The organism is Methylobacterium sp. NPDC097929 (genome assembly GCF_049543375.1).
Lineage (GTDB): Bacteria > Pseudomonadota > Alphaproteobacteria > Rhizobiales > Beijerinckiaceae > Methylobacterium.
This window is the reverse complement of sequence record NZ_JBMVEP010000004.1, coordinates 56,284-168,347: the sequence shown is the minus strand read 5'-3', so window position 1 is coordinate 168,347 and position 112,064 is coordinate 56,284. Positions and strand designations below refer to the sequence as shown.

Genomic DNA, 112,064 nt, shown 5'->3' with positions numbered 1-112,064 from the left:
CGCAGGCTCTCCGGGGCGAGCGCGGCCAACGCCTCGGCCAATGCATCCACCTGCGCCTCGCTGTGGGCGGCCGAGAAGGCGATCCGAAGGCGGGCCGTGCCGGGGGCCACCGTCGGCGGGCGGATCGCGACGACGAGGAAGCCGCGCGCCTCCAAGGCCGCCGAGAGGGCGAGCGCCGCCTCCGCCTCGCCGACGAGGACCGGCACGATCGGACTCGTCGCCTCCGGCAGCCCGAGCCGCGCGGTGAAGCGGCGGGCGAGCGCCAACGGCCGGGCGGCGCGCTCCGGCTCGGCCTCGACGATGTCCAGGGCCTTGCGCGCCGCGGCGGCGGAGGCCGGCGGCAGGCCGGTGGTGTAGACGAGGCTGCGCGCGCGGCTCGTCAGCAGGTCGATCACCGACCGCGAGGCGCAGAGATAACCGCCGTAGGAGCCCAGCGTCTTCGACAGCGTGCCCATCTCCAGCGGCGCCCGGATGCCGGGCTCGACCACGCCGAGACCGTGCGCGTCGTCCACCAGCGTCCAGGCGTCGTATTCCCCCGCGAGCGCCAGGATCTCGGGCAGCGGCGCCCGGTCGCCGTCCATGCTGAACACCCGCTCGGTCAGGATCAGCGCCCGCCGCGCCGTGCCGCGATGCTCGGCCAGCAGGCCGCGCACCTGCGTCAGATCGTTGTGGGCGAAGCGCATGACCCGTGCGCCCGACATCCTCGCGCCCGCGAACAGGCAGGAATGGCCGAGTTCGTCGATCAGGATCAGGTCGCCGGCGCCGACGAGGGCGGGGGCGATGCCGAGATTGGCCAGATAGCCGGAGCCGAAGACGAGGGCCGCCTCCTTGCCCTTGTGGCGGGCGAGCCGCTCTTCGAGCGCGACGAGCGGAGGCGAATTGCCCGTCACCAGCCGCGAGGCGCCCGCGCCCGCGCCGTAGCGGGACAGTGCCTCGGCGGCCGCCGCGATCACCCGCGGCTCGTGGGCGAGGCCGAGATAATCGTTGCAGGAGAACGAGACGAGGGCGCGGCCTCCCCGATCCGCTGCCGCATCGGGGCCGCGGGCGGTGGCCACGAGCCGGCGGCGCAGCGCGGCCGCATCCAGCCCGGCGAGTTTCTCGCGGGCGAAGGCGTCGAGGCTCCGGGTCGGGTCTTGCGACGAAGGGGTCTGGGACATCGCGCCTGAAGGCGGCGGCAGCCGAGGGATGTCAAGCACGGGCCGCGCAGGGCCGGTCACGGCCGGGTCGAACCCGGCTCGGGTCCGCGCGTTGCCGGAGGCTTTCGAGGGAACCGTCTCATGCCCCGTCCCATTCTCGCCGCCCTGCTGCTCGCCGCCGCCTGGGCCATCGGCGGTCCCGCCCCGGCTCTTGCCGGCCCGGCCCAATCCTATCTGTTCGGGGAGCAGCGCTTCCGCAAAGCCTGCCGGCCGCCGCTGAAATACGCGGCCGGAGCTTGCGTCCGCCGCTGCCCGGCGGGCTTCGAGAGCTTCCGCGGCTATTGCCGCCAGCGCAACATGATGCGCTGATCGTCACCGGCGTCGGCTTGCGCGCCCTCGGGCAAAGTGCGAGCCTTCCGGCGTCCGATACAGACGATACGGGAGAGCCCAGGCCGCTCGCGAGAGAGGCTATGGCGCCGACGGAGCAACCACCCCCGGAAACTCTCAGGCACAATCACCGTATCGTTGGACAATCTGGAGAGAGGCGCCGTCCGGCGTCCACCGAAGGAGAAACCTCGCTCAAGATCCGAGTGAGGGAAGCTCTCAGGTAAGCGCGACAGATGGGGGCAACTTGCCAGCCGGCCGGCGGGCAAGATCCGTCTGTCGTGGAGTGCCCGATGAGCCTGCAAGCTGCCGGGGCCTTGAGCCCCGCCGCCCCCGTTTCCGCTGATCCGCTGGCGCAGACGCCGCTGCACGCGCTCCACCTGCGCCTCGGCGCCAAGGTGGTGCCGTTCGCAGGCTACGCGATGCCGCTGCACTACCCCGGCGGGCTGCTCAAGGAGCACCTGCACACGCGGGCGGCGGCCGGGTTCTTCGATGTGTCTCACATGGGCCAGGTCGCGCTCACCTCCCGCTCCGGCGATGTCGCCGAGGCGGCTCGCGCCCTTGAGGCGCTGATCCCGATCGACATTCTCGGCCTGGCGGAGGGGCGCCAACGCTACGGCTTCCTGACGGATGCGGCCGGGGGCATCCTCGACGACCTCATGGTCGCGCGCCTGCCCGACCGGCTGCACGTCGTCGTCAACGCGGCCAACAAGGCCGCCGATGTCGCGCATCTGCGGGCGCATCTCCCCGAGGGCATCGACATGGCGCTCGTGCCGGATGCGCTGATCGCGTTGCAGGGGCCGAAGGCCGCCGAGGTGCTGGCGCGGCTGACCCCCGAGACCGCGGGGATGCGCTTCATGGACGTGCGCGCGGTCGCGATCCTCGGCGCGTCCTGCCTCGTCAGCCGCTCCGGCTATACCGGCGAGGACGGGTTCGAGATCGCCGTGCCCGCCGAGCGGGCCGAGTCGGTGGCCGAGGCCCTGCTCGCGGAGTCCGAGGTGCTGCCGGTCGGCCTCGGTGCTCGCGATTCCCTGCGCCTCGAAGCCGGCCTGCCGCTGCACGGGGCCGACATCGACCCCGGTACCAACCCGGTCGAAGCGAGCCTCGCCTGGGCGATCTCGCCGGCCCGCCGCCGGGGCGGCGCCCGCGAAGGCGGGTTTCCGGGCGCGGACACCATCCTCCGCGCGATGGAGGCCGGGCCGTCCCGCCGACGCGTCGGCCTGCGCCCCGAGGGTCGAGCGCCGGTGCGGGCGGAGGCTCCGCTCTTCGCCGCCGAGGCCGGCGGCGAGCCGGTCGGCCGCGTCACCTCCGGCGGCTTCGGCCCGAGCGTCGGGGCGCCCGTCGCCATGGGCTTCGTGCCGGCCGCGCTCGCCGCCCCCGGCACCCGCGTCTTCGCCGAGGTCCGCGGCCAGCGCCTGCCCGCCACCGTCTCCTCGCTTCCCTTCGTCCCGGCCGGCTTCAAGCGCGGCTGATCTCTCTCGTGTCAGGAGTTTTGACCATGCTGCGTTTCACCGACGAGCACGAATGGCTGCGCCTGGACGGCGACGTCGCCACGGTCGGCATCACGGCGCATGCCGCCGAACAACTCGGCGACCTCGTCTTCGTGGAGCTTCCCAAGGTCGGAGCCACGCTCACCAAGGGCGAGGCGGCCGCGGTGGTCGAGTCCGTCAAGGCGGCCTCCGACGTCTACGCGCCGCTCTCCGGCGAGGTCACCGAGGTCAACGAGGCGGCGGTCGCCGACCCGGCCTCGGTCGGCGCCGACCCGCAGGGCGCAGGCTGGCTCTACCGGCTCCGGCTCGACGACCCCTCCGCCATGGACGCGCTGATGGACGAGGCGGCCTACGCGGAGTTCGCGAAGTAGCCAGCTCCAAAACCCTCCCCCCTCCGCGGGGGAGGGTGCCTGCGGAGCAGGCGGGAGAGGGGAGCGACGCTTTCGGACGATGCGGAGCCGGCCCCTCACCCGACCCCCTTCGGGGGCCACCCTCTCCCGCGGAGGGGAGAGGGACGCTCAGCCCATTCGCCCGAGAGGCACTCCCATGAAATACGACCGCCACGACCCCTTCGATTTCGCAGCCCGGCGCCATATCGGCCCCAAGCTCTCCGAGATCGACCAGATGCTGGAAACGGTCGGCGCCAAGTCGCTGCACGCGCTGATCGACGAGACCCTGCCTCCCGACATCCGGCAGGCCGAGTACATCGACTTCGGGGTCTCGCTCACCGAGCGGCGCTCGCTGGAGAAGCTGCGCGCCACCGCCAACAAGAACCGGCTGCTCGTCTCGCTGATCGGCCAGGGCTACCACGGCACGACGATGCCGCCGGCGATCCAGCGCAACATCTTCGAGAACCCGGCCTGGTACACCGCCTACTCGCCCTACCAGCCGGAGATCAGCCAGGGCCGGCTGGAGGCGCTGCTCAACTTCCAGACCCTGGTCTGCGACCTCACCGCGCTCGACGTGGCCAACGCCTCGCTGCTCGACGAGGCGACCGCCGCGGCCGAAGCCATGGGCATGGCGCGCCGCGTGGCGAAGTCGGACCGCAACTCCTTCTTCGTCGATCGCGACTGCCTGCCCCAGACCATCGCCGTGCTGCGGACCCGCGCCGCGCCGCTCGGCTGGGAGATCGTCGTCGGCGATCCCTTCCAAGACCTCGACCCATCGACCGTGTTCGGCGCGCTGTTCCAGTATCCGGGCGTGAACGGCGCGGTTCACGATTTTTCCGAGGTCATCGCCGCGCTTCATGACACCGGGGCGCTCGCCGTGGTTGCCGCCGACCCGCTGGCGCTGACGCTGCTGAAGGCGCCGGGCGAGATGGGCGCCGACATCGCGGTCGGCTCGATGCAGCGCTACGGCGTGCCGATGGGCTATGGCGGCCCGCACGCCGCCTACCTCGCGACCCGCGATGCCCACAAGCGGGCGCTGCCCGGCCGCATCGTCGGCGTCTCGGTCGATGCCCGCGGCAACCGCTCCTACCGCCTCGCGCTCCAGACCCGCGAGCAGCATATCCGCCGCGAGAAGGCGACCTCGAACATCTGCACCAGCCAAGTGCTGCTCGCGGTCATCGCCTCGATGTTCGCGGTCTATCACGGGCCGGCCGGCCTCAGGGCCATCGCGCTGCGGGTCCACCGCGACGCCGTGCGCCTCGCCGCCGGACTGGAACAGCTCGGCTTCACCGTCGAGCCCGCGCATTTCTTCGACACGATCACCGTGCGGGTCGGCGCGTTCCAGGGCGTGATCCTGAAGAGTGCGGTCGAGAACGGGGTCAACCTGCGCCGGATCGGCACCGACCGCATCGGCATCAGCGTCGATCAGCGCACCCGGCCCGACACCATCCAGGCGGTCTGGCGCGCCTTCGGCGGCGATCTCGCCTACGACGAAACCTATCCCGAGCCGCGCCTGCCGGCGGCTCTGGAGCGGACCTCGGAGTACCTGACCCACCCGATCTTCCACATGAACCGGGCCGAGAGCGAGATGACGCGCTACATGCGCCGGCTCAGTGACCGCGACCTCGCGCTCGACCGGGCGATGATCCCGCTCGGCTCCTGCACGATGAAGCTCAACGCCACCGCCGAGATGCTGCCGGTCTCCTGGCCGGAATTCTCTGAGCTGCACCCGTTCGTGCCGGAGGATCAGGCGCTGGGCTACCGCGAGCTCATCGACGACCTCTCACACAAGCTCTGCGCCATCACCGGCTACGACGCGATCTCGATGCAGCCGAACTCGGGCGCCCAGGGCGAGTATGCGGGCCTGCTCGCCATCCGCCGCTACCACCTCTCCCGCGGGGAGGGGCACCGCACGGTCTGCCTGATTCCGTCATCGGCCCACGGCACCAACCCGGCTTCGGCCCAGATGTGCGGCATGAGCGTCGTGGTGGTCGGAGCGGATGCCCAGGGCAACATCGATGTCGAGGACTTCAGGAAGAAGGCCGAGCAGCACGCGGAAAAGCTCGCAGCCTGCATGATCACCTACCCGTCGACGCACGGCGTGTTCGAGGCGCGGGTGCGCGAACTCTGCGACATCGTCCACGCGCAGGGCGGTCAGGTCTATCTCGACGGGGCCAACCTCAACGCCCTGGTCGGGCTGGCGCGGCCGGGCGACATCGGCGCGGATGTCAGCCACCTCAACCTGCACAAGACCTTCTGCATCCCGCATGGCGGCGGCGGGCCGGGCATGGGGCCGATCGGCGTGAAGACGCACCTGATCCCGTTCCTGCCCTCCGATCCGCGCTCGGGCGAGGAGGGTGCGGTCTCGGCCGCCGCCTTCGGCTCGGCCTCGATCCTGCCGATCTCGTGGAGCTACTGCCTGATGATGGGTGGGCGCGGCCTGACCCAGGCGACGCGGGTGGCGATCCTCAACGCCAACTACATCGCCCGGCGGCTCGATGGGGCCTATTCCATCCTCTATGCCGGCCGGAACGGACGGGTCGCGCACGAGTGCATCGTCGATGTGCGGCCCTTCCAGAAGAGCGCGGGCGTCACCGTCGAGGACATCGCCAAGCGCCTGATCGATTGCGGTTTCCACCCGCCGACGATGAGCTGGCCGGTGGCGGGCACGCTGATGATCGAGCCGACCGAATCCGAGACCAAGGCCGAGATCGACCGCTTCTGCGACGCCATGCTGGCGATCCGCGAGGAAATTCGCGCCATCGAGGACGGGCGGATGGATCGGGCGAACAACCCGCTCAAGAACGCGCCGCACACGGTGCAGGACCTGATCGGCGCCTGGGAGCGGCCCTATTCGCGCGAAGCCGCGTGCTTCCCGTCGGGGTCGTTGCGCATGGACAAGTACTGGCCGCCGGTGAACCGCGTCGACAATGCCTACGGCGACCGCAACCTCGTCTGCTCCTGCCCGCCGACCGAGGCCTACGGCGAGGCCGCCGAGTAGCGGGCCGAGTCGAAACCCTCCCCCCTCTGCGGGGGAGGGTGCCTCGCGGATGCGAGGCGGGAGAGAGGAGCGACGCTTCCGGAAGAACCTGAGCCGGCCCCTCACCCGACCCCTTCGGGGCCACCCTCTCCCGCGGAGGGGAGAGGGAAGGGCGGGCGTGTTTGACTCCGCCGACTCCACCCCCCATCCCCCGCGCATGACCGCGCTCACATCCCAAAAACTCTGGCGCCCCTACACCCAGATGAAATCCGCCGCGCCGCCGCTGGAGGCGATCGCGACGCGGGGCTCGCGCATCACGCTCAAGGGCGGGCGCGAACTGATCGACGGCATCGCCTCGTGGTGGACGGCGGTGCACGGCTACAATCACCCGCACATCGCGGCGGCCATGGCCGAGCAACTCATGCGCATGCCCCACGTGATGTTCGGCGGGCTCACCCACGCGCCGGCCGAGCGGCTGGGCGCGCGTCTGGCGGCGCTGCTGCCGGAGGATCTCAACCACGTCTTCTTCACCGATTCCGGCTCGGTCGCCGTCGAGGTGGCCCTGAAGATGGCGGTGCAGCTCTGGCTCAACCGGGGCGAGACCGGCCGCACCCGGGTGCTCGCCTTCCGCGGCGGCTATCACGGCGACACGCTCGGCGCGATGTCGGCCTGCGACCCCGAGGAGGGGATGCACCGCCGCTTCGGCGCCTACCTGCCGACTCAGGTCTTTTGCGACCTGCCGCGAACGGCCGAGGCGGAGGCCGCGCTCGATGCGGCGCTCGCCCGCCATCGCCACGAACTCGCGGCGGTGATCGTCGAGCCGCTGGTGCAGGGCGCGGGCGGGATGCTGACCCATCCGCCGGAGGTGCTCGCCACCGTCGCGCGACTCGCCCGCCGCTACGGCCTGCCGCTCATCGCCGACGAGATCTTCACGGGGTTTGCCCGCACGGGAACGATGTTCGCCTGCGAGCAGGCGGAGGTCGTGCCCGACATCCTCTGCCTCTCGAAGGCGCTGACCGGCGGCACGATGGCGCTCGCCGCGACGGTCGCGACCACCGAGATCTTTTCGGCGTTCTGGTCGGACGATCCGGCCGCGGCACTGATGCATGGCCCGACCTTCATGGCCAACCCGCTCGCCTGCGCGGCGGCCAATGCCAGCCTCGACCTGTTCGAGACCGAGCCGCGCCTGGATCAGGCCCGCGCCATCGCCGCGCGCCTGGAGGAGGGCCTCGCCCCCCTGGGCGCGCTTCCCGGTGTGCGGGCGGTCCGCGTGCTCGGCGCCATCGGTGCGGTGCAGTTCGCGGGCCCGCCCGACCTCGCCGATCTCAAGCGGCGCTTCCTCGCGCAGGGCGTCTGGGTGCGGCCGTTCGGCGACATCGTCTACCTCACGCCCGCGCTCAGCATCGACGCGGACGACCTCGGCCGCCTGATCGAGGCGGTGACGGCGGTGGTCTCACGGACCGCGAGGGGTTGACCCGTCACGGTCCCCAAGGGACCCTGCAACCGGGAGCAGGGTTTCTCGTTGGATCATCGCGGCGGCGCACCGGGGCCCGGTCGGGGAAACGGTCAAGTCCGCGAACCAATTGGGTCGTTGGGGCAATCGGGGAGAGCTTAAGGTGGCGAGCGAGACCGAGACGACGAATCCGGAAGCCGACCGTCCCGTCATCCTCATCGTCGAGGACGAGGCGCTGACCATCATGGATCTCGGCGACGTGCTGGAGGAGGGCGGCTACGACACCGTACAATGCGCTTCCGCCGAGCGGGCGCTCTCCATTCTTCAGGCGCGGCCCGACATCTGCGGGCTCGTGACCGACGTGGAGCTGTCCGGCCGCGTCAACGGCTTCGAGCTCGCGACCTCTGTGGCGCAGGCGCGGCCCGAACTGCCGATCCTGATCGTGTCCGGCCGCGCCGCGCCCGATCCCGACCGAATGCCGAACGGCGCCCAGTTCATCGCCCGGCCCTGCGCGGGCGAGGACATCCTGGCCCGTCTCAAGGGGCTGATGCCGCATTGCTGAGCGCGGCGCGCCAGCCCTCGACCGTCCCGGCCAAGCCAGTCTCCAGGCCGTAGGCCGGGCGAAAGCCGACCGCGTCGGTGAGCCGGTGGATGTCGGCCTCGATGCAGGCCGGCTCCGTGGCACCGAGCGGCCGCGCGCCGAAATCGATCAGATCGTGGCGCCCGGTCAGCGCGCCGACGGTTTCCAGGATGGTCCGAACCGGTACGGCTTCGCCCGAGCCGAGATTGACGGGGCCTTCGACGCCCGAGCTGAGCAGGGCCGCGAAGGCGGCGCCCGCGTCGGCGACGTGCAGGAAGTCGCGGCGCTGGCGTCCCTCGCTGGTGGCGAGGCGCTGGCCCGAGAGCAGGGCGCGGGCCGCGTCGCCCACGAGCCGGCCCGGCGTCTCGCCGGGACCGTAGAGGTAGAACAGCCGGCCCCAGGCGAGGGAGAGTCCGGCGGATGGGGCGTAGGCGTGCAGGATGCGGCGCAGGCCGTCCTTGGCGCTGCCGTAGAGGGTGGCCGGGCGGCAGGGGGCGGATTCAGGAAGGCGGCCGCTCTGGAGGCCCGATAGGTCGGTCCAGTCGTACTCCGCGCAGGTCCCCGCCACGACGGCACGGAGGCCGCCCGACTCGCGGAACGTCCGCACGAGGTCGAGGCTCGCCGCCGTCCAGTCGAGGTTGTCCGGCGCCTGCCAGTAGCGGCCGGGTGTGGTGATCCAGGCCAGATGCAGGAGATGGCTCGCGCCGGCCGCCCGCACGGCGGCGCGGCGTTGGCCTTCGTCGAGCAGGTCGGCGGCGTGGAAGGCCTGCACGCCCGGCGGTGCGGTCCGGCCGACGGCGTGGACCTCGCATCCGCGGGCCCTGAGCGCGGCCACCGCGTGGCGGCCGACGAAGCCGGCCCCGCCGGTGACGAGGACCCGCGTCACCGCCCCGTCCAGTCGGGGAAGGCGAGATCGCGGGTTGCGATGACCGTCACCGGCTCGGGCCAGGCGAGGCCGAAGGCCGGATCGTCCCAGCGCACCCCGTCGGCGGCGCAGGCCACGAAGGGGCGGTCGATCATGTAGAGGATTTCCGCGTCGTCGCTCAGCGTCTGGAAGCCGTGGGCGAGTCCGGCCGGGATGTAGAGCGCGTGGCGGTTCGCGGCCGAGAGCGTCACGCAGACGGTGCGAAGATAGGTCGGCGAGCCCGGCCGCAGGTCGATCACCGCGTCGTGGATCGCGCCGGCCGTGCAGCGCACGAGCTTGGTCTCGGCATGGGGCTCTCGCGAAAAATGCATGCCGCGCACGGTGCCGCGGCGGTGGTTGAACGACACGCTCGACTGGGCGAAGCGGCCGACGAGACCGCGCGCGACGAACGTCTCCTCGCACTGGGTCCGGGCGAAGAAGCCGCGCTCGTCCGCGTGCGGCTCGGGCGCGACGCGGAACAGGCCGGGGAGGGCAAGCTCCTCGAAAATCATGAGGGGTGCCGATCGATGCGGCTCGGGGGGCCGTCGTGCGATCCATTCCCAGCCGTCATCGCGAGCGCGAGCGAAGCGATCCAGAGGCGCGCCGTTTCCGGATGGAACGGCGCAGCGGGATGGCTCCGCCTCGCAATGACGGAGCGCGCGGGACCTTTGGCATCCCCCATCAGAACACCGTCAATTCGGGGATCGCCACGGCGAAGCGCCCGCCCCATTCGCGGATGGCCGCCATCTCCCCGGCGATCTCGTCCTTGAGGTTCCAGGGCAGGATCAGCACCGTGTCGGGACGCATCGCCAGGAGTTCGTCGGGCGAGACCACCGGGATGCGGCTACCGGGGAGCCACGTGCCCTGCTTGTGCGGCGAGCGGTCGGCGACCGCGCCGATCAGCTCCGGGCCGATGCCGCAATAGTTGAGGAAGGTGTTGCCCTTGGCCGCTGCGCCGTAGGCGCAGACCGTGCGGCCCGCCGCCCGCTCCTCGATCAGGAAGCGCAGGGCGTCGCATTTGATGTCGGCCACCGCCCGCCCGAAGCCGGCGTAGCCGGACGCGTCGAACAGGTTGGCGCCCCACTCGCTGAGCACCACCCGCTCCAGGGCCGGGGTCGGCTGGTGCGCGGCATTCGCGTGGCAGGCGAAGACGCGCAGCGAGCCGCCATGGGTCGGCCATTCCTCGACATCGAACACCCGCAGGCCCTGCTGGCGCAGGATGCCGATCACCACGCCGAGCGAGAGGTAGGAGAAGTGCTCGTGGTAGATCGTGTCGAACTGCTGGCTCTCGATCATCCGCAGCAGGTGCGGGAACTCGAAGGTCGCGACGCCCTCCGGCTTCAGGATCTCGGCGAAGCCCGCCGCGAAGTCGAGGATGTCGGGCACGTGGGCGAGCACGTTGTTGGCCGCGGTCAGATCCGCCCTGTGGCCGGCCGCGGCCAGCCGTCGGGCGGTGTCGCGGCCGAAGAAGACGACCTCCGTCGGCACGCCGCGCTCGACCGCGACCCGGGCGACGTTGGCGGCCGGCTCGACGCCGAGCACCGGCACCCTGCTGGCGACGAAGTATTGCAGCAGGTAGCCGTCGTTGCTCGCGACCTCCACGACCTTGCTGTCCGGACCGAGGCCGAAGCGCTCAATCATCGCCGCGACGTACGCTTCCGCGTGCCGCAGCCAGCCCGCCGAGAAGCCGGAGAAGTAGGCGTAATCCGAAAAGATCGCCTCGGGGCTCTCGAAGGCTTCGAGCTGCACCAGCCAGCAGGCGTCGCAGACATAGGCGTGGAGCGGGTGGAAGACCTCGCCCCGGTAACGCCGCTCCGGCGTGACGTAGGAGTTGGCGAGCGGCGACAGGCCAAGATCGCAGAAGGTTCGGGTCAGGTCGGCGCCGCAGGCGCGGCAGGTCGGTGCGGTCACGCGCGGGCTCCGGGCGGCTGGCCGAGGGCCTCGTAGCGCGCGATCTCGGCCTCGACCAGGGCCCGCGGATCGCTGCCGGCGGCGGCCGCGCGGTACCATGCGGCGGTCCAGTCCAAAGCCGTGTCGAGGCCGAGGCGCCGGTCCCAGCCGAGCCGGGCGCGGGCCTTGGAGGCATCGACCTTGAGATAGGTCGCCTCGTGCGGATGCGTCTGCCGCGAGAGGTGCCAGCCGGCGCCCGCGCCCCAGCCTTGAGCAAGCCGCTCGACGAGATGGGCAACCGGGCGGCAATCCTCGTCCGCCGGGCCGAGATTCCAGGCTTCCGCGAAGGCCGCGCCGTCCTCGCCCGCGAGACATTCGGCGAGGCGCAGGTAACCGGCCAGCGGCTCCAGCACGTGCTGCCAGGGGCGGATGGCGTGGGGCGCGCGGATCTCGACCGACTGCCCCGCTTGAAACGCGCGCACGATGTCGGGGATCAGCCGGTCGGCCGACCAGTCGCCGCCGCCGATGACGTTGCCCGCCCGCGCGCTGGCGATCCGGGCCGGGTGGCCGCCCGCGCCGAAGAACGAGGCGCGGTAGGCGCTCGTGACGAGTTCGGCGCAGCCCTTCGAGGCGCTGTAGGGGTCGCGCCCGCCCATGGCCTCGGGTTCGCGGTAGGCGTAGGGCCATTCGCGGTTCTCGTAGGCCTTGTCGCTCGTCACGACGACGACGGCGCGCACGCTCGGCACCGCCCGCACCGCCTCCAGCAGGTGGACGGTGCCCATGGTGTTGCTCGCGAAGGTGCCGACCGGATCGGCGTAGGAGGGCCGCACCAGGGCCTGCGCCGCCATGTGGATCACGATCTCGGGCTCGGCCTCCCGCACGGCCGCCGCCAGCGCGCCGAGGTCGCGGACGTCGCCGATCCGCGAGGACTCCGGCGGGAAGTCGATCGCCTCGAACAGGTTCGGCCGCGTCTCCGGCGCGAGGGCGAAGCCGGTGACGCGGGCGCCGAGCCGGAAGAGCCACAGGCTCAGCCACGCGCCCTTGAAGCCGGTATGCCCGGTGAGCAGCACGCGCCGGCCCGCCCAGAAGGCGGGATCGGGGTTGAGCGCGCCCATCACCACACCTTCCAGGGCGCGTCGCCGCGTGCCCAGAGTTCTTCGAGGTGCTTCTTGTCGCGCAGCGTGTCCATCGCCTGCCAGAAGCCGTGATGGTGGTAGGCGTGGAGTTCGCCGTCTCGGGCGAGGCTCTCCAGGGGGCCGCTCTCCCACACGGTGGCGTCGCCCTCGATCCGGTCGAGCACCCTGGGCGAGAGCACGAAGAAGCCGCCGTTGATCGTCGCCCCGTCGCCCGCCGGCTTCTCGCGGAAGCTGCGGACGGCGTCGCCCGCGAGGTCGAGGGCGCCGAAGCGGCCCGGCGGCACCACCGCCGTCAGGGTGGCGAGCCGCCCGTGCGCCCGGTGGAAGGCGGCGAGCCGCGTGAGGTCGATGTCGGCGACGCCGTCGCCGTAGGTCATGAAGAAGTCGTCCTCGCCGAGATAGTCGCGCACACGCTTCAGGCGCCCGCCGGTCATGGTGGCGTCGCCCGTCTCGATCAGCGAGACCCGCCAGTCCTCGGCGGCCGAGCGGTGGAACTGCACGTCGCCGCGGCCGAGGTCGAGCGTCACGTCGCTGAGGTGCAGGCGGTAATTGAGGAAGAACTCCTTGATGACGTAGCCCTTGTAGCCGAGGCAGATCACGAACTCGGTGACGCCGTGGGCGGCGAAGATCTGCATGATGTGCCAGAGGATCGGCCGTCCGCCGATCTCCAGCATCGGCTTGGGGCGCACCACGGTCTCCTCCGAGAGCCGCGTGCCGAGCCCGCCGGCGAGGATCACCGCCTTCACGGACGGCCTCCGGGTCGTTGCGTCGTCGCCATCATCGCCACGCCTCTACCATGCGCCGCGCGGCTTGCGGAAACCGCTCGGCATCGAGCTCGAAAGCGGGCGGGCGGATGCCGAAGGCGTCCCCGTAATACGGGTCGCGGGCCAGCCGCGCGCCCCAGCGCTTGCGGAAGCGGGCCTGCTCGGCGGGATCGACGGTCGGCACCCGGTTGCGGCTCTCGTAATGGTGGAGGCTCGCCCCCGCGCAATAGACCGTGCGCAGGCCGCGCTCCCCCAGCCGCAGGCAGAGGTCGATGTCGTTGTAGTTGATGGCGTAGCCCTCATCGAAGCCGCCGATCGCCTCGAACTCGGCGCGCCGCACCATCACGCAGGCACCCGTCACCGCGAGGTAGTTGCGGTTGGTCAGGCTCGAACCGTGATCGCCGTGATCGTCGCCGGGAAAGCCGCGGCGGACATGGTCGGGCAGGCCCTCGCCGAAGACCACGCCGGCATGCTGGAGCGAGCCGTCCTCGAACAGGAGCCTCGGGCCGACCGCGCCGACGCCGGGGATCTGCAGCAGCGCCAGCATCGCCTCGATCCAGTCGGGGCTGATGACCTCGATGTCGTCGTTGAGGAAGACGAGCACGGCGCCGCGCGCTGCCCGCGCCCCGAGGTTCATCTTGGCCGCGACGTTGAAGACCGGCTGCTCCCAGGTCACGGAGCGCGCCCCGAACTGCTCCAGGGCTGCGCGGGTCTGCGGGCGCAGGTCGCCGTTGTCGACCGCGACGATCTCGATGGCCTCGTAGCGGCTGGTCCCGCGGATGCTGGCAAGGCAGGCGGCGAGCAGATCGACGGTCCGGCCGCCGATGCGGCTGTCGCGCCCGGCGGTGGGGATCACGATCGAGACCGGCGGGCGCGTGGGCAGGCTCCGCCTCAGGGCGTAGAGGCCGGGGGCGACGATGCGCACGGAATCGAGCCCGCCGGTGCGCCGGGCCCGCTCCGCGAGCGCCCCGGCCGCGGCCTCGTCCGCTTCGGCCGTCCCGTGGCGGTGGCAGAGGATCTGGGCGACGTGCCCGACGCGCTCCGTGCGCTCGGTCAGGCGCAGTGCGAGATCGTAATCCGGCGCACCCTCGCTCCCCGCGCGGAAGCCGCCGACGGCGCGCACCAGGGTCGTGCGGTAGAGGGCGAGCGCCCCGGTATAGAACCCGGCCTCCAGCGTTTCGGGCGACCAGTCCGGCTTGAAGTGCGGGTCGCGCCGCTCACCGTCGGGGCCGATCCGGTCCTCGTCGGAATAGAGCATGTCGAGGTCGGGTTCGGCTGCGAGCCGCCGGACCATGGCGAGCAGGGCGTGGGGCGCGAGCCGGGCGTCGGGCGCCAGCGGGGCGAGGTAGGACCCTCGCGCGCCGGTCAGCGCCGCCTCGAGGGCCGCGAGCCTGCTGCCGGACGGTGCGGGCAGGGGGCGGATGCGGGCGTCCTCGCCGGCGAGCGCGTCGAGGGCGGAAGCGGGCGGAACCGCGAGGCACAATTCCCAATCGGGATAGCTCTGCGCCCTCAGGCTGGCGACGGCCTCGGCGAGAGGCGCGGGATCGGCCGTGCCCGGCGCCATGACGACCGAGACGAGCGGGCGCTCCGTCAGCGCCGCGAGGATCGCCGGCACCGCCGAGGGAGCGGGCAGGGCCGGGGTCTCCACGGCCGCGATCCAGGCGGCGTAGCTCGCGGGCGGGCGGCGGGTCTGCGCGGCGCGGGTCAGGCGCCGCCGGATCTCGCCCGGAGGCACGCTGCGCAGGAGCCCCCAGGCCCGGCGCAACAGGCGAAGCGGGCGGCGCTCCTGCGGCGGCAGCCGTTCGAGGACGGCGCGCGCGGCGTGAAACCCCGCCGTGACGCGACCCACGGGCTCGATCCGCACGGCGTCGAGGCGGAAGGAGGGGCCTGCCTCGACAGCCTCGATGCGCAGCGCGCGGGTCCCGGCGGGCAGGCGGATCACGTCGTCGGTGCCCTCCGGCCGCGGGGTCAGCCGGTAGCGGCGCGGCTCCGCCTCGCCCTCCGCCTCGACCGCGAGCACCGGCCGCACGTCTTCCGGCCGGCAGCGGATGCGGATGCGTCGGCCCGAGAGCGCCGCCAGAGCGGTGGCGGGGCCGAGGCCGAAGACCGGATCGGGGCCGGTCGCTCTCCAGGCGCCGTCCGTGGCCCGGCGCAGGTCGCGCAGGGGGTAGAGGCCGAGCGATTCCCGCCCCCTCGGCCCCCCCCGTTCTCCCGATGTCGCGTCGATGGTCATGCGGCGCGGGAAACCACGGAATCGGCGGTCGGGTGAAGCGATTTCTCGCACAAGCGGTGTATTGTCGGCTTGGTTCGCGCGATCAGACCGGCTCTGTCATCGAAGTTTCATCGCGAGGCGGCAGATGCTGTCCCGCGGGAAGCCATAGGGCGACATCCTATGTCAGCGTCGAAGCCCGCGCGTCCGCGAAGGGAAACCGGGATCATGTCGGCGACAAACGAAGCGGTCGCCGTGTCGACGCACGGCGAGATCTCCGGCAAGGCGGCCGGTCGCGGCGCGAAGGACGGCAAGACCGTCAAGCGCCTGCGTCCCCCGGCGGCCAAGAGCGTCGGTTGGGCGCTCGTCCAGGCGGCGCGCCTTCACCGCGCCCGCGTCGGCGACCGGCTCGCCGCCCTCGATCTGTTCGCGGGCCAGGAACAGGTGGTGCAGGCGCTGGCCGCGGCCGGCAGCATGACCATGGGCGACCTCGCCGCCACCCTGCGGGTGCGTCCCCCTACCGCCTCGAAAACGATCTCCCGGCTGGCCGCGCTCGGCTTCGTCGAGCGCCGGGCCGAGGCCGGCGACGGCCGCATCGTGCGGGTCCGCCTGACCGAGACCGGGATGGCCAAGGCCGCCGCGATCGAGCGCATCTGGGACGAGGTCGAGGCCGAGTTGCTCGAAGGCTTCGACAACAAGGAGCGCCGCCGCCTGCGCAAGCTCCTGCGCAAGGTCGCCCGCAGCCTCGCGGAAGCCGCGGGCGTGACGGGCCACGAGGAGGCCGACCACGAGATGGACGGCGAGGCCGACGAGGAGGAGGAGATCCTGCTCGGCCCCGGCGCCTCGGACGCGGTCGCCCGCAGCTGAACCGGGGCGGGGCACTGGATTCCTTCGGGAGACGGCCCGCGAGAGCATTTGGAGTCGAGCACGCGCCATCGCGAGGCGAAGCCGACGCGATCCCGAGCGCGGCGCGGGCCGAGTCGATCGGCCAAGCGTGCCGCGTGGCCCCGCGACGAGGGACCCGGGATCAGGCCCGGCCGGCCGGCGCCATGTCGGCGAGATCCGTGTGGGCGGGGCGGGAGAGGGCGGCGGCCAGCATCGCTTCCAGCACGATGAGGTCGCAATCCGGGTCCGGCTCCCAGCCGCAGCCGCAGGCGCCGTTGGGGCCGTGCACGGCGGCGGCCTGCCGGTAGAGCGCTCCCACGGTGCGCGCCGCGGCCTCCAGGGCTGCCATGACGTGCATCGGCTCCCGCTGCAGCGCCTGCCAGAAGGCGGCCGTCAGAGCCCGCTCGAGCGTGCCCTGCGCGTGACGCTCCGCAGCGTCCGGCGGGGCGGTGACCAGACCCGCGCTCATGCCCGCACCGTCACGCGTGAAGCCACGGGGCCGCGGCGCGGGGGCGTCGCGTCGCCGGGCTCCAGGCCGACGAGCGATTCCAGCCCGCCCCGGCTCAGGCGCAGGGAGGAGCCGTCCCACCACGCCAGCCGCAGGGCATCGAGCAGGCCGTCGAGGAAGGCGTCGACCGTTGCAGCGAGGCCGCCCAGAGGTCGGCCGGCGGGCGTCGCGGCGGCCGGTGACGGCCAGGGGCTGCCCTGGGGAGCGTCCGGGAAGGGAATGATGTGTGCCATGGGTTCATCATGGCGCACTTGCTGTTTACTGCGCAAGTTCCTGAGAAAACATTGGAAATACTACAAGTCGCTGTTTTTCTTCTGAGGTGCAGTCTCGATTTGGAAGAATTCAAGCGGGCCGAAAAAGATGCGCTGGCGTCTCGGCTTGTCCCTGTCGCCCCGGCCGGCTCAGCGCACGGGCCGGTCGAAGGCGGTGTCGGGATAGGGCTCGTCCCGGAGGGTGAAGTGCCACCATTCCTGGGCGTACGGGACAAAGCCGGCGCGAATCATCGCGTCCCGCAGTCGGCGCCGGTTGCGGGCCGGCGTGGCGCCGATCCCAGGCGCCTCGGTGGCCGAGGCCGCGTCGAAGAGGTCGAACGGGGTGCCCATGTCGCGTTCCGCTCCGTCGGCGAGGCGGACGAGCGTCAGGTCCACGGTCGAGCCGCGGGAATGGGCGGAGCGCTCGGCGATGTAGCCGAGGCGGAACAGGTCCGCCTTGTCGACCCGCGGATAATAGGCGGCCTTCATGCGGGTCTCGGCGGGGTCGCGGGCCCAGGCCGCGAAATCGGCGACCGCGCGGCGCGGCCGGTAGCAGTCGAACAGCTTCAGGCCGAGGCCCTCCGGCGCCAGCGCCGCCTGAGCCCGGCCGAGGGCCCGCGCCGCCCGCGGCGTCAGCAGGCAGCGGGCCGCCTCGTAGCCGGCGATGAGCCGGCCGACGAAGTTGTCGGAACCGGCGTAGCGCATGTCGAGGGCAAGCCCCGGCACCACCTGGGCAGCATCGACGAAGGGGTTCGCCTGCGCCGCGGCCGCTGCCGGCGCGGCCGCGAGCGCCGCCGCGAGCAGCGGTCCGCATCGGCGGGAGAGCGGAGGCAGGCTCACGGGCCGACCTCGATCGAAGCGAAGGCCGTCACAGGGCTTGCCGCATCACCAGGAGCGCGAGGGCGAGCCCGCCGATGCCGGCGAGCACCGAGACCAGCACGTAGGCCAGGGCGGCCGGCCACTCGCCCCGCTCCATCAGGACGACGGTTTCGAGTGAGAAGGTCGAGAAGGTGGTGAAGCCGCCGAGAATCCCCGTGGCCACGAACAGGCGGGCCTGGGGCGACCCGCCGCGCAGGGCCAGCCAGCCGGTGACGACCCCCATCAGCACGGAGCCGACGACGTTGATGCCGAGCGTGCCCCAGGGAAAGTTCGAGCCCAGCCGCAGGGCGGCGAGGTTGACCCCGTGGCGCAGCACGCCGCCGAGGCCGGCGCCGAGGAAGACGAGGAGCGTGTTCAAGGCGCGGACCCAGGAGGCGGAAGGCGGCGGTCGTGCGGTTGCAAGCCTTGTTCCCGGAATGGGCGGGCGTGCCAAGAGGCGTCACGCGGTACGGACGGCATCGATCGGGAAACGCCCGCCGCGTCGGCTTCCCGCTCCGCGCGGGCTCAGCCGGCGGGCCAGGGTCAAGACCCAATCAGCTTTACCATGCGAGGGGCTGCTCTCGACCCCACTCTGACCACCACGATGTCCGCTTTAGGACACGACACAACGGTGGCTGCTTGTCCCGAGTCACTGCGAGTGCATCAGGAAATATCCTCTGGATTTTTACTAGCCCAGCCAAAGCTGGACCCAACCGCAGTCGCAGCTATCGACCGGAAGAGGAAAGCCGCTATGGCCTTCTGCCGGCTCTGAGGATAAGTTGTGCGAAAATCGCATAGTCAATGGATTGGCCGTGAAACTTGAATGGATTAGGGATTTTCGCAGCTTAGCTGAAACAGGAAGCTTTTCTCGATCAGCAGAAATTAGAAATACGACTCAATCAGCTTTTAGTCGACGTATCAAAGCGCTCGAAGACTGGCTCGGATCCGAACTTGTTGATCGTTCGACACATCCGGTCAAGCTAACGGATGCAGGTCAGGTTTTCTATGGCGTTTCTGTTAGCGTTGAAGAAACTCTGGAAATTGGAAGAACACAGACCTTGCAGGCTGCTCGGCAGAGGGGCGGCGCTATCATTGTCACTGCTACGCACACCATGGCATCGACTTTCTTCCCGACATGGCTGCAGACGCTAGAATTTCACCTTGGTCAACTCCCAACAAGACTGGACTGCAACACAGCAGAACGCTGTTTCGATAATCTGGCGCAAGGTCGAGCGCATTTCGCCCTCTGTCCGATTCCGGACCTTCCTTTGATGCGACTGCTTCCAGCCGAGCGTCTTCCATATGTTGTTGTTGGGCAGGACGAACTCATCCCTGTATCAACGACTGATGCGCAAGGTTGCGCCATTCACGCCATACCAAGTTCGAAAAAATATCCGGTGCAGCTCCTTTCTATTGCGGAGGGTTCGCTTCTCGGAGGAGCTGTACGTCGCCTCATCGCGAGTCGATCCAAAGACGCACCAATATTTTACGAAACCGTATTTGAAAGTTCATTGAAGGAAGCCGTACAGGCCATGGCACTACGAGGTCAAGGCTTAGCATGGCTGCCTCGCTCACTCGTCTCCGGAGAGCTTGCTTCAGGAGTTCTAATTTCAGCAGGAGACAAAACGTGGAATGTTCCGTTTCAAATCCGATTTTATCGATCAAACAATTTGCTGCCCTTGGATGGGGAAAGGTTGTGGACCTACCTTAATGGCGAGCGCACTCTTGAAGCACCGCGAAAGTGATGCAATTTTATCATGAAACTTTGCGCAATCGGCATTGGCCAGAGGTTTGTCCTACGATTTATATGGTGTTGCCCAGACGTGAAATAAGTCAGACCGATGAGCCAAGTCTCCCTGAATCAAAACGTTCTGCCAAATGACGTCGGCGACCACAGATCGAGACTTCATCCATTGCGCGTCGGCATTGCTGGAGCAGGCGCGATAGGAGGCGCCGTCGCAAAACGACTTCTGGCGGAACCTTTACCTGGCTTGAGTCTCACCGCTCTTTCCGCACACAATCCTTCCCGAGCGGCCGCTCGGGTAAGAAGTATGATCTCGCCAGACATCACGGCCCAACATCCCCTGTTCATAGCCGCTACCGATCTTGCTCAGCACGCAGATATTGTCATTGAAGCACTTCCACCCTCACTGTTTCGGTCCGTGGCGGAGCCTGTGCTGAGAGCGGGGCGAATATTAATTCCTCTTAGCGTCGGAGCGCTCATTGCCGAAGAAAATGATGATCTTGTCCGGCTGGCAATGGAAAACGCATCGCGAATTTTTGTGCCCAGCGGGGCTGTCGGTGGAATAGATTTATTACGAAATTTGCAAGAAGGCGGAATAGAAAGTGTTTCATTGATCACCCGCAAGCCTGCCATAAGCCTCGCGGGGGCACCGTGGCTACTTGATCAAGGTATTGATATTAGCAGACTATCTGTTTCCACGAAAGTTTTTTCAGGATCGGCGCGGCAGGCCGTTCAAGCCTTCCCGACCAACGCCAACGTGGCTGCGGCTGTCGCTCTTGCTGGGATTGGTCCAGAGCAAACCCATGTCGAGATCTGGGCAGATCCGTTGGCAGAGAGCAACAGGCATCGCATTGTCGCACGAGGTCATTCCGCCAATGTATCAATCGATATTGAGGCGAAGCCATCGGTCGACAATCCTCGCACAAGTCAATTGGCAGGAGATAGTATTATAGCGTTGCTGCGGCGCCTTGCTTCCGATCAGGCTTTGTTGGTCGGCAATTAGTGAGCGAAGACGAATTTCGGCGAGTCAGTACTTCTGTGAGTTCTGATATGATTGTGTCGGTAAGCAGAATTTGCGCAAGATTCTGCTGAGCTTTGATCGCTCTCAATTCGCCTTTCCCGACAGGAACGTCGGGTTGTTCGAGGTGCATTCAAATAAAACCCTTCGCCGTCGGCTTGAACGTCCGGTGTCAGCCATAGCGCCGAAGCCCGCCTCCCACCCCGTGCGGTCGTCCGCACGGTCAAGCTGATTGAGTTTTGGCCCTATAGTCCTCGCCCTTGGCGAGGCCGTGCGCGCAAAAGGCGCCGCCGGGAAACACCGCGGCGACGCCCGGCCGCTTGAGGCGAAGGTCCCACACCCGGGCCTCGGCGTAGCGCAGGGTCAGCGTCCGGCCACCGGCCGCGCGGGAGAGGAAGCAGCGCTCGAAGGCGAGGAGCTGCGTCGGCATCGGCGGATGGGGCCCAGCGCCGGTGTCGATTTCCAGGGCGATCGCCGCCTGCGCGCCCGTCTCGAAGGCGCGGAAGGCGTCGAGCAGCGCGTCGTACTCGATCCCGTCGACGCAGAGCTGGAGACAGACGCGCGGGGCGAACTCCGCCTGCGGGTCGAGGGGCGCGTGCCGCAGCAGCGTCAGGGCAAAGCGCCCGCCCTCCGCATCGGGAAGCGTGAGGATGTGATCCTCCGCCACGCCGTCGAGCGCGCGCAGGCGGTCCGGCTCGATCGGGGAGGGGGCGGCCTCGCGCCCCTCCGCGCGGCCGTCGTTGCGGAAATGCAGGAGCGGGTTGATCCCGGCGCTCACCACGTCGGGGTAGCGGGCGAGGTACAGGCTGGTGCTGAAGGCCGGGCTCGGGTCGAGGCCTGCCGCCGCGCCGATCCGCTGGTAGTGGCGCACCGGATCGAGCCGGGTCCGCCCGCTCTGGCGGCGGTAGAAGGCGGTGTCGAAATCCGCGTTCGGGTTGCGGTCCTGCCGCGCGCCGAACCAGACATAGTGCAGGAAAGGGTCGAGGCCGCTCCGGGCCACGCCCGGGTTGCGCTCCCGGTAATAGGCGGCATCGAACAGCTTCGGCACGCGGCCGATCACGGCGCGGCGCAGGAGACCGGAGGCGAGGCCGACGAGGCGGGCGAGGGGGGAGGGCGCGCTCATGCCACCACCTGCGCCTCGCACAGGCCCCGGATCGTGGCGGCGAAGGCGTCGGCGTCGCAATCCGCGGCGATGCGCGCGAGGCCCTCGGCGCGGACCGCCTGCCACAGGGCACCGTCCTCGTGCAGGCGGATCAGCGCCTCGGCGAAGCCGGCCGGGTCGCGCCAATCGCGCACGAGGAAGCCGGCGCCGTCCTCCCAGCCGACCTGATCGGCGAGGATCGGCGTCACGGTGCAGGGCAGCCCCCGGGCCAGCGCCTCGTGGACCTTGTGCGGGATGCCCGCGGCGAAGCGCGTCGGAGCGAGGAAGACGCGGGCGGCATCGAGATAGGGCTCGGTCTCCGGCACCCGGCCGGTCACGCGCACGCCGGGCTGGCGGGCGAAGCGCTCGCGGATCTCAGGGGCAATCCCGCCCACGACCGTGAGGCGCGCCTCCGGCAGCCGCGCCCGCACCCGCGGCCAGACGCTCTCGAAGAACCAGTCGAGGGAATCGACGTTGGGCTGGCCCTCGCGGGCGAGTGCGCCGACGAAGACGAAGCCCGCGCGCGCGGCGAAATCCGGCGTCGGTGTCTCGGGCAGCGTCAGGGCGTGGCCGAGCACCGCGGCGTTGCAGGGACTGTAGCGGGCGAGCACCCGCGCCTCGGCGGGCGAGACGCAGACCACCGCGTCGGCGAGGCCGAACAGGCGGGTCTCCCGCGCCGCCTGCCACGCCAGATCCGCGGCCACCGCGCTGCCGTCGGTAGCCGCACCCGTCACGAAGTCGCGCAGGGCGAACAGGGCCTCCGAATCGAAGATCACCCGCGATCGCACGAAGCCGCGCGGGTCGAGGCCGGCGGCCTGGAGCGCCTGCGTCACGAACAGGATGTTGTGCGGCCGGCTCACCCAGAGCACGTCGTAGCGGTCGCGCCGCTCGGCGATCAGGCGCGCGAAGCCGGCATCGCCGCTGGCGTGGAGGATCTCGATCCGCTCGTCGAGGTCGCGGTAGCGCTGCGACTCCTCGGCATCCGCCTCGTAGTTCGGGAAGAAGGTGACGGCGTAGCCGAGGCCCGCCATGGCGTTGAGGATGACGTTGGCCCGCGGCAGGCCGGCGCCGAGGTCGAGATGGGGCACGCGGTCGTCCACGTAGAGTACGCGCAGGCGCCACGGGTCGTGGTCGAGCGTGGTCCCGCCCCGCGGCTGCGGACCCTGCTCGAACAGGCTCGCCCGGTGGCGCTCGAAAAAGCGGGCGCGATTGCGGTCGAGCAGCGCCTCCACGTCCTCGCGGCGGGCGCTGGTGGCGTTCTCGTAGTGGATCGCGGTGGCCCGCGGCTGCACCAGCACCCGCCGCCCGGCCTGATGGCAGCGCAGGCAGAGGTCGGTGTCCTCGAAATAGGCGGGCGCGAACAGCGGATCGAAGCCGCCGAGCTCTTCGAAGAAGACCCGCTCGATCATCAGCACCGCACCGGAGACGTAGCCGACCTCGCGGGTCGCGGCGTGTTCCGGCGCGAGGGGGTCGGCATCGCCGCGCCCGTACGGGTGGGTGAGCTGCGGATCGTCGCGAAAGCCCGCCCCTGATTCCTGCAGATAGCCGCCGGGGAAGACGAGGCGGGCGCCGACGATGCCGGTGCCCGCGTGATTACGGAACGTGCCGACCATCGCCGCGAGCGCGCCGGGCAGGAGGTCCACGTCGGGATTGAGGAACAGGACGAACCGGCCCCGCGCCGCCTGCGCGCCGGCGTTGCAGGCTGGGCCGAAGCCGGTGTTGGTGGCGTTCTCGATGAGCCGCACGCCGTCGAGCCGCCCGTAGAGGGCGCGGGTCTCCGGCGCGGAGGCGTTGTCGACCAGCACGACCTCGAAGCTCGCCCCGGCGAGCTTCTGGCCGGCGCAGAGGCGGTAGAGCGTCAGGGCCAGGAGATGGCGGGCGTCGCGGGCGACGATGACGATGGAGACGTCCGGCTCGGGCTCCGGCGCGAAGGCGAGGCGGACGCCGTTGCGGAAGAGCGACTCCCACAGCAGCGCGGCCTCCGCCAGGGCGGCGCGGCGGCCGGTGCCGGGATCGACGGTGTCGAGCAGGGGGATGGCGGGCGTCTCGCTCATGCGGCGTCCCCGGCGAGAGCGATCCGGCCAATTCCGTCATCGGTGAGGAAGAGGAGGTGCGCCGGCGCGGCCGGCAGCGGATCGGCGGCGCGCAGGCCCAGGCTCACCGGCAGCGGCGCGGGCAGGCGCCCGGTCCGGTCGGCATAGGCTTCGGCGCCGCGCAACTGGAGCGGCGTGACCCGCTCCAGCCGCAATTCGATGGCGCCGTCTCCGGCGATCAGGAAGCAGGCGGCCGGATGGCTCCCGCCGACCAGAACGCCGGGCAGCAGCGTCGCGATCTCGATGCGCTCGGCCGTGCGCCCGACGATCCGCCCCGCGCTCTCCCAATCTGCCCGCATGCCGGCGAAGGCGCGGGCCAGGGCTGCCCTTGCCGGTGCGGGCAGGTTCTTGTCGCGCACCCATTCCGGCGAGAGCGCGACGTCGAGCGCGCCGAGATCCGGCATCGCTCCGGTCGCGGCGGCATCCGGGCGGGCGAACCAGCGCCGACGCTCCGGCCGGTAGACCTCCGCCCTGCCGCTGCCGGAACGCCGCTCGGTGGCGACGAGCACGCCGAACTCGGGGTCAGTGGCGGGCAGGGAGCGGGTCGAGGTCTCGCAGGTCAGGACAAGGCCGGCGCCGCGGGTGGCGCTCGTCGCGCCGATGCCGGGGGCGTCGCGCTCCTCTTCCCGCGGGCGGGGCGAGGGGGGAACACGGCCGGAATGGTGCGCGTCGAGAAGCCCGATCAGCTCCGCTTCGGCCGCCAGCGCCGTCTGCGCGTAGCGCTCGTAGAGTGCGGCGCTCGCCCGCGTCAGCCGCGCCAGCGCCTCCGCGTCGCGCGCCGCCGCCAGCACGGCCGCCTTGACGGCCTCCGCGTCCCGGCAGCGATGGGCCGGTTCGGTCGGCTCGAAGCCTTCGAGGCCGATCTCCGTGCCGATCACCGGACGGCCGAAGGAGAGCGCCTCGCCGACCTTCATCTTGAGGCCGGAGCCAATCAGCATCGGGGCCACGACGAGGTCGGCTTGGTCGTAGAAGTCTTCGAGCCGGTCGAGATAGCCGAGCAGCTGCACGCCCGGCCCCTCGACGCCGCGCAGGCTGCGGCAGATCTCGCCCGCGATGACGAGTTTTGGCCGGCCCGGCGTCCAGTCCTGCGCCCAGGCGCGGACGAAGCGGCCGATCGAGAACAGATTCGGATCGTTGCCGTGGCCGAGGAAGCCGATGCGCGCCACCCGCTCCGGCACGGCGAAGGGCCGCCGGGCGGGGAAATGCGGCGGCAGCAGCAGGACGCGGCGGTCGGTGAGGGCCGCGAAGCCCCGCGCCTCCGCCGCCTGGATCGCCAGCACGAGGTCGGCGCGCGACAGCCCCGCCGCCTCGCCCGCCTCGTCGGTGTAGAAGAAGTTCGGCTCGGCCCGGAACGGCCGGTACTGCTCCTGCCGGCCGGCGAAGCGGTCGTGGGTGTCGATGAGCGTCAGCACGCCCGGCGGCACGCGCTCCAGGGCGCGAGAGAGGAAGACGTAGTTCACCAGCACGGCGCCGGTCTCGGGGTACCGAGAGAAGTACCACGTGACGAAGTCGCCGACCTCGTCGGGGCACCATTCGTCGATGCCGAAGGCGTTCGAGCGCGTCTTGAGCGGGATGACGGTGCGGGCCTCGATCAGGAAGACGTTCCGGAACGATCGCTCCATTCCCGAAAAATCGGTCGGCGGGTGCTGGCCGAAGCGGCGATAGACCTGATCCTCGTGGGCGTAATAGGCAAGATCGACGGCGAAGCCGCCGCGGCTCAGCGCCTCGCAGGTGGCGACGAGCCGGCGCCGGTTGCCGGCGCTGACGGGCGCCGCCGGCATCGGGGCGAGCACGAGGATCGCGAGCTTGTCCGTCCCGGCGGCCGGCATCAGGAGGCCCATGTCGTCAGCGCGGTGAAGCCGTGGGCATGGAGCGCGAAGGAGCGCTCGGGCAAGCCCTCCGGCGCCGCGCCCCAGACCGGGTCGAGGGTCAGCCGCTGGCGCGGATGAGGCTTGAACCCAAGGGCGGCGCGCGCGACCCGGGCGCAGCCCCAGCCGGCACGGGTGCGAAACAGCAGGCCGTGCGGAATGGCCGTGCCGCCGAGCGTCCAACCGCCGGCCTCGTCGGCAAGGTCCGGCGCATCTGCGGCGACCGGCAAGGCCGTGACCGCCGCCTCGACGAGCGCGAACAGGCGCCCGAGCAACGGGAGGCCCGCCGCGCCGGAGGAGAGCAACGCCCGCGCGAGGAGGGTACGCTCAGCGGCGCTCAGGGCGTCGGCCGAGGCCGGCTCAAGGCGCAGGGTGAGGTCGCGGAAATGCGTGGCGAGGGTCAGGGTCTCGCCAAGCGCGGCCCCCGACGCGTCGATTGCCAGCAGGCCGACGGGCCCCTCGCTCGCGCCCGCTTCGAGCCCGGCGAAGGCCCAGGTGACCAGCGCGACGTCCTTGGGCGCCGCGACGTGCAGGGGGATCGGCAGCGAGGGCGGCAGGGGGAAGCGCAGCACGAGGGCGCCGGGTGCGGCCTCGACGAGGCGGCCCGCGACGGGCGCAGGCTCACCGTTCGCCGGCCGAGGAAGCGGAGCGGCACTCATGCAGGGAAGCGACCCGCTGAGAGAGGCCTAGAAGTTGTCATCCGCACCCAGGGGAACCGCGAAGAAGCCGCGAAGACCCCTCCAAGACGGCGTCCGGCCGATCGCTTCCGCCTCATCCCGTCAGGGCGAGGCGAAGCCGAAGCCATCCAGCGCTCCGCACGATCCGGAGAGGTCGCGCCGCCGGATTGCTTGGCTGACGCTTGCAAGGATGGTTTGGGCGAAAAGCCCGGACCATCCGCCGGAGAGCGCGTGAGGCCCGCTCGGACGGGCATCTCGGGATGACCGGAAAAGGTGGGGCGGACCGCCTTCATGCTCGCCGCGACGCTCTCATGCGGCCGCAAGCGCCGAGAGAATCCGCGCCCAGGAGCGCGTGCCCTTGTGGAAGCTCGTCAGCTCGTACTTCTCGTTGGGCGAGTGGATGCGGTCGTCGTCGAGGCCGAAGCCGATCAGCAGGGTGTCGAGCCCGAGGATGCGCTTGAAGTCGCCGACGATCGGGATCGAGCCGCCGGCCCCCACCGCCACCGCCGCGCGGCCCCACTCGGCCAAGAGCGCGGTTTGCGCCGCGGCGAGTTGCGGCATGTCGTAGGGCAGTGCCACCGCGCGCGAGCCCTTGTAGCAGACCACCTCGACCGAGCAGTCGGCGGGGATGCGCGCACGCACGAAGGCCTCGAAGGTCTTCGAGAGCGCTTCGGGGTCCTGATCGTCCACGAGGCGGAACGAGACCTTGGCCGAGGCTTGGCTGGCGATGACCGTCTTCGTGCCCTCGCCGGTATAGCCGCCGATGATGCCGTTCACGTCGCAGGCCGGGCGCGACTGGATCAGCTCGATCGGCAGGCGCCCGCGCTCGCCGGCCGGCTGCTTCAGGCCGATCGGTCCCAGGAACTTTTCAGGCGTGAGATCGAGCGAGCGCCACTGCTCCAGCAGCTCGGGCGGGGGCTCGCGCACGCCGTCGTAGAAGCCCGGCAGGGTCACGCGGCCGTCCGCATCGTGCAGGTCGGCGATGATCCGCGACAGGACGTGGATCGGGTTCGCGGCCGCGCCGCCGAAGAAACCGGAATGAAGGTCGCGGTCGGCGCAGGTCACCTTCACCTCGTAATAGGCGAGGCCCCGGAGCGAGGTGGTGATCTGCGGGGTCCGGCGGTCCCACATGCCGGTGTCGCAGACGAGCACGACGTCCGCCTTCAGGCGCTCGCGGTTGGCCGCGACCCATTCGGGCAAGCCTTGCGAGCCGTTCTCCTCGGCGCCCTCGATCAGGATGGTGACGCCGACCGGCAGGTCGCCGTTCATGGCCAGATGCGCCCGGCAGGCCTCGACGAAGGTCATCACCTGACCCTTGTCGTCCGAGGCGCCGCGGGCGACGATCCGCTTCGTGCCATCCGTCTCGTCGATGCGCGGCTCGAAGGGCGGCGTCTTCCAGAGGTTTTCCGGATCGACCGGCTGCACGTCGTAATGGCCGTAGAACAGCACGTGCGGCGCCCCCGGCTTGGGGCGATGCGCCAGCACGACGGGATGCAGCGAGGTCTCCTCGACGCTGGTCTCGAAGCCGAGCGCGCTCAGGTTGCCTTCGAGCCACCGCGCCGCCTCGCGGCAATGGCCGGCATAGGCCGGATCGGTCGAGATCGAGGGGATACGCAGCCACGCGAACAGTCGCTCCAGGCTGTTGTCCAGGTCGCGGTCGATGTCGTTGAGGACGGGGTCGAGTGCGTCGGACATGGCGGCTCCTCGAAGGCAGCGGGCGGGGCAAGCGTTAGCCGAGCTTCCCTTCCGGCGTAACCCCAATCGAACGCGCCGCCCCGGCGGCGGCCTGCGCGCGTCCCGCGCTCCCGTGACCGCGGGCCGCCGCGGAACAGGGCCACCTTGGAACCGTTATGGGAACGACCCGGCGCGGGCCCCGAGCCCGCGCCCTTCCAAGACGCGCAACCTCGCCCGGACCATCGCGGAACCGACCGGTTTCCCGCTCGTCCATGCGAGGCGACGCCCATCACGGACACAACCATGCTCATCGACAGCGGTTCGCCCGGCGCGGTCGGGACAATCGGCATCACGCTGACCATCAACGGCGAGCGGCGTGAGCTTCAAGTCGCCCCCTGGACGACGCTGCTCGACCTCCTGCGCGAGCGCCTCGACCTCACCGGCACCAAGAAGGGCTGCGACCACGGCCAGTGCGGCGCCTGCACCGTGCTCGTGAACGGCACCCGCATCAATTCCTGCCTCACGCTCGCCGTGATGAAGGACGGCGCCGAGATCACCACCGTCGAGGGTCTGGCCGGGCTCGCGCAGCGCGAGGGCAAGAACAGCCTCCACCCGATCCAGGAGGCCTTCGTCGAGCACGACGCCTTCCAGTGCGGCTACTGCACCCCGGGCCAACTCTGCTCCTCGGTCGGCCTGATGAATGAGGGCCACGCCAAGACCCGCGACGAGATCCGCGAGGCGATGAGCGGCAACATCTGCCGCTGCGGCGCCTACACCAACATCGTCGATGCCATCGAAGAGGTCATGCACCAGGGAGACGCCCGATGAACCGCTTCGATTACGTTCGTCCCAGCACGGTGGCGGAGGCGGTGCAGGCGCTGGGCAGCGACCCGGCGGCCCGCTTCATCGCCGGCGGCACCAACCTCATCGACCTGATGAAGTACGATGTCGAGCGGCCGGGCAAGCTCATCGACATCACCCGCCTGCCGCTGGCCGAGATCGAGGAGCGCGAGGGCGGCCTGCGCATCGGCGCCCTCGTGACCAACGCGACGCTGGCCTACGATGCCCGCATCCGCGAGCGCTACCCGCTGCTCGCCGACGCGATCCTGGCCGGGGCCTCGGCGCAGCTGCGCAACGCGGCCTCCACCGGGGGCAACCTGCTTCAGCGTACCCGCTGCTACTACTTCTACGACACGGCCACGCCCTGCAACAAGCGCGAGCCCGGCTCCGGCTGCTCGGCGATCGGCGGCGTGAACCGCATCCACGCGATCCTGGGCACGAGCGAGCACTGCATCGCCACCCACCCCTCCGACATGTGCGTGGCGCTGGCCGCACTGGAGGCGGTCGTGCAGGTCAGCGGGCCGCAGGGCGACCGGGCGATCCCGTTCGCCGAGTTCCACCGCCTGCCGGGCGACGAGCCCTCCCGGGATACGAATCTGGCGGCCGGCGAGATCATCGTCGCCATCGACCTGCCGGCCAAGGGCTTTGCCGGGCACCACACCTACCTGAAGCTGCGCGACCGGCTCTCCTACGCCTTCGCGCTGGTCTCGGTCGCCGCCGCGCTCGAACTTGACGGGCAGACCATCCGCACCGCGCGCCTCGCGCTGGGCGGCGTCGCCCACAAGCCCTGGCGCAACACGCAGGCCGAGGCGCTGCTGCAAGGCAAGCCGGCCACCCGCGAGACCTTCAAGGCAGCCGCCGACCTCATCCTGCGCGAGGCCAAGCCGCAATCGACCAACGGCTTCAAGATCGAGCTGGCGCGCCGCGCCATCGTCCGCGGACTGGAGCAGGCCGCTGCCGGCACGCCCCAGTCCCAGTCCGACAAGCGCATCCAGTAAGGAGCCGTCCATGACCGTCCAGTTCAGCCCGGCGGCCGGCCGCGACCGGTTCGTCGGCAGCGCCATCAGCCGCGTCGACGGCCCGGCCAAGGTCACCGGCCTTGCCAAATATGCCGGCGAGTTCGCCGCCCCCGATCTCGCCTACGGCGTGGTGGTGTCGAGCGCCGTCGCCAAGGGCAGCATCCGGGGCATCGACGCCTCCGCCGCGGAAGCGGTGCCCGGGGTCATCAAGGTCATCACCCACGAGAACCGCCCGGCCACCTCCGACAAGCCGGAGGATTACCAGGACGCGGTGGCGCCGCCCGGCGCGCCGTTCCAGGCGCTGGCGACGAACCGCATCGTGTTCTCCGGCCAGCCGGTGGCCCTCGTCGTCGCCGAGGATTTCGAGACGGCGCGCTACGCCGCCTCCCTGGTGCGGGTCGATTACGGGGTCGTGGCACCCCGCACCGACCTCGAAGCGCAGGCACCCGAGGCCTACGATCCGCCGATGAAGCGGGCCGGCATCAAGCCGCCGCCGGAGCCGTGGGGAGACGCCGAAACGGCCTTCGACGCGGCCGAGATCCGCGTCAACGGCCAGTACCGGATGGCCGACGAGCACCACAACCCGATGGAGCCGCACGCCTCGACCGTCGTCGTGGAGAAGGACGGCACCTACACGGTCTACGACAAGATCCAGGGCGTCTCGAACACCCACGACTACATCGCCAGCGCCTTCGGCCTGAAGCCGGAGCAGGTGCGCGTCTTGAACCCCTATCTCGGCGGCGGCTTCGGCTCGGGCCTGCGCCCGCAATACCAGCTCTTCCTGGCGATGCTGGCGGCGAAGGACCTCGGGCGCTCGGTGCGGGTGACGCTGACCCGCGACCAGATGTGGTCGTTCACCTACCGCTCGGAGGCGCTCCAGACCGTCTCCCTCGGCGCCGACCGCTCGGGCAAGCTCACCGCGCTCAAGCACGATGCGGTGCAGGGCACCTCGGCCTACGAGGATTATCAGGAGGTCGTCGTCAACTGGTCGGGCGTGCTCTACGACTGCGACAACGTCAAACTCACCTACAGCATCGCCAAGCTCGACACGCCGACGCCCGGCGACATGCGCGCGCCCGGCGCCGTGACCGGCGTCTACGCCATCGAGACGGCGATGGACGAACTGGCCTACGCCACCGGCCAGGACCCGATCGCCCTGCGGCTGAAGAACTACACCGAGAGCGACCCGACCGAGGAGAAGCCGTTCGGCTCCAAGGCGCTCAAGGCGTGCTTCCAGGAGGGCGCCGAGCGCTTCGGCTGGAGCCGACGCAATCCGCAGCCGCGCTCCATGCGGGAGGGCCGCGAACTCGTCGGCTGGGGCATGGCGACCGGTATCTGGGAATCGATGATGATGCAGTCGAGCGCGCATGCCGTGCTCACCGCGGACGGCCGGCTCGAGGTCGGCAACCAGACCGGCGACATCGGCACCGGCACCTATACGATCCTGACCCAGATCGCCGCCGACACGCTGGGCCTGCCCCTCGACCACGTCACGACCAAGCTCGGCGACACGAACCTCGCCCAGGCGCCGGTGGCGGGCGGCTCGTGGACGGCGGCTTCCTCCGGCACCGCCGTGATGAAGGCGTGCCGATCAATCGCCGAGCAGGCGTTCAAGCTGGCCCGCGGGATGGACAACTCACCGCTCGCTAACGTCGATTTCGAGCGCGTGGTGTTCACGGGCGGTCGCATCGAGGTGGCGGGCGATCCCGCCAAGAGCGTCGCCCTCACGGAAATCCTGAAGGCCACGGGCACGGATAAGTTGGAGGCGACAGGGGAGGCGGCTCCCGACAAGGACTTCGCCAAACAATACGAGGCCTACACCCATTCGGCGATTTTCGCGGAGGTGAAGATCGACGAGGAACTTGGCGTCGTGCGCTGCACCCGCGTGGTCTCGGCCATCGCGGCGGGCAAGATCCTCAACCCGAAGACGGCCCGCAGCCAGATCCTCGGCGGCGTCGTCATGGGCATCGGCTCGGCCCTGCACGAGGAATCGATGCTCGACCACCGCATCGGCCGGTTCATGAACCACAATCTCGGCGAGTACCACGTGCCGGTCCATGCCGACATCCACGACATCGACGTGATCTTCGTGGATGAGGAGGACAAGGCGAATCCCCTCGGCGTGAAGGGTCTGGGCGAGATCGGCATCGTCGGCGTGGCCGCCGCGATTTCGAACGCGGTCTTCCACGCCACCGGCAAGCGCATCCGCCACCTGCCGATCACCCCCGACAAGATCGTGACCGAGGGCTGACGCTCACGCGCCCCTGACAGCCCCGCCAGCCCTTAGCTGGCGGGGCTTTTTTCACGGGGCTTTTTCGAGAGCCGCTGTCATCGCGAGCGGCAGCGAAGCGATCCAGGGCGCGACTTGTCCGGGAGGTGCGGAGCCCTGGATTGCCTTCGCTGAGCCTCGCAACAACGGATCACACGGGGCGCTCCGCAAAAATCGACTTCTTCACGATGGCGTGGACGCCCCAATTGCCGTCGACCACTTGGGTGATGCCGAAATCGACGGCGACCGACATCAGCGAGATCGCCTCGTCCTCGGTCAGCCCCTGGGCGTGCATCAGGAACTGGCGCATCTTGCGGAAGGCGTCGCGCATGGCGAGGTCGATGGAGGATTTCTGGAAGATGACGTTCTGCGCGTCCGCGCCGAGATCTTTGAGGTAGTTCGGGTAGCTGAAGCCCGAGAGCACCCAATCCTCGCTCGTCTCGATCATCGGGAAATCGAGCGCTTCCAGCGAGGTTCCGGCAAGATCCGCCCGCTTGTGCAGGATGAACTGGAAGGTGCCGGTGAGCGAGCACTCGATCGCCGTGCCGCAGAGTTCCGAGTCGCCCTGGCTCGCATGGGGATCGCCCACGGAGAACAGGGCGCCGGGCACGGCGACGGGGTAGTACATCGTGGCGCCCTTGCCGATGCGCCAATTGTCGATGTTGCCGCCGGTGTAGCTCGGCGGGATCGAGTTCACCCGCTCGGCTTCCGCCGGCGCCACGCCCATCGTGCCGAAATGCGGGCGGATCGGCACGCGGATGCCCTTCAGCACGTCGTAGGTGCGCGTCGTCTTCGTGTGATCGACGGGCAGGCCCGGATAGTCGATCGTCGGATGGGCGCGCCCGTCCGGATCGGTCACGCCCGGCCAGGGGAAGCTGTAGACGGCCCGGGCCCAGTCGCGCCCGCCGCCGGCATCGACCTCGTAGATCGTGACGACCTCGCGCTTCTTGCCCTCCAGCATGTCGTTGTAGTGGTAGCCCCACCACGCGGCGGCGTTGCTGCCGAAGGTCAGGCCCTTGAATTTCGGGTTGGCGGATGGGCGCGGCGCGACGTCGAGGATGCGCACCTCCAGCACGTCGCCGGGCTCTGCCCCACGGATCGCCACCGGGCCGGTGCAGATATGCACGCCGAGCCCACCGCCGGGACCGAACTTGGAATCCTCCGGCCCGGCGCCGCGGCGGGCGACGCCCTTGTGCTCCTTGGTCCAGAGGAAGACGCTCTCGGCACCGGGATCGCCCGTGACCATGCGCTCGGCGTCGTCGTTGGCGTGGTGGGTCAGCGTCTCGATGGTGACGAAGTCGCCCGAGGCGATCTCGACCTGGGGCTTGAGACTCTTCGAGAAGTAGCCCCAATGCACCGTCTCGGCATTGGCCGGCAGGTGGTAATGCGCCTTCTGCTTCAGCCCGCTGGCGCTGGCCTGGCCCAAAGCCGGGCTCACCAGCGACAGGCCGCCCGAGACCAGGGCCGCCGCGCCGCCGCTCGCAACGAAGCCGCTCTTCAGGAAGGCGCGCCGCTCCGGCTCCATCTCGCGCCGGTAGCGTAGCCGGTGCTCGGCGAAGGCGGCACAGGTCGGATCGTCACCACGGCACATTGCAGACTCCACGGGCGTTCAACGCGCGCAGCCGAATGCAAAATTACCGCCAAGCTCGGAGCCGATCCCGCCCGCCGGCCGGGCCGGGATCGGCTCCAAGGTCGTCCCTTGCGCGCTACTCCGAGAGCGGTCCCGCGCCGGGCTCGGCCTCGGGCGCGATCTCCGGCTGCGCGCCGGCCTGCGCCTCGACCACCGCGGCGGCGGTGACGTTGACGATGCCGCGGGCGGTGACCGAGGGCGTCAGGATGTGGGCGGGCTTGGCCGGGCCGATCAGCAGGGGGCCGACCGGGAGCGCGTCGGCCAGCACCTTGGCGAACTGGAAGGCGATGTTGGCCGCATCCAGGTTCGGGAAGACGAGGATGTTGGCCGCGCCCTTCCAGTTGGAGCCCGGCAGCACCCGGTCGCGCACCAGTTCGGACAGGGCCGAATCCGCCTGCATCTCGCCGTCGGCCTGAAGGTCGGGGGCGCGCGCCTGGATCAGCTCCAGCGCGCGGCGCATCTTCTTGGCCGAGTCCGAGTCCGACTGACCGAAATCGGAGTGGCTCAGCAGAGCGATCTTCGGCGTGAGGCCGAAGCGGCCGACATGGCCGGCGCAGGCGATGGCCACGTCGGCGATCTCCTCCGCGCTCGGATTCTGCCGGACATGGGTGTCGGCCAGGAAGTAGGCGCCCTTCTTCGTGACGATGAGGCTCATCCCGGCGAAGTCGAGGAGATCGGGCGAGAGCCCGATGATGTCGCGGATGACCCGCAGGCGGGTCTCGAAGCGACCTTCCAGGCCGCAGATCAGCGCGTCCGCCTCGCCGCGGCGCACGGCCAGCGCGCCGATCACCGTGGTGTTGGTGCGCACCAGCGTGCGGGCGAGGTCGGGGGTGATGCCGCGCCGCCCGGCGACCTCCAGATAGGTCGAGACGTAATCCCGGTAGCGGGGATCGTCCTCGGGATCGATCAGGTCGAAATGCTCGCCGTGCTTCAGGTCGAGGCCGAAGCGCTTGATGCGGGTCTCGATCACCCGCGGGCGCCCCACCAGGATCGGCCGGGCCACCCGGTCCTCGACCACGGCCTGGGCGGCGCGCAGCACCCGCTCGTCCTCGCCCTCGGCGTAGATGACGCGCTTGGGGTTGTCCTTCGCCTTCGAGAAGATCGGCTTCATGATGAAGCCGGAGCGGTGCACGAAGCGGTCGAGCGACTCGGCGTAGGCCTGGATGTTCTCGACGGGCCGCCCGGCCACGCCCGAATCCATCGCGGCCTTGGCCACGGCGGGGGCGATGCGCAGGATCAGGCGCGGATCGAACGGGCTCGGGATCAGCGAGTGGGGGCCGAACGGCCGGGCCTCGCCGCCATAGGCGCGGGCCACCACGTCCGAGGGCGCCTCGCGGGCGAGCGCCGCGATCGCCTTCACGGCCGCCTTCTTCATCTCCTCGTTGATCGCGTGCGCGCCGACATCGAGGGCGCCGCGGAAAATGTAGGGGAAGCAGAGGACGTTGTTGACCTGGTTGGGGAAGTCCGAACGCCCGGTGCAGATCATCGCGTCGGGCCGCCGCTCCTGGGCCAGATCCGGCATGATCTCGGGGTACGGGTTGGCCAGCGCCATGATCAGCGGCTTCTCGGCCATCTTCTCCAGATACTCGGGCTTGAGCACGCCGCCCGCGGAGAGGCCGATGAACACGTCGGCGCCGGGGATCACCTCGGCCAGCGTGCGCGCCTCCGTCTCCTGCGCGTAGATGTCCTTCCAGCGGTCCATCAGTTCGGCGCGGCCCTTGTAGACCACGCCTTTGATGTCGGTGACCGTGATGTTCTCCCGCGTCGCGCCGAGGGAGACGAGCAGGTTGAGGCAGGCCAGAGCCGCCGCGCCCGCACCCGAGGTGACGATCTTGGCGTCCGACAGGTTCTTGCCGGCCAGTTCCAGGGCGTTGAGGACGGCGGCCGCGACGATGATCGCCGTGCCGTGCTGGTCGTCGTGGAAGACCGGGATCTTCATCCGCTCGCGGCAGCGCTCCTCGACCTCGAAGCACTCGGGGGCCTTGATGTCCTCGAGGTTGATGCCGCCGAAGGTCGGCTCCAACGAGCAGACCACGTCGACGAGCTTGTCGACGTCCTTCTCGTTGACCTCGACGTCGAACACGTCGATGCCGGCGAACTTCTTGAAGAGGACGGCCTTGCCCTCCATCACCGGCTTCGAGGCCAGCGGGCCGATATCGCCCAGACCGAGCACGGCGGTGCCGTTGGTGAGCACCGCGACGAGGTTCTGGCGGATGGTGAGGGTGGCGGCTTCCTGCGGATCGTCGTGGATCGCCATGCAGGCGGCGGCGACGCCGGGGGAATAGGCGAGAGCGAGGTCGCGCTGGTTGCCGAGCGGCTTGGTCGCCTGGATCTCGAGCTTTCCGGGTTTCGGCAATCGGTGGTAGACGAGCGCCCCGGACTTCAGATCCTCGGACATGTTGTCGGCCATGGCGATGCCGTCCTCTCTCGCTCGTTTATGCGCGCCTGCACCCTCGCTTCGCGGGGGACGCTGTTGAGGCATCTGTTGCAACGGCTGAAGCGGGGGCGCAACCCGCACAACGAGACCCGACTGCATCTCGAAAAGCTGGCCCGCCGCTGGAATTTCTCAATCGGTGCATACTCTTACGGAAGGCCGAAGGTGCGCTTCCCCGAATCGGGGCGGCGACTGACGATCGGCCGGTATTGTTCCATCGCCGACAAGGTCGAGATCCTGCTCGGCGGCGATCACCGGCTCGACTGGGTTTCGACCTACCCCTTCGCCGCGATGCCCGGCCTCTGGCCGGGAGCGGACGCGCCGCAGGATTATCACGCCTCGCGCGGGGACGTGGTGATCGGGCACGATGTCTGGCTCGGATCGGGCTGCCTGATTCTGTCGGGCGTCACGCTGGGCCACGGCGCGGTGGTCGCCGCCCACGCCGTCGTCACCCGCGACGTGCCCCCCTACGCGGTCGTCGCCGGCAACCCGGCGCGGATCGTTCGCCGCCGCTTCGACGAGGCGACCGCCGCCGCGCTGGTGGAGGCCGCGTGGTGGGACTTTCCCCACGAGACGGTGGCGGGCTGGATTCCGCTGCTCCAGAGCGGACGGGTGGCGGAACTGATCGCCGCCGCGCGGGCGGAGGCCGCCATTGCTCCTCCAGCCCGATTGCCGTAACCGGCCGGCACACTTGGCAGGAACGCACGAGTCATGTCCGACACGCCCCCCGACCGCCTCTCGGTGAACCCGAACAGTCCCTTCTACGACGAGGCTGCCCTCGCCCGCGGCGTGGGCGTGCGCTTCAAGGGGGCCGAGAAGACGAATGTCGAGGAATACTGCGTCAGCGAGGGCTGGGTGCGGCTCTCCGCCGGCAAGGCCCTCGACCGGGCCGGCAACCCGATGACGGTGAAGCTGAAGGGCGCGGTCGAGCCATATTTCCGCGAGGAGCCGGCCGAGGCCTGATCCGGGCACGGGCGTTCGAGCGACGAGAGGGAAGCTGCTGGATGCGACGACTCGCCCTTGCCTTCCTCCTCGGCCTCGCGCCTCTGCCGGTTCTCGCCGAGGGGTTCGCCGTCCGCGATCTCACCGCCATCGCCTCCAAGGCGAAGGCGGCCCTGGGAAGTGGCTACGCGGCGCGCGCCGAGGCGGCCCGGCTGACGCTCGTCTGCACCGCGTGCGAGGGCAGCCCGATGATCGACGTGCTGCTTGGCCGCCAAGCCGACGGCACGGAAGAGCGCGTGCGCTCGGGACAGACGCCGATCGCCCGCTTGGAAGCGCTCTGCCGGCAGCGCAGCCCGGAATGCCGCGTGACCGGCCTGTCCGTGGCGCCGGCGGTCGGGTGGATCAGCCGCTACCGCATGGGCACGATGTCGGGCGCGACGGCGATCCTCCTGCGCGACGGCGACCTCCTCACGATCCGCTCGCTGGCGGGCGACGAAGCCACCGCCTCCCGCAACGCCCGGACCCTGGTCGAGGCGCTCGGCCCCCGGATCGTCGGACCCTGAAACGAAAGAACCCCGCCGGAGCGGGGTTCCTGGGACTTCCGCGGCAGGGCGGATCAGACCGCCATGCGGTCCTCGCCCTCGACCGGCTCGCGCAGCACGTAGCCGCGGCCCCAGACGGTCTCGATGTAGTTCTTGCCCTCGGACGCGTTCGCCAGCTTCTTGCGCAGCTTGCAGATGAACACGTCGATGATCTTCAGCTCGGGCTCGTCCATGCCGCCGTAGAGATGGTTGAGGAACATCTCCTTGGTCAGCGTCGTGCCCTTCCGCAGGCTGAGGAGTTCCAGCATCTGGTACTCCTTGCCGGTGAGATGGACGCGCGAGCCGGACACCTCGACGGTCTTCTGATCGAGGTTCACGATCAGGTCGCCGGTGGTGATGATCGACTGGGCGTGGCCCTTCGAGCGGCGCACGATGGCGTGGATGCGCGCCACCAGCTCGTCCTTGTGGAAGGGCTTGGTGAGGTAATCGTCGGCGCCGAAGCCGAGGCCCTTCACCTTGTCCTCGATGCCGGCCATTCCCGACAGGATCAGGATCGGCGTCTTCACCTTCGCCACGCGGAGCGAGCGCAGCACCTCGTAGCCCGACATGTCGGGCAGGTTCAGGTCGAGAAGGATGATGTCGTAATCGTAGAGCTTGCCGAGATCGACGCCCTCTTCGCCGAGGTCGGTGGTGTAGGTGTTGAAGTTCTCGGATTTGAGCATCAACTCGATGCTCTGCGCCGTCGCGCTGTCGTCCTCGATCAGAAGTACGCGCATCGTGATCCCCACCGGACAGGCCGTTTCGGGGCGCTTGAGACAAGCCGCCGCCGGTCGCCCGCCGACGGCCTCGGCGGACGCTCCCTCATTCCCACTTTCGAAACGCTATTCCTTAACCGTTAACAAAAGCCGAATCCCGCTTGCAAGCACTGTCTCTTTCGAGTCCGGCGCCGATTCTCCCGCCTGTTGGCCGTCCGTTCTCCCCTGACCGCCCCGCTGCGCCGGCAGCCGGCAATTCGCTTCGGCTAACTCCTTCTGTTGTCTCGCATTGGCCGGAATGTTGCCGAAAGGAGACGGCTGTCATTCGTCGCCGAACTCTTTTTTCCGGCCGCGGCGCCGGGGCCGCCGGATCGACGGGGATGCCTTGGCGCCGGGGCCTTCGGTGTTAAGACATCGGCCGGTTCGATGGCTGTGACGGGGTTAAGATCGCCTCACGCGATGCCGGCCGCGGACCGCCACGCTTCCCGCGCCGGCCGCGCGGCGGGCGTTCCGTGAGTGGCACGAGCGGGGTCGAGGGCGGATGGTGCAGGAGCGCGGCTCCGGGAGGCTGGCGGCGGCGCTCGCCGCGCTCTCGACCGTCGAGACCCTGGAGACCTTCGGGCGGGTCACGGCGATCCGCGGCCTGCTGGTCGAGGTCGCCGGGCCGGTGGCCGCCATGCGGCTCGGCGGTCGCATCGACATCGTGGTGGAGGCGCGCGGCGGCCCCGGCGAGGCGCCCGCGACGGTGCCCTGCGAGGTCATCGGCTTTGCCGGAGACCGGGCGCTCGCCATGCCGTTCGGCTCGCTGGAGGGCGTGCGCCGCGGCTGCCCGGCGCTGGTGCGCGACGAGGCCGCCGGGGCGATCCGGCCCAGCGCGGCCTGGCTCGGGCGAACGGTCGATGCCCTCGGGCGCCCCATCGACGGGCTCGGCCCCCTGGCGCAGGGACCGGCGATCTATCCACTGCGGGCCGATCCGCCGCCCGCGCACGGGCGCAGGCGCGTCGGGCCCCCGCTCGATCTCGGGGTTCGCTGCATCAACACCTTTCTCACCATGTGCCGCGGGCAGCGCATGGGCATCTTCGCCGGCTCCGGCGTCGGTAAGTCGGTGCTGCTCTCCATGCTCGCCCGCTACACCGCCGCCGACGTGGCGGTGATCGGCCTTGTGGGCGAGCGCGGCCGCGAGGTGCAGGAATTCCTGCAGGACGATCTCGGTGCGGCGGGCCTTTCTCGTTCCGTGGTGGTGGTGGCGACCTCGGACGAGCCGGTGCTGATGCGCCGCAACGCCGCCTACGTCACCCTGGCGGTAGCCGAATATTTTCGCGATCAGGGCGCGCAGGTGTTGTGCATGATCGACTCGATCACCCGCTTCGCCATGGCCCAGCGCGACATCGGGCTGGCCGGCGGCGAGCCGCCCACCGCCAAGGGCTACACGCCCACCGTCTTCTCCGAATTGCCGCGCCTGCTCGAACGGGCCGGGCCGGGGACGGGGGAGGGGGCGATCTCCGGCCTGTTCACGGTGCTGGTGGAGGGCGACGACCACAACGAGCCCGTGGCGGACGCCGTGCGCGGCATCCTCGACGGCCATATCGTGATGGAGCGGCGCATCGCCGAGCAGGGCCGCTACCCGGCCATCAACGTGCTGCGCTCGGTCTCGCGGACCATGCCGCGCGCCTGCGACCCGGCCCACCTCCCGACCGTCCGGCGTGCGCGAAAGGTGCTCGCGACCTACGCGGACATGGAGGAACTGATCCGGCTCGGCGCCTACCGGGCCGGCTCGTCGCCGGAAGTGGACGAGGCGGTGGCTTTGATGCCGGATCTGACGGCTTTTCTGGGGCAGGGTAAGGAAGAAGCAACCTCCATCGGCGAGGGTTACGCACGGTTGGCCGCCATCGTGGGCGGTGGGTGAGGCGGTTTTCAGATCGCGTCGGGTGAAGGTCCGCAAGGGCCTCCGCGCCTCTCGAGCCCTTCGCCGGCGTAGCGTGGAGTGGATGGCCCGACATGAAATCGCGTGACACGCTGATCCGGCTGCGTCGGTTCCAGGTGGATGAGAAGCGCCGCCGGGTCGCCCAGATCGAGATGATGATGTCCGACTTCAACCGCATGGCGGCCGAGCTCGACCGCGAGGTCGCGCAGGAAGAATCCCGCGCCGGCATCTCCGATCCGGCCCATTTCGCCTACCCGACCTATGCCCGCGCCGCGACCTCGCGCCGGGACAACATGCGCCAGTCCGCCGCCGCGCTCGAGGGGCAGCTCGCCGAGGCCAAGGCGGAGCTGGGCGAGGCCTTCGAGGAACTGAAGAAGGTCGAGATCCTCGAGGATCGCGAGCGCTCCGCCGAGCGCGCGGCCGAAGCCGCCCGCGAGCAGGCCGAGATGGACGCCATCGGCCTGCGCGCCCGGGCGTGACGGCACCCACGAGGAGCGGGACCGGCCTACGCGCCGGCTCCCGTTCGTCGGCAGGGTTCGGCATGAAACCGTCATGATCGGCGGGCAAGAGCCGCCTCATCGGGACGACCCATCCGGTTCCGCTTGCGAAGCGCGCAACGGTGACGCAGGAGGGACCGGTTCCGAGAGAGGCGGCCGGTGCTCATGAAGAAGATCAGTGAAATCGTCTGGGGCCTCATCGGCCTCGCCGCCGTAGCGGTGTCCTGCTACCTGCTCTGGGGTGAGCTGAAGACGCTGTCCTGGGCGAGCATCGAGGCGGCCTTCGCCGCCATCCCGCTCCATCACTTCCTGTTCGCGGCCCTCTCGACGCTGGTGGCCTACGCAGCGCTCGCTTGGTACGACCGCATCGCGCTGCTGCATCTGGGCGTCCGCCACATCTCGTGGATGTTCGTGTCGCTGTGCTCGTTCACGACTTACGCGCTCTCCCACAATATCGGCGCCTCGGTCTTCTCCGGCGCCCTCGTGCGCTACCGGGCCTACACCTCGAAGGGGCTCTCGGCGGCGCAGGTCGCGGTGCTGGTGGCGCTCTGCTCCTTCACCTTCGGCCTCGGCACGATCCTGCTCGGCGGCTTCGTCCTCGTCTACGACCCGAACCTGCTCGCGCGGCTCGACAACCTGCTGCCGGCGGCGCTGACCAACCCGGCCACCTCCCGTCTGGTCGGCTTCGGCCTGCTCGGCTTCGCCGCGCTCTACGTGATCGGCTCGGTCCTGCGCTTCCGCCCGCTGACGATCCGCAACTTCAAGGTCGAGTACCCGCGGCCCGGCATCATGGCGCGCCAGCTCATCGCGGCGCCCCTGGAACTCCTGGGCGCGGCGGGCATCATCTACTTCGCCCTGCCCGACAGCCTGAACCCCGGCTTCATCCCGGTGCTCGGCATCTTCCTCGCCTCGTTCTCCGTGGCGCTCGCCTCGCACGCCCCCGGGGGCCTCGGCGTGTTCGAACTCGTCTTCTTCACCGCCATGCAGCTGCAGACCGATGCCGAGAAGGCGCCGGTCCTGGCCGCGGTGCTGATCTTCCGCCTGTTCTACCTGCTGATCCCCTTCGCCGTGGCGATCGTTGTGGTGCTGCTGTTCGAGCGCTCGCGCCTCTCGCAGGCGCTTCATAAGAGCGGCGACCCGACGCCGCCCGAACCGCCGCTCGTCGCGCCCGGTCTCGACAACCACGTGATCGAGAATCGCCTGGAGAAGAAGGCGGTCTGAGTGCCGCGACCCGCGCTTTCAAACCGGCGGTCGCTCCCGACGGAGCGGCCGCCGGTTTGCGTTCGGGGGAACGCCTTCCCACACCATTTCGCCGCAGTGACGCGGGGCGAGCGGATCCCTACGTCACGCCGCTTGCGTGGACGAAGGACCTGCCGGGGTTGCGGGCTCTTCAGGAACGGTTAAGCTTCGACGGGATGGGGAGCCGCCTCGGCTCCCGGATGGATATCATGGCTTCGATCAAGGTACGGGTCGCCGAGGACGGCACCTGCTCGATCTGCCGGAACGGCACGATCATCAGTTCGGGACTCACGCGTTCACAGGCCGACCAGCTCGTCGCCGTCCTGCGCGCCATCGAGGGGCACGCCTGACGGCCCCCTCGGCCCTCCCTCACCCGTCACACCGATCCGACCGTCCGCAGCCGTGCCCGCGGATGGATCTCCGCCTGGCTCATCACGGGCGTCTCGCGGCGGAAGCGCTCGATGATCGAGCGCACGAAGGGCCGCGCCTGGACCGAGGTGACGAGCACCGGCATCTCGCCCATGCGGGCGGCCTGCTCGAAGCGGTCCCGCACGGTGTTGACGAACTCGGTGAGCTTCGACGGCTGCATGGCGAGGTAGCGCTCCTCGCGCTCGCCGACGATCGCTTCGAGGAAGGCCTGCTCCCAGGCGGGCGACAGGGTGATGATCGGCAGCGTCCCGTCCGGACCCTGGTACTGCGCGCAGATCTGGCGCCCGAGCCGGGCGCGGACGTGCTCGACGATGTCGCGCGGGTTCTTCACGTGGCCCGCCACCTCGGCGATGCCCTCGACGATGGAGCCGAGATCCCGCACCGAGACGCGTTCGGCGAGCAGCAATTGCAGCACGCGCTGGATGCCCGTGGTGGCGATCTGCGAGGGCACCACCTCCTTGAGGAGTTCGGTGTGCTCCTTGGGCAGCTCGCGCAGCAGCTTCTGCACCTCGACGTGGTTCAAAAGCTCGGAGACGTGCGCCTTGATGAGCTCGGTCAGGTGGGTCGAGATCACGGTCGCCGCATCCACCACGGTATAGCCCTTGATCTGAGCCTGATCCCGCAGGGAGGCATCGACCCAGGTGGCGGGCAGGCCGAAGGTCGGCTCCAGGAGATGCTGGCCGGGCAGCTGCACTTGGCCGCCCATCGGGTCCATCGCCATGAACTGGCCGGGGAAGACCTGGCCCGTGCCGGCCTCGATCTCCTTGACCCGCACCACGTAGGTGTTGGCCTCCAGGCTCACGTTGTCGAGGATGCGCACCGACGGCATGACGATGCCGAGTTCCGCCGCGAGCTGGCGGCGCAGCGCCTTGATCTGGTCGGTGAGCCGGTCCTGGCCCTCGCCGTTGACCATCGCCAGCAGCGCGTATCCCATCTCCAGCTTGAGGTCGTCGAGCTTGAGCAGGTCGGTGACGGTCTCCTCCGCGGGCCCCGCGCCGGGGACGGCGCCGGCCTCGCCCGCCGCCGCGACGGGGGGCGCCTCCCTCTGGGTCTTGGCGATGCGCCATGCTGCGTAGCCAGCCGCCGCGCCCAGCCCGACGAAGGGCAGCATCGGCATGCCGGGCAGGAGCGCGATCAGCCCCATGACGGCGGCGGACATGCCGAGCGCCTTGGGATAGTTCGCCATCTGCTTGCCGAGCGCCTTGTCGGCCGAGCCCTTCACGCCCGCCTTCGAGACGAGGATGCCGGCGGCGGTCGAGACGATCAGGGCCGGCACCTGGGAGGCCAGCCCGTCGCCGATGGTGAGCAGGGTGTAGGTCTTGGCCGCTTCCGCAAAGCCCAGCCCCTGCTGGGCGACGCCGATGATGATGCCGCCCACGACGTTGATGCCGGTGATGAGCAGCGCCGCCACCGCGTCGCCGCGCACGAATTTCGAGGCGCCGTCCATGGCGCCGAAGAACGAGGATTCCTCCTCCAGGGCGGCGCGGCGCGCCTTGGCCGCCTTCTCGTCGATCAGGCCCGCCGAGAGGTCGGCGTCGATCGCCATCTGCTTGCCCGGCATCGCGTCGAGGGTGAAGCGCGCGGCCACCTCGGCGATGCGGCCCGAGCCCTTGGTGATGACCACGAAGTTCACGATGATCAGGATCGCGAAGACGATGATCCCGATCACGAAGTTGCCGCCCATCACGAAGTGCCCGAAGGCCTCGATGACGTGCCCCGCCGCCGCCGTCCCCTCGTGGCCGTGGCCGAGGATCAGCCGGGTCGAGGCGAGGTTGAGCGCCAGCCGCAGCAAGGTCGCGACCAGCAGCAGCGTCGGGAAGACGGTGAATTCGAGCGGGTTGTCGATGAACAGCCCGGTCATCATGATCAGCACCGAGATGATGATCGAGACGGCGAGCAGCAGGTCGAGCAAGACCGCCGGCAGCGGGAAGATCAGCACCACGAGGATGCCCATCACCGCGGTCGCGAAGAAGAGGTCCGAGCGCTTCGAGATCGCCTGGAGGCTCCCCCGGTCCGGCAGGCGCAGGGCCGAGAGCGCGCCGAAGCCGCCCCCGCCCGCCGGTACGGCCTTGGCCGTCTCGCTCATCTCGACCGATCCCCACGACGAATCGTGCGGTCTCCCGCTGGAAGACCCCACCCGGCAGGATTTGCCGGGTTCAGGGTTAGCGAGACGTTAACGTGGCCCGTCGCCGGCAATGCCGGCCGTCCGCGCGGAACCTGAGCGGCGCGCGGGGCTTGGACAGGCAGACCCGTCCCATGAACCGCCGGGACGTCCGGGGAAGTCCGAGCGATGCGTGCCCATTCTCTCCTGATCCTCGCCCTGATGCTTCCTTCGGCCGCCCGCGCCGCGCCCGAGCCCCCGGCGGCGCCCGCCGAGAAGGCGCATGGGGCGGTCGGCGCGCAGTTGAAGCCCGGCGCCAACAGCTTCACCGCCGCGCAGGTGCGGGCGCGGTTCTCCGAGATGGGTTTCTCGGACGTGGCCGATCTCCGCCTCGACGATCAGGGCATCTGGCGCGGCCGCGCGGAGCATGCGGGCCGCAGCGTCGCGGTCGGCATGGATTACCGGGGCGAAGTCGCCGCCGAGTGAGCGGCAGCAAAACGGCCGAGGCCACGGCCCGGGCAACACGATCGAAAGGAACAACCATGGCAGCACGTGCCGTCACCGCCCTGTTCGACAGTCACGAGGATGCCGCCCGCATCGTCGATCGGATCGAGGCGGCGGGCGTGCCGCAATCCGACATCTCCATCCTCTCCCCGGACGGCGCCGGCCGGCCCGCCGCACCGACCGCGGGTGAGCCGGGGCCGGCGGCGCAGGCGCCGGAAGGGAGCGCCGCCGATGGTGCTGGGGCGGGCGCGACGGTCGGCACCGTGCTCGGCGGCGGCGCGGGGCTGCTCGCGAGCCTCGGGCTTCTGGCGATTCCCGGCGCCGGGCCGATCGTCGCCGCGGGCTGGCTCGTCGCCGCCCTGTCCGGCGCGGGCGTCGGCGCCGCCGCGGGCGGTCTGATCGGAGCCCTGACCGGGGCGGGCCTGAGTGGGGCCGATGCGGAGACCTATGCCGAGGGCGTCCGGCGTGGCGGCACGCTGGTGACGGTCCGGGCCGACGGAGACCTCGCCGACCGCGTCATCGCCCTGATGCAGCGCGGCGGGGCGATCGACCTCGACGAGCGCGCCCAGGGCTGGCGGGCGCAGGGCTGGACCGGGGGAACCGGTGCGGCCTCCGCAGCGATGGCGACCGCGACGCCCTCGCCCCTTCCCGATCCGGCCCTGGCGCCCGAGCCGGGCACGCCGGCCGATCCTGATGCGGCCCCGCCGACCCGCCGGCCCCCCACCGAGATCGTCTGAGGCGCCCGGCCCGCTCCGCCCGGAGCGGGCCCGGGGTCTCTCGTCAGCTGTAGAGGTACTTCCGGATCACCACGCTGAGGCCGAAAAGGGTCATCGCCACGAGTGCGACGATGCTCGTGAACAAGTGGCGGCGCGGCTCGATGGCCGAGACCGGAACGACCGGGTTGACCACGGGCGTGAAGAACTCGATCTGGCGGTTGGCCACGATGCGGGACTGCTCGCTCGCCGCCAAAACCTTGTTGTAATAGAGCAGCGCGTTCTTGCGTTCGGCCTCGAGCGCCTCGAATTCCGTCATCGCCTCCGAGAGCAGACGGCGCTGCTCCGGATCGGTGCTGGTCATCTGCCGCTCGATCCTCTCGATGTTGTCGTCGAGTTCTTGGATCTGGGCCTTCAGGTCCTGGATCTGACGCCGCTCGGGGGCGAGGTCGCGCAGGCTCAGGGTCAGCTGCACGGAGAGGTCGATGCGCTTCTTGCGCAGCTCCCCGATGACGGTGAGGTTGTTCTTGTTGGCCGATTGCGCATCGAGCACGCCGGCCCGGTTGCGCAGATCGCGCAGGGCGCGCTGCGTCGTCAGCAGGCGCGCCTCGGCATTCTTCAGCTCGCGGTTGCTCTCGGCGACGGCGTCGTTGCGCGCCCTGAGGCTGAGTTCGTTGACCATGCGCTCGCTCTCGTCGAGGAGCGCCCGGGTGAGATTGTAGGATTCCTGCGGATCGAAGGCGCTGACCTTCAGGGAGACGATGCCGCCGTTGCTATCGACATGGACGGCGACGCGCTTGCGCCAGTAGCGCATGAACTTCTCGATCGGATCGTCCGCCGTGGCGCGCGAGAAGTAATCGATCGAGTCGCGCGAGAACATCTCACGGACCGGCATCTGCCGCTCCATGGTCTCGATCATCTGGCGGCTCTCGATGTAGTTCGTGGTGATCAGCGTGTCCTGCGCGATCATCTGCTTGGCGATGGAGCTGTTGGTGCCGGTTTCCTCGCTCTGGACCTTGTCGACCGTGCCGAGGGCAGGCCGCAGCGCGAAGCGCGCCTCGGTGACGTAGCGGTCCGAGGCGATCAGGTAAAAATAGCCGGCGGTGACGAGCGTCGGCAGCGCGAAGAGGAGCAGGAAGAGAACCGGTATCCAGGGATCGCGCCGGATATGCGTCTGGTAGGCGCGGATGCCCTTCTTGTGGTCCGACTGGCGGGCGAGACGGGCGAAGCGCTTGAGCGACTCCGTGACCGCCGTGGAGCGGTCGGCGGTGGTCAGCGGGGCGCCGGAGGGGCTGCTGATCTCGGTGCTCATGGTCTGCGTGCTCGCGCGCCCTTCGATCCGCTCCCCGTCGCCGGTCGTCCGCGGCGGATCGCACGCTGGCGTCTGTGCCGTGCCTCCACGGCGAAACCGTGTCCGAACCCCAGGAGGCGGCTTTCCGCTTCGCCGTGGAATGCGTGGGCGCTCAACTGTTCAGGCGGCGGTAGGCGGTGATGGCGTCGTTGACGTCGTCGTAGACCACGGCCTGACCGTTGATGAGGATGATCGCTTGGCTGCAATACTCGCGGATCTGCTCCATGCTGTGCGAGATCAGGATCACGTCCGCAGTCTCGCGCCGCATGTTGAAGATGTCCGCGCAGCGCTTCTGGAAGCGCGCGTCGCCCACCGAGAGCGTCTCGTCGATGAGGTAGCAGTCGAAGGGGATCGCCATGCTCATGCCGAAGGCCAGCCGCGAGCCCATGCCGGACGAGTAGGTGTTGACCGGCATGTTGAGGTAGCTGCCGAGTTCGGAGAAGTCCTCGACGAATTCGAGCACGCGGCGCGGGTCTTCCCCGTAGATCCGGGCGACGAAGATGACGTTGTCGCGACCGGTCATCTTGGGGTTGAAGCCGCCCGCGAAGCCGAGCGGCCACGAGACCCGGAGCTTGCGCACGATGCGTCCGCGGGTCGGCTCCTCGACGCCGGCGATGAGCTTCATCATGGTCGATTTGCCGGCGCCGTTGATGCCCATGATGCCGTAGCTGATGCCCGGCTTCAGGGTGAAGTTCACCCGGTCGAGGATGGTGCGGCGGCGCCCGTAGGTGGAATAGATCTTGGTGACGTTCTCGAAGCGGATCACGGTTCGGCAGACTCCGCCGGCGGACGATGCGGGCCGGCTTCCGCAACCGGATCACGCCCGCAAGACGCGGGCGTGACGGGCGGCATCCCCGCACTTTGCATCGGACAAGGCTCGGAGAAAGCGGCGAATCTGAGGATGCGCCCGCTGCCTCACGAGCGCTTGGGCGACGGCGCTCCGGCGCGGCGGAAGGCGTCCGCGAGCGCGCCGCCCTGCGGCGGGGCGGGCGGCGTGCTCCGCGGCGGCCTCGTCTCCGACCGGTCGCCGCGCGGCCCGGGCGCGGCGGTGCCGTCGACGGAATCGTCGAGGCGCATCGAGAGGCCGATGCGCTTGCGCGGCACGTCGACGGAGAGCACCAGCACGCGCACCACGTCGCCGGTCTTCACCACCTCGGAGGGCGAGGCGATGCGCTTGCGCGCCATCGCCGAGATGTGGACGAGGCCGTCCTGGTGCACGCCCACATCGACGAAGGCGCCGAAAGCCGCGACGTTGGTGACGACGCCCTCCAGCTGCATCCCGGGCTTGAGGTCACCGATCGTCTCGACGCCCTCCTGGAAGCTCGCCGTCCGGAAGGCCGGGCGCGGATCGCGGCCAGGCTTCTCCAACTCGGCGATGATGTCGCGCACGGTCGGCACGCCGAAGCGCTCGTCGGCGAAGGCGGCGGGGGAGAGCTGGCGCAGGGCGGCCCCGTTGCCGATCAGCACCCGGATGTCGCTCTTCGTCGCCTCGAGGATGCGCCGCACCACCGGATAGGCCTCCGGGTGGACGCCGGAGCGGTCGAGCGGATCGCTGCCGTCGGGAATGCGCAGGAAGCCCGCGGCCAGCTCGAAGGTCTTGGGCCCCAGACCCGGCACCTTCTTCAGCGCGGCGCGGGTGCGGAACGGGCCGTTGGCGTCGCGGTGGGCGACGATTTTCTCGGCCACCGCCTCGCCGAGGCCCGAGACCCGCGCGAGCAGCGGGCCGGACGCCGTGTTCACGTCGACGCCGACGGCGTTCACCGCGTCCTCGACCACCGCCGAGAGTGAGCGCGACAGCTTCTGCTCGGTCACGTCGTGCTGGTACTGGCCGACGCCGATCGATTTCGGGTCGATCTTCACGAGTTCGGCCAGCGGGTCCTGAAGGCGCCGGGCGATGGAGACGGCGCCGCGATGCGACACGTCGAGGTCGGGCAGTTCCCGCGTGGCGATGGCCGAGGCCGAGTAGACCGAGGCGCCGGCCTCCGACACCGTGACCTTGGCGCATTTCAGGTCGGGATTGGTGGAGAGAATCTCGGCGGCGAGCCGGTCGGTCTCGCGCGAGGCGGTGCCGTTGCCCACCGCGATGAGTTCGACGCCATGCTGGCGGCAGAGCCGGGAGAGCGAGGCCACCGCCTCCTTCCAGCGGCGCTGCGGCTCGTGCGGATAGGTGGTTTCCACCGCCACGACCTTGCCGGTGCGGTCCACCACCGCCGCCTTGACGCCGTTGCGGTAGCCGGGATCGAGCCCGAGCGTGGCCCGCCCGCCCGCGGGGGCAGCGAGCAGCAGGTCCTTGAGGTTGCCGGCGAACACCTTCACCGCGGCTTCCTCCGCCCGCTCGAACAGGCGCGCGCGCAGATCCGCCTTGATCCCGGTGCGGATCTTGGTGCGCCACGCGATCCGCACGGTGTCGAGGAGCCACGCATCCGCCGGCCGGCCCCGGGCCGCGACGCCGAAGCGGCGGCAGATGGCGAGTTCGAACGGCCCCGGCGTCCCGGCCGGCATATCCTCGCCCTCGGCGGCGAAGGCGATGTCGAGCACCTCCTCGCTCTCGCCGCGAAACAGCGCCAGCACCCGGTGCGAGGGCATCTTTTCGAGGCGTTCGCGCCAATCGAAATAGTCGGAGAATTTCTGGCCCGCTTGCTCCTTGCCCTTGCGGACGCGCGAGACGGCCTCGCCGGATCGCCAGAAGTCCTCGCGCAGGCGGCCGATCAGGTCGGCCTCCTCCGCAAACCGCTCGATCAGGATGGCCCGGGCGCCCTCCAGGGCCGCCTCGCCGCTCGTGATGCCCTGGGCCGTATCCACGTAGTCCTGCGCGGCGCGCTCCGGGACGGTCTCGGGCCGCGCGAGCAAGGTCTCGGCCAGGGGCGCGAGGCCGGCCTCGCGGGCACTCTGCGCCTTGCTGCGCCGCTTCGGTTTGAAGGGGAGGTAGATGTCCTCCAGCCGCGCCTTGGTGTCGGCGGCGGCGATGGCGGCGGCCAGCTCCGGCGTCAGCTTGCCCTGGGCGCGGATGCTCTCGACGACGCTGGCGCGCCGGTCGCGCAGCTCGCGCAGGTAGCCGAGCCGCTCCTCCAGGCCGCGCAGCTGCGCGTCGTCGAGGGAACCGGTCGCCTCCTTGCGGTAGCGGGCGATGAAGGGAACCGTGTAGCCGCCGTCGAGCAGGTCCACGGCGGCGGCCACCTGACCCTCCCGCACACCGAGTTCTTCGGCGATCAGCAGGTTCACGCTCTTCACGGATGGGCCTCGGTCGCGGTGGGACGGCAGGAAACGAGCCGCAGTCCTTCTCCGATCGGGCCGGAGCGTGCAAGCGTCGCCGCACGGATCGGCGCGAGCCCGGCTCGCCCGCGGGCCAAGCTGCACCATATGGTGGGCGAAACCCGAAAAACCGGATGAGGCTTCTCGTGAGCGTCGGACTCCTGGCCCTTCTCGACGATGTCGTGGCGCTGACGAAGGTCGCGGCCGCCTCGCTCGACGACGTGGCGGCGCAGGCCGCCAAGGCGGGAACGAAGGCGGCCGGCGTCGTGATCGACGACGCCGCCGTGACGCCGCGCTACGTGGTCGGCTTCAAGCCGGAGCGCGAATTGCCCATCGTCTGGCGCATCGCTCGCGGCTCGCTGATCAACAAGCTGGTGTTCCTGCTCCCCGCCGGCCTGCTGCTCAGCGCCTTCGCCCCCTGGGCGATCACGCCGCTGCTGACGCTCGGCGGTCTCTACCTCGCCTACGAGGGCGCGGAAAAAATCTACGAGTCGATCGCGCCGCACAAGGCGCACGCGCACGAGGCGGCGGCCGGCGCCACCGCCGAGGACGCGCAGGTGCTGGAGAACCAGCGCGTCGCGGGCGCGATCAAGACCGATTTCATTCTCTCGGCCGAGATCATGGCCATTACCCTGTCGAGCCTCGATGCCGACACGGTCTGGGCGCGGGCCGTGATCATGGCCGTGGTCGCCATCGGCATTACGGTGGCGGTCTACGGCGCGGTCGCGCTGATCGTGAAAGCCGACGATGCCGGCCTCGCGCTCGCGAAGCGGCGCACCGGTGTCCTGGCCGCGATCGGGCGCGGGCTCGTACGCGGCATGCCGGTGTTCCTCAAGATGCTCGCCGTGGTCGGCACGGCCGCAATGGTCTGGGTCGGCGGCGGCATCATCGTCCACAGCCTCGCCCATTACGGCTTTTCCGGCCCCGAGCACCTGATCCACGAGGCGGCCTTAGCGGCGCGCGGCGCGGTCCCGGCGCTCGGCGGCCTCCTGGAATGGCTGGTGACGGCGGCCGGCGCGGGCGTGATCGGGCTGATCGCGGGCTTCGCCCTGATCCCGCTGGCCAGCACCGTGCTGGCCCCGGCCTGGAAGGCGGTCTCACGGCTGATCCCGAGGCGGAGCAAGGCGGCCTGATACGGTTTCCGTTCGATCGCTTCGGTCTATTCCCTCGTCCTTGCGAGGCTCAGCGAAAGCAATCCCGGGCTCCGTACCTTCCGAAAACGTCGCGCTTCGGGGTCGCTTCGGCTCCGCCTCGCGATGACGGAGTGGGGCGAAGGCCGAGGCGATGGACCGGAGACGATATGACAGGCCGGCGGGCGAAGCCCGGTTATCTCGCTCTTTGACGGGCCGCTGCGGGTAGGGTGCGGGCGTCAGCCCTTCATCCGGCAGCGGAGGCTCTGCTCCCGACCAGTTCCTTAACTCGCGCGGCCAGGGCGTCCATCGCGAAGGGCTTGGTAAGCACCTGCAAGCCTGGACCGAGCTGCCCGTCACCGATGGCAGCGCCCTCTGCGTAGCCGGTGATGAACAGCACCTTGAGGTCAGGCCGACGCTCGCGGGCAGCGTCGGCCATTTGCCGACCGTTCATCCCGCCGGGTAAGCCGACATCGGTCACGACCAGATCGATCCGTGCATCCGACTGGAGCACCTTCAAGCCCGCCACACCGTCGGCGGCCTCGATGGCCGCATAGCCCATGTCCTCCAAGACCTCGACGACGAGCATCCGCACGGACGGTTCGTCGTCGACCACGAGGACGGTCTCGCCCCGCCCGACAGGTCGCAACGCAAAGGTCTCGCCCGCTATGTCGTCCGAGAGGGCTTCGCCGTGATGTCGCGGCAGGTAGAGGCAGACGCTGGTGCCGAGGCCAACCTCCGACTGGATGCGGACGTGACCGCCGGACTGCTGCGCAAACCCGTAGATCATGGACAGGCCGAGACCCGTTCCTTCGCCGAGGGGCTTGGTCGTGAAGAAGGGCTCGAAGACGCGGGCGACCACCTCCGGCGGCATCCCGGTTCCGGTGTCCGTCACGCTGACGGACAGGTACTGGCCTTCGGGGAGGTCGTGCCGGGCCGCGTAGGTGCGGTCGACCCATCGGTTGCCGGTGGCGATGGTGATCCGCCCTCCGGTTGGCATCGCGTCGCGGGCGTTGATGCAGAGATTGAGGAGCGCATTCTCCAATTGGCCCGGATCGATCAGCGTCGGCCATAGCCCGGCGGCTCCGACGACCTCCAACTCGATCTGGGGGCCGATGGTTCGGCGCACCAGCTCCTCCATGTCGCCCACGAGCCGGTTCACGTCGGTGGGCTTGGGGTCGAGGGTCTGGCGGCGGGAGAAGGCAAGCAGCCGGTGCGTCAGTGCTGCCGCTCGCTTGGCCGCACCCTGCGCGACGTCCATGTAGCGCCCGACATCGCCCAACCGGCCTTGACCCATCCGGATCTGCATCAGCTCCAGCGAGCCGGAGATGCCGGCGAGCAGGTTGTTGAAGTCGTGCGCCAAGCCGCCGGTGAGCTGCCCGATGGCCTCCATTTTCTGCGCTTGGCGTAACTGCCCCTCGGCGGCCAGGAGGTCGTCGGTGCGCTCTCGGACCCGCGCCTCCAGCGTCTCGTTCAGCTCCCGCAGCCGAGCCTCGGACAGCCGAAGACGCTCCTCGCTCCGGCGCAGAGCGTCTTCCGCCATCGTCCGTTCGAGGAGGTCGGCGGCTTGCCGCGCCAGGATGTCGAGCAACCGAAGATCTCGTTCCGTCGGCTCGTGCGGTGCGCTCCAGTGAGTGGAGACATCCCGAGCAGCCTGCCGCTGCGCGACATCAGGGGCGTCGTCTGGGCGGACCGGATGCCCGAGCGACGGAAGGCAAGCAGGTCGTCGGTGCCGATGATGTCGTCCCATGCCTCGAAGTCGGGAACGACGGCTCGCTGCCCGCGCTTGAGCGCCGCCGTGCAGCTCGTCACCGATGCGGGATGGACCCAATGCCAACCTGCTTCAGCCTCGGGCGTGAGCCCGCGCGCGTAGAGCATTTCGAGGTGGCCAGGGTGGGACGGATGGTCCGGCGGGCAGAGCCTCTGCATGGTCCCGAACTGAGAACCCGTGATCCGGACAGCGGCATCGACGATCTTCCCGCACAGCGCCCCGAGGTCCTGCTCGCCGATCAGATCGACGCAGATCCCGTGCAGCAGATCGAGGTCCGCTCGGCCGTCTTCCCTCGCCTCGGTGGAACGGCGGGACCAGGCCGGGAAAGCGGTGACCGTGGCGGACATGAACGGGCCTCCGGCGCGTGAAGATGGCAATCCGCACCGGAACGAAGACGCCCCTCATACCCGACGGGTTCCAGCGGCGGCTGGCACATGGCGCCGATCTCCGGCCGATGAGGCGCGACGGTTGCAAACGCGTCACGTCCCGTTGCCTCGTCACCGCGCTTGCACCGCGCCAAGGCACCCCGGAAGCGGCAGCTCCCTAAGTCCGCGAAGGGTCGAAGCCGAGCCGCACGGGCAACCCGATCGCGCCGCGATCCTACCGCTCCGCCTCCCGCCCCTCCTCCTCGCCGCGTCCGTCGTAGGGCCATTTCCAGCCCTGGATCACCGGCATGTCCTCGCCGTGCTCGCGCACGTAGAGCTTGTGCGCGATCAGCTGGTCGCGAAACGCCTGCTTGGCCCGGGCCGCGCGCGTGACCAGCCCCGGCACCCGGTCGATCGCCTCGATGGCGAGGTGGAAGCGGTCGAGCTCGTTCAGCACCACCATGTCGAAGGGCGTCGTCGTGGTGCCCTCCTCGACGAAGCCGCGCACGTGCATGTTGGCGTGGTTGGCGCGAGAATAGGTCAGCCGGTGAATGAGATAGGGATAGCCGTGATAGGCGAAGATCACCGGCTTATCCCGGGTAAACAAGGTATCGAACTCGGCATCGGTCAGTCCGTGCGGGTGATCCCGGTTCGATTGCAGCGTCATCAGATCGACCACGTTCACGACGCGGATGCGAAGGCCCGGCACGGCGCGCTTCAACAGATCGACGGCCGCGAGGGTCTCCAGCGTCGGCACGTCGCCGGCGCAGGCCATGACGACGTCGGGTTCGAGTCCGTTCTCGTCCGTCCCGGCCCAGTGCCAGATCCCGATCCCAGCCTCGCAATGGAGCGCGGCCTCGTGCGCGGTGAGCCATTGCGGCTGCGGCTGCTTGCCGGCCACGATCACGTTGATGCGGTCGTAGGTCTTGAGGCAGTGGTCGGCGACCCAGAGCAGGGTGTTGGCGTCCGGCGGCAGGTAGACGCGCACGATGTCGGACTTCTTGTTGGCCACGAGGTCGATGAAGCCGGGATCCTGGTGGCTGAAGCCGTTGTGGTCCTGGCGCCAGACGTGGGAGGTCAGCAGGTAGTTGAGCGAGGAGATCGGACGCCGCCAGCCGAGCGTGCGCGAGACCTTCAGCCACTTGGCGTGCTGGTTGAACATCGAATCGACGATGTGGATGAAGGCCTCGTAGCAGGAGAACAGGCCGTGGCGGCCGGTGAGCAGGTAGCCTTCGAGCCAGCCCTGGCAGAGATGCTCGCTCAGGACCTCCATCACCCGGCCCTCGTGGGCGAGGCTCACGTCGTAGGGCTCGATGGTCTCGATCCAGACGCGGTCGGTCGCCTCGAACACCGCGTCGAGCCGGTTCGAGGCGGTCTCGTCCGGGCCCATGATGCGGAAGTTGCGCGCCTCGGCGTTGAGCGTGAGCACGTCGCGCAGATACCGTCCGAGCGTGCGCGTGGCCTCGCCGACGGTCGCGCCGGGCTGCGGCACGTCGAGAGCGAAATCCTGCCAGCGGGGCAGCCGGAGTTCGCGGCGCAGCAGGCCGCCATTGGCATGCGGGTTGGCGCTCATGCGCCGGTTGCCCTGCGGCGCCAGGGCGGCGAGTTCCGGCCGCAGCCGCCCGGCCTCGTCGAACAGGGTCTCGGGCGCGTAGCCGCGCATCCAGTCTTCGAGGATTTTGCGGTGCGCCTCGTCGGTGCGGGCATTGCCGACCGGCACCTGATGCGCGCGCCAGAAGCCCTCCACGCGTTTGCCGTCGACGGTCTTCGGCCCGGTCCAGCCCTTGGGGCTGCGCAGCACGATCATGGGCCAGCGCGGACGCCGGAACCCCATGCCGCCGCCCCGGGCCTCGGCCTGGATGTCCTTGATCCGGTCGACGGCCCGGTCGAGCGTCCCCGCCATCGCCCGGTGCATGGGCTCGGGCTCCTCGCCCTCGACGAAGAAGGGTTCGTAGCCGAGGCCGGTGAACAGGGCCTCCAACTCGTCGTCGCGCATGCGGCCGAGCACGGTCGGGTTGGCGATCTTGTAGCCGTTGAGATGCAGGATCGGCAGCACCGCCCCGTCGGTGACCGGGCTCAGGAACTTGTTGGACTGCCAGGAGGCGGCCAGCGGCCCGGTCTCGGCCTCGCCGTCGCCGACCACGCAGGCGGCGATGAGATCGGGATTGTCGAACACCGCGCCGAAGGCGTGGACGAGGGCGTAGCCGAGTTCGCCGCCCTCGTGGATCGAGCCGGGGGTCTCGGGCGCGACGTGGCTCGGGATGCCGCCGGGGAACGAGAACTGCCGGAACAGCTTGCGCATCCCCTCCGCATCCTGGGTGATGCCCGGATAGACCTCGCTGTAGGTGCCCTCCAGATAGGTGTTGGCCACGATGCCGGGGCCGCCATGGCCGGGGCCGCAGACGTAGATCGCGTCGAGATCGCGCGCCCGGATGAGCCGGTTGAGATGGACGTAGAGGAAGTTGAGGCCGGGCGTGGTGCCCCAGTGGCCGAGGAGCCGCGCCTTGATGTGCTGCGGCTTCAGGGGCTCGCGCAGCAGGGGATTGTCGAGCAGGTAGATCTGCCCGACCGAGAGGTAGTTGGCGGCCTGCCAGTAGCGGTCGATCAGGGCGAGTTCCTCGCCGTCCAGCGTCGAGGCCGGTGGCTGCGGGTTCGTCTGCTCGGTCACGGGGGTTCTCCTGGCTGACGGGACTCGTGGGCGCGCCCGTGGACGTGTTCTCGGTTCAGGCTCCGAAGATCACGCGGCGGAAACGGGCGAGGGCGAAGACGAAGTAGACGCTGCCGAGCGCCACGAGCGCGAGCAGCTGCGGCCAGACCACCGACAGGCCGGCGCCGCGATAGAGCACCGCCTGGGCCAGCGCGACGAAGTGCGGGGTCGGGCTCACGGTCTGCACCAGGATCTGGAGCCAGTACGGCATGCTCTCCATCGGGGTGCTGCTGCCCGAGAGCAGTTGCATGAGGAGCAGGATCGGGATCACCAGCAGGCCGAACTGACCCATGGAGCTCGCGATGGTGCCGAGCAGGATGCCGAGCGCGGCCACCGCGAGGGCGTAGAGGCCCGCGCCCACCAGGAAGAGGGGGATCGAGCCGGCGATCGGCACGCCGAGCCACCCTTCCACGACGACGGCCAGCGAGAAGCCGGCGCCCACGAGGATGACGAGCCCGTTGGCGATCACCTTGGCGAGCATGATCTCGACGGGCACGAGCGGCATCACCAGGAGGTGCTCCACCGTACCCTGCTCGCGTTCGCGGATCAGCGCGGCGCCGGTGAGGATGACCGTGAGAAGGGTGATGTTGTTGATCACCTGCATCACGGAGGTGAACCAGCTCGTCTGGAGGTTCGGATTGAACTTGGCCCGCGTCACCACCTGCACGGGGGCGGTGTCGGTCAGGTCGCTGCGCGCGGCGAAGCGCGCGACCTCCTGCGCGATGATGGTCTGGATGTAGATCGAGCCGTTGCCGGCCTGGGTCATGGCCGTGGCGTCGACCCCGAGCTGGACCTCGGTCGGGCGGCCGGAGAGCACGTCCTTCTGCAGGCGCGGCGGCAGCTCGACCACGAAGACGAGCCGGCCGGTATCCATGGCCGGGTCGATCTCGGCGGGCGTGATGGGCACCACGGTCTTGACCAGCGGCGGGTTGAAGGCGCTCACGATCTGCCGCGAGAGATCGGACTGATCCTCGTCCACCACGCCGATGGTCAGGTTGCGCACCTCGGTCGAGGCGCCGGAGGCGACCGAATGGACGGCGAAGGTGAAGGCGTAGACCACGAGGCACAGCATGACCGGGTCCGCCCGGATGCTGCGCAGCTCCTTCACGACGAGGCGGAACAGGTTCGCCGCATGCGTTCCGAAGCCAATGCGGAACGGCGCGGGCGCGGCTCGGTCGGACGGGGCGGGGCCGCCCATCTCAGGCCTCCTGCTTGCGCAGGAGCAGCTGCGACAGAACCAGGAACAACAGGGCGAACCCTGCCAGCATCAGGATGTTGAGCCCGAGTTCGGAGAAGGGCAGGCCCTTGGTGAAGGTGCCGGCGGTGACCGGCTGGTACCAGGCCGGAGGCAGCGAGAGCCCGATCAGCCGGGCGCTGCCGGAGAGCGATGCGATCGGGACCAGGAGCCCGGAGAAGTTCACGGCCGGGATCACCGACAGGAGCGCGGTGGCGAAGACGGCCGCGACCTGGGTCTTCATGAAGGTCGAGATGAACTGCCCGAAGCCAGTGGTGGCCGCGACGTAGAACAGCGTGCCGAGGACCAGCGCGGCGAACGAGCCCTTCACGGGCACGTCGAAGACGAACAGCGCGACCAGCACCAGCAGCCCGAAGCTGATCATGGCGATGCCGATATAGGGAAGCTGCTTGCCGAGCAGGAATTCGAACTTGGTCACCGGCGTCGAACGGAAATTGGCGATCGAGCCGGTCTCCTTCTCCCGCACCACCGCGATGGCCGACATGATCGCCGGGATCAGGATGAGCAGCAGCATCATCACGCTCGGCACCATGGCGTTGACGCTGCGGAAGGCCTGATTGTAGCGGAAGCGCGTCTCCACGCTCACCCGCGTCCCGGACGGGTCGGCGCCCAGACGCTCCATCGCCAGCTGGTGGGCGTACTGGTTCGCCAGACCCGTGACGTAGCCCCGGCTCGTCTCGGCCCGGAACGGCATCGCCCCGTCGAGCCAGACGGCGACCTCCGGCGCGCGGCCCGACTGGAGGTCGCGGCCGAAGCGGGGCGGAATCTCCAGGGCGATCTGCACGCTGCCGTTGCGGAAGCGCCGGTCGAGTTCGGGCGCGGAGCGGATGGGCGCCTGCTCGCTGAAGTAGCGCGAACTCGTGAAGGCATCGACGAGCTGGCGGCTCTCGGGGCTGTTGTCCTGGTCGAAGGCCGAGAAGCGCAGGTTCTCCACGTCGAAGGAGATGCCGTAGCCGAAGGCGATCATCAGCAGGATCGGGCCGATGAAGGCGAAGGCGATGCGGATGGGATCGCGCAGGAGTTCCATCGTCTCGCGCCGAGCATAGGCCCAGAGCCGCCGCGGATCGAAGCGGTGGCGCGGCGCGGCGGCGCGGGGAGGGGCCGCGACGGGGGCAGACTCGGCCGGCACCGTCTCCGGCGCCGTCCCCTCCGCGGCCTTCTGCGCGGCCTTGGTATCGAGGCCGGCGGCCTCGGCGAGGTAGTCGATGAAGCACGTCTCCAGCGAGCTGCTGCCGCGCTCCCGTACCAGCTCGGCCGGCGTGCCGACGGCGAGCACCCGACCGGCATGCATGAGCGAGATGCGGTCGCAGCGCTCCGCCTCGTTCATGAAGTGGGTGGAGAGAAAGATGGTGACGCCCTCGTCGCGCGAGAGGTCGATCAGGGTCCGCCAGAAGGCGTCGCGGGCGATCGGGTCGACGCCCGAGGTCGGCTCGTCGAGGATCAGCATGGCCGGGCGGTGCAGCACGGCCACCGCCAGCTGCAGCCGCTGCTTGATCCCGAGCGGCAGGCTGTCGGGCCGCGCATGCTTGACCGGTTCGAGTTCGTAGCGCTCGAGCAGCTCCCGGATCCGCACCGGCCGGTCGTGCGGCGGGAGGTGGTAGAGCTGGGCGTGCAGTTCGAGGTTCTGCAGCACCGTCAGCTCGCTGTAGAGCGAGAAGGCCTGCGACATGTAGCCGACGTTGCGGCGCGTCTCCATGTCGTTGTCGCCCACCGGACGGCCGAACAGCTTGGCCGTCCCTTCCGAGACCGGCAGCAGGCCGGTGAGCATCTTCATCGTCGTTGACTTGCCGCAGCCGTTCGAGCCGAGGAAGCCGAAGATCTCGCCGCGGGCGATGCGGAAGCTGACGTCGTCGACCGCGGTGAAGCTGCCGAAGCGCCGGGTCAGATGCTCGGCCTCGATCGCCGGCACCGCATCGAGCCGGGGCGGCCGGGGGCGCAGCACCACGGGCCGGTGCTGCGCCTGCTTCTCCGGGGGAAGGAGGGCGATGAAGGCGGCCTCCATGTCGGGCTTGGCCGTCCGCTCCAGCAGTTCGGCCGGCGTGCCGTCGGCGATGACGCGGCCGTCATCCATGGCGACCAGCCGCTCGAAGCGGGAGGCCTCGTCCATGTAGGCCGTGGCGACGACGACGCTCATGCCGGGCTGCCCGGCCCGGATCGATCCGATCAGCTCCCAGAACTGCCCGCGCGAGAGCGGGTCCACGCCCGTGGTCGGCTCGTCGAGGATGAGGAGGTCGGGATCGTGGATCAGCGCGCAGCACAGGCTGAGCTTCTGCTTCATGCCGCCCGACAGCTTGCCCGCCGGCCGATCCTCGAACGGGTCGAGCCCGGTCGCGGTGAGCAGGTCCGTGATGCGCCGCCGCCGCTCCGACGCGCCCTGGCCGAACAGGCGGCCGTGGAAGTCGATGTTCTCGAACACGCTCAGCGTCGGGTAGAGATTGCGGCCGAGCCCCTGGGGCATGTAGGCGATGCGCGCGCCCTCCCGCCTGCGGTGGCGCGCCTGCGCCATGTCGCCGCCGAACACCGTGACGCGGCCCGACTGGATCCGGCGCACGCCCGCCACGAGCGCGAGCAGCGTCGACTTGCCGACGCCGTCCGGCCCGATCACCCCCACCATGCGCCCGGCCGGAAGGTCGAGCGACACGTCGTCGAGCGCGGCGACCTTGCCGTAGCGGTGCGAGACGCGCTCGAGCCGCGCGACGGCCGGCGCCCCCGTCCCGGCGGCGCTCACGGCAGCTTCACGGCGAGGTCGTCGGGCCAGGCGACCTCGGGCTTGATGCGCACGAAGCGCAGGCCGCGCACGCCCGTCTTCACCCGCCGATGGTACTTCTTCAGCACCTTCGGATCGATCTGGAGCTTGATGCGGAAGGTCAGCTTCTCGCGCTCCTCCTGGGTCTCGACGCTCTTGGGCGTGAACTGGGCGTCGGCGGCCACGAAGCTGATCGTGGCCGGCACCACGTATTGCGGCACCGGGTCGAGGATGATGCGGGCCTCGTCGTTGAGAGCCAGCGGCCCGGCCTGGGAGGCCGGCAGGTAGATCGTCATGTAGACGTCGGCGAGGTCGAGCAGCGTCAGCACGCGGGTGCCCGCCCCCACGACCTCGCCCTCCCGCGCCAGCCTGTACTGCACGCGCCCGTCGCGGGGGGCGCGCAGCACGAGATCGACCAGCATTGCCTGCAGCCGCTGCACATCGGCCTGGGCGCTCTCCACCGCGAAGGCCGCTTGTTCCTGTTGCGCCTTGGCGGCGTCGAGGCCGGCCTTGGCCGCCTCCGCCTTGGCCTTGCGCTGGTCGAAGATCTGCTTGGTCATGTAGCCCTTGCCGACCAGCTCCTTGCCGCGGTTGTAGTCGGCATCGGCGAAGGTGAGGTCGCTGGTGCGCTGGGCGATCAGGGCCACGGCCTCGGCGAGGCTCTTCTTGGCCCGCAGCACCTGGGCCTGGGCGCCGCGCAGCTGCGCCTCGGTCTCCGGCGAGGAGATCGTGGCGACGACCTGACCCGCCTCCACCTCATCCCCTTCCCGGACGAGGAGCTTGGTGATCCGGCCCGCATATTTGGCCGCGACATCGACCTGGGTCGCCTCGATGCGGCCGTTCGACTTGGCGATGCCGTCGGGCATCCGCTGCCCGCGCAAACGATCGATCAGCTCCCTCAGGGACGGTCGCGCCTGCGAGGGTGCGGCGCCGGGAACCACCGCGACAGCGGTGCCTGCGGCGAGCAGGAGCGCGCAGAGACAGCCGGCCCGCCTCATGCGCCGGCTCCCGGCGCGGTCCGCCCCAACAGACGCATCGTGTGCTTGGCGATCATGAGCTCTTCGTCGGTGGGGATGACCCAGATCTGTGCCCGGCTCCCCGGCGCATCGAGTCGTGCCATGCCGGTCCCGCCGCTGTCTTTGCGCAGGATCAATCCGGCCCAATCGAGCGCGGCCACGATGCGCCGCCGGATCTCGGGCGCGTTCTCGCCGATGCCCGCCGTGAACACGAGGGCGTCCAAGCCCCCCAGCGTCACGGCGAATCCCGCCACCGCCTGCGCCGCCCGGCGGCAGAAGAAGTTGAGGGCAATGGCGGCCTCGGGCCGGTCGCTGGCCAGCAGTGCCCGGACGTCGTTGCTGAGCCCCGACAGGCCGAGCAGCCCGCTCTCGTGATATAGCATGTGGCCGACCTCGGCCGGCGCCATGCCCTTGTGCTCGATGAGGTGCAGCACCACGCCGGGATCGAGCCCGCCCGAGCGGGTGCCCATCGGCAGGCCGTCGAGGGCGGTGAAGCCCATGGTCGCCTCCTGGCTGCGGCCCTCCCGCAGGGCGCAGAGCGAGGCGCCCGAGCCGAGATGCGCGATCACCACGCGCGCGCCCGCGACCTCTGGCGCGACCTCCCGCAGGCGTCCGGCGACGTACTCGTAGGACAGGCCGTGGAAGCCATAGCGCCGCACGCCCTCGTCGTAGAGGTGGCGCGGCAGTGCGAAGCGGTCGGACAGTTCGGGATGGCCGCGATGGAAGGCGGTGTCGAAGCAGGCGACCTGCGGCAGGTCGGGCCGGCGCTGCCGCAGCACCCGGATCGGATCGAGGTTGCTGAGCTGATGCAGCGGCGCCAGCGGAATGAAGCTTTCGAGCCGGCGCAGCACGGCGTCGTCCACCCGCACCGGCTCCGCGAAATCCGGCCCCCCGTGGACCACCCGGTGCCCGACGGCGACGATCTCGCGCCCGCCGAGGTGCTCCAGCAGCCACGCGCCGAGATGATGCTGGGCGGCCGAGGCATCCGGCACCGCCGCGGCCTCGAACCGGCGTTCCGTCAGGCTGTCGCCGTTCCCGTCCCTGACCCGCAGCGTCGGCATGCTGCCGATGCCGCCGATCGCGCCGCCGAACACCAGGGCGAGCGCACCGCCCTCCACGTCGTAGAGCTTGAACTTGATGGACGAGCTGCCCGCGTTCACCACCAGGATCGCGTCGCTCATCGCCGGCCCCCTCCGCAGCCGCCCCGCCCGCGCGCCCGGTGGTCCAGCCTCGGGGAGGACATTCGATGCCGCATCGTCGCTGCTCCTCGTCGCGGTGGGATGCTGGATTTATTTTTGTCTGATTTCTTGATAATCTGGAATAAATCCGCGGCTATTTGATCTGTATATAGCTAATATTTCTTGCAAATTAGCCGACGCGTATTGCGTTATGATCCGATTTTCTAATTACAGACTCGTATCAAGAAATAATTTGCCTCCGATCCGCGATTGCTTCCCGCTATCGAGGGAGATAAAAAGACAACAAAAGATATAAAATATTGATCAGGTAAAATGACATGCCAGAACGTCGGCGTCACATCTGCTCCCTGGCAGCGACACGCGAGTGACGACGACTGTCAAACGAGCCCGACACCGTCCGGTTGCGTCGCCGGTCGAAAGTCGACGCTGCGTCGTCTTGAGTGGCACCGACGAAGACGGAACCGCCATCCCCGGCACACGTTCCTGCGGTTGTGCCGGACGTTGCACGGGCGCTACCGATTGATCTGCCCCGCGAGGTGGAACGCCGCCTCGATCGAACGGAGGCCCCATGCTGCGGCCGCGCCTGATCCCGCCCGACGACGTCTTTCCCCCGAACCCCTGGGCGATCGAGGCGATCCGCTACGATGCGCGGCTCAGTCAGGAGCTCACCGGACAGGCGGAGACGATGTTCGCCCTGTCGAACGGCACCCTCGGCGTGCGCGGGAGCGTGGAGGAGGGGGCGCCGGTCCGGGAGGTCGGAACCTATCTGAACGGCTTCTACGAGCACCGCCCGATCTCCTACGGAGAATCGGCCTACGGCTTTCCCAAGCTCGGCCAGAGCATCCTCAACTGCCCCGACGGAACGATCCTCAAGCTGTCGGTCGACGGCGAGCCGTTCAACCTCCTGAAAGCGGAGATCCTGGCCTTCCGCAAGAGCCTCGATTTCAAGATCGGAACGCTGAGCCGGGACGTGCGATGGTCGAGTTCGGCGGGCAAGACCCTGCGCCTTCGAACCCGCCGCCTCGTCTCCCTCGCGAACCGTCACCTCGTCGCGATCGAGTACGAACTGACGGCGGAGGACGTCGAGGCGGAGGTGGTGATCTCCTCCCAGTTGCAGAACGACCAGCCCCTGGCCACCGACACGAGCGACCCCCGCCTCGCGGAGGGTTTCGTCGGACGGGTTCTGCACCCGGCGGGATCTCCGTTCGCGGGACTGCGCGCCATCCTCAGCTACCGGACGCGCAGTTCGGGTCTCATCCTCGGCTGCGGCATGGATCACGTCGTCACCACGGACGGCGCCTTCGTCACGGACGGCAGCGGCGGCGACGACTTCGCCGCGCAGGTCTTCCGGGGCACGCTGCCGCCCGGGCGCACGATCCGCATCCACAAATATCTGGGCTACCACTATTCCGATGCGGCCAGTCCCGAGCAGATCCGATCCGAGGTGAGCTGGACCCTGGACAGCGCCGTCGAGAAGGGCTTTTCCGCCATCCTCGCCCGCCAGGAGCAGGATGTCGGGCGCTTCTGGGAACGGGCCGACGTGGCCGTGACCAGCGTCAGCCCGCGCACGCAGCAGGCGATCCGCTGGAACCTGTTCCAGCTGATGCAGGCGTCCGAGCGGGTGGAGGGTCACGGTATCCCCGCCCGGGGGCTGACCGGGCGGACCTACGAGGGGCATTATTTCTGGGACACCGAGATCTACGTCCTGCCGTTCCTGATCTACACCAACCCGCCGATCGCCCGCAGCCTGCTCAAGCATCGCTACGACGGACTGGACAAGGCGCGGGCGCGGGCGCGCGAACTCGGGCATCGCGGCGCGACCTTCCCCTGGCGGACCATCAACGGGGAGGAGGCCTCGGCCTATTACGCGGCGGGCACGGCGCAGTACCACATCAACGCCGACATCGCTTACGCCTTACGCAAATACGTTGAGATCACCGGCGACGAGGACTTCCTGCGGCGGTTCGGCGCCGAGATCCTGGTGGAAACCGCGCGCCTGTGGTGCGATCTCGGCTTCTTCTCGGAGCGCCTGGACGGACGCTTCTGCATCAACGGCGTGACCGGGCCGGACGAATACACGGCGCTCGTCAACAACAACTGCTTCACCAACCTGATGGCGCAGGAGAACCTGCGCTACGCCGCCCGCACCGTCCGCCGCCTGGAGTGCGACCATCCCGACGCCTTCGCCGCCCTGGCCCGGCGGACGGGCCTCGAACCGGCGGAGCCCGCCCATTGGGAGGCGGCGGCGGAGCGGATGTACATTCCCTACGACGAGCGTCTGAAGGTGCATCCCCAGGACGACGATTTCCTCAACCTGCAGGAATGGGATTTTGCCGGCACGCCGGAGGAGAACTATCCGCTCCTGCTGCATTATCACCCGCTGAACCTCTACCGCTCACAGGTGATCAAGCAGGCCGACACGGTCCTTGCCATGTTCCTGCTGGGCGATCAGTTCACGGCGGAGGCCAAACGGCGCAACTTCGAATACTACGATCCGCTCACCACCCACGATTCCTCGCTCTCGGTCTGCATCCAGAGCATCGTCGCCAACGAGATCGGCCTGCGGGACAAGGCGATCCACTACTTCACCTTCGCCCTGGCGATGGACCTGTCCGATCTCGGCGGAAACATGATGCACGGGGCCCATATCGCGGCCATCGGCGGCACCTGGCTCGCCCTGATCTACGGCTTCGCGGGCCTTCGCGATGGGCAGGGGCAACTGCGCTTCGATCCCCGCCTGCCCGACGCCTGGACGCGCCTGAGCTTCCCCCTGAGCGTCCGGGGGCAGAGGCTGCGCGTCGAGATCGACCACGGCACCGCAAGCTACCATCTAGCGGACGGCGCGGGGCTGAGCCTCTGGCACGGCGACGAACGCCTCGACCTCTCGCCGGCCACACCCACGATCACCCGCGCCCTCCGACCGGCTTCCGCGAGGATGCATGACCCGTCGCCCGGCTCGTAGGCGGCCCACCCGGGCGCCGAGCCTGCCGTCTCCCCAATGCGCGCTGCGCGTGGACGGCGCATCCGAGGCAGGCAAGCCGTGACGCGGAGCCTGCGCGCGGCGATCTTCGACGTGGACGGCGTGCTCGTGAACTCTCCGCACGAGCGGGCTTGGCGCGAGGCGCTGGCCGACTTCGCCGACCCGGCGGGGTTCACCACCGCCTTCTATCAGGCCCATGTCGCGGGCAAGCGGCGCCTCGACGGGGCGCGGGCCGCGCTCGAAGCGCTCGGCGGTGCCGAGGCCGCCGCGCAGGCCGCGGCCTATGCCGAGCGCAAGCAGGCGGTGATCGATCGCCTGATCGCCGAGAAGTGCTTCGAGGCCTTCCCGGACGCAACGCATCTGGCCCTGGGCCTGAAGGGGGCGGGCCTGCGTCTGGCGCTCGCCTCCTCCTCGAAGAATGCCGACGCGATGCTGACCCGGGTGCTCCTGCCGGGTGGGCGCACCCTGCGCGATCTGTTCGACGCCGATCTGAGCGGGCGCGAGGTGCCGCGGGGCAAGCCCGACCCGGCCCTGTTCCTTCTCGCGGCCGAGGCCGTGGACGCCCCGCCCGCCGAATGTCTCGTCGTCGAGGACGCGCCGTCCGGCATCGCGGCGGCGCGGGCGGGCGGCATGGCCGCGCTCGGGATCGCCCGCCTCGGCGACGAAGCCCTGCTGCGCGAGGCGGGTGCCGACCTCGTCCTGACAAGTCTCGACCGGCTCGACATCGCCGCCCTGAGCCGCGGCCTGCTCCGGGAGCGGTCCGCAACGGACGCTTCCCCTGCGATCGACGGATGAGCGCCGGGTAACCGACCGGGCGACGGCGCCCGCCGCCGTGCCCTTTCGGTGACAGGTCGATTCACCTTTTCCGTTTAACGTCCGCGCTTCACAGCGACGGACCGCCTTTCCCATGAAGCCTGTTGCCGCCGCGCTGGCGCAAAAGCCCGAGTCGACCAAGCATCGCATCCCGGCCGCCTACGATCCGTATTTTCCCTCCCGGTCGGTGTCGACGGAGGCCAGCGGCGCGCCCGTCGCCACCGTGTTCAACCGCAGCAACAGCCCGGCCTTCCCGAACACTGCGCGCGAACCGCGCGGCCGGTGAGCGCCCAAGCTCGCGAGACCATCGTGCCGGATATCGTATCCGGCACGATGGTCTAGGCTCTTGTTTCGCATCGTCTTTTTCCGAAAGCCGGCGGCCACCTTTCGGGACGATGCTCTAGGCCGGTAGCGCGATCGCCCTCGCGTCCAGGCTCGGCGGTAGCCGCGGGCGCGGCATCCGTGCCGCCGGACAGGGTGGCGGATCATCGTCGTCGTCCCGACGTCCGGGGCGGTTGTGGCGGCGGTGGCCGGGCAGGCGGCCCGGGCGCCGCCGCGGCAAGGCCCCAAGCGTTCGCCGCGCTTTCGTCGGCGCAGGCCCGACATCGAGTTCGGCCAGGGCGTCGAGCACGGCATCGACGCAGACCGGCTCGGCCCGGCAGCCGGGCAGGCAGCGCAGGGCGGGCGCGTTCTCCAGCGCGCAGGCATCCGAGGCCCAGGAGGCCAGGATCCGGCGCTTCTCCTCCTCGGACAATCCGGGATGGGTCAGCACGTCCCGCGGATGGCGGAACACGTCGCCGGGCGCGACCAGCGCCTGCCACGCCTCGAACGAGGCCGGCGGGGGGGCAGCCCCGTTCACGGGGGCGGAATGGAACGCTTGCATCTCCATCATCGACATGAGGCATCCTCCCTCAAGGCACGCATTGGGGCGCGAAAGGGTGAAGCCCTCGTGGGCCGAAAGGCCCCCGAGGGGTGCTGATCGTCGGCCGAAGCCGGATCGGCTCAGGCCGCCGCGGCGCGGTCCTCGACCGGGGCGGGCGCGTTGTCCTGACCGAGGGCGGACTGCGCGCCGCCGATGGCGATGCGGCGGGGCTTCAAGGCCTCCGGCACCTCGCGGGTGAGGTTCACGGTGAGCAGGCCGTTCTCCAGGCTCGCGCCGGTGACCTTCACGTGGTCGGCGAGGTTGAAGGTCTGGCGGAAGCTGCGCGCGGCGATGCCGCGATGCAGGTACTGACGCTCGCCCTCCTGGCTCGCCTTCTGGCCGGCGACGTGGAGCGCCGTGTCGTGCTGCGTCAGTTCGATCTCCTCGGGAGAGAAGCCCGCCACCGCCATCGTGATGCGATAGGAATCCGCGGCCACCCTCTCGATGTTGTAGGGAGGCCAGGTGGCCGAGGGATCGGCCTGAGCCGATTGATCGAGAAGCGAGAACAGGCGGTCGAAGCCAACCGTGGAGCGGTAGAGTGGGGCGAAATCGAACGTCCTCATGACCACATCCTCCTCGTGAGCAACGTGATGACGAGAGCCGCCGGACACCGTGTCCGGCGCCCAACCTGCGGGCCTTTGTGAGGCCCCGCACGCGCGAAACGCGGGCGCCTTCGTGGGGTTCCCGCGTGGGCGACGATTTTTCGTGCGCCCAGCCTTCAAGGACATCGTGCGAGGTGGTGCGCCTGAGCGGAACGGCGCCTTCGTTCGGTGCTGCGTGCGCAAGACGATTGTCGACGGACACGCTCTCTCCCGCCCAAATCATGAGGCCGAATTCGGCCTCCGTGCGTTATCACCGGCGCCGAGGCCGAGGCCGGCCTCGGCAGCCATGGGCAGTACGGCCATGCCAGATGCTTGAAGCGAGACAGGAGCCACGTCCGAGCCGATGACTGAGAGTGTGAGCGCAGCAGGGCCACGATCCGGTCCCGTGTCCCGGATCTCGTTCGGCATTCCGGGCCTGGACGAGGTTCTGGGCGGCGGCCTGACGCCGGATCGGCTCTACCTGCTGGAGGGCACTCCCGGCACCGGCAAGACGACGCTCGCCCTGCAGTTCCTGCTCGACGGCGCGGCCCGGGGCGAGCGCGGCCTCTACGTCACGCTGTCGGAGACGGAGGACGAGCTGCGCGCCGCGGCGGCGGCGCACGGCTGGTCGCTCGACGAGATCGACATCTACGAACTCGTCAACGAGTTGGGGCTCGACCCCGACAGCGAGCAATCGATCCTGCATCCCTCCGAGATCGAGCTCGGCGAGACCGTTCGGGAGGTCATCGCCCGGGTCGAGGATCTTCAGCCGCGGCGCGTGGTGTTCGACAGCCTCTCGGAGCTGCGCCTGCTGGCCCAGAACCCGCTGCGCTACCGGCGCCAGATCCTGGCCCTCAAGCAGTTCTTCGCCAAGCGCTCCTGCACCGTCCTGCTGCTCGACGACCGCACTTCCGAGATCGGCGACGTCCAGCTCCACAGCATCGCCCACGGCGTGATCTCGCTCGACCAGCTGCCGCGCAACTTCGGCTCCGAGCGGCGCCGGCTGCGCATCGTGAAGATGCGCGGCATCAAGTTCCGCGGCGGTTACCACGACTTCCTGGTGGAGACCGGCGGCATCCAGGTCTTCCCGCGCCTGATCGCGGCCGACCATCACACGGCCTTCGACCCGTCGGCGCGCCCGACCGGCTCAGCGGAGCTGGACCTGCTGCTCGGGGGCGGCCTCGTGCCGGGCACCAACACGCTGCTGCTCGGACCCTCCGGCGTGGGCAAGACGACGACCAGCCTGCGCTGCATGCTGACCGCGCTGGAGCGGGGCGAGACGGCGACCTACTACCTGTTCGACGAGGGCCTCGCGACCGTGCTGACCCGGGCGGCCATGCTCAGCATGGACCTGAAGCCGCATATCGAGGCCGGGCGGCTCGCGATCACGCAGATCGATCCCGCCGAGGTGTCGCCGGGTGAGTTCGCCGCGATGGTGCGACAGGCCGTCGAGGAGCGCGGCTCCACCTTCATCGCCGTCGACAGCCTGAACGCCTACCTGCACGCCATGCCGGGCGAGGAGTTCCTCGTCCTGCAGATGCACGAACTCCTGAGCTACCTGAACCAGCAAGGCGTGACCACGCTCCTCGTGCTCGGCCAGCACGGCGTCATCGGTGAGGTCCGGTCCGACATCGACCTCAGCTATCTCAGCGATTGCATCCTGCTGTTCCGCTTCTTCGAAGCCAAGGGCCAGATCCGCACGGCACTTTCCGTGGTGAAGAGCCGCGTCAACGCGCACGAGCGCACGATCCGCGAGCTGCGCCTGTCGACGGGGGGGCTGCAGGTCGGAGAGGCGCTCACCGATTTCGAGGGCGTTCTCACAGGCCTGCCGGCCTATCACGGGCGGGTGGCCATGCTGGCGAACGGCGCGTCGGACGACGCGTGATGGCGGCCTTCGAGGAGTGCATCCTCATCCTGGCTCCCCGCGGGCGGGATGCCGCGGTGATCTCGGCAGTGCTGGACCGCTCGGGCCTCACCAACCGGATCTGCACGGACGGGGCGGGTTGGTTGGATTGCCTCCGGGCCGGCGCGGGGACCGCGCTGGTGACCGAGGAGGCATTGGCCGACGGCGGCACCGCGGACCTGTTCGCTTGGCTCGAGGCGCAGCCGCCCTGGTCGGACTTCCCCTTCATCGTGCTGGCCACGCGCCAGGCCGGCCGCCGGACCGAGCGGGCGGCGGAGCTGCTGAGGCGGCTGGGCAACGTCGTCCTGCTGGAGCGCCCCATCAACGCCGAGACGCTGACGAGCGCCGTGGCCTCGTCCCTGCGGGCGCGGCGGCGCCAGTATCAGGCGCGGGAGCACCTGCTGGAGCGGGAGCGGGCCCAGGAGCAGCTGCGCCTCGCGAACGAGGGGCTGGAGCGGCGCGTCGCGGAGCGGACGCGGGAGGTCGAGGCCGCGCACGAGACCCTGGCCTTCGCCCTCGACGCGGCCGGCATGACCTCGTGGGATATCGACATCGTCACCGGAGCCCACCGCCGCTCGCCCCGCTTCGATGCCGTCTTCGGCTACGAGGGCGCGGGGCGCGCCTGGGATCGGGAGAGTTTCCTCGCCCACGTGGTCGAGGAGGATCGGGAGGCCGCCAAGCACGCCTTCGCCGAGGTGGCGCAGACCGGTCGGCTCGACCTCGAATGCCGCATCCGGCGGGGCGACGGGGCGGTGCGCTGGATCGCGATGCGCGGGCAGGTCAAGCGCGACGAGGTCGGGACGCCGCTGCGCATCGCCGGCATCCTGATGGACCGCACCGACCAGCACGTCACCGAGGAAGCCCTGCGGCAGGCCCAGAAGATGGAGGCCATCGGGCAATTGACCGGCGGCGTGGCGCACGATTTCAACAACTTGCTCACCGTGATCGTCGGCGGCCTCGACATGATGCTGCGGCGCCCCGAGCAGGTCGACCGGGTGAAGCGGCTGGCCGAGGCGGCCATGGGCGCGGCCCGGCGCGGCGAGCAGCTGACGCAGCAGCTCCTGGCCTTCTCGCGCCGGCAGATGCTGCGCCCGCAGACCCTCAACCCGAACCGGCTGCTCATCGACTTCAGGCCGCTGGCCGAGCGCGCGGCGACCGGTGCGGTCGAACTCGCCTTCGATCTCGATCCGGCCATCGACCCGATCCGGATCGATCCCGCGCAGTTCGAGGCGGCGGTGCTCAACCTGATCGTCAACGCGCGCGACGCGCTGGAAGGCCGCAACGGGCATGCCCGCATCGCGGTCACGAGCCGCAACGTCCGGCTCGGCACGGCGGCGGTCGCCGACCGGGGCGTGCCGCCGGGACCTTACGTCGTGATCAGCGTGAGCGACACCGGCAGCGGTATCCCGGCGGACAAGCTCCAGCGCGTGTTCGATCCGTTCTTCACCACGAAGGAGGTCGGCAAGGGCACCGGGCTCGGTCTCAGCCAAGTCTACGGCTTCACGCGCAGCGCCAAGGGCTTCGCGCAGATCGAATCGGAAGTCGGTGCGGGCACGACGGTCAGCCTCTACTTCCCGCGCTCGACCGATCCGGCCGGCGAGGAGGCCGGGACCGGCCCGGTCGCCGCCATTCCCCTGCGCCGTGCCGGCGAGGGCGAGACGGTGCTCCTGGTCGAGGACGACGAGCCCGTGCTCGGCATGGCCGTCGAGAGCCTGGAGGAGCTGCGCTACCGGGTGATCGTGGCGCGCAACGCCGCCGAGGCCCTGGAGCATCTGAGGGGCGTCGAGCGCATCGACATCCTGTTCTCCGACGTGGTCATGCCCGGTGGAATGAACGGCTCGCAGCTCGCCGCCGAGGCCCAGCGGGTGCGCCCCGGCATCAAGATCCTGCTGACCTCGGGCTACGTGGCCAATCTCGACGAAGGGCAGGTCATCGGTCACGGCGAACTCCCGGTGCTCAACAAGCCCTATCGGCGCGACGAACTCGCCCGCTCCCTGCGTCTCGTGCTCGGCGGCGAGCGGGCCTGACGGGCGGGCCACCTCAGGATCGCGAGAGGTCGGCATTGCCGCCGCTTCGCGGCCCCGGAACCCCGGGCGGGCGCTTCATTCGCGCTCGCGCCGGTCCCGTCCACGCGGGGGCGTGATCGCGATCATCGCGCCTTTTCCTCGAAACCTGCCTTGCCAGACGGCCCTTATCTTCGGACGCTCGGTCAGGCCGCAGAGAGCAGAGGTTGATCCATGGCGCGCAAGCGTCTTCATCCCACGATCGAGAGCCTGATCGAGTCCGTCGGGCGTCTCGGCCTCTCGGCCAAGGGCGTCGATTTCGAAGCCTTGCGCGCCCATCTCGAACTGCCGGAGTTCGGAGCCGCGGTCGAGGACGAGCGCGTGGCGCGGGCTCTGCGGGAGATGCGCACGGCGCGGGCCTTCGCCGAGACCGGCATCCCCGCCCTGAAGCAGGCGGTTCCCGCGCTCAAGGCCGCGGTGACCAAGGATCACCGCGTCGCCTGGACCATCCGGGTCGGCATCCCGCTGCTCGATGCCGGTCGCCTGGACCTGCGCCTGGACACCCTTCCGGATACAGGCACCGCCGAGATCCTGGCAGCCATGGCGGGGCGCAACGATCCGACCCACCGTCTGGACGCGCTGCGCGCGGCGGTGGCCGAGATCGCGGTCCAAACCACGCGCGAACTGCGCAAGCCGGTCGAACGACTCCGGGCGCAGATCCTGACCGACCTGCGGGAGGTGGGGGCCGATGCCGCGGCCTATCTCGAGCACATGGACCGCTCCCTGCGCTCCCGCCAGTTCCGCTTCGGTCCCAAGCTCGCCCGCTCGCTGGCCGACGCCCTCACGCCGGTCCGCCAGCGGGCCAAGGCCGTGGCGCGCGAGGGCTCCCGCCTGCGGCGCCTGCGGGATCAGGTCGGGTTCGGGGCCTATATCGAGAAGTTCGCCGCAGCCCGGCGCCTGAACCGGCGCATCCTGTTCCACATGGGGCCGACGAATTCCGGCAAGACCTACGCGGCCCTGCAGGCGCTGACCGCCGCGCCGACGGGCGCCTATCTGGCCCCGCTGCGACTCCTGGCGCTGGAGAATTACGAGGCCCTGCGCGAGCGCGGCCTGCGGGCCGGCATGGTCACGGGCGAGGAGGTGCTGGGCGAGGCCGACCCGACCCACACAGCGCGCACGATCGAGACCGCCGACCTGACGCGCCCGATCGACGTCGCTGTGATCGACGAGATCCAGATGCTCGCCGACCCCGACCGCGGCTGGGCCTGGACCAACGCCCTGTTCGGCGTCCCGGCTCGGACCGTCATCGTTTGCGGCTCCGACGACGCCCTCTCCTATGTCCGGCGCGCGGCGGAGGCGGCGAACGAGTCGCTGGAGGTGATCCCCTTCGAGCGCAAGTCGCCCCTGCTGCTCCTGGACGCGCCCGTGCCCCTGGAGAAGGTCGAGCCGGGGGATGCCGTGGTCGCCTTCTCCCGCCGCGCCGTGCACGAGAACCGGGAGATCCTGGTCGCCCGCGGGCACCGCGTCGCGACGATCTACGGCGCCCTGTCGCCGGAGGTGCGCCGGGCGGAAGCCGCGCGCTTCCGCTCTGGCGAGGCCGACGTGCTCGTGACGACGGACGCGATCGGCATGGGCCTCAATCTCGGGCCGCTGAAGCGGATCGTGTTCTCGGCGGTGCGCAAGTGGGACGGCGTGGAGGATCGCGCCCTCACCAATTCCGAGATCCGGCAGATCGCCGGCCGGGCCGGGCGCTACGGACATCATGAGGTCGGCTACGTCGCCGCGACGGAGGAGACCGCCCTCGATCCGATCAGGGCCGCGCTGGCGGGCGCGCCCACGGCGCCGGCGGCCGACACGCGCTTCTACGTGCGCCCGGACCTGACCGCGATCCGCTCCGTCGCCGAGGAGATGCGCACGCCGAGTCTGTTCGAGGTGATGACGCACTTTGCCCGCGCCACCTTCTACGCGGGTTCGCCGTTCCAGCCCTCGGCCCTGGAGGAGGTTCTGGAGATCGCCCGCACCATCGACCGCGCCCGCCTGCCGATCGAGGAGAAGTTCGCCTTCTCGGTCTGCCCGATCAACCGCCGCGACGAGATCGCGATGGGGATGCTGGAGCGCTGGAGCCAGGTGCGAGCCGCGGGCGCGACGGTCCCGGCCCTGCGGGCGAGTCTGGCCGGAGAACTCGACTACCAGGAGCGGACGGTGAAGCTCGCGAGCGCCTATCTCTGGCTCTCGCGGCGCTTCCCCGACACGTTCGACGATGTCGAGGCGATCCGACAGATGCGCGGGCGTGCCAACGACGCGATCGAGCATCACCTGCGCGAGACGGCAACCCGCAAGGCGGAGCGCCGGACCCGGCGGGCGACGGGCGGGCGGTGATCCCAAGGACGGCCGGACATGGAGGCATCGGACACGCCGCGTTCGGTTCTGATCGGCCGCATATCGTCTCCGTTTGATCGCCTCAGCCTTCGCCTCGCTCCGTCATCGCGAGGCGGAGCCGAAGCGACCCGGAGCGCGACCTGTCCGGAAGGTACGGAGCCCCCGATTGCTTTCGCTGAGCCTCGCAAGGACGAGGGAAGAGACCGAAGCGATCAAACGGAAACGGCCTCACACCCCACCTCCAAATAGCGCAGGCGCTAGGGCTTCCCGGCGGCCGCATCGGTCTCGTCGAGGAAGCGCCGGTCACAGGCCTTGTTGCTGAAGATCCTGATGTCCAGGAAGACCTTTTCGCGTGCCCGGCCGGCCGACGACCGTGTCTGCGCGGTACCCCAGCGCCGTCTACGCACAAAGGAATCGGCCCGGACCCGCTCACCGACCGGCGCGGAGGTTCGCATCGCTGACTTCCACCACGAACTTGCGCCGCAGCGCCCGCGAGAAGTCGTCGTAGCCCGCCGCCGTCAGGAGGAACGCTCCGGGGCCGCCCATGACATGGGCGCGGTACCATTGCACGAGCCCCATGCGCTCCTGCGGCAGCGGCGTCGCGCGAAGGCCGTAGCCGGGCGCGCGGTAGGCGCCGGCGCCGACCACGTCGTTCTCGCCCGGCACGAGGATCGGCAATCCGTTGATCGTGGCCTCGGTGGCGAGGAGCGCCGAGCGCTCGGCCTCCAGGCTGTCGGGATCGGTGCAGTTGTCGATCCCGTCCCCGGAGACATCGACGACGATCCGCCCGGCCGGCACCGGCATCGCCGGGATCACGCTGGCCGCGACCGTGCGGAACATCTGCCCGAGACAGGTGAACTCGCCCGATTGCCGGGGCGTGGCCCGGACCTGCGCCGCGGCGGCGCGTGCGTCGGCGCGGCTGGCGATCCGGCGCCAGCCGAGCGCCAGGCTCGCCCGATCGGCCCAGGTCACCATGGAGAACAGGGTACCCCCCGGGCGCCCCGTCATCGTCGCGACGACCTCCGGGTCCTCCAGGGCCGCGGCGATCCCCTCCATCTGCAGGGTGAAGCGCGCCTCGTCGACGGATTGCGACACGTCGACGGCAACCACGAGCGCGACGGCGGGCGCCGGCTCGGCTCTCGCGACCGAACCGAGCACGGACAGCACCGCCAGCGCCGCGAGCCCCCGGCGGGCGAGACGACGCATCCCGCCTCCGTGCGGTCGAGCGCGAACCGGGCGATCTCTTCCCGCTCCGGTCGTTGCGCCTGGCATCGAGAGACGGCTCTGGGGTCGGAGGGGCCACATCGTCGACAACCCTGTGCCGCTCTCAACTCTTGCCGACGAAACGGGCCGCGCAGCCCGGCCATCCGGCCATCAGTTCACGGGCCGGCACCTCGCCCAGAACCATGCAGGCGGTGGAAAGCCCATCGGCCAGAAGTCCGGACTCGGCCGTGACCGTCACGGACGACAGACCCCGTGGGGAACGCCCCGTGGCGGGATCGAAGATGTGGTGGTCGGCGTGGTCCGGCGAGAAGCTCATGTTGTAGTCTCCCGACGTCGCGGCGAATCCTGCGAACGGAGCGATCACCGCCGCGAGCATCTCCGCCCGGCGCGGGTCGGCGATGCCGAGCGTCCAGGGCGTCCCGTCCGCATGCGTCCCCAGCGCGCCGAACTCGCCCGTGTCCACGAAGGCATCCGCGATCCCCCGCGCCCGAAGCACCGCCATCACCCGGTCGGCGGCGTAACCCTGGGCCAGCGCGTTCAGCGTCACGGCGGTGCCGGGCTCCATCACGATGTGCTCCGGCGTGAGCAGCACCCGGCGCCAGCCGATGCGGGCGACCGCGGCTCGGAGCGCGGCCGCATCGGGCCTCTCGCCGCGTGCGGACGCCTCGGCCCAGAGCGGCCAGAGCGGCTGCACGGTGGGGTCGAAGGCGCCCCCGGTTCGCGCCGCGAGGTCGAGGGCGAAGCCCAGCATCGTCGTCAGGTCTGCGGGGGCGGCATCGAGCCGGCCCTCGCGGTTGAGGCGCGACAGAGCGCTGTCGGGGCGCAGCAGGCTGGCGGCGGCCTCCACCTCGCGGATCGCGGCAAAGCCGTCGCTCAGGGCCGCATCGAGTGCGTGACTGTCCGGGCCGGCGACGGTGAGCGCAGCGACGGTCCCGAAGGCGAGCCCCGCGCGCGTGCGGGTCACGAAGCCGTGCCCGTGCGCCAGAGCCCGGAACGCGGCGGGACCGCCGAAGGCCGCCGCGGCGAGGCCGGCGGTGCCGAGGAGGATGCGCCGCCGGGACGGGCCGGGTTGCAGCCGCATCGCGCTCACTCCGCCGCGACCGGCTGCGGCGCGATCCGCCGCCCGCGCCGGCGCGCCACCACCTGCGGCACGCACTGCCCGGGATCGTGGATGATCGTGACGCAGTCCATGCACTGGAAGCACTCGGGGTAGTCGATCCGTCCGTTCGGACGGATCGCACCGTAGCGGCAGCGCACCTTGCAGAGCTGGCAGGGGCTGCCGCACTCGGAACGTCGAGGAATCCAGTCGAGCAGGCGCAGGCGCCCGAGCACGGCGAGGCTCGCGCCGAGGGGGCAGAGGTAGCGGCAGAAGCCCTTGTAGACGAAGAGGTTGAGGACAAGCAGGCCGAGCGCGTAGGCCACGAACGGCCAGGACCGCACGAAGGACAGGGTGATCGCCGTCTTGAACGGCTCGGCCTCGGACAGGCTGTCGGCGAGCGGCGAGCCCGCCGCGGCCGCCACGAGGATGCCGGCGAGCAGAGCGTACTTCACCTGCCGCAACGCCTGATCGAGCCGGGGCGGCACCGCGATAGGTCGGATGCGCAGGGGCTTGGCCAGGAGGGCGAGAAACTCCTGAAGGGCACCGAAGGGACAGAGCCAGCCGCAGAAGGTGCCGCGGCCCCAGACCACGAGGCTGGCGATCACGAAGGCCCAGAGCAGCAGCGAGGGCGGGTCGTAGAGCAGGAAGGTGAGGTCGTGCGTGACCGTGGCTGCGCGCACGAGGCCGACCAGCGTGACGATCGAGAGCTGCGCCTGGGCGTACCAGCCGATGAAGCCAAGCGCGAAGGCGAGGAAGGCAAGCCGGAAGAGGCCGAAGCGGCGCCGATCCGCCACGAGGCCGCGCTGACGGGCCAGCACCGGCACCAGCCCGGCGAGCGCCAGGGCGACGAGGCCGAGTTCGGGTCCGCGCGCCCGCCACGGATCGGTCCAGCTCGGGCCCGCCTCCGCGGCCTCGCGCACGAACAGCTCCGCGGGCAGCGCGTACTCTGCCGAGAACTCCCGCGAGATCTTCTCCGAGAGGATCTGGCCGCGCTCGCGCACGATCCTCTGGCTCAGGGTCCAGGGGGCGGAGGGATCGAACCCGGCTGCGCCGGTGATCCGCAGGATCGTCCAGGGACCCTCCGGCAGGTCCGCGGCGGCCCCGCGCCGCTCGATCGCCATGTCCCGGGCGTTCACCGCCAGTCCCCCCTGCGCCACGGCGAGCCGGTCGGGAATGGAGCCCAGCACGAAGTCCTCGCCGAGCGGGTTCTCGGGACCGTGGCTCACCACCATCACCGCATGGTCGCCGGGGCCGAGTTCGCGCGTCAGCGCCGCGAAGCGCTCGGGCCCGAGCAGGGTACGGCCGATCGCCGGCACGTTGAGATAGGCGAAGGTGAGGTCGGTGAAGGGTGCCTCGGCCGGTCCGTCGACGGGCTCGGCCACGGCGGTGTCGCGGAAGGCGGTTTCGACCTGCCCGTTGGTCACGGTGAAGCGGCGCAGCCAACCGCGGGCGAGAAGGTCGGCCGCGGTCAGGCGCTCGCCGGCATCGGGCCGGGCCTCCACCCGCAGGCCGACATTGGCCGCTCCGAAACCGAGCTTCGCCCGCGCCACGGCGAGTGCGGCGGCCAGGATCGACTCGTTGATCACCCGCGTCGAGGCGGTGGCCATGGAGATCCCGTCGACGGTGGTCTGGGGCGGGGCGCCGGAGCCGCGGGCATTCGGCCGGCCGACCCGGATCGCGCGCCGCGCCGAGAGCCCGACATACTGCTCCACGAAGGCGAAGAGCGGCTCCGAGCCCAGGCCTTCGAGGAAGACCGGCTCGTGGTGGGAGAGGACCTTCACGTCGCGGAACGAGCCGTCGGGCGCGAGCGCGACGAGCAGGTTCGGGGGCGTGCCGCCGAAGCCGGGGATCGGTGCGAAGTCGACCGACGCGAAGGCGTAGGCGAAGACCTCGTAGCTGCCGGCCTCCTGCTTGAGGATCGGCCAGACCGGCAACGCCTCGTCGCGCTCGCCCACCACGAGGGGCGCGGGGAAATGCCGTTCGAGCTGCGCCCGGTCGAGGGTTCCGGCCGCGGCCGGCAGGGCCGCGCCGAGGAGGGCCAGGATTGCGACGAGGAGCGGGCGAAGAGTCACGGGGCGCCGTCGGCGGAGGCGGCGGCGCTGGGCGCAGGACGCACAGCGACGCCCCAGGGGAAGCGGCCGACCCTGACGCTGCGGACCGGGCGCTGGGTCGCGACATCGATCACGGTGACGTCGCCCGAGACACCGTTGGTGGTGAAGAGCCGCGATTCGTCGGGCGTCATGGCGAGCTGCCAGACACGGCGCCCGACGAGGATGTAGTTCAGCACCTTATGGGTCTTGGCGTCGATCACGGCGACCCGGTCGGAGGGGCCGAGTGCCACGAAGGCGAAGCGCCCATCCCGGGTCAGGGTGACGCCCACGGGCTGGAGCCGGTCGGCGGCGATGCCCTTCACCGCAAATTCGATGGTCTCGATGACCTTGCGGGTGGCGGTGTCGATCACCGCGACGGTACCGCCGATCTCGGAGGTCGCCCACAGCACCCGCCCGTCCGCCGAGAACGCGGCGGCGCGCGGACGCTGGCCCACCGGCGTCGCGTCGGTCGCGGTCAGCGTCGGCACGTCGATCCAGTGGACCATGTTGGTCGTTTCAGAGGTCGTGACCGCGATCTTGCCGTCCGGGCTCACAGCCATGCCCTCGGGCTCGATGCCGACATCGATCTGCGCCAGGACCTTGCGCGTCTGCGCGTCCACGACGGTGGTGGTGGCGTTCTCCTCGTTGGCGATGAAGAGGGTGCGGTCGTCCGGCGCCAGCGCGAACTGCTCCGGATCCTCGCCGGAGGGCAGGTTGTAGCGCACCGCGCCCGTATCGGGGTCGATCACCTGCACCGCATCCGAATCGCTGGCGCAGACGTAGAGCGTGCGGCCGTCGCGGGAGAAGGTGAGTCCGCGCGGGCGCCGCCCGACGGGAAAGGTACGGATCACCTCGAGCGTGGTGCCGTCGATCACCGAAACGGTGTTGTCGCGCTCGTTCGAGACGAAGATCTCTTCCGCCCGTACCGGCCCAGCCGAGAGGCCGAGCAAGAGGCCGAGCAGGAAAGCGAGGCGTGCGGTCGCGATGCGGCGCATGGGTCGGGCTCCCGGTGACGTCGTGGCAGGGCCGGGCGCGGGCATCAGCCCGCCTTCCGGAAGGCGCGGCAGGCGCTCTCCGGCTCGTCCGAGCCGAGGGTGTCGAGTTCGGTGCGCTGGTGCTGGAAGCCCTCGATCGGGGCGGTGGCCGTGACCGCGCCCGGCCAGAGCAGGAAGACGGGCTGGCGCAGCTGCCCGTCCCAGGCGCGGAAGCTCAGGGGCCGGCCCTTGAAGCCGCCGGCCTCGAAGCCCGGCGACAGCACCAGCGCCGCGACCGTGGTGGGATCGGTGCTGCGGGCCTGGACTGCCGCTTCGCCGAGCGCATGCACCGCCATCCAGCCGGCATAGTCGACCGGCCGCATCGCCCGGCCCGCCAGACGGCGGAACCGGCCCTGGAGCTGCACGGCGGCCCAGGCTTCGACCGGCCGGCCCCAGGCCGCGGGGCTCAAGCCCTGCGTGCCGACCACGGGGCGGGCCGCGGCGGTGTTGTAGGGAAGGTTCGCCCCGAACGCCCCCGCCTCGTCGGCCACCGCGACGACATCGTGCTCGGGGCCGCGGGTGGGCAGCACGAACTCGCGCAGGGCCGTGTCCCGCGTGTCGCTGCCCTGCGGGTCGAAGCGCTGCTCGGCCACGACCCGCGCACCGAATTTTTTGGCGGCGCGCTTCAGCGCCTCGGCATAGAGCGCGTCGGCCGGCGTCGGTCCGGCGAGCAGCAGGATGCGGGTCCAGCGCTTGTAGGCGAGGAACTGCACCAGCGCGTCGGCGAGCATCGCCCGCGAGGGCAGGACATGGAGCAGCCGGGGCCGGCAATCGGCCTCGCGCAGGCGCGTGTCGGGGGCGCCGACATTGAGGAACACGGTGTTCCGGGCCTCGGGCAGGTCGGCCAGAGCCAGCACGTCCGCGGCCGGTGCGTTCAGGACGACGAAGCGCGGCGCGCCGAGGCTTAGGAACGCCGCGCGAACATCCTCGTCCGGCTCGACGATGCGGCTGTGGAGGGCAAAGCTCAGCGCGACGAAGCGGCCGGTGGCGTTCGAATCCTTCAGTCCGAGCTCGGCCCCCTTCAGCCCCTCGTCGTCCGGGATCGGGTCCTCGTTGTTGAGGGGCGTCGGGCGCTCGATGCGCCGCTCGAGGTAGTGGATCGCCAGGGGCTCGGCCCGCGCGGGGGCGGGCAGCAGGGCGAGGAGCCAGAGGAGGCCGAACAGGGCCAGTATGAGGCGGCGCGCGTCCGGTCCCGGGGCCGCAGGGCCCCGTACCGCGCCGTGCCGCTGCCGGAGCCGCGCCAGCATCGCCCTTTCCCGCCTCCCGCCTTGTTCGTTGCGGCGAGCATAGGGGCGAAGGGGCCGGGATCGGTATTGGACCAAGGTGCACCCGGCGGCCGCAATCTCCCGTACCAAAGCACAATGGGTTCGGCCCGGTCCCCTTGCTACCCCTTCCCGCCAAGAACGGGAGGAACGATCATGAAGGCTGCCATCCTGGGTGGGGGATTCCTTGCCCTCGCCCTGTCCGCGTCCGTCGCCTTCGGGCACGGCGATGTTCAGCCGCAGCCCGTCGACACCGGCGGCCTCGCGACGCTGGGTGAGGCGTGGCGGGAGGAGAACCCCTATCGCGGCGACGCCAAGGCTATCAAGATCGGCGATTCCGGCTACAACCAGAACTGCGCCCGCTGCCACGGCCTCCAGGTCGTCTCGGGCGGCCTCGCGCCGGACCTGCGCTACCTGCCGCTCGGCAAGGAGGGCGATGAGTACTTTTCGGAGCGCGTGCGCCACGGGGCGATCATCAACGGCATGACCAAGATGCCGGCCTTCGAGGGCGTGCTGTCGCAGGAAGCCCTGTGGGCGATCCGCACCTACATCGAGTCGAAGCACGAGGAGTGACGATGCCGCTCCCGACACGACGCGCGCTCGCCGCCGGCCTCGCCGCGCTGGCGGTCGCGGGCCCGTTCGCCGGGGCCGCCGCTGCGCGACCCTTCGACGAGGTCGTGGCATCGGGCGTGTTGCGCGTCGCGGTCTACGACGACAACCTTCCCTTCTCGAACGAGGCCGGGGGCGCCCCCCGCGGCATCGACGTGGAGATCGCCCAGGCCCTGGCCGATCGCCTCAAGCTGCGCCTCGACCTGCGGGTGGTGGATGCGGGGGAGAACGTCGACGGCGACTTCCGGCTGAACCTCTGGCGCGGGGATCTCGCGGGCACGCCGCTCGCCGACCTGATGCTGCATGTGCCGCACGATCGCCTCCTCGCCACGCGCAACGAGCAGATCTTCCTCACCACGCCCTATTTCGAGCAGCGCCTCGCCTTCGCCTACCGGCGCGGTGCGATCGAGGGCTTCGAGAGCCTGCGCGACTTGGAGGCGGGCACGGTCGCCGTCGAGGGCACCAGCGCCTCCGACAGCGTGCTCATGAGTGCCGAGGGCGGGCGCTTCCGGGCCAACGTCAAGCATTTCCGCAGCTTCGAGGCGGCCGCCAAGGCCTTCCTGGCGGGCGAGACCGCGATCCTGGCCGGCACGCGCGCCGGCATCGAGGCGGCGCTCGACGAGGCCAAGGCCGCGCCGGCGGACGTTGCCGTGGTCGAAGTGCCGGTGCCGGGCCTCGTGCGGACGCGGTGGGATCTCGGCGGCGCGGTGCGCAGCGATTCCCGCGATCTCGCCTACGCGGTCGGCGAGGCACTCTCCGCTCTGGCGAGCGACGGCCGCCTCAAGGCGATCTGCGCCCGCTACGGCGTCAGTTACACCGCGCCTCAAGGCTATTGAGGCCGGTCCGTTCGCTCATCCTCCCCCGCCATCCCGATTCGCGAGGGCGGAGGAAGAAGAAACGCGCCTGCACGTCAAGCTGAGACGGTCAGTCCGGCGATACTCCTCCGTCGAATGCGTGCGGCAACCCGCACGCCGCAAGGCATGTGCGCCGGAAGATCAGATCGCGACTGCTCTGGGCTGCCTTCCGGCAGCATTCGACCAAAGACGAATAAGACTTCTCTGAGAAGCCCTCTAGGCTTCGGATCCAAGGGGCGTTCGGCCGACTCGATCGGGCAGCCGGCCCCGCGGGCAACGGAAACATCCGGGCCCGGCACGATCCACGGAGGACACGCCACATGAGAGTGCGGAACCAGTTCCTGACGGCGGTGGGGCTTTTCGCCCTCTGCCTCGGCTTCGCCCTGCCGGCCCTCGCCGAGGTGACCGAACAGGACATCCTCAACGACGCCAAGACCACCGACGACGTTGTCACCTACGGCCTCGGGCCGCAGGCCCAGCGCTTCAGCCCCCTGAAGGCGCTCAACCGCGACACCATCAAGGGCCTCGTCCCGGCCTGGTCGTTCTCCTTCGGCGGCGAGAAGCAGCGCGGCCAGGAGAGCCAGGCGCTGGTCAAGGACGGCGTGCTCTACGTCACCGGCTCCTACTCGCGGCTCTACGCCGTCGATGCGCGCACCGGCGAGAAGAAGTGGGAGTACAACGCCCGCCTTCCCGAGGGCATCCTGCCCTGCTGCGACGTGGTGAACCGCGGCGCCGCCCTCTACAAGGACAAGGTCTATTTCGGCACCCTCGACGCCAAGCTCGTCGCGCTCGACCAGAAGAGCGGCAAGGTGGTCTGGCGCAAGGACATCGACGACTTCAAGGCCGGCTACAGCTACACCGCCGCGCCGATGATCGTGAAGGGCAAGATCATCACCGGCGTGTCGGGCGGCGAGTTCGGCGTCGTCGGCCGGGTCGAGGCGCGCGATGCCGAGACCGGTGAGGTGGTGTGGAAGCGCCCCGTCATCGAGGGCCATGTGGGCGAGCTGAACGGCAAGCCCTCGACCATGACCGGCAAGGTGAACGAGACTTGGCCGGGCGACACCTGGAAGTTCGGCGGCGGCGCCACCTGGCTCGGCGGCACCTACGACCCGGACCTGAACCTGATCTACTTCGGCACCGGCAATCCCGGGCCCTGGAACTCGGCCCTGCGGCCGGGTGACAACAAGTGGTCGGCCTCGCGCCTCGCCCTCAACCCGGATAACGGCGAGATCGTCTGGGGCTTCCAGACCACGCCGCATGACGGCTGGGACTACGATGGCGTCAACGAGTTCGTGCCCTTCGACCTGCAGAAGGACGGCAAGACCGTGAAGGCTGGCGCCACCGCCGACCGCAACGGCTTCTTCTACGTCCTCGACCGCACCAACGGGAAGTTCCTGTCGGCGATGCCCTTCGTGGCCAACATCAACTGGGCCAAGGGCATCGACGAGAACGGGCGCCCGATCTACGACGACGCCAACCGCCCCGGCGACCCGGCCAAGTCCGAGGACGGCAAGAAGGGCAAGTCCGTCTACGCGACCCCGGGCTTCCTCGGCGGCAAGAACTGGAACCCGATCGCCTACAGCCCCGACACCAAGCTGTTCTACGTTCCCGCCAACGAGTGGGGCATGGACATCTGGAACGAGCCGGTGAACTACAAGAAGGGCGCCGCCTATCTCGGCGCGGGCTTCACCATCAAGCCGACCTTCGACACCCATATCGGCTCGCTCAAGGCGATCGATCCGGCCACGAAGAAGGTGGTGTGGGAGTACAAGAACAAGGCCCCGCTCTGGGCCGGCGTGCTCACCACCGCGGGCAACCTCGTCTTCACCGGCACGCCGGAGGGCTTCCTCAAGGCCTTCGACGCGAGGACCGGCGAGGAAGTCTGGAAGTTCCAGGTCGGCACCGGCGTCGTCGCCTCGCCGATCACCTGGGAGCAGGACGGCGAGCAGTGGGTCGGCGTCGCGGCCGGCTGGGGCGGTGCGGTGCCGCTCTGGGGCGGCGAGGTCGCCAAGGCCACCACCGGCATCAACCAGGGCGGCAGCTTCTGGGCCTTCAAGCTGCCGAAGTCGCTGGCCTCGCGCTGAGGCGGAGATCGGCGGGCGGCGGCTTCGGTCGCCGTCCGTTTTCGATCAGGCCATGCGAGCCCGATGACGGCCGGATCGTTCCGATCGTCGCCGTCACGGCACTCAGGGCATCGAAGCCCGTTTCGTGCTGACGACGATGATGCGAGGCGGCTTCCTACAGTCCGCCTGCGAGCTTCAGCATCCGGTGCAGATACCGCTCATCGTCTTCTTCATGCTCGCATCCCAGGCTGCATTGCGCCTCGCAATGAGTTTGTCCTGCTCATTGCGCTTCCGATCCAGGTCGGCACTCCTTTGCCCACCTGCGACGTCCCCGTCATTCGTCTGTTCGAGCGAGACCTTGGCTTTCGTGCCGGCTCGCGCTTTCGCTTTGACTGGCGCGTTCCGCATCTCGGAAGTGGGGATCGGATCAGAGGGTGGCGGCTCGGTCGCGGATGGGGTGTCGGCAGGCTTTCCGGATTCCGCGCAGACGGAGGCCGTGACGAGGCTGAAGCTCACGGCAAGAGCAGTGAAAAGGGGGCGGCTCATGACGGTACGAACCTCTCTCTCGATTGAATGCCGCGATTAACGGTGAAAACCCAACCGATCGGGATCGTTCTCTCCGTACCAATTATTCGGGAGGCCACTCACCCGAGTGGCATGGACGCCGAACTCGGCGGCCTCCCGATGGCTCAGGCGTTCGCCGGTCGGATGAGGTCGGCATCGGACGCTCGGGCTGTGTCGATCTCCGCAGCGCCACCTCCGCCACCATCTCGGCGAGCGCGTCAGGTTTCGGGTGTGCCCGCATCAGCATCCGGGTATCCGCTATCCCCGGACGAGCGTGAGCGGCACCGAGAGGCGAATTCCGACATCCCTCCATGCGTAGAACCATGCGCAACGGAGGAACCGGAAAGCGGCGTCAATCAGCGCTCACTCGGTGACGGTCGTCTTCGAGACGCCGCGGCGGCAAGCGAACGCGGCTTGGCTGACGCGGGCAGCGGGTTTCGGATCGGCCATGTCGCGCGTTGCCCGTGACCGGCCGCGTGACCCGGTTCTTGGACCCTGGCGCTGGAAACGACGGGGGTCTCGACGGCTCGCAGATGTTTGAGGGTATCGGGGGCGCCGCCGGTCTGGGTCGGTCCTGGCAAGAGAAGGGCTGGCGTGCGATATGGCGCAGATGACGAACGAAGTGCCGCACCCCTATTCGATCACGGTCGAGCCGCTGAAGAAGCCCGAAGGTCACTTTGGTTGGGCTCTCAGGAAGCACGGCAAGCTGGCCGAACGCTCCGACCGCGCCTTTACCAGCGAGGCCAAGGCGTTCGAGGCAGCCATGAAGGCCATCGAGCGCAACGAGACAGGGTTCGGGAGCCGGTAGCGACGGGCGCCATCTGCGCGGCGATCAGGGTGTCGGCCCTCAATCCGGTCCCTGCTTAGAAGCGTCCTCAGCGCCGTCGACCATGGGTGAACTTCAAAGCGAGACCGCCCAGGAACCGGATCCGACGCTGACACTTGGCTCCTTGAGCCGGCGCGAGGTCGGCAGGGAGGTGTGCCATGTCGAGCGATACCGCCAAGCACCGCGAACTTTTCCGCGCTCTGAAAGACGCTCAGGGCAAAGCCGACGGCTCCTTCGAACAGGCCGTGACATCTGCCTTCGAACACGTGTTCGAGCACTTGGATCGGTTGAACTCTCACGTCTCTGTGGGCGGCCCCGAGGGGGAGGATCGTCCGCTCAAGCCCGACGAGTCACCGACCCTGCGCTGAGCAGCGAGGGTGAAGCGCGCGCTTCACCCCAGATCGAGACGGGCAGACCATCGTGCCCGATATCGTATCCGGCACGATGTTTTCGTCTCTTGTTTCGCATCGTCTTTTTCCGAAAGCCGGCGGCCACCTTTCGGGACGATACACCTAAAACCGCGATCCCGGTCGCGGATGCCGCGGGCGTCGCAAATGCGCTTCTGCACCGAGCCAGCGTACATGCGCTGATCGTCGGACAGGTGCGCCTCGCCTCGGGCTTTGAAGCGATCGTGATAGGGCTTGTAGCCAGCGGCCAGACAGTCGTCGCGCCAAGCGGAGATGGGCTTCGCATCGGTCATGCGTCGGCCCTCCCGTTCAAGCGAGAGAGGGCGAACTCGTCCGCCCGGATATGTGGCATGTCGGCAAACCTGCCGATTGCCGGCGCATCTCCAATAGCGGGGAAAACGGTGGGGAAGGCGCTGCTTGAGCGCCGATCTAGCTGACGGCGCAATGATGCATGGCGGAGGGAGTGGGACCATACGCCCAGGTCCATCTAGGTGCCTGACATGCTGTGATCGTTGAGCTTTTTCCGCTTGATTTGGGGGACACATCGGGGGACATCGTGGGGGACACATCCTTCTCAAGGCCCCGTACGATGCCCTCGAAGAAGCTCGGCACGCACCTCGAATGGCACGGCAACCGCATCCGCGTAGTGATCCGCGTTCCGCCCTCAATGGTCGCCCGAGTTGGGCGGACGAAGCTGAAGCAAGCCCTACAGACCACCGACCCGTTGGAGGCCGAACGGGAGAAGGTGGACGTGATCAAGCGCCTTCGCGGGACGTTAAAGGGCGAGCGAACGGCCGTCGTGCAATCCTCCATCGTGACCGATGCTCTGGAGCTGAAACGGCTCCGAGAAGCCGGCGAGCTGAGCATGGGGGTAGAGTACGAGGGCGAGGCAGGCGACAGTGAGGGGGACGCACTGGCGGTTCATGTCGATGCTGTTGAGCAGCAGCATGGGCACGCAGCAGCGCAGACCTTCGCGGCCATCGCGCTCGGCATCCAGACGCCACTCCCCGCCCTCCTTGAGCGCATGTTCGCGGAGAAGGCTGGGCTGTCCATCGGCTACCAAGATGACATCAAGCGGGCTCTCGGGCGCCTAGAGGCGTGGTGTGACAGCAAGCGAACGCCCAAGACCGTGGAGGCCATCACCCAGCGCGTTGCCGGTCGCTTCATCCACGACCAGTTCATTGAGCCGGGCGTCTCCATCAAGACGGCCAACAAGGATTTGTCCGCGCTCCGCTCCTACTGGCGCTGGTTGGCGAAGCGGCACGGGACGAAGGAGAACCCGTGGCTGCAACAGTCCCTCGAAGCTCCGAAGCAGCGGCGGGAGGAGGGGAGCGCCAAGAAGCGCCCCTTCACGGACGATGAGGTCCGCACGCTCCTCAAGGGCATCCGCACCGAGCGCGAGAGGGAGTTCTCGAAGATGAGCGCCCTGAGCGGCCTCCGGTTGGAGGAAGTGGCGGGCCTGCGAGTGCGCGACTGCGTTAACGGGTGTCTCCGGGAGGATGCGGCGATGCTCCGGGGCGGCCTCAGCGGAGGCATGAGAGGCAGGGGCGGCAGCATCGAGCGAGGGCCATAGGGTCTTCGCTTCGGGCTGTCCGGTCCGCTTGCCCGGCTGTCGGGGCAGCTTGGAGGGGATGGAGACGTAACGGGCTTGGCCGCTCGTCTTGGCTTCGACGGTGAATGACCGCCTGACGCGGTTGCGCAATGTGTTGATCCTGATGGGAAGAGATGGGGTCTCGGGTCGAAACACCGCGCCAATGCATGCCCAGCGGCGGTGTGCTTGTCGATGCCGTCCACAATATCGCGGTCGGACTGAATGACGCCTTACGGCAGGGCCTGTGGTCTCAGCGTTCCATTAGGGCTTGCTCCTGCGGAACGTTCCACGAAGCCAACGAAGCGGTTCCAAAAGAATGGTCTTGCGTTTTGGAACGGCCGATGGTTCTATGTCTAAGAACCTAGTGGAACGCTTGGACCTGGAACGACCCTCATGCTCATCGGATACGCCCGCACCTCCACGCTGGACCAGGATGCCGGATTTGCGGCCCAGCTCCGCGAACTCACCGCCCTGGGATGCGAGAAGCTGTTCAAGGAACAGGTCTCCTCCGTGGCCCCTCGGAAGCAGCTCGAAGCAGCCCTTGAGTTCGCCCGTCACGGTGACATGCTCGTGGTGACGAAGCTGGACCGCTTGGCCCGTAGCGTCGTCCACCTGGGCAAGATCATCGAGACCCTGGAGACCAAGGGTGTGGCCCTCCGCATCCTGGACCTGGGCGTGGACACCACGACGCCAACCGGAAAGCTGATGCTCAACGTGCTGGGCGGCGTGGCTCAGTTCGAACGGGAGATGATGCTGGAGCGGCAGCGGGAGGGCATCGCGAAGGCCAAGGCTGAGGGCGCGTACAAGGGACGGACGCCGACCGTTCGGGCCCGCTCGGAGGAGATCAAGGCGCTTGCCGACCAGGGCATGAGCATGGGCGCCATCGCGGCGAAGCTGGGCATCGGGAAGGGGTCCGTGCATCGGGTGCTGAACCCGGCCGCTCCTGCCGCGTAGAGTGGCGTAGGAGGGCGCTACAGGCCCACGGAGGGAAGCTGAGCGGCAATCCTCAGTCCCGCGTTGAAGGCCGCCAGTGCGCCACTGAGAAGCAGCGAAAGGTCACGGTTCGCACAACCCAAGTAGTGGCTTCACACAGCGAAAGGCGTAGGTTGCTGACACCGCTGGTCACAACCATGGGCGCCAGTGGCAGAGAGACCCGTGTGCTCCCGCCTGTTTGGAAAGGAGCATCAGCATGTCTCTTGTCGTGCATCCTCCCATCGCAACTGAGGAGCCAACTGCCTACCGCGCAATCACGCTGACCGATGACGGCAGGGTGTTGGCGAGCGGGCCGTTAGCGGCTCGCAGCGATGACGAAGCGCTTTTACTCGCCGCGACGATGAAGCGGGGCGCCGGGATCGACCTTTGGGACGGCCTCAGGTTCATGGCGCACTTTGGGCCCGCGCCCAGTTCGCCTTTGAGCGCCGGGACGGGTTCCCCGCGCTAGGGCCGGTTGCGGAGCAGTTCCGGCCGGCGCTCTTGGGGTAGCACCTTGCAGAGGTGCTCGTGGACGGTCTCCGCGCTGAATGGCTTGCCGATGAACGTAGCACCCTCGGGCAACTCATCCGGCCCCGGACGCTTGGTCCCTGACGCGACTACGATGCCAATGTCCGGCCACCGTCGAGACACCTCACGGGCCAGGGCAAGGCCGTCTCGACTGCCCGGCATCTGGACGTCCGTGAATAGCAATTCCACTCGCTCGTAGACGTCTGCTAGAAGGGCGATGGCCTTGTCGCCGTCACAGGCTTCGAGCGTGTCGAAACCGGCATCTTCGAGGGTGGTGGCGACATCCATGCGGACGAGGAAATCATCATCCACGACCACCGCGACAGGCTTAGGGGCGCCACCTCCGACCATATCCATGTTCATCGGCCCTGCGTGGTGTTGGCGTTCGGCTGGTCGGGTGCGGGCTGGGTCTGGGTCTGCGCGTCCGGGCTCTGCGGGGCGTTTGTCTGCGGGGTCGGTTGCTGTTGCGGCTGGGCTCCCGGCTGCCCCTCGTTGAGGGTCTGGTTGGCCTCGGTCTGGAGCTTGTCTGCGGTCTGCTGACTGATGAGCCCATAGGAGACAGCAGCGGCGAGGGCCACGGCGATGACCGCGCCCAGCAGGGTTCTCTTGAGCTTGTCCGGCATCGTGGGAGCGCACACTCGCGTTAGCGCGGCTGTGAGCGCGCAATCTCAGCGAGAGAACAGGGGGCGGGACGATGCGTTCCGGTGGTCGCACCCCCAAGGCGGCCGGCAGCCCCACGATCCAGATTTGGATGGTGGGGCTCACGGGGAATCAGTCACGGCCTCCCGTTCGTGCTCGACGGAGGAATCCCGAGAGTCAGTAGCCGGGACCTCGCGGTTCACTTTGGGAAAAGGCACGCGGACGTTCTCCGAGACATCGACCACCTTCTAAGCCATGACGCAGATTTGCGTCGTGTGGAATTTCAAGAGGTTAGCGAAAAGCATCCGACCGTGACGGGGCGGGACGTGCGCCTCTTCAACATGAACCGGGACGGCTTCGCGCTCCTCGTGATGGGCTGGTCCGGGCCCACCGCATTCACCTTCAAGCTCGCCTATCTCCGTGTCCGTACCGCAAAGCTAATTGACGTCGCCCGCCCGCAATGCTCCGCTTCGACCACCGGGAGGGGCCGCATGGCGTTCAGGGTGTTGGCGCTCGTGGTGGGGGTGTCTGTCAGCCTCTACCGCTACTTCAAGCACCGCGACGAGTGGGGGGCGTGTGCCTTCTATGGCTTCGTTGCGATGTCCGCTGTTCATGCGGTGGCGGGGTTGGGCCAAGACGGCGGCGAGCCGGACTACTCGCTCTACCGGCCGGGCCGCTAACCGCGGAATTGAAGGCGTTCGAGGGTTTGCGTTCGGCGCGCGCAAACCCCGCGGTGGGGTGGACGGCACCTGAGATCGGCTCAATTTTCAGCCGATGTCCGCAAAGGAGGATGGAGCGGATTTGCGTTGTCCGAACGCGAGCCCGGCGGGCCGCTGAAAGGACCACCCATGACCCACGCCCTCTCCGCCGCCCTCGCGGCCACCGCCCCCACCATGTCGAGCCTGGAAATTCACGAGCGGACCGGCAAGGAGCACTTCAACGTGATGCGGGACATACGCAACATGCTGGAAGAGCTGGGTTTTTCGCGCGATGAAATAGCCCTCAAATTTGAAGGCTACTACGTGGCATCGAATGGGAAGCGGAACCCCTGCTTCAACCTCCCCAAGCGGGAGTGCCTCATCCTTGTGTCCGGCTACTCCGTGCCCCTCCGCGCGGCCATCGTGGACCGCTGGGCGGAGCTGGAGGCCCAGGTCGCCACACCTGCGCTCCCGGACTTCACCGACCCTGCCGCCGCCGCACGGGCCTGGGCGGAACGCTTCGAGGGTGAGCGCCTCGCACTGGCCGCTAAGGAGCAAGAGCGGACCCTTCGTATCGCCGCACAGGCGGAGACGGAGGCCCTTAAGCCGGCCGCCGCGGTGGGCATATTCACTAATCCACAAACAACCCGCCAAGACAATGTGACATATAGCGAATTGTCCGCGGCAAAGCTTCGCTGGTAGGACGTATCTGTCCTTCCTGACGAGAACAGCCGGTGCTCTTCCACAGTCGAAAGCTTCCACCCATCATTATTGACGAGTTCACGGCGGCGGTAGCCCAGGAGGCCCTTGAGTGGCACCTCGGTTCTCTCGCTGATGCGGCGCGGAAGGCGCGCGATACTGTGGACAAGCCGGCCTACGTGAAGGCGAAATTCGAGCGCCGCCTCATGCACGGGCTCTGGAGCCAAATCTCCCATCACCTGGAGGAGCTTGGACCGGCCCCGCCTGATGCCGTTGCGGAGCTGAACCTGTGCCTTGATGCGACCCACGCCCGTGTCCCGCGGTCGGCTGCGAACGAGCACATCCTACGGGCAGAGAGGGAGGCCCGTGTGGAGGTGATAGACGAGTGGAAGGTAGAGCAGGCGAGGAAGGTCGAAGCGTCTCGGAGGATGAAGGGCGGGAAGTGGGCGAGGCCCCGCATCACGGTCACTGGCCGGGGCCTGGAGATGCCGGAGGATGGGGAGTTGTGGGGATGAAGCTCAGTTCGCGCCTACGCTCGTCTTGCAGACGATGAGAAACGCTACGTCCGTCGAACGGACTTAGCCCTCCCCGCCGGCAAGCCGATGGTCGCCGGCACTGCCCCTGAGGCGGTCGAAGTAGGATCAACTCCCTGTGCGACAACTTGTCCTTACTACTCAAGTTGCTGTCACCTCTCTAGTAAATATTCCCGCATTAGGGACATTCCCTGTACAGGAACTAAAAACTTCTATTCGTGCATTGCATCTCCATTTTGCTTTGATTATGCAAAAACCGCTAAGCAAGGTGCTCAAGCACTTCGGCGCGGGGAATAAGCGCCACATGGGGCTATACGATGAGACTCGCTGTCGAGATTTTCGGCAAGGGCTTTGATGTGGATGTGAGCGTCGGCTGGGGGCATTTCAGCCTAACTACGGGATACCTGATCGACATTCTTTACAAAGTAGGCGACGGAACCTGCGGGCGGCAGTGGTTTGATTGGGTTTGGCACGAATTCGGCAGCTTAGAGGTATGGCTAGGGCGGCATCACGTCAGCATCGATTGGGGCCCTGCGAACCGACGATACCGGGCCGCGAAGGAGGCGCAGACCAAACCCGAGTCGCTCGACATTCTTGACGGCGCCGGGGAACTTGCCGCGGCGATGCGGGGCCTTCTGATGTTCCGTGAATTGGAGGAGCAGGCCCGCCTAAAGGCAGCTTGAGCAGGACGCGGACGCAATACCCGCCACCCGAAGAAATCCCCGGTCGCGCCTCGTGTGAGGCCGGGGGCGCTATCAAGTTTGGGGCGTTCTGCCATGTCTGCGATTGAGCTGGTCCTCGACCTCCCGTTCCTTGCTGGGGAGATCAACGACGCGCACCGCCAAGTCACCTTCCACGCCCGCGGAATGCTCCTCGAAGCGAAGCGGGCGGGGGACGCTCTCCTGGCCGCGAAGGGCAAGGTGCGCCACGGCGAGTTCAAGGCGTGGGTCGAAGCCAACTGTCGGTGCTCCTACCAAAGCGCGGCGCGTTACATGCAAGTCGCCAAGCGCGGTAAAAATCTCAACCTTGAGACTTTTGACGGCGGGCTCGTCGCCTTCCTCGAAGCCCACGCCAAGCCTCGCCCCACGGCCCCGGTCACGTTCCCTGCACTCGACCCTGAGGACGCGGAGCGGGTCCTCAAGATCAACGGCCGGGCGGAGCGCGGCGTGGGCGCCGAGACGGCGGTTGCGTCTGCCAAGCTGGCCTCCATCGCGGAGGACCGCGGGATGACCGTGGAGGCCCTTCTGGAGCGGTCGAAGGCCATGTGCCCGGACCGCGCGAAGAGCGCCGGACAGGCCGCCAGCGACGCGCTTGAGGAAGCCATGAGAGCTGCGGACGCTCGGTTGGCTGAGTGTGAAGCCCGGATCGAGAGAATCGTTCAGCGGCGGGCGGAGCTGACCGCGGAATTTACACGGATGACGAAGGCCGAGCTTCTTTCAACCGCCGTGGAACTGACACTCATCGTCGAGGGCGTCTGAATACCCGCCACCCATACGGCGCCCTATTAGGCGCCACCCGAGGAAAAGGGCCGCGTCCTCTTCCGCCCCCGTACCTATCGTTTTCCTCAAATGTAGCGCTGCCGGCCACGTTCGGCGGCTCGCTCAACCCTCTCCCCGAGCATAAGCCGCGGTCCTCCTACTGAGCGCGCGCGGGTCTCTCCGGGCCGCCCATCACCATCATCACGACCCTCTCAATCACCTGGACGGGGCCCCTTCGCGGGGGCTCCGCCCATCCCTTACGCATGGAATGAACCGATGACCGAAGAGACCCCGCGAGAGATCACCGTCACGTTCGCCGGGAAGACCCAGGGAAACCCAGGACCGGGAACCTGGACGGCCCATCAATGGGAGCCGGCAACGGACAAACAGCGCACGTTGCGAGGCAGAGCGGAAGGCACCACCAACACGCGGATGGAGCTGATGGCCGCTTTGAAGGGGCTCCTCCACGTGGAGGCCGGGGCCTGCCTCACGATGATCGGCAGCGAGTACGTGGTCCGCAGTATGAACGAGTGGCTTCCCGGCTGGCAGGCGAACCGCTGGCGTAAGGCGGGCGGCAAGCGCGTCGAGAACGTGGACCTTTGGCAGGCGCTTGTTGAGGCGGTGAAGAAGCACCGGAAGGTGACTTGGAGGACGGCTTAGGAACGGGAAGAAAAGGAGGAGGTTATTGTGCCATCGGCGCACCAAACGTCAGGCGCCAACCCCCAACTCCTCACCAATCCACCCACCCAGCGGACAATCAGACGGCTCAAAAAGGTTTTTGAGGATAATTCGCGCTGCGATTTTCATATCCTGGCGCCGTGTATTATCATATTTAAGGCGTATCGGATTTCAAGATTGAGACGTCATGGATCGAATCGTGACTGAGACATGGAAGTGGGCAGATTATATCGCCGCGTCTAATGTGCTGATAGCTACGGTTGCGGCAGCTCTTGCGCTGGCGGCGCCGTATCTTGGTTGGCGCTTGGCAAGACGAAGCCAGCTTGAGGATCAAAAGCGACAAACCAAACTTAATATATTCGGGCTTCTGGTCGAAAATAGAAACTTGTTTCACTCCCGTGAAACGATTAGGGCCCTCAACGCCATTGATGTTGCCTTCCACGACAACGAGGAAATCAGGCAGATCTGGCGAGAGTACCACGGTATGATTTCAAAACCTGCATTCTTCGACACGTCTATAGGAAATGAGTTGAGGAGCCAGAAGTTGATTGATTTACAAGCGGCGATTGCAAGAGACTTGGGGTACTCCGTCGATAGGTTTGATATTGAGCGTGTCTACTCACCTGATTGGCTGGTTGAAGAACAAGAGGTCGCCATTCTTGAGAGACAGGTGAAGCTCAGGGATCTTAGAAATGCGACCGCTGAGAGAGGTGCGGCTTCAGGCAAGATAGGCACAGGGCCGGTCAGCGCGCCAATACCGCAAGATGTTAGTGGAAGATATATCATGCGCTCTGTCGATGAACACAAAGATACGGGGTTTGTCCTATTTGAACTGATTGATGGTACGATACGGGGATGTGATTTATTCGGAAATATTTATAAGGGGGTATATGCAGTCCTTGAGGGTCGCCTTCGCGCTGAAGCTAAAATTATTTCATCAAGTGAAGAAAGTGTCACTTCTGAATACCTTTCGCGACCTGTCAATGACACCCCGATATTCATGGATTTGCCTTTGGATTTTGCTGGAGGACGAGTTCATCAAATGATAATATTTGGCAGAACAATAATTGCCACTTTTGTAAAGCTGAGCTAGAAGCGTTCTAACCTATGTCGTGCAGAGACCGTTCTTCCCGAGTAATGTGATATTGTTAGGTGAGAAACTGTAGCGGATCGCGCTCGATGAAGCTGCCTCGCGTGCCTTGACCGAACCCTCCCGCCTGCTACGTGTTCTCCCTTCGTTCTAGTTGGGGGACACGAAGGGTATGCGCCAAGACGCTCTTCCGAACGCGCCGTTGCCTGCCCCTCGTAGTGGCGCCGTTGAGGACATCGCACGGGCCTACCTCGTGACCGCTCACGGTGACGCTGAGGCCGCTCTCTACGCCGCCATCGCGGACGCCCTTGCCGACCTCTGCGAAGCTGAACGCCGCACGCTACGCCAGGACAGGCTCATCTCCCGTGGCTACGTGCGGGCGGCCCTTCACGACGCCGTGCGGTAGCATCGTCATGCGCCCGCCCATCCGACCTGACGTCCCCTGCCTCGCGGCCTATCCCTACGTCATCGTGCGCGTGGCGTGCCCGCATTGTCCGAACCGCACGGGCAGCTATCGGCTCGCCCGGCTGGCCGCTCGGCTTGGCCCTGAGACCCCGCTGGAGGACGTGCTTCGGCGCATCGCTTTCGATTGTCCGTGGCTCGATGAGCGCCACCCCAGGGCCAAGAGCCAGTACGTCCCGAAGTGCAAGGCGCACTTCCCCGACCTCGAAGCTGCCAGCCCGCAGCCCCCGGACATGCCGCCTGGGCTGATGAAGCTCCGGATGGTCCAGGGAGGGAAGGCGTAGCTGTGCCGAAAACTCCGCCGCCCTCAGAGCGCCTTCCGCTTGGCCGTCGTCCTGCGCCGCCGGGTTCTCCGCTTCGGCTTGCTCAGCGTGCCCGGAGCGGGCTTCAACATCTCCGTGAGCGCCGCACGTTGCTGGCGACGCATCGCGTTGGCCCCGTGACCTCACCACCGCCTGAGCGTCCCGTTGACGGACGTAAGCCGTAGGCTGAGTGCGGGGTTCTTCATGGTGCGACCTCCGGGGGATCAACGGGGCCTGCGGAAATCAGTTCACCAACCTCAAAACCTCCGACAGGTGGTCGATGCTGGGCCCTGGGTTCGAGGCGGCCCCTTCCGGCCACTGAGCGCTGCCCCGGAACCACGCCGTCTTCATGCCAACTGCGTGAGCGCCGAGAACGTCAGCGACGGGGTTGTCACCAACGAACAGGCATCGCGATGTCTCCGTCTGGCAGACCTTCGCCGCCCGGAGGAAGAGCGCCGCGTCAGGCTTCCGTAGCCCCTCTCGCTCCGAGATGAGGACGGCATCAACCAGCCGGTCGAGTTCGAGCGCTTCGATGTGCCTCGATTGAAACGCCGTCTCACCATTCGTCACGATGCCGAGCGAGAGCCCCCAAGCCCTCAGCGCTGTTAGAGCCTCTGCCATCCCGTCGAAGGGCTGGGCGAACCGAGAACAGCGTGCGCGATAATCAGCCAGGAGCGCTTCGGCATGTGCGGCCCACCCGCCGAACTCACTAAGGATGGCCGGGTAGACGACCGACTTGTGAACGTGCCCCCGTCGATCCAGCACGAGAAAGCGAGCGCACCACTCGTCACGCTGAACGTCACCCAGGTGTCCCGCGTACCGCTCGAACTGGTCCCGAAGAAACGCTTTCAGAGAGTTGGTTCGATCCAGCAGCGTTTCGTCCAGATCGAAGAGAACGGCGTCAATCACGGCCTCGAAGTCCCCCACGCGGCTCATGCCGGCCAACTCAAAGCGTATGTCCGCATACCTCACACGACCATCGAGCTAGCCTCATGTGCAACCTCTACAGCCTGAACCGACCCCAGGACGAAATCCGGCGCTGGTTCGATGTGAGCCACGACAGCGCCGGCAACCTCCCTCCCAAGCCCGGTATCTTCCCCGACCAGATGGCTCCCGTGGTCCTGGCCGGGAAGGAGGGCCGTGAACTGACGATGATGCGGTGGGGCATCCCTGGGCCGAAGGCGTACGGGGAGCACCCCGTGACCAACGTCCGCAACGTGAAGAGCCCGCACTGGCGCCCGTGGCTCAAGCCTGAGTTCCGCTGCCTCGTGCCCGTCTCATCGTTCAGCGAGTACGCCGATACGAAGCCTCGCAAGACCCCCGTCTGGTTCGCCCTGGACGATGACCGGCCGCTGTTCGCCTTCGCGGGCATCTGGCGCCCCTGGACGGGTGTGAGGGGGACCAAGAAGGAGAACCCTGACAGGGTCGAGGAGGAGCACCGGCTGTTCTCCTTCCTCACCACGGAGGCCAACGGCGTGGTCGGCCCCGTGCATCCGAAGGCAATGCCCGTCCTACTCACGACGAAGGAGGAGTGCGGAGCGTGGCTTGAGGCGCCCACGGAAGAGGCGCTGAGGCTGCAACGTCCGCTTGCTGATGGGCTCATGAAGGAGGTGGCGAGAGGCGAGCGTCACGATGGGGAGGATTAGAGGCACAGTAACAAAGGTGGATGGTAATTTTGGTGCTTCCCTGGAAAAGACGCTTAGGAATGCCCCGTTGGAGGCAGTTTGTCCGATGCAGCTCGAAGCGCAGCGAAGCCTGCAACTGTCCTCATGCGGGCAATGGTTTGATACAAATTGTATATATTGAGCGGTCCTACCAGAACCTGCTCCGGCCCGAGTGCTATGATACTAGTTTCATCAACAGCGGCGTCAAACTCTGCATGGAGATGAAGAGTGGGTCGCAGGTTTTTTTTGCCTGGAATTTGATGTGAGTCAAATCCATGCTCATTCACATCGCGAACCGCAATAACCGGCTCTAGAACTTGCTCAAACTCCTTGCGCAGTTCTCGTGGTAATTTTAAGACGCTCTTGCCATGCTTGTAAATGCGGTAGGCGCGCGCGGCATTGAATAGGAAGGTTTTAGTAAGGGACCGCACAATCGTGCCCTGTACAAAGACAGCGGATGGCGTAGTCCCGGCGATTGTTACTTCATGAGAGAGGATGGCTTGTAAGGCTTCGAATTCCTGACAAGCACCCTCAATCATCAACGCAAAATTTTTCGCAATGCGTGCTGCTCTCTGATCCACATCATCGTCTGCCTGCTGCTTGGGGGACATGCTGGGGGGCGTCGTGGGGGACACTTTCGCCCTTGCCTCACCTAAGTAGCTGAGAAGTAACGGATTTCATCTAGAGCAAATAGCTGGCGGAGGGAGCGGGATTCGAACCCGCGATACCGTTTCCGGTATACACACTTTCCAGGCGTGCGCCTTCAACCACTCGGCCACCCCTCCGGGACCAGCCGGGGACGACGCGGGCGCTTGGGGCGCGGGGCGTGGTCGCGTGCGGCAGGTGGCGGGTCTGTAGCCGGGGCTTCGGCTTCTGGCAAGGCGCAGTTTGCCGAAGTTTGCACGGCTTGCAGCGCCGCCCGGTGGGGCCGGGCGGCGCTGCGGCGTCAGGCGATGCGGCGAGACCGCTCGGTGGTCGTCGGTGCGGGAGCAGCCGGGGCGTTGGCGGGCGCCGGCGTCGGCGCGACGGTGGGCGTGCCGGCGCCGGTTTCGAGGAAACCCGGCGTCGACGGCGCGGGGCTGTCGCTCGTGACCGGGGCGGGCATGGTCTCGATCCGGGCCGGAACCGCCGGTTCCGGCGTGGCCGGGGCGGCGACCTCGTCCTCGTCCGGTCCCGCCAGGATCTCGGGCGGGGTCTTCCAGACGAAGGCGTCGAGGCGGCCGCTGACCGGCGAGACGGGCGCCCACCGCTCAGAGATCACGCCGTCGGCGACCCAGGCCGGATCGCGCGGGGCGCGGGCGGCGCGGGAGAGCCATTCGCGGGCGCGTCCGCTGTCGGGGCCGTGCTCGGCGGTCTCGATCCGCGCCATCATGCGGCAGACGCGGGCAGTGGGACGGTCGTCGAGCAACGGTGCCAGCGCCTCCCGGGCGCGTCCGAACTCCTTGGCCTCGGCCGCCGCCTGGGCGATGACGAGACGCGATTCGGGGTCCCAGGACGAGATCTTGGCCAGCGTCTCGGCGCGAACCATCCGGTCGCGGGCGGAATCACCGCTGCGCAGGTTGAGATAGACCTTGGCCAGTTCCGGGTGCGGCGTCGTCTTCCAAGCGGCCTCGATGATCTTGGCGGCCTTGCGCAGGTCGTTGCGCCGGGCGAGCAGGCGGCCGGCGATGACCGCGGCCGGCACCAGTTCGGGGGCGAGCTTGACGGCCTTGAGTGCCTGCTCGGTGGCCGTCTCCGGCTCGCCGGCCTCGCGGCTCTGCGCGGCGGCGGTCAGCAGCACCGCCCGCTGGCGGCGAGCGGCGTTCTTGTCCATCAGGCCGAGCGCCGCGCGCCGCTCCACCGTCTCCTGCGCCGACGTCCACTCGCCGTCGGCGCACTGGGCCTCCAGCACCGCCTCGTTGGCCCAGGTGACGCTGGGCGCGAGCCGGGCGGCCTCGGTGGCGTAGGCGCGGGCAGCGCCGTCGTCCTCGCGGCGGCGAGCCTCCACGAACAGGCCGCGCAGGCCCAGCACCCGCGTCTCGGGATCGTCGGCCATGCGCTTGAAGGCCTGCTCGGCCGCGTCGCGGTCACCCGAAATCTGGGCGGCCTGGGCCTTGAGGAGCAGGGTCAGCGGCTGGCTGCCGAGCAGGCGCTCGGCATCGCCCGCGTGGCGGCGGGCGGCGAGCGGATCGCCGGAGCCGACCGCGATCATGCCCCGCGAGAGCGAGGCCAGACCCTTGTTGCGGCGGCGCTCGCGGGTGGAGCGGCTGATGCTGGCCGGCAGGCCGATCACGCCGGTCACGATCGCCCAGATCAGGCCGATGACGATCGCGGCCACCAGCACGCCGGTGAGCGCGATGGCGAGGCTCATGCCGATCTCGTAGCCGTTCCAGACGACGGTCACGGAGCCCGGATGGTCGGCGATCCACACCGCGGCGTAGGCCGCGACGGCGAGGAGGGCCAGGAAGACGAGGGCGCGCCACATGGGTCAGGGCCTCCTTGGAAGCACGGGGAGCGGGCGCTCGCGGCCCGGGCAGAGTGGGATGAGGGAAAGCCGCGGCGGGCGCGGCCTGAGGGTCGAGGGCATGCCGGGACGCCCGTCAGCGCGCGGGGGGCAGGCCGGTGAAGGCATCCGCCAGCAAGGCCTGCGCGGCGCGGCCGGCCTCGGCCCGGGCCGTGAGCCGCGCGCCGAAATCCCCGCCCTGGGCCTGTGCCTCCTGCGGCAGGTCCGCGTAGGCCTTGGCCGCCTCGGCGAGGTCGCCGCGGTCGAGCGCCGCCTGCACCTGCGCCGTCGAGCCGGTGCCCGCCTGCGCCGTCCCGCCGCCCACGGCCGGGGCGTCGGCCCGCTTCACCTGCACCAGGGAGCTTGCCATGTTCATCAGCCGGTCGCCGACGCTGCCGGACTCGGCCACCTGCTTGGCCTGGGCCGCGCGCTTGGCCTCGGCGATCTTGTCGGCGATGCCGCGGAACTCCGCCGCAAGGCGCGCGGCGGTCGGGGCGCCCTTGTCGGCGAAGGGGGTGAGCGCGTCGAGGCGCTTGGAATCGGGCGCCTCGAGGGTGCGCAGGCTGGCGAGCGCCTCCGGATAGGGCTGGCCGGCCTCCAGGGCGCTGACGATCCGGTCGGCGGAGACGATCCGCAGGGTGGATTGCACCGTGGCCTGCTTGGCGCTCTGATCGAGCGCCTTGTCGAGGCTGGCGATCCGGTCGGCCTGCTCCTGCAGCCGGCGCTCGACGCCGCGCACGGCCTCGTCCGCCCGGCCCTGGGCGGCCTCCGTCGCCTGCTTGCTGGCCTGGGTCGCCTCCTGCACCGCCTGGCTCGCGGCGGCGACGCGGCCCTCCAGCGTCTTCTGCACCTCGTCGAGGCGCTTGGCCAAGGCGGCCTCGGCCTCCTGATCGGCCTTGCTGCGGGACTCGACCTCGCCCTGGAGCGCGGCGAGCTTGCCCGAGAGATCCGGTGCCGCCGCCTTCGCCCCGTTCGCTTCGAGCGTCTTGATCCGCTCGTCGAGGGCGGCGAGCGCCGCCGGATCGGTGCCGGGCACCGTCTTCACCTCGGCGTTGCCGTCGCGGCCCGGCTCCTCCTGAAGCGCCGAGACGCGCTGGTCGAGGGCATCGAGGCGGGCGACGAGATCGGCGGGCGGCGCCGCAGCCGCGGGAGCCGAGCCGTCGGCGGCCGGGGCGGCGGGGGCCGCGCCCGCCTTCTGCAGGGCCTCGTCGGCCCGGGCGGTCGCCGCCTTGGCGGCGGCCTCGGCCCGGCCTACGGACTCGGGCAGCGCCTTCAGCGCCTGCTCGTTGGCGGCGAGGCGCTTGTCGAGCGCGCCGAGCGCGTCCTTCGTCGCGAGGCCCGCCACGGTCCGGTCGAGGGCAGCCAGCCGCGGGTCGGCTCCGCGCTGGTAGGTGGTGACGCCGTAGAGCAGGCCGGCCCCGATGAGGCCGCCGAGCAGTCCCGAGGCGGCCACGGTGCCGAAGCCCGCACCTCCGCGGGCCGGTGCGGCCGCCTTCGGCGCTGCCGTCGTCGCGCCCGGCGCCCCCGGGGTGGCCTTCGCGGCCTCGGGCTTCGTGTCGGGCTTCGCCGTCTCCCCGGCGTCGGACAGGCGCTTTGCCTTGAGGTCGAGGATCGGGCCGTCGGTCAGCGAGGCGGTTTCCGTCACCCGCGTCGTCCCCGGCGCGGCACCCGGCTTGGCCTCGGGCTTCCCGTCCGACTTCGGGTCGGCCTTGGGATCGGTCTTGGGGTCGGTCTTGGAATCGGCCCCGGGATCGGTTTTGGCGGCCTCGGAGGCCCGGGGCTCGGACTTCAGCGCGCTGCTGCCGACGGCGCCGGCCTTGGCAGGAGCCTCGGGCTTCGCCTCGTTCGCCTTGGGGTCGCCGGGCTTGCTCCCCGCGCTGCCCGGCGGGATGGCGCTGCTGCCGGTCGCGGCCGGCTTCAGGGGGGCGCTGCCCGGCAAAGGCGCAGTGCCCGAGACGGGTGCGGAGGAGGAGCCTGAGGACGGCTTGCCGGGCCCGGAGGTCGGGCCGGACGCGGAGGGAATGGCGCTGCTGCCGGTTGGGCCCGGCTTTGCCGGCGAATCCGTCCTGGCCTGCGGGTTGGCGTCCTGCGGCCGGCCGGCGGTGCCGGGCGCGTTCCCTCCGGGGAGGGCGCTGCTGCCGGTCGGACCGGGCTTCACCGGCTCGGACTTGGCGGGCTCGGACTTGGCGGGCTCGGACTTGACCGGCTCAGGCTTGCTCGAATCGGGTTTGGGGGCGGACGGCGACGGGCCGGACGGCGTCGCACTCGCCTTCGGATCGGACGTGCCGGACTGCGCCCTGCTCAGGTCTTTGGATTGATCCCTGGCCTGATCCTTGGCCGGCCCCTTGGCCTGCTCCGTAGGCTTGGCACCGTCCCTGGTGCCGTCCTTGGGTGAAGTCACGGGCGTTCGCTCCATTCAGCCGCCGCACCGGCGCAACACTTCCCATAGAAGAGCCGACCGGTGCCGTCATCCGTCGGAACCGACCCGCGATTCCGGCTTTCAACACGTCGCACGCCCGCGCGGCCCGATCCCGTGAGGGAACGGTCGCTCAGATCGGCGCCCCGAGACCGGCGAGGAGAGCCTCCTCGGTCGGTCGCGCCGCCACAAAATGGGCCGCGAAGCCGAACTCGACCAGTCCCGCGGCCACGTCGGCGGACAGGCAGTAATGCGCCAGCGCGCGAAACGCTCCGCTCAAACCGGCCGCCGCGCTCAAGGCGGCGGCGGTTTCGGCGCTGCGGCGGGAGTAATGCAGGGCCCCCGAGAGCGGCGGGCCGCCATCCGTCCCGCCGAGCGCCCGCGCCGCCGGCTCGGGGAGCGCATCGAGCGCCTGGGCGGCGTAGGCGTTCCAGGCTGTGACGCGGTAGCCCGCCCCCTCCAGGCTCGCCGCGGGCTCGGCCTTGCGGTCCTCTCCGGCGGCGTGGAGCAGGGTGCAGCCCGGTCGCAGGTGGTGCGCGACGAGGCGGGCCAGGGCGGCGGCGTCCCCGTCCGCGCAATGCACGCCGGCGAGGCCCGCGGCCCGGGCCTTCTCCGCGGTGCGCGCGCCGACGGTAAAGACCGGGAGACCGGTGAATCCGGCCGCGGCCAGCGGCCCGGCGGCGTTGGCACTGGTGAGAATCAGGCCGTCGAACGGGCCGGCGGGCGGCGGCGCGTCCGTGGGCGCGATGCGCAGCACCGGGGCCACGAGCCCGCGATGGCCGAGCGTGGCGAGCCGTTCGGCCGTGCGCTGCGCTCCCGGTTCGGGCCGCGACACCCAGATCCGCATCAGCTTGGCCCCCATTCCCGGCTTCGCCCTCGGCCCCGTCCACAGGTGCGGGCCCTCGGCGGCCTTCCCTGTTTCGTCCCAGGCTTTCGTCGTAGATGATGCGGGCGCGGCGCGCTTGCGCCCCGCACCCGATGGAGTAGGCGCACCGGCCCCCGGTGCGCAACGGTGCCTGGACCCCCGCGTGACGCCCATGAAGATTCTCGGCATCGAGACGACCTGCGACGAGACCGCCGCTGCCGTGGTGACGCTCGACGACGGCGAGCGCGGGAAGATCCTCGCCAACGAGGTGCTGAGCCAGATCGCCGAGCACGCGGCCTATGGCGGCGTCGTGCCCGAGATCGCCGCCCGCGCCCATGTCGAGGTGCTCGACCGGCTGATCGCCCGGGCTCTTCAGCGGGCGGGGACGACGCTCCCCGAGATCGACGGGATCGCGGTGGCGGCCGGTCCGGGCCTGATCGGCGGCGTGCTGATCGGCCTCGTTACGGCCAAGACCCTCTCCCTCGTGGCGCGCAAGCCCCTGCTCGCGGTCAACCACTTGGAAGCCCACGCGCTGACCCCGCGCCTCACGGATGGGCTCGCCTTCCCCTACCTGCTGCTGCTGGCCTCAGGCGGCCACACCCAGCTCGTCGCGGTCAAGGGCGTGGGCGATTACGTCCGGCTCGGCACGACCATCGACGACGCCATCGGCGAAGCCTTCGACAAGGTCGCCAAGCTCCTGGGGCTCGGCTATCCCGGCGGTCCCGAGGTGGAGCGGCAGGCGCAGAAGGGCGACCCGGAGCGCTTCGCGCTGCCCCGTCCGATGCTGGGACGCCGGGAGGCGAACTTTTCCCTGTCGGGCCTGAAGACCGCCCTGCGCATCGAGGCCGAGCGGCTGGAGCCCCTGGCCTCGCAGGACGTGGCCGATCTCTGCGCCGGCTTCCAGGCGGCGGTGGTGGACGTGGTGGTGGACCGGGTGCGCGTGGGCCTGCGCGCCTTCTCGGCCATCGCCGGCCATCCGACGGCGCTGGTGGCGGCGGGCGGAGTGGCGGCCAACGGCGCGATCCGGCGGGCGCTGGCCGCGCAGGCCGGCGAGGTGGGCTTGAGCTTCGTGGCGCCGCCGCTGCCGCTGTGCGGCGACAACGGGGCGATGATCGCCTGGGCCGGGCTGGAGCGCCTGCGCCTCGGCCTCGTGGACGATCTCACCGTGCCGGCCCGCGCCCGCTGGCCCTTCGCCGAGGCCGCGCCGACGGCCTGACGCAAGCGGGTGCGCCGAACGCCTTTTCGCGCGTTCGGCTCCGGATGCGGCGCGGTGTCAGGCGATCGCCCGGGCGGTGGCGGTGACCTTCTGGACGGAGAGATCGACCTCGTTGGCCGCCTGCGCGATGCCGTCGGCGTTGAGGCGGACGGCCTCGACGCTGCGCGCGGCGGTCTGCATGTTGTTCGAGATCTCCTGCGTGACCGCCGCCTGCTCCGTCACGGCGGAGGAGACGCTCATCGAGATCTCGCTCAGGTTCGTGATGGTCGAGACGATCGCCCGGATCGCCTCCACGGCCTTGGCCGAGGAATCCTGCACCGCCGCGATCTGATGGCCGATATCCTCCGTGGCGCGGGAGGACTGGCTGGCCAGCGCCTTCACCTCGGTGGCGACGACCGCGAAGCCGCGTCCCGCGGCGCCGGCACGCGCCGCCTCAATGGTCGCGTTCAGCGCCAGCAGGTTGGTTTGGTCGGCGATCGAGCGAATGACCGACACCACTTCGCCGATGCGCTCGGCCGCGGAGGTCAGGCCCGCCACGATGCCGCCGGCCTCCTCCGCCCGGGCCACGGCCGCGTCGGAGGCGGATTTCGCCTGGGTGGCATGGCGGCTCAGTTCGGTGATCGAGGCTGCGAATTCCTCGGTCCCGGCCGCGACCGCCTGGACGTTGTCGGAGGTGAGCGCCACTGCCGCCGCCGTCTCGTTGGCCTGCCGGCTCACGTCCGACATGGCGCCGGTGATGATGTCGAGATCGGCCTCGATGGAGCGCTGGCCCTCGCTGCGACGCAGGCGGTCGGCGACGGCCTGCGTCACGTCGCTGGCGAACTTCACCACCGCGTAGGGGCGCCCCTCGCTGTCGAAGACCGGGTTGTAGGAGCCGTAGATCCAGGTCTCCCGGCCCCCCTTGCCGAGCCGCCGGAACTCGCCCGACTGGAAGGTCCCCGCCGCGAGCGACTTCCAGAACTCGGCATAGGCGGGCCGCCGCGCGTCCTCCGGATCGACGAACAGGCTGTGGTGCCGGCCGCGGACTTCATCGAGCCGGTAGCCCATCACCTCCAGAAAGTTCTCGTTGGCGTCGGTGATCGTGCCGTCGAGCTTGAAGTGGATCACCGCCTGGGAGCGGTTGATCGCGGCGATCTGACCCTCGTAGGCGATGTTCCGCTGGGTCTGCTCGGTGATGTCGGTGACGATGGCCACGACCTTGCTAGGCCGCCCGCTCGCATCGAGGGTCGGGCTGAAGGCGCCCTGCATCCGGATGTCCCGGTCCCCTTTGCCGAGACACCGGAAGACTCCGGCCTGCTCGTTGCCCGATGCGAGCGACTTCCAGAAGTCGGCATAGGCCGGAGCCCGCGCCTCGTCCGGGCCGACGAGCAGGCTGTGATGCCGGCCGCGGATCTCGTCGAGGCGGTAGCCCGTCATCTGCAGGAAGTTCTCGTTGGCCTCGGTGATCGTGCCGTCGAGATCGAAATGGATCATCGCCTGCGAGCGGTTGATCGTCGTGAAATGGCCCTCGTAGCGTTCGTTGCGCCGGGCCTGCTCGGTGACGTCGGTGGCGAGGGTGACGACCTTGTAGGGCCGCCCGCGCCGGTCGAGAACCGGATTGTAGGCGCCCTGGACGTAGACCGAGCGGTCGTTCTTGCCGACCCAGCGGAACGTGCCCGACTGGAATTCGCCGCGGCGCAACGTCTCCCAGACCGTTCTGTACTGGGCGCTCTCACGCTCGTCCGAGGGCACGAGCACCGCGTGCGAGCGGCCGCGCAGGTCGTCCAGCGTGTAGCCCAGCAGTCCCAGGACGGTCGCGTTTGCGTTCGTGATGGTGCCGTCCAGGGCGAATTCGATACGTCCCTGCGAGCGGTCGATGGCTTCGAGAACCGATTCCGATTCGGAGCGAAACAGCGTCACGGTATCCACTCTCATTCACGAGAAGTTGCAATTGCCTTCAGCTTGCCAGCAAAATCTTGAACTTATGTTAATATCGAGTGCCATTTTAGCCGTCTCGGCAGAAGCCTGTAGTCACGTGCGAAGAGGGATCGTTAGTCCGAGTTCGTATGCCGCATTTTAGTGATTTTGAGCCTATTGTTTCATTGATCCCGAGCTTCAGAATTGCCGCATCTCCGCTGTTTGGAAGAAGAGTATTGGCTATTTTGTGCATATTGCGGTGCATCATGATTTGATGCTCGCGAAAAGTTCAAGGATCCCGGTCCGGTCTTGAAGACACTGCGCCGGTCTTCCGGTCTCCTGTCGACGTGAAGCCTCGGAGCCCAGATGGGGCGGCTCTCCTCTCCGCGTTCGAACACCCGCCGGGCATGGCGACCGAGTGCGGCCCGCCCGAAGGCCGCGGTGCGGGCGCCGGCTTGCGCGGGAGGCCGCCTGCGCGCGATGTGCGTCAGGTTTCGACGGAGGCGGTGATGAGCGCAGGAACGAGCGGGCAGGACGGCGCCGTCGCGGTGGTCGGCGGCGGATCCTGGGGCACGGCGCTCGCCAACGCCGCGGCCGGTGCGGGGCGGAGCGTCACGCTCTGGACGCGCGATCCGGCGGCCGCCGCGCGGATGGAGACGGAGCGGGTCAACGAGCGCTACCTTCCGGGCGTCGGCCTGCATCCGCAGGTGCGGGTGACGGCCGAGCCCGGGGCGCTGGGACAGTCCGGGACCGTCCTCTTGGTGGTGCCGGCCCAGACCCAGCGCGGCGTGCTGAGCGCCCTCGCGCCGTCGTTCGCGCCCGGCGCGGCGGTGGTCCTGTGCGCCAAGGGAATCGAGCGGGGCAGCGACAGCTTCATGAGCGCGGTGGCCGCGGAGTGCCTGCCGGCCGGCACGCCGGTGGCGGTGCTGTCGGGGCCGAGCTTCGCCGCCGACGTCGCGCGCGGCCTTCCCACGGCCGTTACGCTCGCCGCGGTGGACGGAGCGCGGGCGGCGCGACTGGCGGGGCTGCTCTCGGGACCGGCCTTCCGGCTCTACCACACCGACGACGTGCGCGGCGTCGAGATCGGCGGGGCGGGCAAGAACGTGCTCGCCATCGCCTCGGGCATCGTCTCGGGCCGGGGCCTCGGCGAGAGTGCGCGGGCCGCCCTGATCGCCCGCGCCTTCGCCGAACTGATGCGCTTTTCCCGCGCCTATGGCGGCCGGGCGGAGACGCTGATGGGCCTCTCGGGCCTCGGCGACCTCGTTCTCACCGCCTCCTCCTCGCAGTCGCGCAACTTCGCCTTCGGCGAGCGTCTGGGCGGCGGCGCGACGCCGGAGCAGGCCTCGGGCGGCAAGCTTGCGGAGGGCGCCTTCACCGCCGCCGCCCTGGTCGACCTCGCCAAGGCGCGGGCGGTCGAGATGCCCGTGGCCGAGGCCGTCGCCGCGGTGATCGCCGGCGACCTCACGGTCGATGGCGCGATGGCCCGCCTGCTCTCCCGGCCGCTCAAGGGCGAGGTCGACTGACCCCGCCCTTCAAGCTCGGCCGGATTTTGGATAAGCGGGGGCGTTGCATCGACGGAGCCGCCCCGCGCCATGGCCTACTGGCTGTTCAAGTCCGAACCCTCGACCTGGTCCTGGGACCAGCAGGTCGCGGCGGGGGAGGGGGGCACCTTCTGGAACGGCGTGCGCAACCACCTCGCCAAGAAGCAGATGCAGGCGATGCAGGTCGGCGAGCGCGGCTTCTTCTACCATTCCAACGAGGGCAAGGCCGTCGTCGGCATCGTCGAGGTCATCCGACCCTATTATCCCGATCACACCGACGAGAGCGGACGCTTCGGCATGGTCGACGTGCGGGCGGTGGCCGCCATGCCGCGCCCGGTCGCCCTCGACGCGATCAAGGCGGAGCCGGCGCTCACCGACATGGCCCTGGTGACGAATTCGCGCCTCTCGGTGCAGCCGGTCATGCCCGCCGAGTGGGCCCGGGTCTGCGCCATGGGAGGCTACGAGGAGCGCTGAGGGACGGGGACCGCGCGATCGTCGATCGGCCGGTTCACGGATCCGCGGGCGGGCCGTCCGGCCTCGGCCGGCGCGATCATCCGCTTGAGCCGGGTGCGGACGAGGGGTTCGACCCGGCGTGAGACGAGCAGGGCGGCCGCGACCGCGGTCGCGAACCCGCCCGCGAGGCAGAGCGCCGGCGGCAGGCCGAGGCCGTGCAGCAGCCGCATCGCCAGGGCGCCGATGAAGGTGTGCAGCAGGTAGAGCGGGTAAGTGGCGAGACCGAGATGGCGGACCCTCGCGGCGAGCGCGGGGAGGGCATCGGTCAGCGCGACGTTCGCTCGGATCGAGAGGCAGAACAGGCTCAGGAACACGGCGTAGAGCAGCCAGGCCGTCGTGGGATCGCGGTCGAGGCCGAGCGAGGCTCCGGCGAACCCGGCATCGTAGCGGATCTGCAGCAGACCGCCGACGGTGCAGGCGGCGATGCCGAGGAGGCGCATGCGCGTGAAGCCCCGGCTCGCGCCGCTCCACATCAGCACGCCGAGCGCGAAGTGGCAGCCGTGGGTGATCAGGATGAGCTTGGCGATGCGCGTGCTGATGATCCGGCCGAGATCGGGCCAGAGCGACATCGCGGCCAGGCACCACATCAGCGTGCTCGCGAGCCCGACCGCCAGGACGACCGATTCCAGCCGGTCGAACCGCCGCAGGGCGAGCAGCGCGAAGACGAGGCCGTAGAAGATGATCTCGATGCCCAGCGTCCAGTAGACCCCGTCGATCCAGCGGGGCACCGGAAACAGAACCAGGGTCCGGGCATACCAAGCCAGGAGGACGGTGACCGGCTCCGGCATGAAGATCAGGGCGAGCGCGAAGGACAGCGTCGCACAGAACCAGATGCCGGGCATCAGGCGCAGGACGCGGTTGACGAGGAAGCGCGAGGCGCTGGCCTGAGACGCGGAATAGGCGATGACGTAGCCCGATATGACGAAGAACATCTGCACGCCGATCCAGCCCTGACTGCTGAGCGGCAGCAGGGCCGGGAAGGGGATCGGGGTCCCGACGAGTTCGGCCGCTTCGCTCGATGGATCGAGCCACGCGGTGCAGGCCAAGTGGAACACCATGACGAGCGCTGCGGCGCCGAAGCGCAGCAGGTCGAGGCCGATCAGGGGGCGGGACGCCTGGGTCTGTGCCGGAGGTCCGGCATGCAGCGAAACGGGTGACATGAGGGGGACCGGCTGCCGCAGAATCGCAGGACGAGCATTCGGCAAGGAAATGCTTGGCGATGCCGTCGTCAGGGATACCGCGGTCGGTCGCAATCGGATGAGAGTACTGAGTCTGCCCGGTCATCCGCGGCGGCGTGCCGAATCGTCCCGCTTCGCGCCATGCGGGGCGGGAGCGGCACAAAAGGCGCTCGCGCGAACGTGAAGCGGGGTCGCTTGTGCGGAGCCGCGCTCAGGCGCTGCCCTCCCGCGCCTCGAACAGCCGGAGACGATCGAGATGGCACCGCGCGAACCCCTGCTCACTCCCGTGCCGATCGCGGACCTGCGTCCGACCCAGGTGACGGTGGGCTACCGCGAAGTCGAGGAGAAGCGCCGCCGCTGGCGCGGGCACGATGCCGACACGAGGGCCGCCTTCCTCGGCACCCACATGATCCCGGTGCTGCTCGGCCCCAAGAAGCGGCACTACGTCATCGACCACCACCATCTCGCCCGCGCGCTCCAGGAGGAGGGCGTCGAGAGCGTGCTGGTGACCGTGGTGGCCGATCTGCACAAGCTCGACAAGGACGCCTTCTGGACGGTGGCCGACCACAAGTCCTGGGTTCATCCCTACAATGCGGAGGGCGTGCGGGTCGGCTTCGACGCCGTGCCGAAGCGGATCGAGGATCTCGCCGACGATCCCTTCCGCAGCCTCGCGGGCGAACTGCGCCGGGCGGGGGGCTTTGCCAAGGACACCACGCCCTTCAGCGAGTTCCTCTGGGCCGACTTCCTGCGGCGCAACCTCAAGCGCAAGTCGGTCGCGCGCGACTTCACCCAGAGCCTGGAGGGCGCCCTGCGCCTCGCGAAGTCGCCCGAGGCCGGCTACCTGCCCGGCTGGTGCGGCCCGATCGAGAACTGACCGAGCGCGGCCGCCGCGGCCGCGAGGCCGAGGGCGGCCGCGATCAGCGCGTTCCAGCCGGCGAGCGAGATCCCGAGGAAGCGCCACGCGGCGGCCGTGCAATCGACCGGCCGCACGCTGTCCAGGCTCTTCAGGAAGTCGCCGACATCCGCCGGCCCCGCGCCCGAGCCGCCGCCGCAATCGCTCGGGCCCGGCCAGAAGCCCCATTCGGCCCCCGCGTGGTAGGCGCCGAGTCCCGCCCCGTAGAGCAGCACCAGGGCGACGAGTCCGAGCACGAAGCGGGCGGGCCGGGACGGCAGCAGGGCCGCGACGAGCGCGAGCGGCGCTGCGAGGTAGTAGGGCACCCGCTCGGTCAGGCACAGCTTGCACGGCACGTAGCCGAGGCCGTGCTCGAACACGAGCGCGCCGCCCACCGTCAGCGCCGCGCCGAGCGCCACGGCCAGCGCCACCGTCCGGACGGTGAGCATGCGGCTCACAGCATCACCTTGAAGGCGACGAAGCCGAGGATCACCACCGCCGCGAACAGGCCCGCCACGACGTTGAGATGCCGGTCGAGCACCGCGCGGATGCTGACGCCGTAGCGGCCGAGCAGTCCGGCGAGCAGGAAGAAGCGCGCCCCGCGGGTCACGACCGAGAGCACGGTGAACCAGAACAGGGAGTAGTGGGCAAAGCCCGAGGTGATGGTGACGAGCTTGTAGGGGATCGGGGTGAGGCCCTTGAGCAGGATCACCCAGTGCCCGTAGGTGGCGTAGGAGGCCTGGAAGGTTCCGGCCTTGTCGGCGAGCCCGTAGAGGTTGAACAGCCACTGCCCGACGGAGTCGAACAGCAGCGCGCCGATGGCGTAGCCGAGCAGGCCGCCCGCGACGGAGGCCACGGTGGCGATGGTGGCGTAGAGCCAGACCCGGTCCGGCCGGCTCACCGCCATCGGCACCAGCATCGCGTCCGGCGGAACGGGGAAGAACGAACTCTCGGCGAAGGCCACCGCCCCGAGCGCCCAGGGGGCCGAGGGCTTGGCGGCGAGCGCGAGTATCCACTCGTAGAGCCGGCGGATCATGGGGCCTCTTTGGGGTCGGGAAAGCGTCGCCCTTTCAGCATAGATGCGCCACCGAGGCGAGAGCGTGGCCCCTCCCGACGAACGCGGGCGCGGCGAACGGAGGTCTGCCTCCGACCCTGCTATGCGCGGGCCGCGTGCCGGCGGGCTCGATGGTGAGGCTGCGCCCGGCATCCGCTCGGCCTCTGCCGATCGGCGATCTGACGCAATCGTCGGTGCGAAGGACGGCCGGACGAGGGTCGTGAGGATGGTGCGCGACCCCGGACTCGAACCGGGACGCTCTCACGAGCACGAGATTTTGAGTCTCGCGTGGCTACCGTTTCACCAGTCGCGCGCCTGAATGGCGGAGTAAGGGAATGGGTTCGCGGACGCAAGCGAATGAGGTGCGGTCCGAGCCTTGAGGATGGCGGTGGCGCGCGGCTG

The 112,064-nt window shown here is 69.3% G+C and carries 97 protein-coding genes, 2 tRNA genes, 1 pseudogene and 1 riboswitch (1 of these 101 running past the window's edge); of the genes and pseudogenes, 48 read left to right on the top strand and 52 right to left on the bottom strand.

Going from position 1 to position 112,064, the window contains the following annotated elements:
• Positions 1-1,157, bottom strand: partial view of an aminotransferase class I/II-fold pyridoxal phosphate-dependent enzyme gene (locus ACPCJR_RS13230; RefSeq protein ID WP_391512506.1) — the 5' portion only. 10 nt of this gene lie to the left of the window's left edge; only the first 1,157 of its 1,167 coding nucleotides appear in the window; it begins with the start codon at positions 1,155-1,157; its stop codon lies off the left edge, out of view.
• A gap of 120 nt (positions 1,158-1,277) precedes the next feature.
• Between ACPCJR_RS13230 and ACPCJR_RS13225 the strand changes: the two genes are divergently transcribed.
• The 6 genes from ACPCJR_RS13225 to ACPCJR_RS13200 all read left to right on the top strand — a co-directional run bounded on the left by ACPCJR_RS13225 (position 1,278) and on the right by ACPCJR_RS13200 (position 8,394).
• Positions 1,278-1,505, top strand: a complete 228-nt coding sequence (locus tag ACPCJR_RS13225; RefSeq protein ID WP_391512505.1) for a hypothetical protein — start codon at positions 1,278-1,280, stop codon at positions 1,503-1,505.
• A gap of 59 nt (positions 1,506-1,564) precedes the next feature.
• Positions 1,565-1,666, top strand: a riboswitch (glycine riboswitch).
• A 147-nt stretch (positions 1,667-1,813) separates the two neighbouring features.
• The gene (gcvT, locus tag ACPCJR_RS13220; protein WP_391512504.1) at positions 1,814-2,992 is read left to right on the top strand and encodes a glycine cleavage system aminomethyltransferase GcvT; all 1,179 of its coding nucleotides are present in this window, start codon (positions 1,814-1,816) and stop codon (positions 2,990-2,992) included.
• 26 nt (positions 2,993-3,018) lie between these two features.
• A complete protein-coding gene (gcvH, locus tag ACPCJR_RS13215) occupies positions 3,019-3,381 on the top strand; it encodes a glycine cleavage system protein GcvH (RefSeq protein WP_391512503.1) in 363 nt (120 codons plus the stop codon).
• A 175-nt stretch (positions 3,382-3,556) separates the two neighbouring features.
• Positions 3,557-6,400, top strand: coding sequence for an aminomethyl-transferring glycine dehydrogenase (gene gcvP, locus ACPCJR_RS13210; protein WP_391512502.1), 2,844 nt, complete (start codon positions 3,557-3,559; stop codon positions 6,398-6,400).
• Positions 6,401-6,596: 196 nt separating this feature from the next.
• Positions 6,597-7,853, top strand: a complete 1,257-nt coding sequence (locus tag ACPCJR_RS13205; protein ID WP_391512696.1) for an adenosylmethionine--8-amino-7-oxononanoate transaminase — start codon at positions 6,597-6,599, stop codon at positions 7,851-7,853.
• A 142-nt stretch (positions 7,854-7,995) separates the two neighbouring features.
• On the top strand, positions 7,996-8,394 hold the full coding sequence (locus tag ACPCJR_RS13200) for a response regulator (protein WP_110350854.1): 399 nt from the start codon (positions 7,996-7,998) through the stop codon (positions 8,392-8,394).
• Here ACPCJR_RS13200 and ACPCJR_RS13195 read toward each other — a convergent pair.
• From ACPCJR_RS13195 to ACPCJR_RS13170, 6 genes are all read right to left on the bottom strand, one after another.
• Positions 8,369-9,298, bottom strand: coding sequence for an NAD-dependent epimerase/dehydratase family protein (locus ACPCJR_RS13195; RefSeq protein WP_391512501.1), 930 nt, complete (start codon positions 9,296-9,298; stop codon positions 8,369-8,371). The genes ACPCJR_RS13200 and ACPCJR_RS13195 overlap by 26 nt on opposite strands.
• Entirely contained in the window at positions 9,295-9,828 is a 534-nt protein-coding gene (locus tag ACPCJR_RS13190; protein ID WP_391512500.1) for a dTDP-4-dehydrorhamnose 3,5-epimerase family protein, read from the bottom strand. Before ACPCJR_RS13190 ends, ACPCJR_RS13195 begins: the two co-directional genes overlap by 4 nt.
• A 169-nt stretch (positions 9,829-9,997) precedes the next feature.
• Complete coding sequence (locus ACPCJR_RS13185; protein ID WP_391512499.1) at positions 9,998-11,227, bottom strand: methyltransferase domain-containing protein; 1,230 nt, start codon at positions 11,225-11,227, stop codon at positions 9,998-10,000.
• Positions 11,224-12,321 carry a CDP-glucose 4,6-dehydratase gene (rfbG, locus tag ACPCJR_RS13180; protein ID WP_391512498.1) on the bottom strand — a complete coding sequence of 366 codons (1,098 nt, stop codon included), beginning with the start codon at positions 12,319-12,321 and terminating at the stop codon, positions 11,224-11,226. Before rfbG ends, ACPCJR_RS13185 begins: the two co-directional genes overlap by 4 nt.
• The gene (gene rfbF, locus ACPCJR_RS13175) at positions 12,321-13,088 is read right to left on the bottom strand and encodes a glucose-1-phosphate cytidylyltransferase (protein ID WP_391512497.1); all 768 of its coding nucleotides are present in this window, start codon (positions 13,086-13,088) and stop codon (positions 12,321-12,323) included. Before rfbF ends, rfbG begins: the two co-directional genes overlap by 1 nt.
• Before the next feature lie 31 nt (positions 13,089-13,119).
• A complete protein-coding gene (locus ACPCJR_RS13170) occupies positions 13,120-15,339 on the bottom strand; it encodes a glycosyltransferase (RefSeq protein ID WP_391512496.1) in 2,220 nt (739 codons plus the stop codon).
• Positions 15,340-15,543: 204 nt separating this feature from the next.
• On the opposite strand from ACPCJR_RS13170, the gene ACPCJR_RS13165 reads away from it, so the two are divergent.
• Positions 15,544-16,182 (top strand): MarR family winged helix-turn-helix transcriptional regulator, encoded by a 639-nt coding sequence (locus ACPCJR_RS13165; protein ID WP_391512495.1) that lies wholly within the window; start codon positions 15,544-15,546, stop codon positions 16,180-16,182.
• A gap of 160 nt (positions 16,183-16,342) precedes the next feature.
• Here ACPCJR_RS13165 and ACPCJR_RS13160 read toward each other — a convergent pair whose 3' ends face one another.
• From ACPCJR_RS13160 to crcB, 4 genes are all read right to left on the bottom strand, one after another.
• Complete coding sequence (locus ACPCJR_RS13160) at positions 16,343-16,669, bottom strand: hypothetical protein (RefSeq protein WP_391512494.1); 327 nt, start codon at positions 16,667-16,669, stop codon at positions 16,343-16,345.
• Positions 16,666-16,941 carry a hypothetical protein gene (locus ACPCJR_RS13155; protein WP_391512493.1) on the bottom strand — a complete coding sequence of 92 codons (276 nt, stop codon included), beginning with the start codon at positions 16,939-16,941 and terminating at the stop codon, positions 16,666-16,668. The genes ACPCJR_RS13160 and ACPCJR_RS13155 overlap by 4 nt, the downstream gene beginning before the upstream one ends.
• A gap of 168 nt (positions 16,942-17,109) precedes the next feature.
• On the bottom strand, positions 17,110-17,799 hold the full coding sequence (locus ACPCJR_RS13150; RefSeq protein ID WP_391512492.1) for a M15 family metallopeptidase: 690 nt from the start codon (positions 17,797-17,799) through the stop codon (positions 17,110-17,112).
• Positions 17,800-17,827: 28 nt separating this feature from the next.
• Entirely contained in the window at positions 17,828-18,196 is a 369-nt protein-coding gene (gene crcB / locus ACPCJR_RS13145) for a fluoride efflux transporter CrcB (protein ID WP_391512491.1), read from the bottom strand.
• A gap of 433 nt (positions 18,197-18,629) precedes the next feature.
• Between crcB and ACPCJR_RS13140 the strand changes: the two genes are divergently transcribed.
• Together ACPCJR_RS13140 and ACPCJR_RS13135 are read left to right on the top strand one after the other, a co-directional pair.
• Positions 18,630-19,562, top strand: a complete 933-nt coding sequence (locus tag ACPCJR_RS13140; RefSeq protein WP_391512490.1) for a LysR family transcriptional regulator — start codon at positions 18,630-18,632, stop codon at positions 19,560-19,562.
• A gap of 96 nt (positions 19,563-19,658) precedes the next feature.
• The gene (locus ACPCJR_RS13135; RefSeq protein WP_391512489.1) at positions 19,659-20,564 is read left to right on the top strand and encodes an aspartate dehydrogenase; all 906 of its coding nucleotides are present in this window, start codon (positions 19,659-19,661) and stop codon (positions 20,562-20,564) included.
• Between the two features lie 238 nt (positions 20,565-20,802).
• Here the strand turns inward: ACPCJR_RS13135 and ACPCJR_RS13130 are convergent, their stop codons facing one another.
• From ACPCJR_RS13130 to ACPCJR_RS13110, 5 genes are all read right to left on the bottom strand, one after another.
• Entirely contained in the window at positions 20,803-21,702 is a 900-nt protein-coding gene (locus ACPCJR_RS13130; protein ID WP_391512488.1) for a hypothetical protein, read from the bottom strand.
• Positions 21,699-23,774: a glycosyltransferase gene (locus ACPCJR_RS13125; protein WP_391512487.1), complete on the bottom strand. Its 2,076-nt coding sequence runs from the start codon at positions 23,772-23,774 to the stop codon at positions 21,699-21,701. The genes ACPCJR_RS13130 and ACPCJR_RS13125 overlap by 4 nt, the downstream gene beginning before the upstream one ends.
• Positions 23,771-25,642 carry a glycosyltransferase gene (locus tag ACPCJR_RS13120; protein WP_391512694.1) on the bottom strand — a complete coding sequence of 624 codons (1,872 nt, stop codon included), beginning with the start codon at positions 25,640-25,642 and terminating at the stop codon, positions 23,771-23,773. The genes ACPCJR_RS13125 and ACPCJR_RS13120 overlap by 4 nt, the downstream gene beginning before the upstream one ends.
• Positions 25,642-26,340: a hypothetical protein gene (locus tag ACPCJR_RS13115; RefSeq protein WP_391512486.1), complete on the bottom strand. Its 699-nt coding sequence runs from the start codon at positions 26,338-26,340 to the stop codon at positions 25,642-25,644. The genes ACPCJR_RS13120 and ACPCJR_RS13115 overlap by 1 nt, the downstream gene beginning before the upstream one ends.
• A gap of 327 nt (positions 26,341-26,667) precedes the next feature.
• Positions 26,668-28,053 carry a M20/M25/M40 family metallo-hydrolase gene (locus ACPCJR_RS13110; protein ID WP_391512485.1) on the bottom strand — a complete coding sequence of 462 codons (1,386 nt, stop codon included), beginning with the start codon at positions 28,051-28,053 and terminating at the stop codon, positions 26,668-26,670.
• Positions 28,054-28,335: 282 nt separating this feature from the next.
• Here ACPCJR_RS13110 and ACPCJR_RS13105 point away from each other — a divergent pair, with 282 nt between their 5' ends.
• The 3 genes from ACPCJR_RS13105 to ACPCJR_RS13095 are packed head-to-tail and all read left to right on the top strand — an operon-like array spanning position 28,336 to position 32,142.
• Positions 28,336-28,860 carry a (2Fe-2S)-binding protein gene (locus ACPCJR_RS13105; protein ID WP_391512484.1) on the top strand — a complete coding sequence of 175 codons (525 nt, stop codon included), beginning with the start codon at positions 28,336-28,338 and terminating at the stop codon, positions 28,858-28,860.
• A complete protein-coding gene (locus tag ACPCJR_RS13100; RefSeq protein ID WP_391512483.1) occupies positions 28,857-29,870 on the top strand; it encodes an FAD binding domain-containing protein in 1,014 nt (337 codons plus the stop codon). Before ACPCJR_RS13105 ends, ACPCJR_RS13100 begins: the two co-directional genes overlap by 4 nt.
• A 10-nt stretch (positions 29,871-29,880) precedes the next feature.
• Positions 29,881-32,142 (top strand): xanthine dehydrogenase family protein molybdopterin-binding subunit, encoded by a 2,262-nt coding sequence (locus ACPCJR_RS13095; RefSeq protein ID WP_391512482.1) that lies wholly within the window; start codon positions 29,881-29,883, stop codon positions 32,140-32,142.
• Between the two features lie 169 nt (positions 32,143-32,311).
• Here ACPCJR_RS13095 and ACPCJR_RS13090 read toward each other — a convergent pair whose 3' ends face one another.
• A complete protein-coding gene (locus tag ACPCJR_RS13090; protein WP_391512481.1) occupies positions 32,312-33,751 on the bottom strand; it encodes an acetamidase/formamidase family protein in 1,440 nt (479 codons plus the stop codon).
• 115 nt (positions 33,752-33,866) lie between these two features.
• Positions 33,867-36,200 (bottom strand): NADP-dependent malic enzyme, encoded by a 2,334-nt coding sequence (locus ACPCJR_RS13085; protein WP_391512480.1) that lies wholly within the window; start codon positions 36,198-36,200, stop codon positions 33,867-33,869.
• Between the two features lie 75 nt (positions 36,201-36,275).
• On the opposite strand from ACPCJR_RS13085, the gene ACPCJR_RS13080 reads away from it, so the two are divergent.
• Genes ACPCJR_RS13080 through ACPCJR_RS13070 form a run of 3 tightly spaced genes read left to right on the top strand, consistent with a single transcriptional unit; the run spans position 36,276 to position 37,729 of the window.
• Complete coding sequence (locus ACPCJR_RS13080; protein ID WP_391512692.1) at positions 36,276-36,902, top strand: CatB-related O-acetyltransferase; 627 nt, start codon at positions 36,276-36,278, stop codon at positions 36,900-36,902.
• A gap of 33 nt (positions 36,903-36,935) precedes the next feature.
• Entirely contained in the window at positions 36,936-37,187 is a 252-nt protein-coding gene (locus ACPCJR_RS13075) for a DUF3297 family protein (RefSeq protein ID WP_110350833.1), read from the top strand.
• A 41-nt stretch (positions 37,188-37,228) separates the two neighbouring features.
• Positions 37,229-37,729: a hypothetical protein gene (locus ACPCJR_RS13070; RefSeq protein ID WP_391512479.1), complete on the top strand. Its 501-nt coding sequence runs from the start codon at positions 37,229-37,231 to the stop codon at positions 37,727-37,729.
• Between the two features lie 53 nt (positions 37,730-37,782).
• On the opposite strand, the gene ctrA is transcribed toward ACPCJR_RS13070, so the two are convergent.
• Positions 37,783-38,484, bottom strand: a complete 702-nt coding sequence (gene ctrA / locus ACPCJR_RS13065) for a response regulator transcription factor CtrA (RefSeq protein ID WP_110350968.1) — start codon at positions 38,482-38,484, stop codon at positions 37,783-37,785.
• Between the two features lie 520 nt (positions 38,485-39,004).
• Between ctrA and fliI the strand changes: the two genes are divergently transcribed.
• From fliI to ACPCJR_RS13045, 4 genes are all read left to right on the top strand, one after another.
• On the top strand, positions 39,005-40,369 hold the full coding sequence (gene fliI / locus ACPCJR_RS13060; protein WP_391512478.1) for a flagellar protein export ATPase FliI: 1,365 nt from the start codon (positions 39,005-39,007) through the stop codon (positions 40,367-40,369).
• A 92-nt stretch (positions 40,370-40,461) separates the two neighbouring features.
• Positions 40,462-40,866, top strand: a complete 405-nt coding sequence (fliJ, locus tag ACPCJR_RS13055; protein WP_391512477.1) for a flagellar export protein FliJ — start codon at positions 40,462-40,464, stop codon at positions 40,864-40,866.
• A gap of 183 nt (positions 40,867-41,049) precedes the next feature.
• Complete coding sequence (locus tag ACPCJR_RS13050; protein WP_391512476.1) at positions 41,050-42,105, top strand: lysylphosphatidylglycerol synthase domain-containing protein; 1,056 nt, start codon at positions 41,050-41,052, stop codon at positions 42,103-42,105.
• Between the two features lie 227 nt (positions 42,106-42,332).
• A complete protein-coding gene (locus tag ACPCJR_RS13045) occupies positions 42,333-42,473 on the top strand; it encodes a hypothetical protein (protein ID WP_181425447.1) in 141 nt (46 codons plus the stop codon).
• A gap of 26 nt (positions 42,474-42,499) precedes the next feature.
• Here ACPCJR_RS13045 and flhA read toward each other — a convergent pair whose 3' ends face one another.
• Positions 42,500-44,638: a flagellar biosynthesis protein FlhA gene (gene flhA, locus ACPCJR_RS13040; protein ID WP_391512475.1), complete on the bottom strand. Its 2,139-nt coding sequence runs from the start codon at positions 44,636-44,638 to the stop codon at positions 42,500-42,502.
• 204 nt (positions 44,639-44,842) lie between these two features.
• Between flhA and ACPCJR_RS13035 the strand changes: the two genes are divergently transcribed.
• Both ACPCJR_RS13035 and ACPCJR_RS13030 read left to right on the top strand, forming a co-directional pair.
• Positions 44,843-45,139 (top strand): hypothetical protein, encoded by a 297-nt coding sequence (locus ACPCJR_RS13035; protein ID WP_391512474.1) that lies wholly within the window; start codon positions 44,843-44,845, stop codon positions 45,137-45,139.
• A 56-nt stretch (positions 45,140-45,195) separates the two neighbouring features.
• Complete coding sequence (locus tag ACPCJR_RS13030; RefSeq protein ID WP_391512473.1) at positions 45,196-45,894, top strand: hypothetical protein; 699 nt, start codon at positions 45,196-45,198, stop codon at positions 45,892-45,894.
• Positions 45,895-45,937: 43 nt separating this feature from the next.
• Here the strand turns inward: ACPCJR_RS13030 and ACPCJR_RS13025 are convergent, their stop codons facing one another.
• The 3 genes from ACPCJR_RS13025 to ACPCJR_RS13015 all read right to left on the bottom strand — a co-directional run bounded on the left by ACPCJR_RS13025 (position 45,938) and on the right by ACPCJR_RS13015 (position 50,452).
• A complete protein-coding gene (locus ACPCJR_RS13025; protein WP_391512472.1) occupies positions 45,938-47,182 on the bottom strand; it encodes a capsule biosynthesis protein in 1,245 nt (414 codons plus the stop codon).
• Between the two features lie 151 nt (positions 47,183-47,333).
• Positions 47,334-47,987, bottom strand: coding sequence for an ABC transporter ATP-binding protein (locus tag ACPCJR_RS13020; protein ID WP_110350824.1), 654 nt, complete (start codon positions 47,985-47,987; stop codon positions 47,334-47,336).
• Positions 47,988-48,136: 149 nt separating this feature from the next.
• Complete coding sequence (locus tag ACPCJR_RS13015; RefSeq protein WP_391512471.1) at positions 48,137-50,452, bottom strand: Tex family protein; 2,316 nt, start codon at positions 50,450-50,452, stop codon at positions 48,137-48,139.
• 167 nt (positions 50,453-50,619) lie between these two features.
• Between ACPCJR_RS13015 and ACPCJR_RS13010 the strand changes: the two genes are divergently transcribed.
• Positions 50,620-51,606: a DUF808 domain-containing protein gene (locus ACPCJR_RS13010; protein ID WP_391512470.1), complete on the top strand. Its 987-nt coding sequence runs from the start codon at positions 50,620-50,622 to the stop codon at positions 51,604-51,606.
• Between the two features lie 244 nt (positions 51,607-51,850).
• On the opposite strand, the pseudogene ACPCJR_RS13005 reads toward ACPCJR_RS13010, so the two are convergent.
• The 7 genes and pseudogenes from ACPCJR_RS13005 to ACPCJR_RS12975 form a co-directional block, all read right to left on the bottom strand.
• Positions 51,851-53,023, bottom strand: a pseudogene (locus ACPCJR_RS13005) (ATP-binding protein); the annotation flags it as partial.
• Between the two features lie 53 nt (positions 53,024-53,076).
• Positions 53,077-53,721, bottom strand: a complete 645-nt coding sequence (locus tag ACPCJR_RS13000) for a GAF domain-containing protein (protein ID WP_391512469.1) — start codon at positions 53,719-53,721, stop codon at positions 53,077-53,079.
• 253 nt (positions 53,722-53,974) lie between these two features.
• On the bottom strand, positions 53,975-56,407 hold the full coding sequence (locus ACPCJR_RS12995; RefSeq protein WP_391512468.1) for a phosphoketolase family protein: 2,433 nt from the start codon (positions 56,405-56,407) through the stop codon (positions 53,975-53,977).
• 55 nt (positions 56,408-56,462) lie between these two features.
• Positions 56,463-57,644 carry an ABC transporter permease gene (locus tag ACPCJR_RS12990; protein ID WP_391512467.1) on the bottom strand — a complete coding sequence of 394 codons (1,182 nt, stop codon included), beginning with the start codon at positions 57,642-57,644 and terminating at the stop codon, positions 56,463-56,465.
• A 1-nt stretch (position 57,645) separates the two neighbouring features.
• Positions 57,646-60,429: a ribosome-associated ATPase/putative transporter RbbA gene (rbbA, locus tag ACPCJR_RS12985; protein WP_391512466.1), complete on the bottom strand. Its 2,784-nt coding sequence runs from the start codon at positions 60,427-60,429 to the stop codon at positions 57,646-57,648.
• Positions 60,426-61,445 (bottom strand): HlyD family secretion protein, encoded by a 1,020-nt coding sequence (locus ACPCJR_RS12980; RefSeq protein WP_391512465.1) that lies wholly within the window; start codon positions 61,443-61,445, stop codon positions 60,426-60,428. Before ACPCJR_RS12980 ends, rbbA begins: the two co-directional genes overlap by 4 nt.
• Entirely contained in the window at positions 61,442-62,644 is a 1,203-nt protein-coding gene (locus tag ACPCJR_RS12975) for an acetate/propionate family kinase (RefSeq protein WP_391512464.1), read from the bottom strand. Before ACPCJR_RS12975 ends, ACPCJR_RS12980 begins: the two co-directional genes overlap by 4 nt.
• A 586-nt stretch (positions 62,645-63,230) precedes the next feature.
• Between ACPCJR_RS12975 and ACPCJR_RS12970 the strand changes: the two genes are divergently transcribed.
• From ACPCJR_RS12970 to ACPCJR_RS12960, 3 genes are all read left to right on the top strand, one after another.
• Complete coding sequence (locus ACPCJR_RS12970) at positions 63,231-65,624, top strand: glycoside hydrolase family 65 protein (RefSeq protein ID WP_391512463.1); 2,394 nt, start codon at positions 63,231-63,233, stop codon at positions 65,622-65,624.
• Between the two features lie 36 nt (positions 65,625-65,660).
• Positions 65,661-66,437, top strand: a complete 777-nt coding sequence (locus tag ACPCJR_RS12965; RefSeq protein WP_391512462.1) for an HAD-IA family hydrolase — start codon at positions 65,661-65,663, stop codon at positions 66,435-66,437.
• Between the two features lie 112 nt (positions 66,438-66,549).
• The gene (locus ACPCJR_RS12960) at positions 66,550-66,741 is read left to right on the top strand and encodes a hypothetical protein (protein WP_391512461.1); all 192 of its coding nucleotides are present in this window, start codon (positions 66,550-66,552) and stop codon (positions 66,739-66,741) included.
• Between the two features lie 114 nt (positions 66,742-66,855).
• Here the strand turns inward: ACPCJR_RS12960 and ACPCJR_RS12955 are convergent, their stop codons facing one another.
• Together ACPCJR_RS12955 and ACPCJR_RS12950 are read right to left on the bottom strand one after the other, a co-directional pair.
• Entirely contained in the window at positions 66,856-67,347 is a 492-nt protein-coding gene (locus tag ACPCJR_RS12955) for a hypothetical protein (RefSeq protein WP_391516831.1), read from the bottom strand.
• Between the two features lie 110 nt (positions 67,348-67,457).
• Complete coding sequence (locus tag ACPCJR_RS12950; RefSeq protein WP_391512459.1) at positions 67,458-67,940, bottom strand: Hsp20 family protein; 483 nt, start codon at positions 67,938-67,940, stop codon at positions 67,458-67,460.
• 382 nt (positions 67,941-68,322) lie between these two features.
• Here ACPCJR_RS12950 and ACPCJR_RS12945 point away from each other — a divergent pair, with 382 nt between their 5' ends.
• The 3 genes from ACPCJR_RS12945 to ACPCJR_RS12935 all read left to right on the top strand — a co-directional run bounded on the left by ACPCJR_RS12945 (position 68,323) and on the right by ACPCJR_RS12935 (position 74,243).
• Positions 68,323-69,843 carry an ATPase domain-containing protein gene (locus tag ACPCJR_RS12945; protein WP_391512458.1) on the top strand — a complete coding sequence of 507 codons (1,521 nt, stop codon included), beginning with the start codon at positions 68,323-68,325 and terminating at the stop codon, positions 69,841-69,843.
• The gene (locus ACPCJR_RS12940; RefSeq protein WP_391512457.1) at positions 69,843-71,888 is read left to right on the top strand and encodes an ATP-binding protein; all 2,046 of its coding nucleotides are present in this window, start codon (positions 69,843-69,845) and stop codon (positions 71,886-71,888) included. Before ACPCJR_RS12945 ends, ACPCJR_RS12940 begins: the two co-directional genes overlap by 1 nt.
• A gap of 210 nt (positions 71,889-72,098) precedes the next feature.
• The gene (locus ACPCJR_RS12935; protein WP_391512456.1) at positions 72,099-74,243 is read left to right on the top strand and encodes a helicase-related protein; all 2,145 of its coding nucleotides are present in this window, start codon (positions 72,099-72,101) and stop codon (positions 74,241-74,243) included.
• Between the two features lie 429 nt (positions 74,244-74,672).
• Here the strand turns inward: ACPCJR_RS12935 and ACPCJR_RS12930 are convergent, their stop codons facing one another.
• From ACPCJR_RS12930 to ACPCJR_RS12910, 5 genes are all read right to left on the bottom strand, one after another.
• The gene (locus tag ACPCJR_RS12930) at positions 74,673-75,449 is read right to left on the bottom strand and encodes a DUF1194 domain-containing protein (protein ID WP_391512455.1); all 777 of its coding nucleotides are present in this window, start codon (positions 75,447-75,449) and stop codon (positions 74,673-74,675) included.
• A 121-nt stretch (positions 75,450-75,570) separates the two neighbouring features.
• Positions 75,571-76,548: an FAD:protein FMN transferase gene (locus ACPCJR_RS12925; protein ID WP_391512454.1), complete on the bottom strand. Its 978-nt coding sequence runs from the start codon at positions 76,546-76,548 to the stop codon at positions 75,571-75,573.
• 5 nt (positions 76,549-76,553) lie between these two features.
• On the bottom strand, positions 76,554-78,638 hold the full coding sequence (locus ACPCJR_RS12920; RefSeq protein WP_391512453.1) for a 4Fe-4S binding protein: 2,085 nt from the start codon (positions 78,636-78,638) through the stop codon (positions 76,554-76,556).
• Positions 78,635-79,651, bottom strand: coding sequence for a YVTN family beta-propeller repeat protein (locus tag ACPCJR_RS12915; protein ID WP_391512452.1), 1,017 nt, complete (start codon positions 79,649-79,651; stop codon positions 78,635-78,637). The genes ACPCJR_RS12920 and ACPCJR_RS12915 overlap by 4 nt, the downstream gene beginning before the upstream one ends.
• A 44-nt stretch (positions 79,652-79,695) precedes the next feature.
• Positions 79,696-80,937 (bottom strand): ABC transporter substrate-binding protein, encoded by a 1,242-nt coding sequence (locus tag ACPCJR_RS12910; protein ID WP_391512451.1) that lies wholly within the window; start codon positions 80,935-80,937, stop codon positions 79,696-79,698.
• A gap of 171 nt (positions 80,938-81,108) precedes the next feature.
• Here ACPCJR_RS12910 and pedF point away from each other — a divergent pair, with 171 nt between their 5' ends.
• The 3 genes from pedF (at position 81,109) to ACPCJR_RS12895 (ending at position 84,499) form a co-directional block, all read left to right on the top strand.
• Positions 81,109-81,525, top strand: coding sequence for a cytochrome c-550 PedF (gene pedF, locus ACPCJR_RS12905; protein WP_391512450.1), 417 nt, complete (start codon positions 81,109-81,111; stop codon positions 81,523-81,525).
• Between the two features lie 2 nt (positions 81,526-81,527).
• On the top strand, positions 81,528-82,397 hold the full coding sequence (locus ACPCJR_RS12900) for a substrate-binding periplasmic protein (RefSeq protein ID WP_391512449.1): 870 nt from the start codon (positions 81,528-81,530) through the stop codon (positions 82,395-82,397).
• Positions 82,398-82,735: 338 nt separating this feature from the next.
• Positions 82,736-84,499, top strand: a complete 1,764-nt coding sequence (locus ACPCJR_RS12895; RefSeq protein WP_391512448.1) for a PQQ-dependent methanol/ethanol family dehydrogenase — start codon at positions 82,736-82,738, stop codon at positions 84,497-84,499.
• Positions 84,500-84,673: 174 nt separating this feature from the next.
• On the opposite strand, the gene ACPCJR_RS12890 is transcribed toward ACPCJR_RS12895, so the two are convergent.
• Positions 84,674-85,024: a hypothetical protein gene (locus tag ACPCJR_RS12890; RefSeq protein WP_391512447.1), complete on the bottom strand. Its 351-nt coding sequence runs from the start codon at positions 85,022-85,024 to the stop codon at positions 84,674-84,676.
• A gap of 628 nt (positions 85,025-85,652) precedes the next feature.
• On the opposite strand from ACPCJR_RS12890, the gene ACPCJR_RS12885 reads away from it, so the two are divergent.
• Both ACPCJR_RS12885 and ACPCJR_RS12880 read left to right on the top strand, forming a co-directional pair.
• Positions 85,653-85,850: a hypothetical protein gene (locus ACPCJR_RS12885; RefSeq protein WP_110350965.1), complete on the top strand. Its 198-nt coding sequence runs from the start codon at positions 85,653-85,655 to the stop codon at positions 85,848-85,850.
• A gap of 176 nt (positions 85,851-86,026) precedes the next feature.
• Positions 86,027-86,236, top strand: a complete 210-nt coding sequence (locus ACPCJR_RS12880; protein WP_391512446.1) for a hypothetical protein — start codon at positions 86,027-86,029, stop codon at positions 86,234-86,236.
• A 23-nt stretch (positions 86,237-86,259) separates the two neighbouring features.
• Here the strand turns inward: ACPCJR_RS12880 and ACPCJR_RS12875 are convergent, their stop codons facing one another.
• Complete coding sequence (locus ACPCJR_RS12875) at positions 86,260-86,568, bottom strand: hypothetical protein (RefSeq protein WP_391512445.1); 309 nt, start codon at positions 86,566-86,568, stop codon at positions 86,260-86,262.
• Between the two features lie 296 nt (positions 86,569-86,864).
• Here ACPCJR_RS12875 and ACPCJR_RS12870 point away from each other — a divergent pair, with 296 nt between their 5' ends.
• Positions 86,865-87,848 carry a hypothetical protein gene (locus tag ACPCJR_RS12870; RefSeq protein WP_391512444.1) on the top strand — a complete coding sequence of 328 codons (984 nt, stop codon included), beginning with the start codon at positions 86,865-86,867 and terminating at the stop codon, positions 87,846-87,848.
• 411 nt (positions 87,849-88,259) lie between these two features.
• On the top strand, positions 88,260-88,820 hold the full coding sequence (locus ACPCJR_RS12865) for a recombinase family protein (RefSeq protein ID WP_391512443.1): 561 nt from the start codon (positions 88,260-88,262) through the stop codon (positions 88,818-88,820).
• A gap of 483 nt (positions 88,821-89,303) precedes the next feature.
• Here the strand turns inward: ACPCJR_RS12865 and ACPCJR_RS12860 are convergent, their stop codons facing one another.
• Positions 89,304-89,729, bottom strand: a complete 426-nt coding sequence (locus ACPCJR_RS12860) for a response regulator (RefSeq protein ID WP_391512442.1) — start codon at positions 89,727-89,729, stop codon at positions 89,304-89,306.
• On the bottom strand, positions 89,726-89,989 hold the full coding sequence (locus ACPCJR_RS12855; protein ID WP_391512441.1) for a hypothetical protein: 264 nt from the start codon (positions 89,987-89,989) through the stop codon (positions 89,726-89,728). The genes ACPCJR_RS12860 and ACPCJR_RS12855 overlap by 4 nt, the downstream gene beginning before the upstream one ends.
• 81 nt (positions 89,990-90,070) lie before the next feature.
• On the opposite strand from ACPCJR_RS12855, the gene ACPCJR_RS12850 reads away from it, so the two are divergent.
• The 8 genes from ACPCJR_RS12850 to ACPCJR_RS12815 all read left to right on the top strand — a co-directional run bounded on the left by ACPCJR_RS12850 (position 90,071) and on the right by ACPCJR_RS12815 (position 95,927).
• On the top strand, positions 90,071-90,685 hold the full coding sequence (locus tag ACPCJR_RS12850) for a Rha family transcriptional regulator (protein ID WP_391512440.1): 615 nt from the start codon (positions 90,071-90,073) through the stop codon (positions 90,683-90,685).
• A gap of 168 nt (positions 90,686-90,853) precedes the next feature.
• Positions 90,854-91,405, top strand: coding sequence for a Rha family transcriptional regulator (locus tag ACPCJR_RS12845; RefSeq protein ID WP_391512439.1), 552 nt, complete (start codon positions 90,854-90,856; stop codon positions 91,403-91,405).
• Positions 91,406-91,437: 32 nt separating this feature from the next.
• A complete protein-coding gene (locus ACPCJR_RS12840; RefSeq protein WP_391512438.1) occupies positions 91,438-91,917 on the top strand; it encodes a hypothetical protein in 480 nt (159 codons plus the stop codon).
• A 335-nt stretch (positions 91,918-92,252) separates the two neighbouring features.
• Positions 92,253-92,618: a hypothetical protein gene (locus ACPCJR_RS12835; protein ID WP_391512437.1), complete on the top strand. Its 366-nt coding sequence runs from the start codon at positions 92,253-92,255 to the stop codon at positions 92,616-92,618.
• A gap of 93 nt (positions 92,619-92,711) precedes the next feature.
• Positions 92,712-93,413: a DUF3102 domain-containing protein gene (locus tag ACPCJR_RS12830; protein ID WP_391512436.1), complete on the top strand. Its 702-nt coding sequence runs from the start codon at positions 92,712-92,714 to the stop codon at positions 93,411-93,413.
• A gap of 276 nt (positions 93,414-93,689) precedes the next feature.
• On the top strand, positions 93,690-94,073 hold the full coding sequence (locus ACPCJR_RS12825) for an RNase H family protein (RefSeq protein WP_391512435.1): 384 nt from the start codon (positions 93,690-93,692) through the stop codon (positions 94,071-94,073).
• A gap of 217 nt (positions 94,074-94,290) precedes the next feature.
• On the top strand, positions 94,291-95,184 hold the full coding sequence (locus ACPCJR_RS12820) for a DUF6680 family protein (RefSeq protein WP_391512434.1): 894 nt from the start codon (positions 94,291-94,293) through the stop codon (positions 95,182-95,184).
• 410 nt (positions 95,185-95,594) lie between these two features.
• Positions 95,595-95,927: a hypothetical protein gene (locus ACPCJR_RS12815; protein ID WP_391512433.1), complete on the top strand. Its 333-nt coding sequence runs from the start codon at positions 95,595-95,597 to the stop codon at positions 95,925-95,927.
• 261 nt (positions 95,928-96,188) lie between these two features.
• On the opposite strand, the gene ACPCJR_RS12810 is transcribed toward ACPCJR_RS12815, so the two are convergent.
• Positions 96,189-96,917, bottom strand: a complete 729-nt coding sequence (locus ACPCJR_RS12810; RefSeq protein WP_391512432.1) for an HAD family hydrolase — start codon at positions 96,915-96,917, stop codon at positions 96,189-96,191.
• A gap of 20 nt (positions 96,918-96,937) precedes the next feature.
• On the opposite strand from ACPCJR_RS12810, the gene ACPCJR_RS12805 reads away from it, so the two are divergent.
• Entirely contained in the window at positions 96,938-97,591 is a 654-nt protein-coding gene (locus ACPCJR_RS12805) for an SOS response-associated peptidase (protein WP_391512431.1), read from the top strand.
• A 53-nt stretch (positions 97,592-97,644) separates the two neighbouring features.
• Here ACPCJR_RS12805 and ACPCJR_RS12800 read toward each other — a convergent pair whose 3' ends face one another.
• The 5 genes from ACPCJR_RS12800 to ACPCJR_RS12780 form a co-directional block, all read right to left on the bottom strand.
• Positions 97,645-98,220 (bottom strand): hypothetical protein, encoded by a 576-nt coding sequence (locus tag ACPCJR_RS12800; RefSeq protein WP_391512430.1) that lies wholly within the window; start codon positions 98,218-98,220, stop codon positions 97,645-97,647.
• An 84-nt stretch (positions 98,221-98,304) separates the two neighbouring features.
• Positions 98,305-98,394 (bottom strand) — tRNA-Ser (locus ACPCJR_RS12795).
• A 161-nt stretch (positions 98,395-98,555) separates the two neighbouring features.
• On the bottom strand, positions 98,556-100,073 hold the full coding sequence (locus tag ACPCJR_RS12790) for a heme biosynthesis protein HemY (RefSeq protein ID WP_391512429.1): 1,518 nt from the start codon (positions 100,071-100,073) through the stop codon (positions 98,556-98,558).
• Between the two features lie 115 nt (positions 100,074-100,188).
• Positions 100,189-102,492, bottom strand: a complete 2,304-nt coding sequence (locus ACPCJR_RS12785; protein WP_391512428.1) for a hypothetical protein — start codon at positions 102,490-102,492, stop codon at positions 100,189-100,191.
• A 148-nt stretch (positions 102,493-102,640) separates the two neighbouring features.
• On the bottom strand, positions 102,641-103,354 hold the full coding sequence (locus tag ACPCJR_RS12780) for a uroporphyrinogen-III synthase (protein ID WP_391512690.1): 714 nt from the start codon (positions 103,352-103,354) through the stop codon (positions 102,641-102,643).
• Between the two features lie 190 nt (positions 103,355-103,544).
• Between ACPCJR_RS12780 and tsaD the strand changes: the two genes are divergently transcribed.
• Entirely contained in the window at positions 103,545-104,588 is a 1,044-nt protein-coding gene (gene tsaD / locus ACPCJR_RS12775; RefSeq protein WP_391512688.1) for a tRNA (adenosine(37)-N6)-threonylcarbamoyltransferase complex transferase subunit TsaD, read from the top strand.
• A gap of 57 nt (positions 104,589-104,645) precedes the next feature.
• Here tsaD and ACPCJR_RS12770 read toward each other — a convergent pair whose 3' ends face one another.
• On the bottom strand, positions 104,646-106,487 hold the full coding sequence (locus ACPCJR_RS12770) for a methyl-accepting chemotaxis protein (protein ID WP_391512427.1): 1,842 nt from the start codon (positions 106,485-106,487) through the stop codon (positions 104,646-104,648).
• Positions 106,488-106,993: 506 nt separating this feature from the next.
• Here ACPCJR_RS12770 and ACPCJR_RS12765 point away from each other — a divergent pair.
• Together ACPCJR_RS12765 and ACPCJR_RS12760 are read left to right on the top strand one after the other, a co-directional pair.
• Positions 106,994-108,007 (top strand): NAD(P)H-dependent glycerol-3-phosphate dehydrogenase, encoded by a 1,014-nt coding sequence (locus ACPCJR_RS12765; protein ID WP_391512426.1) that lies wholly within the window; start codon positions 106,994-106,996, stop codon positions 108,005-108,007.
• A 69-nt stretch (positions 108,008-108,076) separates the two neighbouring features.
• Positions 108,077-108,499, top strand: a complete 423-nt coding sequence (locus tag ACPCJR_RS12760; protein ID WP_391512425.1) for an EVE domain-containing protein — start codon at positions 108,077-108,079, stop codon at positions 108,497-108,499.
• On the opposite strand, the gene ACPCJR_RS12755 is transcribed toward ACPCJR_RS12760, so the two are convergent.
• Positions 108,484-109,698 carry an acyltransferase family protein gene (locus ACPCJR_RS12755; protein WP_391512424.1) on the bottom strand — a complete coding sequence of 405 codons (1,215 nt, stop codon included), beginning with the start codon at positions 109,696-109,698 and terminating at the stop codon, positions 108,484-108,486. The genes ACPCJR_RS12760 and ACPCJR_RS12755 overlap by 16 nt on opposite strands.
• A gap of 274 nt (positions 109,699-109,972) precedes the next feature.
• Between ACPCJR_RS12755 and ACPCJR_RS12750 the strand changes: the two genes are divergently transcribed.
• Positions 109,973-110,590 carry a ParB-like protein gene (locus tag ACPCJR_RS12750; protein WP_391512423.1) on the top strand — a complete coding sequence of 206 codons (618 nt, stop codon included), beginning with the start codon at positions 109,973-109,975 and terminating at the stop codon, positions 110,588-110,590.
• On the opposite strand, the gene ACPCJR_RS12745 is transcribed toward ACPCJR_RS12750, so the two are convergent.
• The 3 genes from ACPCJR_RS12745 to ACPCJR_RS12735 all read right to left on the bottom strand — a co-directional run bounded on the left by ACPCJR_RS12745 (position 110,554) and on the right by ACPCJR_RS12735 (position 111,975).
• A complete protein-coding gene (locus ACPCJR_RS12745) occupies positions 110,554-111,057 on the bottom strand; it encodes a disulfide bond formation protein B (protein WP_391512686.1) in 504 nt (167 codons plus the stop codon). The two genes, ACPCJR_RS12750 and ACPCJR_RS12745, sit on opposite strands and share 37 nt — an antisense overlap.
• A 5-nt stretch (positions 111,058-111,062) precedes the next feature.
• Positions 111,063-111,644 carry a YqaA family protein gene (locus ACPCJR_RS12740; protein WP_110350771.1) on the bottom strand — a complete coding sequence of 194 codons (582 nt, stop codon included), beginning with the start codon at positions 111,642-111,644 and terminating at the stop codon, positions 111,063-111,065.
• Positions 111,645-111,889: 245 nt separating this feature from the next.
• Positions 111,890-111,975, bottom strand: a tRNA-Leu gene (locus tag ACPCJR_RS12735).
• Positions 111,976-112,064: the final 89 nt, after the last annotated feature.

What these genes read in the sequence shown, in the direction of transcription:
- ACPCJR_RS13225 (WP_391512505.1), top strand. Translation starts at nt 1,278, where the DNA reads ATGCCCCGTCCCATTCTCGCCGCCCTGCTGCTCGCCGCCGCCTGGGCC.
- gcvT (WP_391512504.1), top strand. Translation starts at nt 1,814, where the DNA reads ATGAGCCTGCAAGCTGCCGGGGCCTTGAGCCCCGCCGCCCCCGTTTCC.
- gcvH (WP_391512503.1), top strand. Translation starts at nt 3,019, where the DNA reads ATGCTGCGTTTCACCGACGAGCACGAATGGCTGCGCCTGGACGGCGAC.
- gcvP (WP_391512502.1), top strand. Translation starts at nt 3,557, where the DNA reads ATGAAATACGACCGCCACGACCCCTTCGATTTCGCAGCCCGGCGCCAT.
- ACPCJR_RS13205 (WP_391512696.1), top strand. Translation starts at nt 6,597, where the DNA reads ATGACCGCGCTCACATCCCAAAAACTCTGGCGCCCCTACACCCAGATG.
- ACPCJR_RS13190 (WP_391512500.1), bottom strand. Translation starts at nt 9,828, where the DNA reads ATGATTTTCGAGGAGCTTGCCCTCCCCGGCCTGTTCCGCGTCGCGCCC.
- rfbG (WP_391512498.1), bottom strand. Translation starts at nt 12,321, where the DNA reads ATGGGCGCGCTCAACCCCGATCCCGCCTTCTGGGCGGGCCGGCGCGTG.
- ACPCJR_RS13170 (WP_391512496.1), bottom strand. Translation starts at nt 15,339, where the DNA reads ATGACCATCGACGCGACATCGGGAGAACGGGGGGGGCCGAGGGGGCGG.
- ACPCJR_RS13165 (WP_391512495.1), top strand. Translation starts at nt 15,544, where the DNA reads ATGTCGGCGACAAACGAAGCGGTCGCCGTGTCGACGCACGGCGAGATC.
- ACPCJR_RS13160 (WP_391512494.1), bottom strand. Translation starts at nt 16,669, where the DNA reads ATGAGCGCGGGTCTGGTCACCGCCCCGCCGGACGCTGCGGAGCGTCAC.
- ACPCJR_RS13155 (WP_391512493.1), bottom strand. Translation starts at nt 16,941, where the DNA reads ATGGCACACATCATTCCCTTCCCGGACGCTCCCCAGGGCAGCCCCTGG.
- ACPCJR_RS13135 (WP_391512489.1), top strand. Translation starts at nt 19,659, where the DNA reads ATGAGCCAAGTCTCCCTGAATCAAAACGTTCTGCCAAATGACGTCGGC.
- ACPCJR_RS13130 (WP_391512488.1), bottom strand. Translation starts at nt 21,702, where the DNA reads ATGAGCGCGCCCTCCCCCCTCGCCCGCCTCGTCGGCCTCGCCTCCGGT.
- ACPCJR_RS13125 (WP_391512487.1), bottom strand. Translation starts at nt 23,774, where the DNA reads ATGAGCGAGACGCCCGCCATCCCCCTGCTCGACACCGTCGATCCCGGC.
- ACPCJR_RS13120 (WP_391512694.1), bottom strand. Translation starts at nt 25,642, where the DNA reads ATGCCGGCCGCCGGGACGGACAAGCTCGCGATCCTCGTGCTCGCCCCG.
- ACPCJR_RS13115 (WP_391512486.1), bottom strand. Translation starts at nt 26,340, where the DNA reads ATGAGTGCCGCTCCGCTTCCTCGGCCGGCGAACGGTGAGCCTGCGCCC.
- ACPCJR_RS13110 (WP_391512485.1), bottom strand. Translation starts at nt 28,053, where the DNA reads ATGTCCGACGCACTCGACCCCGTCCTCAACGACATCGACCGCGACCTG.
- ACPCJR_RS13105 (WP_391512484.1), top strand. Translation starts at nt 28,336, where the DNA reads ATGCTCATCGACAGCGGTTCGCCCGGCGCGGTCGGGACAATCGGCATC.
- ACPCJR_RS13100 (WP_391512483.1), top strand. Translation starts at nt 28,857, where the DNA reads ATGAACCGCTTCGATTACGTTCGTCCCAGCACGGTGGCGGAGGCGGTG.
- ACPCJR_RS13095 (WP_391512482.1), top strand. Translation starts at nt 29,881, where the DNA reads ATGACCGTCCAGTTCAGCCCGGCGGCCGGCCGCGACCGGTTCGTCGGC.
- ACPCJR_RS13090 (WP_391512481.1), bottom strand. Translation starts at nt 33,751, where the DNA reads ATGTGCCGTGGTGACGATCCGACCTGTGCCGCCTTCGCCGAGCACCGG.
- ACPCJR_RS13085 (WP_391512480.1), bottom strand. Translation starts at nt 36,200, where the DNA reads ATGGCCGACAACATGTCCGAGGATCTGAAGTCCGGGGCGCTCGTCTAC.
- ACPCJR_RS13075 (WP_110350833.1), top strand. Translation starts at nt 36,936, where the DNA reads ATGTCCGACACGCCCCCCGACCGCCTCTCGGTGAACCCGAACAGTCCC.
- ACPCJR_RS13070 (WP_391512479.1), top strand. Translation starts at nt 37,229, where the DNA reads ATGCGACGACTCGCCCTTGCCTTCCTCCTCGGCCTCGCGCCTCTGCCG.
- ctrA (WP_110350968.1), bottom strand. Translation starts at nt 38,484, where the DNA reads ATGCGCGTACTTCTGATCGAGGACGACAGCGCGACGGCGCAGAGCATC.
- fliI (WP_391512478.1), top strand. Translation starts at nt 39,005, where the DNA reads ATGGTGCAGGAGCGCGGCTCCGGGAGGCTGGCGGCGGCGCTCGCCGCG.
- fliJ (WP_391512477.1), top strand. Translation starts at nt 40,462, where the DNA reads ATGAAATCGCGTGACACGCTGATCCGGCTGCGTCGGTTCCAGGTGGAT.
- ACPCJR_RS13050 (WP_391512476.1), top strand. Translation starts at nt 41,050, where the DNA reads ATGAAGAAGATCAGTGAAATCGTCTGGGGCCTCATCGGCCTCGCCGCC.
- ACPCJR_RS13045 (WP_181425447.1), top strand. Translation starts at nt 42,333, where the DNA reads ATGGCTTCGATCAAGGTACGGGTCGCCGAGGACGGCACCTGCTCGATC.
- flhA (WP_391512475.1), bottom strand. Translation starts at nt 44,638, where the DNA reads ATGAGCGAGACGGCCAAGGCCGTACCGGCGGGCGGGGGCGGCTTCGGC.
- ACPCJR_RS13035 (WP_391512474.1), top strand. Translation starts at nt 44,843, where the DNA reads ATGCGTGCCCATTCTCTCCTGATCCTCGCCCTGATGCTTCCTTCGGCC.
- ACPCJR_RS13030 (WP_391512473.1), top strand. Translation starts at nt 45,196, where the DNA reads ATGGCAGCACGTGCCGTCACCGCCCTGTTCGACAGTCACGAGGATGCC.
- ACPCJR_RS13025 (WP_391512472.1), bottom strand. Translation starts at nt 47,182, where the DNA reads ATGAGCACCGAGATCAGCAGCCCCTCCGGCGCCCCGCTGACCACCGCC.
- ACPCJR_RS13000 (WP_391512469.1), bottom strand. Translation starts at nt 53,721, where the DNA reads ATGTCCGCCACGGTCACCGCTTTCCCGGCCTGGTCCCGCCGTTCCACC.
- ACPCJR_RS12990 (WP_391512467.1), bottom strand. Translation starts at nt 57,644, where the DNA reads ATGGGCGGCCCCGCCCCGTCCGACCGAGCCGCGCCCGCGCCGTTCCGC.
- ACPCJR_RS12980 (WP_391512465.1), bottom strand. Translation starts at nt 61,445, where the DNA reads ATGAGGCGGGCCGGCTGTCTCTGCGCGCTCCTGCTCGCCGCAGGCACC.
- ACPCJR_RS12975 (WP_391512464.1), bottom strand. Translation starts at nt 62,644, where the DNA reads ATGAGCGACGCGATCCTGGTGGTGAACGCGGGCAGCTCGTCCATCAAG.
- ACPCJR_RS12970 (WP_391512463.1), top strand. Translation starts at nt 63,231, where the DNA reads ATGCTGCGGCCGCGCCTGATCCCGCCCGACGACGTCTTTCCCCCGAAC.
- ACPCJR_RS12965 (WP_391512462.1), top strand. Translation starts at nt 65,661, where the DNA reads ATGCGCGCTGCGCGTGGACGGCGCATCCGAGGCAGGCAAGCCGTGACG.
- ACPCJR_RS12960 (WP_391512461.1), top strand. Translation starts at nt 66,550, where the DNA reads ATGAAGCCTGTTGCCGCCGCGCTGGCGCAAAAGCCCGAGTCGACCAAG.
- ACPCJR_RS12955 (WP_391516831.1), bottom strand. Translation starts at nt 67,347, where the DNA reads ATGATGGAGATGCAAGCGTTCCATTCCGCCCCCGTGAACGGGGCTGCC.
- ACPCJR_RS12950 (WP_391512459.1), bottom strand. Translation starts at nt 67,940, where the DNA reads ATGAGGACGTTCGATTTCGCCCCACTCTACCGCTCCACGGTTGGCTTC.
- ACPCJR_RS12945 (WP_391512458.1), top strand. Translation starts at nt 68,323, where the DNA reads ATGACTGAGAGTGTGAGCGCAGCAGGGCCACGATCCGGTCCCGTGTCC.
- ACPCJR_RS12940 (WP_391512457.1), top strand. Translation starts at nt 69,843, where the DNA reads ATGGCGGCCTTCGAGGAGTGCATCCTCATCCTGGCTCCCCGCGGGCGG.
- ACPCJR_RS12935 (WP_391512456.1), top strand. Translation starts at nt 72,099, where the DNA reads ATGGCGCGCAAGCGTCTTCATCCCACGATCGAGAGCCTGATCGAGTCC.
- ACPCJR_RS12930 (WP_391512455.1), bottom strand. Translation starts at nt 75,449, where the DNA reads ATGCGTCGTCTCGCCCGCCGGGGGCTCGCGGCGCTGGCGGTGCTGTCC.
- ACPCJR_RS12925 (WP_391512454.1), bottom strand. Translation starts at nt 76,548, where the DNA reads ATGCGGCTGCAACCCGGCCCGTCCCGGCGGCGCATCCTCCTCGGCACC.
- ACPCJR_RS12915 (WP_391512452.1), bottom strand. Translation starts at nt 79,651, where the DNA reads ATGCGCCGCATCGCGACCGCACGCCTCGCTTTCCTGCTCGGCCTCTTG.
- ACPCJR_RS12910 (WP_391512451.1), bottom strand. Translation starts at nt 80,937, where the DNA reads ATGCTGGCGCGGCTCCGGCAGCGGCACGGCGCGGTACGGGGCCCTGCG.
- pedF (WP_391512450.1), top strand. Translation starts at nt 81,109, where the DNA reads ATGAAGGCTGCCATCCTGGGTGGGGGATTCCTTGCCCTCGCCCTGTCC.
- ACPCJR_RS12900 (WP_391512449.1), top strand. Translation starts at nt 81,528, where the DNA reads ATGCCGCTCCCGACACGACGCGCGCTCGCCGCCGGCCTCGCCGCGCTG.
- ACPCJR_RS12895 (WP_391512448.1), top strand. Translation starts at nt 82,736, where the DNA reads ATGAGAGTGCGGAACCAGTTCCTGACGGCGGTGGGGCTTTTCGCCCTC.
- ACPCJR_RS12890 (WP_391512447.1), bottom strand. Translation starts at nt 85,024, where the DNA reads ATGAGCCGCCCCCTTTTCACTGCTCTTGCCGTGAGCTTCAGCCTCGTC.
- ACPCJR_RS12885 (WP_110350965.1), top strand. Translation starts at nt 85,653, where the DNA reads ATGACGAACGAAGTGCCGCACCCCTATTCGATCACGGTCGAGCCGCTG.
- ACPCJR_RS12880 (WP_391512446.1), top strand. Translation starts at nt 86,027, where the DNA reads ATGTCGAGCGATACCGCCAAGCACCGCGAACTTTTCCGCGCTCTGAAA.
- ACPCJR_RS12875 (WP_391512445.1), bottom strand. Translation starts at nt 86,568, where the DNA reads ATGACCGATGCGAAGCCCATCTCCGCTTGGCGCGACGACTGTCTGGCC.
- ACPCJR_RS12870 (WP_391512444.1), top strand. Translation starts at nt 86,865, where the DNA reads ATGCCCTCGAAGAAGCTCGGCACGCACCTCGAATGGCACGGCAACCGC.
- ACPCJR_RS12865 (WP_391512443.1), top strand. Translation starts at nt 88,260, where the DNA reads ATGCTCATCGGATACGCCCGCACCTCCACGCTGGACCAGGATGCCGGA.
- ACPCJR_RS12860 (WP_391512442.1), bottom strand. Translation starts at nt 89,729, where the DNA reads ATGAACATGGATATGGTCGGAGGTGGCGCCCCTAAGCCTGTCGCGGTG.
- ACPCJR_RS12855 (WP_391512441.1), bottom strand. Translation starts at nt 89,989, where the DNA reads ATGCCGGACAAGCTCAAGAGAACCCTGCTGGGCGCGGTCATCGCCGTG.
- ACPCJR_RS12845 (WP_391512439.1), top strand. Translation starts at nt 90,854, where the DNA reads ATGACCCACGCCCTCTCCGCCGCCCTCGCGGCCACCGCCCCCACCATG.
- ACPCJR_RS12835 (WP_391512437.1), top strand. Translation starts at nt 92,253, where the DNA reads ATGAGACTCGCTGTCGAGATTTTCGGCAAGGGCTTTGATGTGGATGTG.
- ACPCJR_RS12830 (WP_391512436.1), top strand. Translation starts at nt 92,712, where the DNA reads ATGTCTGCGATTGAGCTGGTCCTCGACCTCCCGTTCCTTGCTGGGGAG.
- ACPCJR_RS12825 (WP_391512435.1), top strand. Translation starts at nt 93,690, where the DNA reads ATGACCGAAGAGACCCCGCGAGAGATCACCGTCACGTTCGCCGGGAAG.
- ACPCJR_RS12815 (WP_391512433.1), top strand. Translation starts at nt 95,595, where the DNA reads ATGCGCCCGCCCATCCGACCTGACGTCCCCTGCCTCGCGGCCTATCCC.
- ACPCJR_RS12805 (WP_391512431.1), top strand. Translation starts at nt 96,938, where the DNA reads ATGTGCAACCTCTACAGCCTGAACCGACCCCAGGACGAAATCCGGCGC.
- ACPCJR_RS12800 (WP_391512430.1), bottom strand. Translation starts at nt 98,220, where the DNA reads ATGTCCCCCAAGCAGCAGGCAGACGATGATGTGGATCAGAGAGCAGCA.
- ACPCJR_RS12790 (WP_391512429.1), bottom strand. Translation starts at nt 100,073, where the DNA reads ATGTGGCGCGCCCTCGTCTTCCTGGCCCTCCTCGCCGTCGCGGCCTAC.
- ACPCJR_RS12780 (WP_391512690.1), bottom strand. Translation starts at nt 103,354, where the DNA reads ATGCGGATCTGGGTGTCGCGGCCCGAACCGGGAGCGCAGCGCACGGCC.
- tsaD (WP_391512688.1), top strand. Translation starts at nt 103,545, where the DNA reads ATGAAGATTCTCGGCATCGAGACGACCTGCGACGAGACCGCCGCTGCC.
- ACPCJR_RS12765 (WP_391512426.1), top strand. Translation starts at nt 106,994, where the DNA reads ATGAGCGCAGGAACGAGCGGGCAGGACGGCGCCGTCGCGGTGGTCGGC.
- ACPCJR_RS12760 (WP_391512425.1), top strand. Translation starts at nt 108,077, where the DNA reads ATGGCCTACTGGCTGTTCAAGTCCGAACCCTCGACCTGGTCCTGGGAC.
- ACPCJR_RS12755 (WP_391512424.1), bottom strand. Translation starts at nt 109,698, where the DNA reads ATGTCACCCGTTTCGCTGCATGCCGGACCTCCGGCACAGACCCAGGCG.
- ACPCJR_RS12750 (WP_391512423.1), top strand. Translation starts at nt 109,973, where the DNA reads ATGGCACCGCGCGAACCCCTGCTCACTCCCGTGCCGATCGCGGACCTG.
- ACPCJR_RS12745 (WP_391512686.1), bottom strand. Translation starts at nt 111,057, where the DNA reads ATGCTCACCGTCCGGACGGTGGCGCTGGCCGTGGCGCTCGGCGCGGCG.
- ACPCJR_RS12740 (WP_110350771.1), bottom strand. Translation starts at nt 111,644, where the DNA reads ATGATCCGCCGGCTCTACGAGTGGATACTCGCGCTCGCCGCCAAGCCC.